Origin of the sequence: Acidisarcina polymorpha, assembly GCF_003330725.1 — a bacterium.
In the GTDB taxonomy this organism is placed as follows: Bacteria; Acidobacteriota; Terriglobia; order Terriglobales; family Acidobacteriaceae; genus Acidisarcina; species Acidisarcina polymorpha.
In genome coordinates, this window is the sequence record NZ_CP030840.1 from 5,294,934 (window position 1) to 5,410,276 (window position 115,343).

97 protein-coding genes, 1 tRNA gene, 1 other RNA gene and 1 pseudogene (2 of these 100 cut by a window edge) are annotated in these 115,343 nt (G+C 58.8%); 54 read left to right on the forward strand and 46 right to left on the reverse strand.

The annotated features are described in order from the left end of the window. From ACPOL_RS22515 to ACPOL_RS22540, 6 genes are all read left to right on the forward strand, one after another. Nucleotides 1-2,085, forward strand: partial view of an ABC transporter permease gene (locus ACPOL_RS22515; protein ID WP_114209042.1) — the 3' portion only. It extends 327 nt beyond the left edge of the window; only the last 2,085 of its 2,412 coding nucleotides appear in the window; the start codon falls outside the window, past its left edge; its stop codon occupies nucleotides 2,083-2,085. 15 nt (nucleotides 2,086-2,100) lie between these two features. Next, nucleotides 2,101-4,626, forward strand: a complete 2,526-nt coding sequence (locus ACPOL_RS22520; RefSeq protein WP_114209043.1) for an ABC transporter permease — start codon at nucleotides 2,101-2,103, stop codon at nucleotides 4,624-4,626. Between the two features lie 28 nt (nucleotides 4,627-4,654). Beyond that, nucleotides 4,655-5,365, forward strand: a complete 711-nt coding sequence (locus tag ACPOL_RS22525; protein WP_114210984.1) for an ABC transporter ATP-binding protein — start codon at nucleotides 4,655-4,657, stop codon at nucleotides 5,363-5,365. After that, a complete protein-coding gene (locus ACPOL_RS22530) occupies nucleotides 5,362-7,389 on the forward strand; it encodes a TolC family protein (protein ID WP_236656958.1) in 2,028 nt (675 codons plus the stop codon). Before ACPOL_RS22525 ends, ACPOL_RS22530 begins: the two co-directional genes overlap by 4 nt. A 144-nt stretch (nucleotides 7,390-7,533) precedes the next feature. Next, nucleotides 7,534-8,898, forward strand: a complete 1,365-nt coding sequence (locus ACPOL_RS22535; protein WP_236656959.1) for a sigma-54-dependent transcriptional regulator — start codon at nucleotides 7,534-7,536, stop codon at nucleotides 8,896-8,898. Further along, a complete protein-coding gene (locus ACPOL_RS22540) occupies nucleotides 8,888-10,342 on the forward strand; it encodes a sensor histidine kinase (RefSeq protein WP_114209045.1) in 1,455 nt (484 codons plus the stop codon). Before ACPOL_RS22535 ends, ACPOL_RS22540 begins: the two co-directional genes overlap by 11 nt. A gap of 50 nt (nucleotides 10,343-10,392) precedes the next feature. Here the strand turns inward: ACPOL_RS22540 and ACPOL_RS22545 are convergent, their stop codons facing one another. From ACPOL_RS22545 to ACPOL_RS22560, 4 genes are all read right to left on the reverse strand, one after another. Continuing rightward, a complete protein-coding gene (locus ACPOL_RS22545; RefSeq protein WP_161557517.1) occupies nucleotides 10,393-12,675 on the reverse strand; it encodes a TonB-dependent receptor in 2,283 nt (760 codons plus the stop codon). A gap of 272 nt (nucleotides 12,676-12,947) precedes the next feature. Continuing rightward, entirely contained in the window at nucleotides 12,948-13,307 is a 360-nt protein-coding gene (locus ACPOL_RS22550) for a hypothetical protein (protein WP_114209047.1), read from the reverse strand. Nucleotides 13,308-13,444: 137 nt separating this feature from the next. Then, nucleotides 13,445-14,299, reverse strand: coding sequence for an inositol oxygenase family protein (locus ACPOL_RS22555; RefSeq protein WP_114209048.1), 855 nt, complete (start codon nucleotides 14,297-14,299; stop codon nucleotides 13,445-13,447). 97 nt (nucleotides 14,300-14,396) lie between these two features. After that, nucleotides 14,397-15,293, reverse strand: a complete 897-nt coding sequence (locus ACPOL_RS22560; protein WP_114209049.1) for an alpha/beta hydrolase — start codon at nucleotides 15,291-15,293, stop codon at nucleotides 14,397-14,399. A gap of 487 nt (nucleotides 15,294-15,780) precedes the next feature. Here ACPOL_RS22560 and ACPOL_RS22565 point away from each other — a divergent pair, with 487 nt between their 5' ends. The 8 genes and pseudogenes from ACPOL_RS22565 (at nucleotide 15,781) to ACPOL_RS22595 (ending at nucleotide 23,553) form a co-directional block, all read left to right on the forward strand. Next, nucleotides 15,781-16,605 (forward strand): VOC family protein, encoded by an 825-nt coding sequence (locus ACPOL_RS22565; RefSeq protein WP_236656960.1) that lies wholly within the window; start codon nucleotides 15,781-15,783, stop codon nucleotides 16,603-16,605. Between the two features lie 18 nt (nucleotides 16,606-16,623). Beyond that, nucleotides 16,624-18,147 (forward strand): TolB family protein, encoded by a 1,524-nt coding sequence (locus ACPOL_RS22570; RefSeq protein ID WP_150133099.1) that lies wholly within the window; start codon nucleotides 16,624-16,626, stop codon nucleotides 18,145-18,147. Nucleotides 18,148-18,258: 111 nt separating this feature from the next. Continuing rightward, nucleotides 18,259-19,056 carry a CHAD domain-containing protein gene (locus ACPOL_RS22575; RefSeq protein ID WP_161557518.1) on the forward strand — a complete coding sequence of 266 codons (798 nt, stop codon included), beginning with the start codon at nucleotides 18,259-18,261 and terminating at the stop codon, nucleotides 19,054-19,056. A 57-nt stretch (nucleotides 19,057-19,113) separates the two neighbouring features. Then, nucleotides 19,114-19,230: pseudogene (locus tag ACPOL_RS36505) on the forward strand (glutaminase domain-containing protein); the annotation flags it as partial. A 467-nt stretch (nucleotides 19,231-19,697) separates the two neighbouring features. Further along, a complete protein-coding gene (locus ACPOL_RS22580; RefSeq protein ID WP_114209053.1) occupies nucleotides 19,698-20,468 on the forward strand; it encodes a thiazole synthase in 771 nt (256 codons plus the stop codon). A gap of 89 nt (nucleotides 20,469-20,557) precedes the next feature. Beyond that, nucleotides 20,558-21,082: a crossover junction endodeoxyribonuclease RuvC gene (gene ruvC, locus ACPOL_RS22585; RefSeq protein ID WP_114209054.1), complete on the forward strand. Its 525-nt coding sequence runs from the start codon at nucleotides 20,558-20,560 to the stop codon at nucleotides 21,080-21,082. Nucleotides 21,083-21,150: 68 nt separating this feature from the next. Continuing rightward, complete coding sequence (locus ACPOL_RS22590; RefSeq protein ID WP_150133100.1) at nucleotides 21,151-21,852, forward strand: hypothetical protein; 702 nt, start codon at nucleotides 21,151-21,153, stop codon at nucleotides 21,850-21,852. A gap of 135 nt (nucleotides 21,853-21,987) precedes the next feature. Beyond that, nucleotides 21,988-23,553 carry a FecR family protein gene (locus ACPOL_RS22595; RefSeq protein WP_114209056.1) on the forward strand — a complete coding sequence of 522 codons (1,566 nt, stop codon included), beginning with the start codon at nucleotides 21,988-21,990 and terminating at the stop codon, nucleotides 23,551-23,553. Between the two features lie 68 nt (nucleotides 23,554-23,621). On the opposite strand, the gene rsmA is transcribed toward ACPOL_RS22595, so the two are convergent. Then, the gene (rsmA, locus tag ACPOL_RS22600) at nucleotides 23,622-24,431 is read right to left on the reverse strand and encodes a 16S rRNA (adenine(1518)-N(6)/adenine(1519)-N(6))-dimethyltransferase RsmA (protein ID WP_114209057.1); all 810 of its coding nucleotides are present in this window, start codon (nucleotides 24,429-24,431) and stop codon (nucleotides 23,622-23,624) included. A gap of 145 nt (nucleotides 24,432-24,576) precedes the next feature. Between rsmA and glgA the strand changes: the two genes are divergently transcribed. The 3 genes from glgA (at nucleotide 24,577) to ACPOL_RS22615 (ending at nucleotide 26,733) form a co-directional block, all read left to right on the forward strand. Then, nucleotides 24,577-26,034 (forward strand): glycogen synthase GlgA, encoded by a 1,458-nt coding sequence (gene glgA / locus ACPOL_RS22605; RefSeq protein ID WP_114209058.1) that lies wholly within the window; start codon nucleotides 24,577-24,579, stop codon nucleotides 26,032-26,034. A gap of 68 nt (nucleotides 26,035-26,102) precedes the next feature. Next, nucleotides 26,103-26,363 carry a type II toxin-antitoxin system Phd/YefM family antitoxin gene (locus ACPOL_RS22610; RefSeq protein ID WP_114209059.1) on the forward strand — a complete coding sequence of 87 codons (261 nt, stop codon included), beginning with the start codon at nucleotides 26,103-26,105 and terminating at the stop codon, nucleotides 26,361-26,363. Beyond that, nucleotides 26,347-26,733: a type II toxin-antitoxin system VapC family toxin gene (locus ACPOL_RS22615; protein WP_114209060.1), complete on the forward strand. Its 387-nt coding sequence runs from the start codon at nucleotides 26,347-26,349 to the stop codon at nucleotides 26,731-26,733. Before ACPOL_RS22610 ends, ACPOL_RS22615 begins: the two co-directional genes overlap by 17 nt. A gap of 55 nt (nucleotides 26,734-26,788) precedes the next feature. Here ACPOL_RS22615 and ACPOL_RS22620 read toward each other — a convergent pair whose 3' ends face one another. The 3 genes from ACPOL_RS22620 to ACPOL_RS22630 form a co-directional block, all read right to left on the reverse strand. Continuing rightward, nucleotides 26,789-28,228, reverse strand: a complete 1,440-nt coding sequence (locus tag ACPOL_RS22620) for an APC family permease (protein ID WP_236656961.1) — start codon at nucleotides 28,226-28,228, stop codon at nucleotides 26,789-26,791. Nucleotides 28,229-28,327: 99 nt separating this feature from the next. Beyond that, entirely contained in the window at nucleotides 28,328-30,481 is a 2,154-nt protein-coding gene (locus tag ACPOL_RS22625; RefSeq protein ID WP_114209061.1) for a mechanosensitive ion channel family protein, read from the reverse strand. Between the two features lie 47 nt (nucleotides 30,482-30,528). After that, nucleotides 30,529-30,894, reverse strand: a complete 366-nt coding sequence (locus tag ACPOL_RS22630) for a hypothetical protein (protein WP_150133101.1) — start codon at nucleotides 30,892-30,894, stop codon at nucleotides 30,529-30,531. A gap of 328 nt (nucleotides 30,895-31,222) precedes the next feature. Here ACPOL_RS22630 and ACPOL_RS22635 point away from each other — a divergent pair, with 328 nt between their 5' ends. Beyond that, entirely contained in the window at nucleotides 31,223-32,587 is a 1,365-nt protein-coding gene (locus ACPOL_RS22635) for a Gfo/Idh/MocA family protein (protein ID WP_114209063.1), read from the forward strand. A 71-nt stretch (nucleotides 32,588-32,658) separates the two neighbouring features. Here the strand turns inward: ACPOL_RS22635 and ACPOL_RS22640 are convergent, their stop codons facing one another. Both ACPOL_RS22640 and ACPOL_RS22645 read right to left on the reverse strand, forming a co-directional pair. After that, nucleotides 32,659-33,966, reverse strand: coding sequence for a phospholipase D-like domain-containing protein (locus tag ACPOL_RS22640; protein ID WP_114209064.1), 1,308 nt, complete (start codon nucleotides 33,964-33,966; stop codon nucleotides 32,659-32,661). Between the two features lie 93 nt (nucleotides 33,967-34,059). Then, on the reverse strand, nucleotides 34,060-35,049 hold the full coding sequence (locus ACPOL_RS22645; protein ID WP_114209065.1) for an alpha/beta hydrolase: 990 nt from the start codon (nucleotides 35,047-35,049) through the stop codon (nucleotides 34,060-34,062). Nucleotides 35,050-35,365: 316 nt separating this feature from the next. Between ACPOL_RS22645 and ACPOL_RS22650 the strand changes: the two genes are divergently transcribed. Then, a complete protein-coding gene (locus ACPOL_RS22650) occupies nucleotides 35,366-35,707 on the forward strand; it encodes a PadR family transcriptional regulator (RefSeq protein ID WP_114209066.1) in 342 nt (113 codons plus the stop codon). Continuing rightward, nucleotides 35,707-38,442, forward strand: a complete 2,736-nt coding sequence (locus ACPOL_RS22655; protein ID WP_114209067.1) for an ABC transporter permease — start codon at nucleotides 35,707-35,709, stop codon at nucleotides 38,440-38,442. The genes ACPOL_RS22650 and ACPOL_RS22655 overlap by 1 nt, the downstream gene beginning before the upstream one ends. 17 nt (nucleotides 38,443-38,459) lie before the next feature. Here the strand turns inward: ACPOL_RS22655 and ACPOL_RS22660 are convergent, their stop codons facing one another. Genes ACPOL_RS22660 through cysD form a run of 4 tightly spaced genes read right to left on the reverse strand, consistent with a single transcriptional unit; the run spans nucleotide 38,460 to nucleotide 42,626 of the window. Continuing rightward, nucleotides 38,460-39,227 carry a sulfite exporter TauE/SafE family protein gene (locus tag ACPOL_RS22660; protein WP_114209068.1) on the reverse strand — a complete coding sequence of 256 codons (768 nt, stop codon included), beginning with the start codon at nucleotides 39,225-39,227 and terminating at the stop codon, nucleotides 38,460-38,462. A gap of 32 nt (nucleotides 39,228-39,259) precedes the next feature. After that, nucleotides 39,260-39,976: a phosphoadenylyl-sulfate reductase gene (locus tag ACPOL_RS22665; protein WP_114209069.1), complete on the reverse strand. Its 717-nt coding sequence runs from the start codon at nucleotides 39,974-39,976 to the stop codon at nucleotides 39,260-39,262. Next, nucleotides 39,973-41,682, reverse strand: coding sequence for a sulfate adenylyltransferase subunit CysN (cysN, locus tag ACPOL_RS22670; protein WP_114209070.1), 1,710 nt, complete (start codon nucleotides 41,680-41,682; stop codon nucleotides 39,973-39,975). Before cysN ends, ACPOL_RS22665 begins: the two co-directional genes overlap by 4 nt. Next, the gene (gene cysD, locus ACPOL_RS22675) at nucleotides 41,682-42,626 is read right to left on the reverse strand and encodes a sulfate adenylyltransferase subunit CysD (RefSeq protein ID WP_114209071.1); all 945 of its coding nucleotides are present in this window, start codon (nucleotides 42,624-42,626) and stop codon (nucleotides 41,682-41,684) included. Before cysD ends, cysN begins: the two co-directional genes overlap by 1 nt. A gap of 231 nt (nucleotides 42,627-42,857) precedes the next feature. On the opposite strand from cysD, the gene ACPOL_RS35040 reads away from it, so the two are divergent. Next, on the forward strand, nucleotides 42,858-43,097 hold the full coding sequence (locus ACPOL_RS35040; protein ID WP_114209072.1) for a hypothetical protein: 240 nt from the start codon (nucleotides 42,858-42,860) through the stop codon (nucleotides 43,095-43,097). Between the two features lie 260 nt (nucleotides 43,098-43,357). On the opposite strand, the gene ACPOL_RS22685 is transcribed toward ACPOL_RS35040, so the two are convergent. The 3 genes from ACPOL_RS22685 to ACPOL_RS22695 form a co-directional block, all read right to left on the reverse strand. Then, the gene (locus tag ACPOL_RS22685; protein WP_114209073.1) at nucleotides 43,358-44,020 is read right to left on the reverse strand and encodes an alpha/beta hydrolase; all 663 of its coding nucleotides are present in this window, start codon (nucleotides 44,018-44,020) and stop codon (nucleotides 43,358-43,360) included. Beyond that, a complete protein-coding gene (locus ACPOL_RS22690) occupies nucleotides 44,017-44,970 on the reverse strand; it encodes a ring-cleaving dioxygenase (RefSeq protein WP_114209074.1) in 954 nt (317 codons plus the stop codon). The genes ACPOL_RS22685 and ACPOL_RS22690 overlap by 4 nt, the downstream gene beginning before the upstream one ends. A gap of 186 nt (nucleotides 44,971-45,156) precedes the next feature. Continuing rightward, the gene (locus ACPOL_RS22695; protein WP_114209075.1) at nucleotides 45,157-46,656 is read right to left on the reverse strand and encodes an aldehyde dehydrogenase family protein; all 1,500 of its coding nucleotides are present in this window, start codon (nucleotides 46,654-46,656) and stop codon (nucleotides 45,157-45,159) included. Between the two features lie 240 nt (nucleotides 46,657-46,896). Between ACPOL_RS22695 and ACPOL_RS22700 the strand changes: the two genes are divergently transcribed. Next, on the forward strand, nucleotides 46,897-47,919 hold the full coding sequence (locus tag ACPOL_RS22700; RefSeq protein WP_114209076.1) for a radical SAM protein: 1,023 nt from the start codon (nucleotides 46,897-46,899) through the stop codon (nucleotides 47,917-47,919). 197 nt (nucleotides 47,920-48,116) lie between these two features. Here ACPOL_RS22700 and rbsK read toward each other — a convergent pair whose 3' ends face one another. The 5 genes from rbsK to ACPOL_RS22725 all read right to left on the reverse strand — a co-directional run bounded on the left by rbsK (nucleotide 48,117) and on the right by ACPOL_RS22725 (nucleotide 54,370). Further along, nucleotides 48,117-49,040 carry a ribokinase gene (rbsK, locus tag ACPOL_RS22705; RefSeq protein WP_114209077.1) on the reverse strand — a complete coding sequence of 308 codons (924 nt, stop codon included), beginning with the start codon at nucleotides 49,038-49,040 and terminating at the stop codon, nucleotides 48,117-48,119. Further along, the gene (locus tag ACPOL_RS22710; protein ID WP_114209078.1) at nucleotides 49,037-50,038 is read right to left on the reverse strand and encodes a GRP family sugar transporter; all 1,002 of its coding nucleotides are present in this window, start codon (nucleotides 50,036-50,038) and stop codon (nucleotides 49,037-49,039) included. The genes rbsK and ACPOL_RS22710 overlap by 4 nt, the downstream gene beginning before the upstream one ends. A gap of 119 nt (nucleotides 50,039-50,157) precedes the next feature. Beyond that, nucleotides 50,158-50,973, reverse strand: coding sequence for an ethanolamine ammonia-lyase subunit EutC (gene eutC / locus ACPOL_RS22715; protein ID WP_114209079.1), 816 nt, complete (start codon nucleotides 50,971-50,973; stop codon nucleotides 50,158-50,160). Further along, nucleotides 50,970-52,364, reverse strand: coding sequence for an ethanolamine ammonia-lyase subunit EutB (locus tag ACPOL_RS22720; RefSeq protein ID WP_114209080.1), 1,395 nt, complete (start codon nucleotides 52,362-52,364; stop codon nucleotides 50,970-50,972). Before ACPOL_RS22720 ends, eutC begins: the two co-directional genes overlap by 4 nt. A 62-nt stretch (nucleotides 52,365-52,426) precedes the next feature. Beyond that, a complete protein-coding gene (locus tag ACPOL_RS22725) occupies nucleotides 52,427-54,370 on the reverse strand; it encodes a PAS domain-containing protein (protein ID WP_114209081.1) in 1,944 nt (647 codons plus the stop codon). Nucleotides 54,371-54,632: 262 nt separating this feature from the next. Here ACPOL_RS22725 and ACPOL_RS22730 point away from each other — a divergent pair, with 262 nt between their 5' ends. Both ACPOL_RS22730 and ACPOL_RS22735 read left to right on the forward strand, forming a co-directional pair. Continuing rightward, nucleotides 54,633-55,595 carry an ABC transporter ATP-binding protein gene (locus tag ACPOL_RS22730; protein ID WP_114209082.1) on the forward strand — a complete coding sequence of 321 codons (963 nt, stop codon included), beginning with the start codon at nucleotides 54,633-54,635 and terminating at the stop codon, nucleotides 55,593-55,595. Then, a complete protein-coding gene (locus ACPOL_RS22735; RefSeq protein ID WP_161557519.1) occupies nucleotides 55,588-56,679 on the forward strand; it encodes an ABC transporter permease in 1,092 nt (363 codons plus the stop codon). Before ACPOL_RS22730 ends, ACPOL_RS22735 begins: the two co-directional genes overlap by 8 nt. A 135-nt stretch (nucleotides 56,680-56,814) precedes the next feature. Here the strand turns inward: ACPOL_RS22735 and ACPOL_RS22740 are convergent, their stop codons facing one another. After that, nucleotides 56,815-57,231, reverse strand: a complete 417-nt coding sequence (locus ACPOL_RS22740) for a DUF3052 family protein (protein ID WP_114209083.1) — start codon at nucleotides 57,229-57,231, stop codon at nucleotides 56,815-56,817. Between the two features lie 498 nt (nucleotides 57,232-57,729). Here ACPOL_RS22740 and ACPOL_RS35045 point away from each other — a divergent pair, with 498 nt between their 5' ends. The 5 genes from ACPOL_RS35045 (at nucleotide 57,730) to gyrA (ending at nucleotide 63,073) form a co-directional block, all read left to right on the forward strand. Continuing rightward, nucleotides 57,730-58,050: a HipA family kinase gene (locus ACPOL_RS35045; protein ID WP_236656962.1), complete on the forward strand. Its 321-nt coding sequence runs from the start codon at nucleotides 57,730-57,732 to the stop codon at nucleotides 58,048-58,050. Next, nucleotides 58,043-58,504, forward strand: a complete 462-nt coding sequence (locus ACPOL_RS35050; RefSeq protein WP_236656963.1) for a hypothetical protein — start codon at nucleotides 58,043-58,045, stop codon at nucleotides 58,502-58,504. The genes ACPOL_RS35045 and ACPOL_RS35050 overlap by 8 nt, the downstream gene beginning before the upstream one ends. Beyond that, nucleotides 58,491-58,928: a DUF3037 domain-containing protein gene (locus tag ACPOL_RS22750; RefSeq protein ID WP_114209084.1), complete on the forward strand. Its 438-nt coding sequence runs from the start codon at nucleotides 58,491-58,493 to the stop codon at nucleotides 58,926-58,928. Before ACPOL_RS35050 ends, ACPOL_RS22750 begins: the two co-directional genes overlap by 14 nt. Before the next feature lie 156 nt (nucleotides 58,929-59,084). Further along, nucleotides 59,085-60,251: a glycosyltransferase family 39 protein gene (locus tag ACPOL_RS22755; protein ID WP_114209085.1), complete on the forward strand. Its 1,167-nt coding sequence runs from the start codon at nucleotides 59,085-59,087 to the stop codon at nucleotides 60,249-60,251. Nucleotides 60,252-60,442: 191 nt separating this feature from the next. Further along, on the forward strand, nucleotides 60,443-63,073 hold the full coding sequence (gene gyrA, locus ACPOL_RS22760) for a DNA gyrase subunit A (RefSeq protein ID WP_114209086.1): 2,631 nt from the start codon (nucleotides 60,443-60,445) through the stop codon (nucleotides 63,071-63,073). Between the two features lie 103 nt (nucleotides 63,074-63,176). Here gyrA and ACPOL_RS22765 read toward each other — a convergent pair whose 3' ends face one another. Further along, the gene (locus ACPOL_RS22765; protein ID WP_161557520.1) at nucleotides 63,177-63,833 is read right to left on the reverse strand and encodes a class I SAM-dependent methyltransferase; all 657 of its coding nucleotides are present in this window, start codon (nucleotides 63,831-63,833) and stop codon (nucleotides 63,177-63,179) included. A 381-nt stretch (nucleotides 63,834-64,214) separates the two neighbouring features. Beyond that, nucleotides 64,215-64,658, reverse strand: a complete 444-nt coding sequence (locus ACPOL_RS22770) for a response regulator (protein WP_236656964.1) — start codon at nucleotides 64,656-64,658, stop codon at nucleotides 64,215-64,217. A 32-nt stretch (nucleotides 64,659-64,690) separates the two neighbouring features. Here ACPOL_RS22770 and mtaB point away from each other — a divergent pair, with 32 nt between their 5' ends. Together mtaB and infC are read left to right on the forward strand one after the other, a co-directional pair. Further along, nucleotides 64,691-66,178 (forward strand): tRNA (N(6)-L-threonylcarbamoyladenosine(37)-C(2))-methylthiotransferase MtaB, encoded by a 1,488-nt coding sequence (gene mtaB, locus ACPOL_RS22775; protein ID WP_114209088.1) that lies wholly within the window; start codon nucleotides 64,691-64,693, stop codon nucleotides 66,176-66,178. A gap of 129 nt (nucleotides 66,179-66,307) precedes the next feature. After that, a complete protein-coding gene (infC, locus tag ACPOL_RS22780) occupies nucleotides 66,308-66,913 on the forward strand; it encodes a translation initiation factor IF-3 (protein ID WP_479686131.1) in 606 nt (201 codons plus the stop codon). A gap of 72 nt (nucleotides 66,914-66,985) precedes the next feature. Here the strand turns inward: infC and ACPOL_RS22785 are convergent, their stop codons facing one another. Continuing rightward, on the reverse strand, nucleotides 66,986-68,434 hold the full coding sequence (locus ACPOL_RS22785; RefSeq protein WP_114209090.1) for an ArnT family glycosyltransferase: 1,449 nt from the start codon (nucleotides 68,432-68,434) through the stop codon (nucleotides 66,986-66,988). Between the two features lie 67 nt (nucleotides 68,435-68,501). On the opposite strand from ACPOL_RS22785, the gene ACPOL_RS22790 reads away from it, so the two are divergent. From ACPOL_RS22790 to ACPOL_RS22800, 3 genes are all read left to right on the forward strand, one after another. Further along, on the forward strand, nucleotides 68,502-69,614 hold the full coding sequence (locus ACPOL_RS22790; protein ID WP_114209091.1) for a Rieske 2Fe-2S domain-containing protein: 1,113 nt from the start codon (nucleotides 68,502-68,504) through the stop codon (nucleotides 69,612-69,614). 133 nt (nucleotides 69,615-69,747) lie between these two features. After that, nucleotides 69,748-71,973 carry a S9 family peptidase gene (locus ACPOL_RS22795; protein ID WP_236656965.1) on the forward strand — a complete coding sequence of 742 codons (2,226 nt, stop codon included), beginning with the start codon at nucleotides 69,748-69,750 and terminating at the stop codon, nucleotides 71,971-71,973. Next, nucleotides 71,970-72,887, forward strand: coding sequence for an MBL fold metallo-hydrolase (locus ACPOL_RS22800; RefSeq protein WP_414633313.1), 918 nt, complete (start codon nucleotides 71,970-71,972; stop codon nucleotides 72,885-72,887). The genes ACPOL_RS22795 and ACPOL_RS22800 overlap by 4 nt, the downstream gene beginning before the upstream one ends. 88 nt (nucleotides 72,888-72,975) lie before the next feature. Here the strand turns inward: ACPOL_RS22800 and ACPOL_RS22805 are convergent, their stop codons facing one another. The 4 genes from ACPOL_RS22805 to ACPOL_RS22820 all read right to left on the reverse strand — a co-directional run bounded on the left by ACPOL_RS22805 (nucleotide 72,976) and on the right by ACPOL_RS22820 (nucleotide 79,173). After that, nucleotides 72,976-74,988 carry an ABC transporter permease gene (locus ACPOL_RS22805; protein ID WP_114209093.1) on the reverse strand — a complete coding sequence of 671 codons (2,013 nt, stop codon included), beginning with the start codon at nucleotides 74,986-74,988 and terminating at the stop codon, nucleotides 72,976-72,978. Then, complete coding sequence (locus ACPOL_RS22810; protein WP_114209094.1) at nucleotides 74,985-75,404, reverse strand: ABC transporter permease; 420 nt, start codon at nucleotides 75,402-75,404, stop codon at nucleotides 74,985-74,987. The genes ACPOL_RS22805 and ACPOL_RS22810 overlap by 4 nt, the downstream gene beginning before the upstream one ends. A 278-nt stretch (nucleotides 75,405-75,682) precedes the next feature. Continuing rightward, nucleotides 75,683-77,362, reverse strand: a complete 1,680-nt coding sequence (locus ACPOL_RS22815) for a S53 family peptidase (protein ID WP_114209095.1) — start codon at nucleotides 77,360-77,362, stop codon at nucleotides 75,683-75,685. A gap of 188 nt (nucleotides 77,363-77,550) precedes the next feature. Further along, on the reverse strand, nucleotides 77,551-79,173 hold the full coding sequence (locus tag ACPOL_RS22820; protein ID WP_114209096.1) for an acyl-CoA carboxylase subunit beta: 1,623 nt from the start codon (nucleotides 79,171-79,173) through the stop codon (nucleotides 77,551-77,553). Between the two features lie 440 nt (nucleotides 79,174-79,613). Between ACPOL_RS22820 and ACPOL_RS22825 the strand changes: the two genes are divergently transcribed. The 3 genes from ACPOL_RS22825 (at nucleotide 79,614) to ACPOL_RS22835 (ending at nucleotide 82,866) form a co-directional block, all read left to right on the forward strand. Further along, nucleotides 79,614-80,915: a Y-family DNA polymerase gene (locus tag ACPOL_RS22825; RefSeq protein WP_114209097.1), complete on the forward strand. Its 1,302-nt coding sequence runs from the start codon at nucleotides 79,614-79,616 to the stop codon at nucleotides 80,913-80,915. A gap of 158 nt (nucleotides 80,916-81,073) precedes the next feature. Beyond that, entirely contained in the window at nucleotides 81,074-82,012 is a 939-nt protein-coding gene (murQ, locus tag ACPOL_RS22830) for an N-acetylmuramic acid 6-phosphate etherase (RefSeq protein WP_114209098.1), read from the forward strand. A 104-nt stretch (nucleotides 82,013-82,116) separates the two neighbouring features. Next, on the forward strand, nucleotides 82,117-82,866 hold the full coding sequence (locus ACPOL_RS22835) for a methyltransferase family protein (protein WP_161557522.1): 750 nt from the start codon (nucleotides 82,117-82,119) through the stop codon (nucleotides 82,864-82,866). Between the two features lie 35 nt (nucleotides 82,867-82,901). On the opposite strand, the gene dnaB is transcribed toward ACPOL_RS22835, so the two are convergent. Beyond that, complete coding sequence (gene dnaB, locus ACPOL_RS22840; protein ID WP_114209100.1) at nucleotides 82,902-84,299, reverse strand: replicative DNA helicase; 1,398 nt, start codon at nucleotides 84,297-84,299, stop codon at nucleotides 82,902-82,904. Nucleotides 84,300-84,458: 159 nt separating this feature from the next. Here dnaB and ACPOL_RS22845 point away from each other — a divergent pair, with 159 nt between their 5' ends. The 3 genes from ACPOL_RS22845 to ACPOL_RS22855 all read left to right on the forward strand — a co-directional run bounded on the left by ACPOL_RS22845 (nucleotide 84,459) and on the right by ACPOL_RS22855 (nucleotide 85,907). Beyond that, nucleotides 84,459-84,704: a type II toxin-antitoxin system Phd/YefM family antitoxin gene (locus tag ACPOL_RS22845; RefSeq protein ID WP_114209101.1), complete on the forward strand. Its 246-nt coding sequence runs from the start codon at nucleotides 84,459-84,461 to the stop codon at nucleotides 84,702-84,704. Further along, the gene (locus ACPOL_RS22850) at nucleotides 84,701-85,144 is read left to right on the forward strand and encodes a type II toxin-antitoxin system VapC family toxin (protein ID WP_114209102.1); all 444 of its coding nucleotides are present in this window, start codon (nucleotides 84,701-84,703) and stop codon (nucleotides 85,142-85,144) included. The genes ACPOL_RS22845 and ACPOL_RS22850 overlap by 4 nt, the downstream gene beginning before the upstream one ends. A 136-nt stretch (nucleotides 85,145-85,280) precedes the next feature. Further along, nucleotides 85,281-85,907, forward strand: coding sequence for a nuclear transport factor 2 family protein (locus tag ACPOL_RS22855; protein ID WP_161557523.1), 627 nt, complete (start codon nucleotides 85,281-85,283; stop codon nucleotides 85,905-85,907). Between the two features lie 13 nt (nucleotides 85,908-85,920). Here ACPOL_RS22855 and mnmG read toward each other — a convergent pair whose 3' ends face one another. The 10 genes from mnmG to ACPOL_RS22900 all read right to left on the reverse strand — a co-directional run bounded on the left by mnmG (nucleotide 85,921) and on the right by ACPOL_RS22900 (nucleotide 95,197). Further along, nucleotides 85,921-87,900, reverse strand: a complete 1,980-nt coding sequence (gene mnmG / locus ACPOL_RS22860) for a tRNA uridine-5-carboxymethylaminomethyl(34) synthesis enzyme MnmG (RefSeq protein ID WP_114209104.1) — start codon at nucleotides 87,898-87,900, stop codon at nucleotides 85,921-85,923. 69 nt (nucleotides 87,901-87,969) lie between these two features. After that, a complete protein-coding gene (locus ACPOL_RS22865; protein ID WP_161557524.1) occupies nucleotides 87,970-88,731 on the reverse strand; it encodes a prolipoprotein diacylglyceryl transferase in 762 nt (253 codons plus the stop codon). A 112-nt stretch (nucleotides 88,732-88,843) separates the two neighbouring features. Beyond that, nucleotides 88,844-89,030, reverse strand: a non-coding RNA gene (gene ssrS / locus ACPOL_RS36805) — 6S RNA. A gap of 118 nt (nucleotides 89,031-89,148) precedes the next feature. Continuing rightward, nucleotides 89,149-90,186 (reverse strand): TlpA family protein disulfide reductase, encoded by a 1,038-nt coding sequence (locus ACPOL_RS22870; RefSeq protein WP_114209106.1) that lies wholly within the window; start codon nucleotides 90,184-90,186, stop codon nucleotides 89,149-89,151. Between the two features lie 120 nt (nucleotides 90,187-90,306). Continuing rightward, entirely contained in the window at nucleotides 90,307-90,651 is a 345-nt protein-coding gene (locus ACPOL_RS22875) for a cell division protein ZapA (protein WP_114209107.1), read from the reverse strand. Between the two features lie 7 nt (nucleotides 90,652-90,658). After that, nucleotides 90,659-90,940: a hypothetical protein gene (locus ACPOL_RS22880; RefSeq protein ID WP_150133104.1), complete on the reverse strand. Its 282-nt coding sequence runs from the start codon at nucleotides 90,938-90,940 to the stop codon at nucleotides 90,659-90,661. Nucleotides 90,941-91,128: 188 nt separating this feature from the next. Then, nucleotides 91,129-93,225 (reverse strand): phenylalanine--tRNA ligase subunit beta, encoded by a 2,097-nt coding sequence (gene pheT, locus ACPOL_RS22885; protein ID WP_114209109.1) that lies wholly within the window; start codon nucleotides 93,223-93,225, stop codon nucleotides 91,129-91,131. A gap of 49 nt (nucleotides 93,226-93,274) precedes the next feature. Beyond that, a complete protein-coding gene (locus tag ACPOL_RS22890) occupies nucleotides 93,275-93,634 on the reverse strand; it encodes a four helix bundle protein (protein ID WP_236656966.1) in 360 nt (119 codons plus the stop codon). Nucleotides 93,635-93,799: 165 nt separating this feature from the next. Beyond that, a complete protein-coding gene (pheS, locus tag ACPOL_RS22895; RefSeq protein WP_114209111.1) occupies nucleotides 93,800-94,906 on the reverse strand; it encodes a phenylalanine--tRNA ligase subunit alpha in 1,107 nt (368 codons plus the stop codon). 66 nt (nucleotides 94,907-94,972) lie between these two features. Further along, on the reverse strand, nucleotides 94,973-95,197 hold the full coding sequence (locus tag ACPOL_RS22900) for a hypothetical protein (RefSeq protein WP_114209112.1): 225 nt from the start codon (nucleotides 95,195-95,197) through the stop codon (nucleotides 94,973-94,975). 330 nt (nucleotides 95,198-95,527) lie between these two features. Here ACPOL_RS22900 and ACPOL_RS22905 point away from each other — a divergent pair, with 330 nt between their 5' ends. After that, on the forward strand, nucleotides 95,528-96,370 hold the full coding sequence (locus ACPOL_RS22905; RefSeq protein ID WP_114209113.1) for a DUF5715 family protein: 843 nt from the start codon (nucleotides 95,528-95,530) through the stop codon (nucleotides 96,368-96,370). Nucleotides 96,371-96,444: 74 nt separating this feature from the next. Here ACPOL_RS22905 and ACPOL_RS22910 read toward each other — a convergent pair whose 3' ends face one another. Next, a complete protein-coding gene (locus ACPOL_RS22910) occupies nucleotides 96,445-96,870 on the reverse strand; it encodes a hypothetical protein (protein ID WP_150133105.1) in 426 nt (141 codons plus the stop codon). 16 nt (nucleotides 96,871-96,886) lie between these two features. Next, nucleotides 96,887-97,435, reverse strand: a complete 549-nt coding sequence (locus tag ACPOL_RS22915; protein WP_114209115.1) for an RBBP9/YdeN family alpha/beta hydrolase — start codon at nucleotides 97,433-97,435, stop codon at nucleotides 96,887-96,889. A gap of 255 nt (nucleotides 97,436-97,690) precedes the next feature. Here ACPOL_RS22915 and ACPOL_RS22920 point away from each other — a divergent pair. The 12 genes from ACPOL_RS22920 (at nucleotide 97,691) to ACPOL_RS22975 (ending at nucleotide 110,909) form a co-directional block, all read left to right on the forward strand. Next, nucleotides 97,691-97,767 (forward strand) — tRNA-Arg (locus ACPOL_RS22920). A 281-nt stretch (nucleotides 97,768-98,048) separates the two neighbouring features. After that, nucleotides 98,049-99,332 (forward strand): precorrin-3B synthase, encoded by a 1,284-nt coding sequence (cobG, locus tag ACPOL_RS22925; protein WP_114209116.1) that lies wholly within the window; start codon nucleotides 98,049-98,051, stop codon nucleotides 99,330-99,332. Next, nucleotides 99,329-99,952: a precorrin-8X methylmutase gene (locus ACPOL_RS22930; protein ID WP_114209117.1), complete on the forward strand. Its 624-nt coding sequence runs from the start codon at nucleotides 99,329-99,331 to the stop codon at nucleotides 99,950-99,952. Before cobG ends, ACPOL_RS22930 begins: the two co-directional genes overlap by 4 nt. Beyond that, nucleotides 99,949-101,484, forward strand: a complete 1,536-nt coding sequence (locus ACPOL_RS22935) for a precorrin-2 C(20)-methyltransferase (protein WP_114209118.1) — start codon at nucleotides 99,949-99,951, stop codon at nucleotides 101,482-101,484. The genes ACPOL_RS22930 and ACPOL_RS22935 overlap by 4 nt, the downstream gene beginning before the upstream one ends. Beyond that, nucleotides 101,481-102,707 carry a precorrin-6y C5,15-methyltransferase (decarboxylating) subunit CbiE gene (cbiE, locus tag ACPOL_RS22940; RefSeq protein WP_114209119.1) on the forward strand — a complete coding sequence of 409 codons (1,227 nt, stop codon included), beginning with the start codon at nucleotides 101,481-101,483 and terminating at the stop codon, nucleotides 102,705-102,707. Before ACPOL_RS22935 ends, cbiE begins: the two co-directional genes overlap by 4 nt. Next, nucleotides 102,704-103,090: a cobalamin biosynthesis protein gene (locus tag ACPOL_RS22945; protein ID WP_161557525.1), complete on the forward strand. Its 387-nt coding sequence runs from the start codon at nucleotides 102,704-102,706 to the stop codon at nucleotides 103,088-103,090. Before cbiE ends, ACPOL_RS22945 begins: the two co-directional genes overlap by 4 nt. Then, complete coding sequence (cobM, locus tag ACPOL_RS22950; RefSeq protein ID WP_114209121.1) at nucleotides 103,087-103,833, forward strand: precorrin-4 C(11)-methyltransferase; 747 nt, start codon at nucleotides 103,087-103,089, stop codon at nucleotides 103,831-103,833. The genes ACPOL_RS22945 and cobM overlap by 4 nt, the downstream gene beginning before the upstream one ends. Nucleotides 103,834-103,835: 2 nt before the next feature. After that, complete coding sequence (locus ACPOL_RS22955; protein WP_236656968.1) at nucleotides 103,836-104,642, forward strand: cobalt-precorrin-6A reductase; 807 nt, start codon at nucleotides 103,836-103,838, stop codon at nucleotides 104,640-104,642. Further along, nucleotides 104,639-105,406: a precorrin-6A synthase (deacetylating) gene (gene cobF, locus ACPOL_RS22960; protein ID WP_114209122.1), complete on the forward strand. Its 768-nt coding sequence runs from the start codon at nucleotides 104,639-104,641 to the stop codon at nucleotides 105,404-105,406. The genes ACPOL_RS22955 and cobF overlap by 4 nt, the downstream gene beginning before the upstream one ends. 617 nt (nucleotides 105,407-106,023) lie before the next feature. Beyond that, on the forward strand, nucleotides 106,024-107,430 hold the full coding sequence (locus ACPOL_RS22965) for an O-antigen ligase family protein (RefSeq protein ID WP_236656969.1): 1,407 nt from the start codon (nucleotides 106,024-106,026) through the stop codon (nucleotides 107,428-107,430). A gap of 40 nt (nucleotides 107,431-107,470) precedes the next feature. Further along, entirely contained in the window at nucleotides 107,471-108,451 is a 981-nt protein-coding gene (locus ACPOL_RS22970; RefSeq protein WP_114209124.1) for a PQQ-binding-like beta-propeller repeat protein, read from the forward strand. Then, nucleotides 108,438-110,909, forward strand: a complete 2,472-nt coding sequence (locus tag ACPOL_RS22975; RefSeq protein ID WP_161557526.1) for a chitobiase/beta-hexosaminidase C-terminal domain-containing protein — start codon at nucleotides 108,438-108,440, stop codon at nucleotides 110,907-110,909. The genes ACPOL_RS22970 and ACPOL_RS22975 overlap by 14 nt, the downstream gene beginning before the upstream one ends. Nucleotides 110,910-111,006: 97 nt before the next feature. Here ACPOL_RS22975 and ACPOL_RS22980 read toward each other — a convergent pair whose 3' ends face one another. From ACPOL_RS22980 to ACPOL_RS22990, 3 genes are all read right to left on the reverse strand, one after another. Continuing rightward, the gene (locus ACPOL_RS22980; protein WP_114209126.1) at nucleotides 111,007-112,599 is read right to left on the reverse strand and encodes an acido-empty-quinoprotein group A; all 1,593 of its coding nucleotides are present in this window, start codon (nucleotides 112,597-112,599) and stop codon (nucleotides 111,007-111,009) included. A gap of 35 nt (nucleotides 112,600-112,634) precedes the next feature. Next, nucleotides 112,635-113,741, reverse strand: coding sequence for a c-type cytochrome (locus ACPOL_RS22985; RefSeq protein WP_236656970.1), 1,107 nt, complete (start codon nucleotides 113,739-113,741; stop codon nucleotides 112,635-112,637). 150 nt (nucleotides 113,742-113,891) lie between these two features. Beyond that, nucleotides 113,892-114,188: a c-type cytochrome gene (locus ACPOL_RS22990; protein WP_161557527.1), complete on the reverse strand. Its 297-nt coding sequence runs from the start codon at nucleotides 114,186-114,188 to the stop codon at nucleotides 113,892-113,894. 609 nt (nucleotides 114,189-114,797) lie between these two features. On the opposite strand from ACPOL_RS22990, the gene ACPOL_RS22995 reads away from it, so the two are divergent. After that, nucleotides 114,798-115,343, forward strand: the 5' portion of a protein-coding gene (locus ACPOL_RS22995) for a 2OG-Fe(II) oxygenase (protein ID WP_114209128.1). Its footprint extends 219 nt past the window's final position; 546 of the gene's 765 nt are visible here — the first part of the coding sequence; the start codon lies at nucleotides 114,798-114,800; its stop codon lies beyond the right edge, outside the window.

The following is a 115,343-nucleotide window of genomic DNA, read 5'->3' on the forward strand; positions in this document are numbered from 1 at the left end:
AGCCTGACTCAAGGCTCGGATAACCTCTTCGACGTCTTCGGAGTGGCCCCGATCCTTGGCCGCACCTTCCTCTCCGGAGAAGATCAGCCCGGAAAGAACGACATCGTCGTGCTGAGTTACGAGGTGTGGCAGCAGAATTTCGGTGGCGCCTCGGACGTTGTCGGCCGGGTCGTACGACTCGATGGATTGCCTTACACCGTAGTTGGAGTGATGCCCGCCGGATTTCGTTACCCGATCTCGCAGCGGGATGCCGTCTATACGCCGCTGCACATGATCGACCTATTGCGGACAAGCCGGGGCGACCACTGGCTCGCAACCGTAGGGCGGCTGAAGCCGGGCGTCTCCGTGGCTAAGGCCAAGGCAGACATGGACAGCGTGCTTGCCAATGTTGAACGGGCGTTCCCGGATCAAGGCAAAGGCCGGCGCATGGAGATGCGCTCGATCGCCGAAGCCACGATTGGCAGCACGCGCGGGCCTTTGCAGATCCTGCTCTTCGCCGTGCTGGCAGTGCTTGCGATCGCTTCCGTGAATCTCGCCGGGCTGCTGCTGGCGCGGGGCGTGAAGCGCGAGCGCGAAGTCGCGTTGCGTGCGGCGATTGGCGCCTCGCGCTCCCGGCTCGTCCGTCAGATGTTGACCGAGTCGCTGCTATTGGCGTTGATAGGCGTTTCGGTTGGCGCAGCCCTCGCCGTCGGACTCTTGCGGGCAGTACGAGTGCTCTTGATCGCGGCGCTCTCGCGCGGCGCAGACATTCACCTGAACCTGCCGGTGATGTTGGCGACGGTTGGAATCGCCGTGCTTACGAGCTTCCTTGCAGGTTCGATTCCCGCGCTGCGTCTCGCAGCGATTGCGCCGGGCCTGTCATTGAAGACCGGCGGAAGCGTCGGCGCTGGCCGCGGACAGCACCGGCTGCGAGCGTCATTCATCGTCATCCAGGTCGCTTTGGCGATGATCCTGATGGTGACCGCCGGCCTGCTGTTAAGGCTCCTTTCAGGATTAAGCAATGGCGACCTTGGTTTCGAAACTCGCGGCATTCTAGCGATTGACATCAATCTCCCCCAAGGTACCTACAAGGACCGCGATCCACGTACCGCCTTCTACGATCCGCTCCTGGAGAAGGTCCGCGCGATTCCCGGAGTGCAATCAGCGGGAATGATCCAGCTGCTGCCGATCGAGAGCTATGGATGGAACAGCGATATCACCATCAAAGGGCAGCCGCCGCCGCCCGCCAGCGAAGAACGGCTTGCCGAAGATCGCTATGTTGATCCGGGCTACTTTCAGACGATGGGGATCAAGCTGCTGCGAGGTCGGATGATCGATCCTAAGATTGATACGCCCAAATCGCAGCAGGTCGCTGTAGTCAACGAAGCGTTCGTCAAGAAGTTCTTTTCCCCGGCAGAGGATCCGATCGGCAAGCAGTTCAATGACGAGGGCACCACCATCATCGGTGTAGTGAGTTCGGTTCGCCAGGATATTTATCAGCCGGCCATGGCAGAGATTGAGTATCCAGCTTCGGAAATACCGGAAGCGGATGCTCGCAACCTCCTCGCCAGCATGCACCTTGTCGTGCGCAGCAGCCTTCCTGCGGAGACGTTGGCATCCAGCCTGCGAGGCGCATTTCACGACGTCGATCCATCCGTGCCCTTTCTTCAGCCGGAGACGATGCATGAGGTGATCGCCGACGTGCTTACCATGGAGCGGCTGGAGAACTGGCTTTTCGGCAGCTTCGCTGCATTTGCGTTGCTGCTCGCTGCAGTAGGTATTTACGGTTTGATTGCGCATGAGGTCGAACTCTCCACGCGGGACATCGGTGTGAGAATGGCGCTCGGCGCCTCGCGCATGAGAGTTCTGACGATGATCTATAAGCAAGTCGGATGGATGCTTGCCGGCGGGATTGTTGCGGGACTCGCTGGCACCTTGGCAGCGCGCAAGCTCATCGCCGCCGTCGTCGCGATGCACGCCGGCAGCGATGCGCCGATCATCGCATGGCTCGTCGCCGGAGTCTTCGCCGCTGGCATCCTCGCCGCATGGTTTCCCGCTCGCCGCGCGGCCGGCGTCGAGCCAATGACAGCGCTGCGCAGCGAGTAACACTGGAGATCGACAATGAACAAGCTCTTCGAAGATATTCGCTACGCATTGCGCCAGTTTCGTAACCACCCCGGATTCACGCTGACGGCGGTCTTGACGCTCGCATTGGGAATTGGGGCAAACACCGCCATCTTTACCCTGCTCGATCAGGCGCTGTTGCGGAGTTTGCCGGTAAAGGATCCGGCAAGCCTGGTGCTGCTGAGGTTTACCGGCAGCTTCAAAGGACATTCGCATGACTATGGCGGCGACCATGGAGACTACTTTTCCTATCCGATGTACCGCGATTTGCGAGACAAGAATTCGGTCTTCGACGGCTTGATCGCCACCACTCGAGCAGATGTGGGGGTGCAGTGGCATAATTCCCCCGGGCTCGCCGAAGCCGAGTTAGTCAGTGGAAACTACTTTGACCTACTAGGGGTGCATCCTCTTGCGGGACGCCTGCTAACACAAGCTGACGATATGCAGCCGGACGCCGACCCCATCGCGGTTCTCAGCTACGGTTATTGGACGCGGCGCTTCGGCAGCGACACCCACATCATCGGGCAGTCGATCCTGGTGAATGGCCACCCCTTCGTCATTATCGGCGTTGGGCCGAGATCGTTTCAGAGCGTCCAGATGGGATACGTTCCGGACCTGTATGTCCCCATCACCATGAAGAAGGTGATGACTCCAGGCGAAGACGATTTACTCGACCGCAAATCTATCTGGATGAACATCGTGGGACGGCTCAAACCTGGGCTGTCCGCCACTCAGGCCCAGGCCGGCCTGGGTCCTCTATGGCATGCCCTTCGCGCCGAAGAACTAATCGAGCGCGGCAACAGCTCCCAACGCTTTCGCGACAGCTTTCTAACGAACAGCCATCTGCTCGTTCTGGATGGGGCGAAAGGATTCTCGCCTCTCCGGAACAACCTTCGCACTCCGCTGCTGGTCTTGGCCGGAATGGTGGGCATGGTGCTGCTCATGGCCTGCGCAAACGTGGCCAGCCTCTTGCTGGTTCGGGCAGCCGGCAGAGTTCGTGAGATGTCGGTCCGCTACGCGCTTGGCGCGGAGCGCGTCCGCATCGTGCGGCAGCTCTTGACCGAAGGCCTCATTCTTGGACTGCTCGGCGGCGTGCTTGGGGTTGTCCTCGCCCCGCTGATTGCGGTGGTGTTGCAGCGCGGAATCGTCGGCGCCGGAGATGACAACGTACCGTTTTCCAATCGTCCCGACTTCAGAATTCTGGCCTTCAGCTTCGGCCTCTCGTTCCTCGTCAGCTTGCTGTTCAGTCTGGCACCTGTCGCGCAGTTCTGGCGCCCTAACCTGACCCCGGCCTTGAAACAGCAGACCACCACCGCACCAGGGGGATTGATGCGGCTGCGAAGCGTCTTTGCCTGTCTGCAGGTTGGCTTGAGCCTGGTGTTGCTCTTCGGCGCGGCGCTCTTTTCCCGAACTCTCCACAATCTGCGGAACACGAATGTGGGTTTCGCCACCGACCACCTCATCGAGTTCACCGTCGACCCATCGCTCGCAGGCTACCAGCTTCCGCAGCTGCCTCAGCTCTATAACCGCATCCTGACCTTGGTCGAGCGGATTCCCGGAGTCACGAGCGCGGCCGCAACCAGTGATCCCGAGCTTCATGACTGGAACACCTCGGGCAATATCACCGTCGCCGGCTACGACTCCAAGGAAGAGGAGGACATGGATGTGGAGCAGGAGGCAGTGAGTCCCGGCTATCTGGCGACCCTGCAAATGCCCTTGATCGCAGGCCGCGGAATCACCGAACAGGATGGCCCGGGCGCCACCCTCGCGGCAGTGGTCAACGAGAGCTTCGCAAAACGCTGGTTGGGAAGCGCAGCGAACGCGGTCGGCCACCAGTTTCACAAGGGTGGGGGAAATCCTCCGAAGGGCGAGCAGGTGCGATGGATGACCATCGTCGGGGTGGTGAAAGACGCCAAACATAGCGGCGTTCGCGAGGATGTCAGACCCACCGCTTTCTTCTCTTACCTCCAGGACGAGCCCTTCCCAAACATGGTGTTCTATGCGAGGACCAAACAAGATCCGGCCGCGGCCATTCAGAGCGTCAGGCAGACCATCCAGCAGCTGGATTCCAGACTGATCGCCGACTCGCTGAAGACCATGGACGCGCAGATAGAAGATGACCTGAACACCGAGCGGGTTCTATCGGAGTTAGCCGTGAGCTTCGGAGTCCTTGCCGCCCTGCTCGCAGCCATTGGTCTCTATGGAATGCTCGCCTTCGCGACCGCGCAGCGCACTCGCGAGATTGGCATTCGCATGGCGCTCGGATCGACTCGAGGCGAAGTAGTGCGCCTGATTCTAAGTGGAGTCGCCAGACTGCTCATCGTCAGTTTTGCGGTGGCCCTCCCGACCGCATTGCTGCTCTCGCGCTACATGAAAAGCCAGCTCTATGGAGTGAGCGCCCACGATCCGCTGGCTCTGATTGGCGCCACGTCCGTTGTGATTGTGGCCGCGCTGCTGGCGGCCGCCCTGCCGTCGCGGCGTGCGGCCTCGGTGAACCCGAGCGAGACCCTCCGCTATGAATGAAGAACCGAATTTTGAGACAAGGAAACCGATGATCCAGCTTAAGAACTTAGAGCGGAGTTACAAAACCGGGGCGGGGCAAACCTGGGTGCTGCGTCGCATCATGCTCGACATCCAACAGGGAGAGTTCCTAACCATCATGGGTCCCTCCGGAGCGGGCAAATCCTCCCTCCTCAATGCGCTTGCGCTCCTCGACGACCAATGGCTGGGAGAATATTGGTTTCGCGACGAAGCCGTGCACACCATGAATCGGAAGCAGCGGGCTGCTTTGGCGAAGCAGAATATCGGCATGGTATTCCAGAGTTACCATCTCCTCGACGACCTGACCGTTCAGGAGAACATTGACCTTCCCTTGTCCTATAAAAACATCTCTCGTAATGAGCGCCAGGCGCTGGTTGCGGACACCCTCGACAAGTTCAACATCGTGGGCAAAAAAGACCTCTATCCTTCTCAGCTTTCCGGCGGTCAACAACAGCTGGTCGGCATCGCCCGGGCTGTCATTCACAAACCGGCGCTGCTGCTCGCCGATGAGCCTACCGGCAATCTTCACTCCTCTCAGGCCAAGGAAATCATGGAGCTATTTCGCGAACTCAACAATGAAGGAACGACGATCGTGCAAGTCACCCACTCCGATGCAAACGCCGCCTATGGCAACCGGATGATCGAAGTTCGAGATGGCTGGATGGTCAAAGATACTTCAAATCCGAATCTGGGAATGACGCCCGAGGTGAGCGCATCGTGAGGGCGAGCAAACTTGCATCTGTCTCAGAAAAGATCATTGCCGCGACGATGTGCGTCGCCCTGAATTCGGCAAGCTGGGCACAAGCGGCCGCTCCGACGCCCCAGGCTGCCGCCCAGCAAACCGCCCCAGACGCTCCCGCGCCAGCTGCGGCGCAATCGGAGACTCCCAGCATCGCGCAGCAAGCGAAATCCGTGAGCGGGCCCTCGGCAATGACCGGGTCAATCCCCCCTTTTCATGTAGAGTTGCCGCACTCGCGCAATCCTTTCGACGCCTACCGTCCAAGCATCGTGCCGCCGGCTAACTTGGACAATTCGCCGCGCCTGCAGACATTGATTCGCGATGGCAAGCTCTATCTGTCTCTCAACGACGCGTTGGCCCTAGCATTAGAAAACAATCTCGATCTGGCGTACTTCCGCTACAACCTGCCCATCGCCGACACCGATCTGGCCCGCACCAAGGCCGGTGGCGCATCGAACGGCGTGAACTCCGGCATTCAGGGGTCCCAGGGAGGATTTTCGTCCAGCGGCCAAGGCAGTGGGAACGGCACCGGCGGTGGCGCCGGCACCGGTGCAACTGCCGGCGGAGCAGGCGGCCTGGTGACTTCGACCCTGGGCAATGGCACCGCCATCATCCCGTTCGACCCTCAGTTTTACCTGCAGGGCTTCGTGGACCATACCACCACGCCGGTTGCTAACCCGGTGCTCTACGGGGTGCCGCTGCTGCGTACCAACACGATTGAAGGAATCTCGCAGTATACGCAGGCCTTTCCCCTGGGAACCAACCTTTCGGCATCATTTGTGGGCGAGCGTCAAGCGGCCAACAGCCCATTCAACGTGATCAATCCCAGTCTGTTTTCCCAATTCAACTTTACGATCAATCAGCCTCTGCTAGCGGGTTTTGGACTTGCGACCAATGAGCGCTTTATCCACATCGCTCAAAAGAACCGCCAGGTTATCGATCTCGCCTTCCGGCAGCAGGTCATTACCACCGTCAGCCTGGTGGAGGACATCTATTGGGACCTGGTGAGCGCCTACAATGACGAGCAGGTGAAGGATAGGTCGCTGCAGTTCGCCCAGAAGACGCTCGACGACGATCGCAAGCAGTTGGAGCTGCAGGCCATTCCAGCATTGCAGGTGATGAAGGATGAATCTGACGTGGCCACCCGCGAAGGCGACTTGACGGTCGCAAAAGCGACGCTCCGGTTAAATGAGCTGCTGATCAAAAACGCGCTCACCAAGACGATCGACGACCCTGCGCTCGAGGAAATGCCGGTGGTGCCGCTTGATCAGCACGGACCCCCCGACGCCAATGCCACCAAGCCTATCGATCAACTGCTTGCTGAGGCGGAGAAGAACCGTCCCGATGTCTCGGAAGATGAGATTTCGATGCAGATCGCGCAGAACAACTTGAAAGCCATCAAGAACGAACTGCTGCCGTCGCTGAGCGTCTATGGCCAATACGTCGGTTACGGCTTGGCCGGCTTGCTGAACCCCTTCTGCGATCTGGGAACGGAGTGCACGAGCACCGTTCCCAATAATTTCGGCGGTGCGCTCCAGAACACATTCAACTACTCGGCGCCTGAATATCAGGTAGGCTTCAAGCTGCTGCTCACCCTCCGCAATCGCATCGCCAAGGCCGACCAGTTTCGCGCCGAACTGGAGTATCGCCAAAGGGAGCTAAGCTACGCGGGGCAAAAAAAGAATATTCGCTTCGAAGTGCGCAATTCTCAGTTCGCCGTGGAACAGGCGCAGGCGCGGGTGGAAGCGGCGCAAAAGGCGAGCGACCTGGCGCAGAAGACCTTCGACATTACCAAGCAGGAGCAGCAATTGGGCGCAAAATCCAGCTACGATACTCTTTCGGCAGACCATGACCTGGCCGTCGCCCAGTCGGCGCTGCTTGCCGCCCAGGCTCTATTTGAGAAGGCGAAAGTCGACATCGATCGCGCCACCGGAGAGACGCTCGATCGTATGGGTATTGCGATTGACGATGCCAAGACCGGTGTCGTCTCTCAACTGAGACCATGAGCCGATCGCTGTACGTGACGCTGCAAGGAAGCAGATGTCGAAGTACCTCCGAGCGGAGCATCTCGCACACGGTTTTGACGATTACTGTACAGGGACAGGTCCATGGTTCATAGCGAACAAACCGCTTTTGCGAGACCGGGCTCATTGAGCGTATCGGACGGTCCCTCTCTGTTGATCGCCGACGATCAGCCCCACATCCTGGACGCGATCGAATTGCTCGTCGGCCCCGAGGGCTATCGAGTGGACCGTGCGCGCTCGCCGCAGATGGTGCTCGATGCCCTCGGAAGCCGCTCTTACGATGCTCTGCTCATCGATCTGAATTACACCCGCGACACCACCTCCGGCAAGGAGGGTCTCGACCTGCTCGCCCAGGTGACCGCGCTCGATGCGCAGCTTCCAGTCATCGTCATGACCGCGTGGGCCAACGTCGAGGTCGCGGTCGAGGCAATGCGTCGCGGCGCGCGCGACTTCATTCAGAAGCCTTGGGACAATGCTCGCCTGCTGACTATCCTGGCCAACCAGATTGAGCTCCATCATGCGGTCCGGCGCGCGGAACGGCTTGAAGCAGAGAATCGCCTGCTGCGCGCCCAGGGATTGCCCGAAATGATTGCCACCGCCCCAGCGATGCAGCCGCTGCTTCAGACCATCACGCGCATCGGTCCCTCCGACGCGAACGTGCTGATCACTGGCGAACATGGCACCGGTAAGGAAGTCGTCGCGCAAATGCTGCATGGGCTTTCTGCAAGGTCGTCGCGCTCTCTGGTCGCTGTCAATACCGGCGCTCTCCCCGAGGGCACCTTCGAGAGCGAGCTCTTCGGGCACATTAAAGGCGCCTTTACCGATGCCCGCACCGACCGCATTGGCCGCTTCGAGCTCGCTGACGGAGGCACCCTCTTTCTCGACGAGATCGCCAATGTGCCTCTACGCCAGCAGGCCAAGTTGCTGCGCGTCCTCGAGACCGGCGAGCTGGAACGAGTCGGTTCCTCAAAAACGCGGAAGGTGGATGTTCGCCTGCTCTCGGCGACCAACGCCGATGTTCACGCCGAGGCCGAGGCTGGCCGCTTTCGTCCAGATCTTCTGTTTCGGTTGAATACTGTCGAGATCCATCTGCCGCCTTTGCGCGAACGGCGCGAAGACATCCCCGCTCTTGCTGCCCACTTCCTGAGCCGCTATGCCCTCAGGTACCGTAAGCAGATTCAAGGGCTGGAGGCTGCCGCGCTGCAGGCGATGTTGGGCTATCCATGGCCGGGTAACGTTCGCGAGCTTGACCATACCATCGAGCGCGCCGTGCTGATGGCGGCCGGTTCGCGCATCGCCCAGGCCGACCTCGGCTTGAGCGCTCCTCGCATCTCCCATAGCAGTCTTGAAGAGATGAGTCTTGAAGCCGTAGAGAGTATTCTGATCCGCAAAGCGCTCGCCCGCTGCAATGGTAATGTGAGCCAGGCAGCCGAGGCACTGGGACTCAGCCGGGGCGCACTTTACAGGCGGATGGAGAAATATGGCCTTTGATGGGCCGAGGCAAACCACTGGCAGGCAGCGCAAAAGAGCTTCAGGGCGGCATTTCTCCTTCGAGACGCGGATTCGCCTCTATTGCCTGCTCCTCTGCCTTCCGACCATTGTTCTGCTTGTAATCCTTCTCTGGCGCGCTTCATTCGGCGCGCAAGCGCTCTCTCTCGGCGTGGCTATCCTCCTCCTCTTGCTGCTTTCATCGTTGCTCATCGAAGAAGTTGTCCGGCCGCTGCAAACCCTGGCCAATGTCGTCGCCGCATTGCGGGAGGAAGACTATTCCTTCCGGGCGCGTGGGGCCAGTCGAGAGGACGCGTTGGGCGAGCTTTCTACTGAGATCAATGCCCTCGCCGATTTGTTGCAGACCCAGCGCCTGAGTGAGCTCGAGGCCACTGCTTTGCTGCGTAGAGTCATCGCCTCAATGGATGCGCCCGTGCTCGCCTTCGACCAGGAGCGCAGACTGAGGCTCTTGAATCCGGCTGCTGAACGAGTGCTGGTCTTGGACCCGGCGCGAGACATGGGCCGGGCAGCCGGTCAGTTGCACCTTGATCATCTAATCGACGAGCCGGACGAAGGCGTTGTCAGCCTCGATCTCCCTTCCGAGGATGGGTCGTCCGCCCCTCGCAAGTCGGGCCGATGGATGGTCCGCCGCAGCGGTTTTCGCCAGCGGGGCGTCCCTCACACATTGCTGCTCCTGTCCGATGTAAGCAGTGCTCTGCGCGAAGAAGAGCGCACCGCATGGCAGCGCCTGATTCGCGTGCTTGGCCACGAGATCAGCAATTCTCTTGCGCCCATCAAGTCGATTGCAGGCAGCCTACTCGCCCGCCTGCCTCCCGAAGTCAATGGCGCCCGGGGTGCGGGCGATTTCGCGCGCGGCCTCACCATTATCGAGGGCCGCGCTGATTCGCTGAACCGATTCGTCCAGGCATACCGGCAATTAGCGCAACTGCCCCGTCCCGCCATGCGGATGGTGGCGCTTCGTCCGCTGCTTGAACGAGTGGTCGCGCTCGAGACCCGCATGGAAGTAGCGCTGGGAGAAGTCGCCGACCTCGATCTTTCCGTCGATCCCGACCAGATCGAACAGATGCTGATCAATCTGGTGAAGAATGCCGTCGAAGCAGTCATCGATGCTCAGCAGGAAGCTGGCTCGAGTGACCTGCGGCTCCCGGCTCCTCCGCCCGTCATGCTCAGCGGCAGGAAGTTGGAGGACGCCGTCGCCATCGTCGTCGAGGATCGCGGTCTCGGCCTCACCAACACTGCGAACCTCTTTGTGCCTTTCTATACGACCAAGACCAATGGCTCCGGAGTCGGCTTGGCATTGGTACGCCAGATCGCCGAAGCCCATGGCGGTACCGTGGTGCTACGCAACCGCGAAGATGCTCCTGGTTGCGTAGCGGAAGTGCTCATTCCATTTACCCGGGCGGTCTCGTCTTCGCATGCAATGTGAGCCGAGAGAGCCTGGCCAGCCGGCTCCTCCTCTAGTACTCGAAGCCATAGCTAGTACTTGAAGCGATAGCGAAACTCCCCATAGATCTGTCGCGGGTCGTTCCAGTGGAATCCGCCAAACGTCAGACTGTTATCCAGCTGCACGCGCCGATTTGCCACATTCAGCGAGTTCACTGAAATGGTGTATTTATCAGCAAAGGTCTTGCCCACAGCGAGGTCGAATGTAGTGTGGCCCGGTAGGTACGCACCGGGATACTGCGCCTGCGGCGTCCCTTCGAGCCCGTTGGTGAATCCCGAGCCGTAGTAGACGTTGGTCGAGGCGAAGACCTTCCAGGGAAGTGTGCCGTTGAAGCCCAGGTTCAGAGTATTCCTCTGATCATGATCGGCCGGCGCCAGCCCCGGCGGAATATCGAGCGGGCACGCAGAAGTCACCGGAACCGGGCAGATCAGCCCTCCCGTAATCGGCGACGTTGCCTGTGCGATCTGGTTCGCATAGGCAAGATGAAACTGGCCATGGTTCAAGACATTCGGCGAGCGCAAGGTGAGCGACCACCCTTGAACGAGCGCCGAGGACCAGGTGATTGGCCAGAAGATATTCGATTCGCCGATGTTGTTGTGGTCGAGCCAGTTTTCCGCCCTGGTCTCATAGTTGTTGGCGCTCAGAGTCCAGTTGCGGTAGGGAATCGTGACGCCATACTGCCACTGAATGTCCCGCTCGCCGCGCAGAGGAGAAAAGGTGGAGTTCTGGCTGTTAGCCAGGTCAAGCAGAGCGCCGGTAGCCGTAGAGACGGGCGGAGCCTGGTAGTAATAGCCGTAAAAGCCGCTCAACACCCAGTTCAGACGCGGGATGCGCAAGGCCGCACCAAAGCGCGGATCGGTGGCAGTCTCCGAGATAGTGGATGTGAACTGGGTCGCGCGGAAGCCGGCGATCAAGGTGAACCACGGAGTTACCTTGAATTTATCGTTGATGAATTCAGAGACCACACCACCGTTCACGCCGATCGAAGAAGAGGGAACATTGGGCGTGCCGTCGGTGAAGACGTTATTGAAGTAGTTGTACTGGTGTTGGCCGAAGCCATAGACGCCAACCTGAAGATCGTTCTTCCAGAAGTTCTGGTTCAGGGCGATCTGGGCCCCGGCGTAATTGGCATGCTGATGAACGGTTGAGATGACCGGGGCATCGTTCGGTCCGCCGTTGTAGTCGGCGCCGTTGTAGTGATAGAACGGCGAAACCGTAAACAGTGTATTCGGGCTGAAGGTTCGCACCCAGGAGAATGTGACATAGCCATCCGGCTCGACTTCGGCGTCGTGCAGGCCGCTCGATGGATACACCTGGTTTTCGAGCGAATTCGGGTCCGGGTCAATCGGGATCTGGTAATAATCCCGCCGCAGCGAAGTCACTACCCGGTATTGGTCCTTTGCATCGGGGTTGAAGATGAACGACGCGAATCCACCGAAGCCATTGACCCCGTCGTTGACCACCCGGGGAATCGGCGTCTGCAGGCCGTAGTTACTGCGATTTCCGTTCAAGCTCCCATAGTAGGCGAATCGCGGCGTGTGGCCCCCGCAACTGATCTGGTCGTCGGTCTGGTAGAAGTTTCCGGCGGTGAAGACGAGGTCGCATTCCTTGTCGCGCTCAAAGCCGGTGCGCGGCACGACGTTGAAGACCCCATAGGCGCGATCTCCGTAGTCAGCGTCGTAGCTGCCGCTATAGACCTCGAGAGTATCGATGTCCCCTGGCAGGATTTGCGGACCGAGATTGGTGGCGATGTTGGTGTTGGGAATGGGAACGCCGTCGATCAGCCAGTTGACCTGATGGCCGCCCATCATGTGCAGCATGTCGTGGGTGATATAAGAGGCTGGAACATAATCGGTGATCATCTCCATGCCGTTGGTGCGCTCGGCTCCGGGAGTCCGCTGAATGTCTGTGCGGCTCAGCATGGTTGTCGGAGTGGCGCTGTCCGTCGTCGGCCCTGCCGCCGTCTCTGGCACGACCACATTTTCGGTCGCGCCCTCGATGGTCAATTGGAAGTGCAGCACCGGGCTGGTGTCGGACTGTACACCAACGTCCTGGCTGGCTTGTTGAAAGCCCTTCGACAAGACCGTCACCGTGTAATTCCCGATCGGTACGGCAGTGAAGACAAATTCCCCATTCACGTCGGAATCCATCGTTTGCGTCAGGTCGGAGTTCTGAGCTTTCAGCGTAAGTTGAGCGCCCTGCACGGGGCGGTGTTGAGGATCGTGGACGATCCCTCTCACCGAACCGAAGATCGTGGCGAACGCGGCAGTATTCAGAAGGGAAACGACCGCTAATAAACTGACAATTTGCCTCATACAAATGTTTCCTCGCTGCGAATTTGTCGCTCGCGCTATGGTCCCGCGTGTGAACATACGAACGGGCCGAGCCCATGAAGGGCCTTGAATCAAATTGAATCGGGTGATGAAGAGCGAACTAGTGGTCGGCCCAAGGAGTTGGCTGGAAGAAGCGACTGGCCTTCCTGAGCCGAGATCTGAGCGTAGATAGGCGGCATTTTGCCAATCGTCGACAAGGATCTGCTTTCAGCCTCTGCTTATTCCATGAACTTCAGGGACACCACACTAGCTGGCTACGCAGCGGCGGGAGGACCACGTTTTTGGCGGGAACGAGCGAACGCTAAGCGATATCGCGCCTCGGTCTGGGGCGTCGCGGAGGGATGCGCAAAGAGCAGGGTCTCCGCGCTCCGCAGGATCTGCGAGGTAAAGCCATGCGCCGCCGGGGCGGCGATCGCTTTCGGAAATGCCGGGCATTTCGATTGAATGCTGGAAAAGGACCTGTCGCCGCCAGTGGCCATTGTGCTTGCACAGCGATGAAGCCCGTTGCGCCGACAGCACTCCGGAAGACTACTGGATGCATCAACCGCAAGCAGCGGCGCAGCTAGAGTCAAGCCGAGCAACAGTGTGATTGTGATGGCTATCAGTCGCCGCATCGCCCCATCCGCGTCATCCAGCTTCGAGGATACGCGAAGACTGCGCGGAAGACCATCGTGTCCGGTCGAACCGGACTATGCGCGCTAAAGCCCCCAGTCTTAACTCAGGCACGGCGGTTCAGGCACGGCGGTCGTACCTACCAGGCCAGCTTCTCCGGCAGGAACTCGGCAAAGAGGTCGTCGTAATAAGGCTTCAATTCGGCCAGGTTTGGTTTAGCGCTCCCCTTGGAGTAGAGGTCGTAGGGATTGAAGTCGTTCACCGCCGCAAACATCTCCTCGTCGTGTTTAGACATGAGATGACGATAGGCGCCATGTTTGTGGGCAGGATAAAACGAGTGATACCGGAGCATGTACAGTGCCGGCTCGGGTAGATAATCCTTCACCACATGGTAAATGTACTCGTCATGGCCCCAGGACAGGTGGACATTGTCGAGCCCCACATTCGGCGAGTAAATGCCGTACTTCGTCTGGTACTCCGGAACGGCCGAGTCGGGGTTGGCAGCGAAGTACTCCGGAAACACAATCTGATCAGACCAGGCGCAACCAACCGGGAAGGTGTCCCCCACGACCGCCCATTGCGGCTCGCCATAGAGGCAAAGCACCTTGCCAAGGTCGTGGATGAAGCCGGTAAGCACAAACCAGCGGGGATGTCCGTCCCGGCGAATCGCCTCTGAGGTCTGTAGCAGGTGCTCGACCTGCGAGAGATCGGTGTCAGGATCGCTATCGTCCACCAGCGTGTTTAAGAATTCCGCTGCTTCCCACACCGTTTTTTTGCCGATATTCAGCCCAAGGTATTCTTTCTTCTTGGCCAGGACGAAATCGAGCGTCTGGTTCGCATGGTTCTGACGATAGAATTCAGCGACCCCGGGAGTGGCCTTCTCGTCGTACTGACGGAATTCCGACTGCGCCTTCCCTTCCTGGTAGCGGCTGGCAACATAGTCATCCCAATCCTCAAGGTTGGCTAGCGGGTTTTCAGCAGTGGCAACGCGCATGACGGAATTCCTCCCCAGGGTAGGAGTCTATAGCACGGAGAAACGTCTTTCCAGTCAAAACCCGGCACATCTGGCCGTAAACGTAAACGTCTGTCACTCATCCGGGCGCTCCAGCAGCTTTGCTCGAGTGGAGGAACCCCTGAGCATCCAACCACTGAAGGAGGAGTGTTGTCCAGCCAGAGACGGGTGCCGTGTTCGTCTGCCGGACGCCAAAGCCATGTCCGATGCCGGCGTAGATGTGGAGCTCGGCAGGGACATGAAGCCTGGTGAGAGCCAGATACAGCTCCGGAAGGCCTTGTGAGATATCAGGCCGGTCGTTCCCTCCGCAAGCAAGGAAGGCGGGTGGTGTCTCCCCCGTAAGGCGAGCGTCGCGCACCAGCGCAGGATAGAGCAGCGCCTGGAAATTAGGCTTGGAACTAACACGATCAATCGGGTCTGCAGCAGATGGCATCCCCTCGTCATAGCGGGTGCTGGCTAGCTCCGCCAGTTCGCCGCCAGCCGAGAAGCCCATCACGCCGATATGCTCCGCATTGATCCCCCACTCCTTGGAACGGCCTCTGACGATCCGGATAGCGCGTTCAATGTCGGCTAGCTCGGTGCCTTCAATCGTGTAAGTCGAGTTCTTGTCTTTGGCGAGACGGTATTTCAAAACGAATGCCGCAACGCCATGGTCACTCAGCCATTTGGAGACTGCATAGCCTTCATGGTCCACCCACAGCTCGCTGTGGCCGCCTCCAGGAGCCACAATGATCGCCGCTCCCGTAGCAGTGTTGGCGGGAGGGAAGTACGGCGTAATCGACGGCTCATGCACATTCGAGACGACATGGTCGCCTTGTGGAGTGGTCCTCACGATCCCCGGCGTTGGCGTTTGCGGAGAGCCGGGAGCGCCTTGTGGCCAAAGCTTGATCGGAGCCTGCTGTGCGCTTCCCAAGCTGACGAAAAAGGCGAGGCTCAGAAACGCAACCGGCTGACGGACGCTGTAAATCGTCTTCATTCCTGTCCTTCCGAATAGCTTCGGGATCATCTGACCCCTACCACAGTCGCTGAGAGGCAGCGGCAAAGATGGCCCGGTCGGCATCGCCCGCTACCCGCGCAATCGAACGACGAACGGGGAACCATATGCTAGCATCCTAAGCCGTAAGAAGCCGGGCCTGAGGAAGCTAGGTCCTTAAGAAGCCGGTCCTTTAAGAAGCAAGGTCCTTAAGAAGCTAGGTCTTTTAAGAAGCTAGGTCCTTAAGAAGCCGGGTCCTAAAGAAGCTGGGCCTTTGAAAAGCTGGGTCCTTACCTCCCAGTGATATCGTTTCCAAACGCATGTCGACTCCGTATAATACGCGTGACTTTAAAAGCATGAACTACAACGAGTGAAAATGACCGTCAGGATATCGTGGAAGCACGTCTCTCGCTTCACATTTTGCTTGCTCATCGCAGTCTCAACTGCATTCGCACAACAGAGCAGGCCGGCAATCACCGGAATTTCACACATGTGCGTGTATGCTAGCGATCTTGCCGCTTCTGATCACTTCTATGCGCACTCGCTGGGAGCCATGAAAGGGCCGGATCCTCAGGACCCTAGCGGTGTGCGCTATTACTTCAGCCCCACGCAATTTGTAGAAGTGTTGCCGCTGCCCGCTCAGCACACTCTCAGCCGAATGGCTTGCGTCGCCTATAACACCGTCGATGCCAATGGGCTTCGAGATTACCTCCGCGCGCACGGCGTCGATAGTGCGTCCGAGGTTCGCTCCGGCAGCGACGGCAGCCGGTGGTTTAACACCAAAGACCCGGAAGGGAACCAGGTCCAGTTCATTCAACCAGGACGGCCGGTGACGATGACAGCGGATGCGAAGCCCATCGGCACTCGCGTCATTCATGTCGGATATCTAGTGCACAGCCGCGCTGATGAGGACCGGTTCTACAAGGAGATTCTCGGCTTCCGGGCCTACTGGTATGGCGCCATGCAATCCGACCATTTGGACTGGGTCTCGCAGCAGGTTCCGGATGGTTATGACTGGCTCGAATACATGCTCGTCGGTGACGGCTCTGATGTCCCTGTCGCCAAATTCGATCTGCATGAATTGGGAGTGCTGAACCACTTTTCCATCGGCGTCGCCAACATGGAGCAGGCGGTCACCACCCTGATCGGCGAAGATCGCCTCAGTCCGCGACATGATGGTCCGCAAATGGGCAGAGACGGAAAGTGGCAGGCCAACCTCTACGATCCCGATGATACCCGTGTCGAACTCATGGAGTTTCAGCCGACCACCAAGCCTTGCTGCTCCGGATTCACTGCCACCAGTCCAACGAACTAAGCCTCCCGAGGGGAATAAGTGCTCACACCGTTTAGTCGGAATGTCCTCGGCTGCTGCTTGGCGATCCTGGTCGTGCTCTCTGCACCATCTGCCAGATCGGCTAATGCTTCACTCGGCATCTTCGCGGAGCACGGTGATGTCGGGAAGGTCTTGCATCCCGGATCGGTAGAATACAACGCTGCCGAGAAAAGCTATACGGTCAGCGGCAGCGGCGAAAACATGTGGTTTGGCCATGACGATTTTCACTTTGTCTGGACCAAAGTTTCTGGTGATGTCTCGTTAACCGCAGACATCGCCTTCGTCGGAGCGACCGGCAACAACCACCGCAAAGCAGTGTTGATGATCCGTCAGAGCCTTGACGGAGATGCCACCGCTGTCGATGTTGCGCGCCACGGAGACGGTCTCACCGCTCTCCAGTTCCGGGATGCAATCGGAGCCAATACCCATGAAGTCGAGTCGAACATCTCCGCTCCACAGACGGTGCGTATTGTGAAGCGTGGCGATTCTATTTACGCTTTCGTCTCGAAAGACGGAAAGCTTGTTTTTACCGGGGCCTCCACGAAGCTGGCATTAACTGGACCATTCTATGTAGGGATCGGGGTTTGTTCGCACGACAAGGATGTTGTCGAGAAGGCCGTTTTCACGAACGTCAAGCTCGTGTCGCTTCCCCCCGCAGCAACGAAGCCTATTCTCTATAGCACGCTCGAAACCATCGCTGTCGCCTCAACCGATCGACACGTTGTATATGGAGCGCCGCAACACTTCGAAGCGCCGAACTGGTCCCGCGATGGGTCCTTCTTTCTCTTCAATCAGGATGGAAAGATCTATCGTCTGGCATTGGACGGAGCAGATCCTTCGGTTATCCCCACCAGTCCTCAAGACAATTGCAACAACGACCATGGAATCTCCCCTGACGGGCAATCCATTGCCGTCAGCGACTCCTCCGGAAACAGTAAAAAATCTTCGGTCTATATCGTGCCGATAGGTGGCGGCACACCCCGGCAGATCACCGAGAACTCGCCGTCCTACTGGCACGGCTGGTCGCCCGATGGCAGAACCCTGGCCTTCACCGGGGAGCGGAATGGTGACTTTGACATTTACACAATCCCCGTAAGTGGTGGAACCGAGACTCGCCTCACTACAGCCAAAGGTCTTGACGACGGCCCCGAATATTCCCCGGATGGACTTTATATTTACTTCAACTCGGTGCGCACCGGGTCGATGCAGATATGGCGCATGAAGGCCGACGGGAGCGCCCAGGAGCAAGTACTGTCCGACGACACCAACGACTGGTTTCCTCATATCTCGCCAGACGGAAAGTGGATGGTCTTCCTTTCCTACGAAAAAGGCGTTACGGGCCATCCAGCGCAAAAAGACGTGATGCCGCAGCTCATGTCGATGGAAGACAAGAAGGTGCATGTGCTCGCCACGCTCTTTGGCGGCCAGGGCACGATCAACGTTCCTTCATGGTCGCCGGATAGTAAGAAATTGGCTTTTGTCAGTTATTCGATCTTGCAGGATGATCCAGCGGAGATGAAATAGTCCCCTCGAAGCACGATTCTTGGTGTCGTCGTCCAGGCTTATGCCATACCGGCTTCGATCCGCAATCATGCATCTTTTCCTATATGCGTACGCAGAATGGAGCGGCAGCTCTTGTATAGACTCTCTTCTGAATTCGATCGCTTGCGGCGGGAATTCAACGAAGCGCTGATCGCCTGCCGGGCGGCCACCGAAAAGAAGCAAGTGCATTCGCTGCGGACCGGCACCCGGCGGCTCGAGGCCTTACTTAAGAAGGCTGCTGAAGATCATCCAGGCTCGAAGCCACTCCAGGTCCAGGCAAACAAAGTGCTCCGCAGGTTAAAGCGGGTCCGCAAAGCAGCGGGAGTCGCCCGCGATCTCGATGTTCTTCGAAATCTCGCAGGCCCGGTGAGAGATCGGGCATTGACCTCAACCAAGCCATCCGAGCACGAAAACCTCATCGCCAGCTACAAGCAGCTGGAGGACGATCTCCGCAGTAGGCGAAAACACGCGGCAAGCGAGCTCGCCACCGCACTCGAGGAGCATGAGCCCGGATTGGAACGCGCCCTCGAAGCCATGTCCAAAGCGATGTCCAACTTTACTGCGAAAGAGCCATCGCCCATGCGCACCGCGAATATCTGGATGAAGCGTATTCGCATGCCCGGCAGTGACCCCGGCAAAGAGGCTCTGCATAGTTTCCGGAAACAAACCAAAACCATGCGTTACCTCGCCGAGCTGGAGCCGCGATCGATCACCGCTCAGCGCTTTGCGGCGCACCTTAAAGCGATCCAGGGCTCGATCGGGCAGTGGCACGACCTCCTTCTGTTTGTGGAGGAAGCCAAAGAAATTCTTGGTAAGGATTCGCTGCTGACGCAAGTCGTCAAGACCGAGCGTAATCAAGCGCGGCGTGCGGCAATGCGCTCGATCCGATAAGAGCAGGGGATCAAAGCCAAAGCCGCAGGTGGAGTAGTCACGAGGGAAACGCCGAACTGGGCCGACTATCTGCAAGCCAAGGGTCTCGGAAAACAACTGAGCACCGACGATTTCGCCGGACATCCCGCTCACCATGCCAACTCGTCGATCAAGGCGATCGAAGGTATCGCGGCCTGCCCAGATGGCGAAGCGCCTCAGGGAAAACTGGCGGGCGCGATCCGGATCGGTGGAAAACACCGGCTTGACCGAAAACCCGCTTGCTTTTAGTCTGTGGTTACACGGGAAAGGAGGATGATCCAGCCTATGACAAGTTCTGACGGTAGTAGTTGTGGCAGTTCAATACGTGAGGTGACTGAGGCTTAGAGCGTCCTCGCTCTAGACCTGGCGATACCGCAACCGAACTCGCCGAGGCCCACTTCGAAGTTTTTTGAAGCGAGGATGCCTCAGGTCAATCTCAACAGCTCACCGAAGATGAGGCCCGCTGCGTAATCTTGTAGCGGGCCTCATCTTTTGCTCGACCATTTCGCCTTATGAAATTGTGCTGCCATGAGGATCGAGGCCAATGGAGCTGGCCGGTCCCTAGAACCGAACGTTGCAACCAGACCAAAACGCTTCAGCCGGATCGGACTTACAATAACCGCATGGAACCACTAGTCATCGCGGGCAAGGCATTTCAGTCACGGCTTATCGTCGGCACCGGCAAATATAAAGACGGGCGCGAAACCCAGGCAGCTATCGAGGCCTCGGGCGCGGAGATGGTCACCGTCGCAGTGCGCCGAGTCAACCTCGATCGCTCCAAGGAATCGCTGCTCGACTTCATCGATCCACAGCGCTATTTCCTGCTCCCGAATACCGCCGGCTGCTATACCGCCGAGGAGGCGATCCGTGCGGCCCGGCTGGGGCGCGAAGTTGGGATCTCCGACTGGGTCAAAATCGAAGTGATTGGCGATCAGGCAACCCTCTATCCTGACGTTCAGGCGACCCTCGAAGCCACCCGGGTGCTGGTCAAGGAAGGCTTCACGGTGCTTCCCTATACCTCCGACGACATCGTCTTTGCGCGGCGGTTGATCGATGCAGGCGCGGCTGCCGTCATGCCTCTAGGCGCGCCCATTGGCAGCGGACTCGGCATTCAAAACATCGCAAATCTGCAGATCCTGCGTGAGCGGATCACCGAAGTTCCGCTGATCGTCGACGCCGGGGTCGGCACCGCCTCCGATGCCGCGATCGCCATGGAGCTCGGCGCCGACGCGGTCTTGATGAATACCGGCATCGCGGCCGCTCGCGAACCCGTGCTCATGGCCGAAGCCATGATGCACGCCGTGCTGGCCGGAAGGCAGGCGTATCTGAGCGGGCGAATGCCGAGAAAGCTCTACGCAACCGCAAGTTCGCCGCTCGAAGGCATCTCCAGATAGCCCTGCGGGAGCTTTCGTACCCAGCCGTGCCCCGCATTTGTAAATTGATCCTTGGAGACGCTCGGCGATTGCTTTAGACTCGTATTCGCATGCGAGTCTTCGGCATCGATTGCGGTACCGACTGCACCGGCTACGGTGTCGTCGAGTGGTCGCCAACCGGCCCGATGGGCAGCCGGGAACCTTGTCTGGTCGCCGTCGCCTCCGGTGGCATCCGTCTGCCGAAAAGCGACACCATGCCGCAAAAACTCAGCTTCGTCTATCGCGAGTTGATGCTGCTGTTGGCGGCCTACGAGCCCGAAGTCGTGGCCGTCGAAGAAGTCTTCTACTCGGCAAATGTGAAGTCGGCCTTGAAATTGGGCCAGGTTCGCGGGGTCGCCTTGCTAGCGGCGGCGAATTGCGGACTGGCCGTAGCAGAATATGCTCCGTTGAAGATTAAGTCGTCCGTCGTCGGCTATGGGTTGGCGCAGAAAGAGCAGGTTCAATATATGGTGACTCGTTTGCTCAAACTCAGTTGCGTTCCGGAACCGGCCGACGCGGCCGACGCGCTGGCCGTCGCCATCTGCCATATGCATACCGCGCAAACTCTACTGGCGCAGTCGGGTGTCAAGCATTGAAAGTCACAAGCACATTGAGATTGACGAAGGGCCGTAGATGTCTGCAGATCGGAACGCTGATTCTATCCTTGTCTGGTTTCACCGGGGCTGCTTTCGCTTGGGGGGCGCTCGACAGCGCGCAGTCTTCGTCCACAATCGCTCCGAACCCCGCCGACAAGCCTCACGTCAGCTTTCACTATGAACACCCGCAGCTCCAACCCGCCAAATACACCTTCGTGATCTTTGAGGATGGCCGCGGCGAATTTCACTCCGAGCCGAGCGCCACGCCGCCACACGATACGCTCTCCTATCAAACCATGGCCCATCCACTCGACCGTCCGGTGCAGTTGTCCAAAACCGCTGTCGAGGAGATCTTCTCCACCGCGCGAGCGCAGAGGTTCTTCGCCGTGTCGTGTGAGGACGTAAAAGATAAAGTCGCCTTTCAGGGGACCAAACAACTCAGCTATGCCGGACCCGACGGAAACGGAAGCTGTACCTATAACTGGTCGAAGATCGCGCCCATCCAGAAAGTCACGACCACCTTTGAGTCGATCGCCTTTACCTTGGAAGTAGGCCGCCGCCTCGAAGTGGAGCACAAACACGATCGGCTCGCCCTTGATGCAGAGTTGGCTACCTTGCTCTCTGCCGCGAAAGATGGCAGGGCGCTCGAGATTCAGACGATCCAGCCGATCCTCGAGGAGATCAGCAACGACGAGGCGGTCCTCGAGCGGGCCCGTTCCCGCGCTCGCAAACTCCTGGGCGATGACAGCACCACCGCTTCATTGCGCTAACATTTTGTCGCGCCGGCTGGTCGAAAGCTCTGTACAAACGCGCGAAATTGGCAGAAACTTTTCCTTAAAGAACGCGTCTTTACGTATTGCGGCGAGTCAGCAAAAGCCTGAGCGCCTCGAAATGGAGGTGCTGTGATGCGGCACCAGGTATCATCAAGTCTCTCGACCCGCCCATTGAGTTCAAGGTTCATCGCGAATTCCTACGATCATTTTCCACACCGCATTCCATTGCAGGGCCTCCCATTGCTGGGACTGCTGATGCTGACGATATTTGCTGTCGGGTGGTCATCGGCCCACGCCGACGACCAGATCCGGGCGGTGCGTCTCAGCAACGTCATCGGTACCGTCCAGATGCTCTCCGGCACGGAAACTCAGTTTTCGCAGGCCTATCCGAACATGCCGGTCATGCAAGGCTCGACGCTCAAGACCGGCGAAGACGGCCGTGCGGAGGTCCAGTTGGAAGATGGCAGCGTCGTACGCCTGACGCCAAATAGCTCCGCCGCCTTCAGTGTTCTCAGCCGCAGTGCGGATGGCACCAATACTGAAGTCGAACTGCTGACCGGCTTGTCGTACGTGGAGATGAAAAGTGTCGCCAATCAGCGCTTTGTAGTCCACTTCGGCGGCAATGAAGTGATCTCTCCGGCCCCCGTCAAGTTTCGCGTGAGCCTCGATGCTAGACCCATTGAATTCGCTGTTCTCGACGGCAGCGCCCACTTGAGTAACGGCGCCGCTTACGCCGTGGACGTCAAGGCCAACGAGACCGTGCGCTTCGACAGCCCGGATAGCACCCGTTACATGCTCGCCCAGGGCATCGACAGCGACTCTTGGGACCAATGGAACACCGACCGTGACCAGGCCATGAATCAGATGGCCGCGCAGGAGACCCGCGAGGCGCGCGGAAGCGCAAGCGATCCTGCCTGGAGCGATCTCGATTACTACGGGAATTGGTACTCCGCCAGCGGTAATTCCTTCTGGGTGCCATCCGGTGCCGGCGCAGGTTGGGACCCTTACGGCTCCGGATATTGGGGCTATTATGGCGGCGCTGGCGGCTATGCCTGGATCTCCGGTTATCCATGGGGCTGGTTGCCCTACCACTGCGGCGCCTGGAACTACTACAACTCGTTCGGTTGGGGCTGGGCCCCAGGGGCAGGGAACTGCGGGAACTCCTGGTATCCGGTCGGAGGAATTGGCTATGCTCCTCCCGGCTATAAGCGACTGCCACGGCCCGTCCAGAGCCCATTCCATCCATTGCACCCGGGTGCGCCTCGCTCCGCAGTCAGCCATCCCCTGCTCGCCATTGATCGTGGACGAGAGGCCACCACTCTCGAGCCCCGCCCGGGCGCTCCCAAGGCGGTTACAGTGGATGGGCACGTTGCCCAATTGATGCCGAAAAGCGGCGTTCCGGCAAGCTCCTTTGTGAACCGCTCCGGCGCTATGCCGATTACTGCACGAAATGGATTCGGCGGCTCAGGCGGCCAGTTTGGCAGCGTACCCGTCTATCGCCCTCCTTCGGGTAGCTCCGGCTATCGTGCAGGATCTCCTGCAACGTTCGCCTCCCATCCCGTTTCCAGCGGCCCCGGCGCAGCTTCAGGAGGCCACTTCAGTGCGCCGTCCTCTTCCGGTGCCATGTCATCGGCACCGCACGCTAGCGCCGGCCCATCGATGGGTGGTGGCGGTGGCGGCGGTGGCCACGTCAAGTAATAGGAAAGGTATCCTCAAGGGCCAGTCCACTCGTGTGGACTGACCCTTTTCCTTCTCCGCCGGTTTCTTCACTGCGCCGACTGCTCTGAATCTTGCAAATCCCGATAAAGTCGCGCCGCCTCCTCCAAAGGCAGCGCCTCAGCGCGGATCGTCGAGGAGATGCCCGTTCGCCGGAAAGCAGCGGCCACGTTCTCGGGCCCATGTCCCGCAAACCGGAGATTGTTGGCCAGAGTCTTTCGCTTCTGCGCAAACGATTCCTTCAGAAACTTGATGAATCCCAGCCGGTCTATACCCAGATCAGCCAGCCGTGAAGCGAAGGTAAGCCGCAAGACCGTCGAATACACCTCCGGCGGAGGCGAGAAGGCACTCGGCGGCAGCGTAAAGAGATTCTCTACCCGCGCAAAGAGCTGAGTAGTTGCGGTGAGCAATCCGTAGTCTCGAGTACCCGGCGCGGCGGCGATCCGGTCCGCCACCTCGCGCTGCACCATGATCACCGCACGGTCGATCACGTTGGCGTGTTCGAAGAGGTGCAGCAGAATCGGTGAGGTAATGTAGTACGGAAGATTCCCGACAACTGCAAGTTTCCCTCCCGTATTCGGCAGCAAGCCAGCCATGTCGAGCGTCAATATGTCGTGGTGAAGCACCTCAACCCGGTCGTCCATCGCGTATTCGCTCGTGAGTCGCGCTGCCAGCGAGGCGTCCAGATCCACCGCGACCAAGTGGCCGGCCCGCGCTGCCAGCAGGCTGGTGATTGCTCCTTTGCCCGGGCCAATCTCAAGCACCGTACCGGCGGAGATGTCCCCAAGGGCCTGCACGATGGCGTACGCCGCCGCGGGGTCTGCAAGAAAATTCTGCCCGAGTTTGGGCTTGCTGGTCACGCCCGCCTTCTCTCTTCAAACCACCACGAATCGCCCGGAACCGGCCGCAGCGAATTGCTGTGCCTCGAAGAGAGATTTAGACTACGCAAGGCATCGGACTCCTCTGCATGTCTGGTACAAGTCTCACAGGAACGGGAGTGAATTCATGCGTATTACTTTCGCCGCTTCGGAATGTGTTCCCTATATCAACACCGGCGGCCTAGCGGATGTACTGGGAGCGCTCCCAAGAGAGGTCGCTCGTCAGGGGCATCAGGTCACAATGTACCTGCCTTTTTATAAGCAGGTTAGCGCCAAAGTCAAAGAACGCGTCGTCGCCATCAAGAGCCTGACCATTCCGTTTCAATACTACAACCGCTTCGTGACCGTACTGAATGGCGGCATTCAGGATGGAGTGCAGTTCTATTTCATCGATTGTCCGGAACTCTTCGATCGTGAATATGTGTATGCGACGCCTACCGGCGACTATCAGGACAATTGGGAGAGGTTCGGGCTATTCTGCCGCGCGGTGCTCGAGGCATCGAAGCAGCTCGGTGTGCCCGATGTCTTTCATGTGCACGATTGGGAGACAGCCATGCTGCCCGTCTACCTGCGCACCGTCTACTACTTCGATCCGCAGCTGCGCAGCGCTGGCGTGATGCTGACCGTCCATAATGCCGGATATCAGGGCTGGTTCCCCCCCAATACCGTCGAACGTCTGCTGCTGCCGTGGGAGATCTACAAGCCAGAGCGTGCCGAACACTACAGTACTTTGAATTTCCTCAAAGGGGGACTGGTTTACTCCGACGTCATCACCACCGTTAGCCGCAAATATGCCGAAGAAATTCAGACCGCCGAGTTCGGCAACGGTCTCGAAGACACCTTCCGCCGCCGCGCCACCGATTTGCACGGCATCCTGAACGGCATCGATACCGTGAAGTGGGATCCTGCCACCGATGGAAACATCGCCGCCCATTACACCGCCGGCAATCTTGAGGGGAAGGTGAGCTGCCGCCGTGATCTGCTTCATGCCTTCGGCCTCGAGCCGGCCCGCGAAGACGCGCCGCTCTTGGGCATCGTCTCCCGTTTCGCAACTCAGAAGGGCTTCGATCTGATCGCCCAGATCTCGGATGCGTTGGCCGCCGAAGATCTTTATCTCGCCGTCCTCGGCGACGGTGAGCCCTACTACGAAAACCTCTTTCGCTCGCTGCAGGAAAGACATCGTGGAAAGATCTCCGTGCGCATTCCCTACGACCGGGCCATGGCGCACAAGGTCGAGGCAGGCGCGGACATCTTCCTCATGCCCTCCCGTTACGAGCCGTGCGGTCTTGGCCAGCTGTACAGCCTCCGCTACGGGACCATCCCCGTTGTCCGTGCCACCGGCGGTCTGGATGAAGCCGTGGAGGAATGGAGTCCCGAGACCGGCCAGGGAACGGGCTTCAAGTTCCACGGCTATAATCCGGGGGACTTCCTGGCCGCCATCCAGCGCGCCACTCATGTCTTTCGGACCGACAAAAAAGCCTGGAGCAAGCTAATCCACAATGCAATGACCCAGGACCATTCCTGGATTGGCCCGGCGGCGGAATACATTGAACTCTATGAGGAAGTCGCGAGACGGCGCAGCTAAAACTCTACTGACATATTTGACGATCTAGTTCAACTTGGTTAAGCTAAGTTAGCAGGAGAGCCGAATCCATGACCACAGCGACCATCTTCGAGGCCAAGACAAACTTTTCCGAACTCGTAAAAAAAGCCCAGAAAGGCGAGACGGTCATCATCACCTCCGGACGCGAGAAGACGCCGGTGGCCAAGCTCGTGGCCATTGAGCCGGTGAAGAAGAAACGGCTTGGGGCGCTCTATGACCCGAACTTCGTCATGGGTGATCGTTTCTGGGAGCCTTTGCCGGAAGAGGAATCGGGCCTCTGGAGGGGTGAAGGCGATGAGGATTTTGGTTGATACTCATACCCTCGTCTGGGCAACAATCTCTCCGAAGCTCCTAAGCACCGAAGCAGCGGCAATCATCGAAGACCCGGCCACTGAGGTCTATGTCTCGGCAGCCTCCGCATGGGAAATTGCGACCAAGGTGCGCCTCGGAAGATTTCCGGAAGCAGCGAATCTGGAGAGACAGTTTCTTCAGACGATGGAAGTCGCTGGATATGTAATGCTCTCCATCGACTGCGCCTTGGCCTTGCGCGCCGCTCGTATGCCAGGAGATCACAGTGATCCATTCGATCGCATCATCGCCGCGCATGCCATTGCCGAAGACATACCGGTGATCAGCGCCGACCGCAAGCTGGATGTGTTCAAGGTGCGACGAATTTGGTGATGGTCGTTGCCTCCGGGAGTGAGAGCGCTTGGGCAGCGGCGGCCGGAACGGCCCGTTACGCGGTGCGATTCCTCCTGATCCATCCAAACAGCGGAATCCCCAACAAGATGATCCCGGTCCCGATCAGCGAGTTCTTCAGGTTCTCCACATAGGAGAAATACAGCAACAGAGCTGAAGCGAGAACAAAGAGCGCCGGGAGCACCGGATATCCCCACACCCGATAAGGGCGCACCGCGTTCGGCAATCGCCTCCTGTAAACGAAGACTGTCGTTGCCGTGATCAGGTAAAAGAGCCATTCGGCGAAGATCGCCAACTCGAACAGCTGCTGAAAACGTCCCACCGCCAGCAGCAGAACCGTAGCGAGGATCCCTTGGACAATCAACGACGTCGACGGGCTCTGGAAGCGTGGATGAATCGTCGCCATTCGCGCGAAAAAAAGCTTGTCGCGCGCAGCCGCAAAGGGAATCCGCGCCCCCGACATGATGGTCCCATTGAGCGTGACAACGATGCTGATTGCCATCGCGGCTGAAACCAGCGCAGCCCCCCAGCTGCCTCCTTTTCCTCCAACTACCAACGCCATCGCGGTAACTGCAGGACGCGGGGAAGCCGCGATCTGTGCGGCTGGCAGAATGTATTGAATGGCCGCATTCGTCGCCATGTATAGACCGCCCACAATAAACAGCCCGGCGATCAGCGCGATCGGCAAACTGCGCTCCGGACGACGAACCTCTCCGGCGACCATGGTCAAGTCGTTCCAGCCATCGTAGGCCCAGAGCGCCGCAATCAACGCGATCATGAAGCCGCCAAACCCGCCGTGCGCACCGGGAAAGAAGGTGTGGAAATTCAGCAGGCTGCCCCTCGATGAGGCGAAGCAGAAACCGGCGATCACCAGTATGAGCCCACCTTTCAACCAGGTGAAGAAGAGCTGAAACTCTCCCGCCTTGCGAATGCCAAGATAGTTCAGCCCGGTCACCAGCCACGTGGCGGCGATCGCGAAGATCTGCGACCAGGTAATCTCCCAGCCGCCGTGCAGCGTCGCGCCATCGAGCCACGCAAGCGCAGGAAAGATCGCTAGGGTGCGCGCCAGCCCGGTGGTCACGCTCGCAATCGAAGCCGGCTTGGCTACCGAAAACCATGTCCACATGTAGAGAAAGGCCGGCAAATCGCCGTAAGCGCCGCGAAGATAGACGTATTCGCCGCCGGTCGCCGGCATCATCGCGCCCAGTTCGGCATAGGTCATCGCGCCGAACAGCGACAGCAGTCCACCGACGATCCACGCCAGGTACACCATGGTCGAGGAGCCGACCGCGCGCATCATCTCTTGCGGGACTAGAAAGATGCCGCTGCCGATAATGGTCCCGACCACGATCGCGGTGGCGTGAGAGACACCCAGGACGCGAGGAAGGTCGCCGGTCCGGACCGGCGCAGTGGTCTCAATCAGCTTCGAGGATGAGTTCAGTTCCGCCAACGGTGGAGCAAGAGTACCATGCTGCAAGCTGGTTCCCCATGAGACGCCGGGAACCAGGCCAAGCCAACAACCAGCACCGCAACTAGCCCGCAACCAGCCTTTGACTAACCCTTAAATAGCCCTCAACTAACCTTTGACCGCGGCTTTGATAATCGGCGGCGCACTCACCGCCGCCTTGACCTGCGGATCTCCGCCAATCAGTCGAAGCAGCGCCTCGGTCATGTGCCCATCGATCGATGCAGCCTGCCGGATGATGACCGGGAAACGCAGCCAAAGTTGTAAGCCGCCGTCGACGAGCTGCAGGTTCGATTGAATGCCTGGCGCGTCCATGCTCGAATCCATCCACGATTCCAGGTTCCGGTGTTGCTTCTCGATCTCCTGGCGATAGCTGTCATAGACATCCTGGACGGACTTCTGGATCTTCTCCACCGCTGGCCGGTAGTCGCCGTCAGCGGCCAGCTTCACCGTCAACTCATGCCAGATGTATTCGGTCCCCGGAAGCTGTTTGAAAAGCGGAGTCCCGGCCTGAAACAAGACCGCATTCGAGAAAACCGCGACCCTCCCCGTCGGATAGAGATCGGTGCCACTGCCCGCCAGCTCGAGCACGTAGAACCGCACCAGTCCGACCTCTGCGACATCACCGGTGACCGTGGCAATCGTGATGCGGTCGCCGACTCGCACCCCATACCGGCCGATGATGAAGAAATAGGCGGCCACCGAGAGCAATATCGTTTGCAACCCCACTGCCAGGCCCGCAGTGATAAATCCGGCAAAGGTAGCCAGGGAGCTGAACTGTGTCACCACCCCGAAGATCATCACCAGGCCGCTTAGGAAACCGATGATCAGTCGCCGCACCAGGAGCAGCTGCCGCCGTCGGCGCACGTCCTGGACATACCTCGTTGTGGCCCGCCGCCATACTTCGCCCAACGCGAAGATGATTGCCAGCGCTACCGCGATCCCGGCCACTCGGAAGAGCAATGAACTTAATATTGACTTGTATTCCTCATCGACTGCCCGGCGCCATGCCTGCAGACTCGCCCCGCTTTGCTCCAGAGTGACGATCTCCTGGCTTAACGGCACCGCCGCCGCTGAAATGCCCTTAAAGGTCAACGTCAACTGGTCGAAGGTCTTCCGCGTCTCGGCCAGTGTCGGAGCCGGGTTAGCGGCCGGTGCAGCTGCCCCAGCCGCGGACCCTCCAGGATGAGTAGCCGCAGGATGAGTTGCCGGAGCAGCGGGAAGTGGTGTCGCGGCGATCTGCTGCGACAAAGCCTCTCCCTGGGAAATCGTCCGTCTCAAAACATTGCTCAACGGCGTCCGCAGCTCGAGTGCCTGCTGATGAACGCTGTTGGCTTCCCGGGCCAGGTTGTCAATGCTTTGTCTGGCTGCTAAGAGGTGAAAAAGAACGATAGCCTGGCTCGACACCCCCGCGCTTCGTGCCGCACTCAGGTTCTCCAGCGTCGGCGCGACGCTCGTCGATTTGCCGGCAGTCAGCCCGGGTGCGGAACGCTCCAGTTGACCGACTTGCGCTGCAAAACCGGTATCGTTCGATGTCACCGAAATCCCGGTGATCTTGGCCAGCGCGTCTTCCATCGCCGATTGCAGCTCTAGCTCGCCTGCCACCTCTTCTCGTTGTTGCCGCAGTCCAGCAATGTCGCGAGCCCGCGCCGTCTGCAATTGCTTGTCCAGGTCGGCTGACTGCGCCTTCAACGCGGCGATCCGCTGGGCGACGCTGTCTCGCATCGTCTGCAGCCTCTGCGCCTGGCTCTCCGGGGCCGGGGTGTCCGATTGGCCGCCGCTCGTCCTGGCCATAATGGCGGCCTCGGCCTTCGCGGATTGAAACGCGAATCCCGCGACCTGCGCGGCCAGCGTCACCGCCTGGTCGCGATAGATCAGATCGCTCGGCTCGCCCACTTTCTGGATAGGAGCTTCGGAATCATGGTAGAACCGCAGCACCGCGTTCAGATGGAGCAAGATGGCTTTGCTGCGCCCGGCTACATCATTCTCCCCCGGCTGATTGGTCGGCTGCGTTGGCAGGGACGGAGACTGCGCCGGAACCGGCGACGCTGTCTTCCCGGGAGCAGAGGGCGCTGGGGTTTGCGTCTGGGCCGCGGTTGGATCCGCCGCCTTCTGCTCTGCACGCACGGTGTGGCGGCTCTGGAAAAACATCGAGCCGAAAAAGAGCGAGAGAGCAAGCACCGCCGCATTCAAGACATATCGAATTGCGAATTTTTGATGAAGACTGTACTTCGAATATTTCTGCCGGAATCGCCAATCAACCATGTTCCATAGGATCACAGAAGACGTCGAAAGGTTAGTTGCTGCCCCTCTCACCCAAGCACCGAGCGCAGACTCTCCGGAAGCTGCGACTCGGACGCCTCGATCGCATCGAAAAGTTCTTGACTCGAAACCGGCCCGAGCGAGACCAGCCGCATCCACGGCCAGCGAACGCGCATGACGCTGGCGAGCGCGATCTTCTCTTCCGCAGGCAGCGAATCGTCGTACACCGCTGCATCGAAATATTGCGTCTCTGCGTAAATTTCCGCATAGCAGATGTTTTCTGCCAGAGTAACGTCAAACCGAGAGCCTTCTAACCCGGACTTTTTTCGATCCAGAGAGGGCGACGGTGCGCCAACCAGCAGTATCGAAGACGTGGTCGGAATTTCCTTGGATTTGCTGGCGCGCTTTTTCGACATGCCTCTATTCTGAGTGGCGCCATCAATGAAAACAATCGCCGCCGCCACATGCTTTGGTGCCGTCAAACATTCGCAGGCCGTTTATCTTCTCTGAACGACATCCTCGTAATCACCACGCGCACAAGACCGTAGCAGCACCCCAGTCCCATATCGTGGGTCTTCTTCGGAGCTCTCCCCAAAGACCTCTGCCTCGATACCCGACCATGAGGCTGCGCTGGCTTGCCGAGCCGGGCGCTTTTCGTTATCGTTGACCTTCCGTCATCGAGAGCGCTGCGCCGGGTCCATGCCGCGAGTGCCATCGCATTGACGCACTATTCACGAGGTGACAGTGTACAACCCGAATCGCCGGAGCTTTATCAAGACAGCAGGAGTGGCGACCGCGACCGCATTCGCCGGAACCAAATTGCACATCCTGGCCGCGGCCCAGAATGAGCCCGCTGCCCCGGTCTCTGCGAACGACCACATCCAGATAGCCCTCATTGGCGCGGGTGGCCAGGGCATGGGTGATACCAAGGTTGCCTTGGAGGTTCCCGGCGTCAAGCTGGTTGCCGTTGCCGACTGCTACAACGGCCGCCTGGATCATTCCAAAGAACTCTGGGGCAGTGACATCTTCACCACTCGCGACTACGGCGAGATCCTGGCCCGCAAAGACATCGACGCCGTCATCATCGGGACGCCCGACCACTGGCACAAACAGGCCTCGATCGACGCCATGAAGGCCGGCAAGGATGTCTACTGCGAGAAGCCGATGATTCATCTCTACTCCGATGGGCCGGAAATGATCGAGACATCGCGGTCGACCAAGCGCATCTTGCAAGTAGGCAGCCAGCGAGTCAGCTCGATGGTCTATGCCAAAACCAAGGAGCTGCTCGCTTCAGGCGCCATCGGCCAGTTGAATATGGTGACTGCGCATTGGGACCGGAACTCTTCGCAGGGCGCGTGGAGCTATACCGTCCCGCTCGATGCCTCAACCGAGACCTGCGATTGGCCGCGTTTTCTGGGAACCGCCCCTAAGATTCCCTTCAATGCGGAACACTTTTTTCAATGGCGTAAGTGGAAAGCCTATGGAACCGGTGTGGCCGGCGACCTCTTCGTTCATCTCTTCAGTGGAACCCATTTCATCACCGGCTCTCACGGCCCCACCCGCGGCATGGCGACCGGCGGCCTGCGTTTCTGGAAGGACGGCCGCGATGTTCCCGACGTGATGCTGGCGCTCTTCGATTATCCCGACTTCAATCTGAACCTGCGCGTCAACTTCGTCGACGGTGGCTCAGAGAGCGAAGGCCTGCTCTTTACCGGCTCGGAAGGAATGCTCGAAATCGGCGGCAACGGCGTCACCGTCAGCCGCACACCGCTCGCAAAAGGACCGGGACTCACCATCGGCACCTTTACCGAAGCGATGCAAAAGCAGATAACCGCCCAGTATATGGAGAAGTATCCGCCTGTCCACGCGACCGGCGAGCCTCCGCTAGCGACCGAACGATATCAAGCGCCTCATGGATACAGCGACAGTTACGATCACTTTCATAACTTCTTCGACTCCGTGCGAACCAGGAAGCCGGTTGTCGAAGATGCGGTCTTCGGCTTCCGCGCGGCTGGCGCGGCTTTGCTTAGTAACTTGAGTTACGAGAAAGATGCCATCGTCCATTGGAATCCCGAAGAGATGAAGTTGGTTGGGCACGAACGTAGTTAGGCGCACCGGGCCGTTTGCCTCTCCGGAAGTCAGGATTGTTGGGAAGTCAGGAATACTGGACCAACCGCTTCTCAGCTTTCCTGCTCCAGCGGATCCTCAATCAATCCTTCCGCCCTGCCCAGCAGTGTCCGTTCCTGCAGCATCGACATCGTCAGTCTCTGGCTTTGTTGCAAGTCTTCCAGGAAGTCGTTCTCAATGGTTCGAGCTAATTCTCGATCAAGCGCCGCCAGATTCACCTCATCGTTGAGCGCGAACGAGCGATGATCGAAGTTCGTGGATCCAACAACACTCCAGAGCCCGTCAACCGTCATCAACTTGGCGTGGATCATCGAAGGCTGATACTCGAAGATCTCCGCGCCGCCCTCGAGCAGATGGCGGACGCTGTGGTGACTCATCCTCCGGATCATCGGATGATCGATGCGCGGACCCGCGGTGAGGATCTGCACTTGCACCCCGCGCCGCCTTACCGCCTCCACCAGTGCGCGGCGTGCGCTTCTATCGGGCAGGAAATAGGGTGTCGTGATCCGAATGCTCTTTCGCGCGCTCTTGATCAAGGCTTGAAAGAGGATCCGCGCTTGTGTGCCACCACCATGCGGGGTGCTCGAGACCACAAAGCTGGTCGATCCCTCGGGCAGCGCTCGAAACGCGAATTGTGCCGATCCTGAAAGGATCTCGCCCGAAGATTCAAGCCAGTTCTCGCAGAAGGTGGATATCAGTCCCGCAACCGCTTCGCCTTCGACGCAAAAAACCGTGTCTCGCCAGACCGGTGCCTTTGCTGTCGCATGAAGCCAGAAATCCGCGATGCCCGCGCCGCCGATAAACCCGGTCTCGCCATCGACGATCATCAGCTTGCGATGCGTGCGGTTGTTGACCTTCTGCCAGGTGTCCCAGCGGATGGGATGATACCACCGCATCTTACCGCCGGCGGCGCGAAGTTCATCGAAGTAGCTGAGGTGGGTGCTGAAGCTGCCCAGCGCATCTACGATGATCCTGACTTCAACGCCGGCCCGCGCTCGTTCCGCCAGCGCGTCGAGAAACTCGCGCCCGACCTCACCCTCCATAAACTCGTAAGTTTCCAGGTTGATCGCATGCTTCGCGCGCCGGATCGCCTCGAGCTGCGCCCTATAAAACTCGCTGCCGTTTTTGAGCCGGGTCATCCGCGACCTACGGACCGTGCCGTCCGTGATCAGACTGAGAAACTGCACGAATTCCTCCGAGTCGAGCGCCATACCCGGGTCGTCCGGCATGGAATAGGGAATCGACGGGCCGAAGAAATCAAGCAACACACGCGAGCCATAAAGCACCATCCCCCCAACGCCAATAGCGGCCAGGGCTCGCGTCGCCGTGCGCGATCGGTTTTGAGCGGGAGTGTCAGCCATGCAAGGCAAGAATACTAGGGCCAGGTTACAACGGGGTAGCTTGTGCAACGAAGGGGCTCGGCCTCAGCCGCTGAGGGAACACTCGGCCGACAATCAGTGAGTAGCGGAACGCACGTCTCTCAGGAACTCCGCCAGCGTTGGCCGATAACGCGGATCACTTGTAGGCGACGGGCCCAGCAGAACCAGCAATCTCGGGCCATTCGCGGCGGCCTGGTTCAGAATGATGGGCGACGCTGGTTGTTTTCCACTCGCGACCAACCCCGCCGCTGGCTCTCCCAACACCAGACCCAGCTGCTGCAACTTTGGCATGATCTCGAAGCGGTCCCGGAAGAGCCACTGAATGGGCAGCAGATGAGTGCGGGAGTCCGCCTCAATAAGGCTTAAGGCCGGAGGCGCTGGATTCTCAAGCACCAGCGCTGGCGACTCCCGATGCCGCACGGCCGCCTCCACAGCGATGGTTGCTCCGAGTCCCGATCCGTAAAGAACGATTGACTTCGGATCGAGATGCCGGATGTCCGTGAGATAGTTCCACGCGGCATCGGCGTCTTCGTATACCCGGCTTTCGGAAGGGTGATCGTTGACGCTATTCCCGAAGCCGCGATAGTCGAAAGCAAAGATGTTGGCCCCGAGCGAATGCAGCGTCTTGAGCTGCTCTCCTACATTCGCAAGCGAACCGCTGCCGTCGTGAAAAAAAAGGATGGTTCGGTCCGCGAGAAGGGCGTTCGCCTCCGCCGGGATCCACCAGCCGTTGAGCTGAGCTATGCCGGTGCCGGTGTAGTCGAAACGAACGTCGTCATACCTGAGGCCGAGCGATGCTGGTGTCGTCGCGACCGCTCGCGAGGGATGAAACACCACCTGCCATTGACCTTGATAGAAGAGCAGGCAGAGGGTCAGATAGGCGGAGATCGCCGCAAACCCAACCACCGCGAGCAATGCATAGAGCAACCAGCGCCCGCTGACCAGTGGCTGTTGTTGCGCCAACGGGTCTTGCCAGCCTGGCGGCGGCGTGCGGGCCGACCTTCGTTCTGCCGTACGGGTGGCCTTCGAACCGGAATTGCGAGGGGTGGACGGCTTCGCGCTCATCGTCTAACCGAAGCCTAGTTCGTCCGAGGATTCAAGCGGCGTGCCGCAGACGCGGCAGATCACCGCCGAGCAGTCCCCACAAACCAGCGGATCCAGAACAACCCGCGCACAGGTCGCGCACCACAGTTGTGCGGACTCAACTTGATCCGGCGGCGAGGGCTGATTCTGCAAAGGCATCCCGAGAAAAGCGTAGCATGTCGGGATCTCCGGGCAGGCGCCAGCCAAGTATGCCATCTGCGAATTCCGCCATACGCCCATACTCCTATTGCCTTCCCATAAGACCATGTGCTATATATTGCTTGCCAATAGGAGGAGTATGGGAGACAAGCCCGATGTCTGGCAGGGCACACTCGCCCTGATGGTCCTCAAAACTTTGGAGACGATGGGGCCGCAGCATGGCTACGGCATCGCCCGCCGCATCGAACAGACCAGCGGCAATCTCCTCTCGCTCAATTACGGCACCCTCTATCCGGCGCTCCTGAAGCTCGAGCAGGAGGGCGCGATCTCCTCAGAATGGGGAATGTCGGAGAACAATCGCAAGGCTAAGTTCTACAAACTTACCCGCTCCGGGCGCAAGCAGCTGGAGCGCGCTGCCCGCGACTGGGAGCAAGCCACTGCCATCGTCGGGCGCTTTCTCTCTCCAGCCGAGGAGGCGTGATGCAATCCCACTTGATCTCATTCCCCGCCAGCCTCAGGGCGCTTTGGCTCCGCCTCCGGGCGGCAATCGACCCCGGCCGCGCCAATCGCGACTTCTCCGCCGAGCTTCAGAGTCATCTCGACATGCATATCGAAGATAACGTCCGCTCCGGCATGACTCTGAAAGAAGCACGCCGGCAGGCGCTGATCCAACTCGGCGGCTTTGAGCAGACCCAGCAGGCATGGCGGGAGCGCAATACGCTCCCCATGCTCGAGACCCTCTGTAAGGACATCCAATTCGGCCTGCGCACCATGGCCCGCAACCCCGCATTCACCGCGGTCGCCATCCTCACCCTCGCCATCGGCATCGGCGTCACCGCAACTGTCTTCTCCTGGATCGATACGGTGCTGCTCCGGCCGCTTGGCGGCGTGACCGATCCGCAGCATCTGCTCACCCTGGAGGCGGTGACCGCCAATGGCGCGTATATTCCGAACTCCTATCCCGACTATCGCGACTTTCGCGACAACCTCAAGCTGCTGGACGGAATCGCCGTCACTCACCCGGCAATCTTCAGCATCGGCAAAGACGATCATGCCGAGCGCGCCTGGGGTGAACTCGTCTCCGGAAACTACTTCGCCGTGCTCGGAGTCAGCCCACAGCTTGGGCGCGTCTTCTCCCCGCAAGAATACAGCGACAAACCCGGCGCATTTCCCATCGCCGTGATCAGCGATCGCTATTGGAGGTCGCACTATAACGCCAATCCAGAGATCGTCGGCAAGACGATCCGGGTGAACCAGCACGAGTTGACGGTTGTCGGTATCGCGCCTCCCGCATTCCATGGCTCCATCCCCGCCGAGGCATTCGACCTATGGGTGCCATACATGGAGCAGCCCACGCTCAATGGTGTCGACGAGTGGATGCTGCGCGATCGCGGTGACCGCAATATGCTCGGCATCGCCCGTCTGAGAGCGGGAGTGACCATGCAGCAGGCGCAAGCCGAACTCGCGGCGCTGGCCGCGAGAATGGCGATCGCCGACGCCGACATGGACCAGGGCATGAGCGCCATTCTCCTGCCTCTCTGGAAATCGCCTCACGGTCCCCAGGGCCTGCTCGCCGGTCCGCTGCGCATCCTGATGGGCGTCTGCATTCTCGTCCTTCTGGTGGTTTGCGCGAACGTCGCGAATCTGTTGCTCGCCCGCGCCACCGTGCGCGAGAAAGAATTCAGCACCCGCCTCGCCCTCGGCGCTGGTCGCGGACGCCTCACTCGCCAGGTGCTCACCGAGACCCTGTTGCTGACCGCCTCCGGAGCAGCGCTCGGCATCGCCATCACCCCGTGGATGAGCCGCGCGCTCCAGGCGCTGATGCCACCCGGACAGTTATCGCTCTCCCTCGACACGCCCATCAATCTGCATGTTCTCGCCTTCGCCGCCGGTATCGGCTTGCTGACCACCATCGCCGCTGGAGTCTTCCCCGCCATGCAAGCCGGGCGCACCGATCTCAACACCCGGCTCAACGAGGGCGGTCGCAGCGGCCTCGCCGGTCGTGGCCGCCATCGCCTGCGCTCCGCTCTCGTGGCCTCCGAAGTCGCGCTCGCTCTGGTCGCGCTGGTCTGCGCCGGCCTCTTTGCCCAGGGATTCGCCGAGACCAGCCGCATCGATCCCGGCTTCGATCCCAATCACGTTCTCCTCAGTCAGTTCTCGCTCGCCACCAACGGCTATAGCCTCGAACAGCGCAAACTCTTCTCACGTAGATTGAAAGCGAAGCTGGAGTCAGTCTCGGGAGTGACCAATGTGGCCTATGCAGACGGCGTCCCGCTCGGCTTTGAACCTAGCTGGTGGGAAGACCTCCAGATCGACGGCTACGTCCCGGCGTCTGGCGAGAACATGAAGACCTTCCGCAACGTCGTATCTCCCGGCTATCTCGGACTCATGCACATCCCGCTGCTCGACGGCCGCGACTTCAACGAACAGGACGATGAAAACTCCCAGCCGGTCATGATCGTGAACCAGACCTTCGTCCAACGCTTCCTCGGCGGCGGCAGCGTCATCGGCCGGCGCGTTCATGGCTGGGGCCAATGGTTTCGCATCGTCGGCGTCGCGAAGGACAGCAAATACCACTACCCCAACGAATCCCCGGTCCCATACTTCTACGTGCCTTTCCGGCAAATCTACCGCGCCGACATGAACCTCGCGTTCTATGTACGAACCAAGCTCGAACCGATGACTGTCCTGGCCGCCTTGCGGTCCGCGGTCCACGAAATAGACCCCAGTGTCACCGTCTTCAACCCGATTCCATTGAAGGACTATATCGGCGCATCCCTCTACCCGCAGAAGCTGGCTGCCACGCTGCTCACCATACTCGGAGGATTAGCCGTGCTGCTCGCCGCTGTTGGCCTCTACAGCGTTATGGCCTACGCCGTCGCCCAGCGCACCCAGGAAATCGGCGTCCGAATGGCGCTCGGCGCCAGGCCGCGAGATGTGTTGAACCTCGTCGTCGGTCAGGGACTTACATTAACCGGTTGGGGACTCGCGGCAGGTGCTGTGTTGGCCTTCGGGGTGGCCCGCAGCGTCGCCGCCATCGAGTTCACCGACTCGGCGATGGGTAGCGGCGCCAAGCTGATGGGGTCTCCCGCGAGCAACCCCGCGATCTATGCCGGAGCCGCGCTCTTGCTCTGCGCGGTCGGCGCTCTGGCAGCCTATCTCCCCGCGCGCCGCGCCGCGTCCATCGACCCTATGCGCGCGCTAAGAACCGAATAGGAGATAGATCCCAAGACTCAACGGGCGGCCGCCAGAACGTGATAGCTGTGCACCAGAAATTGGCCCCCCAGCACCAGCAGCCAGATCCAAAGCGCCAGGCGCAACGGACGCCGTGGAATCGTCCCGCTCACTAACGTCCCGGAGACCGCTCCGAACACGCCGCCTACGATGAGATGGATCAACAACTGAGGGTCAGTGGCGTGCGAGAACCAGTGCGCGCCGCTCCCGATCAGCGACATCAGGAAGCCAAAGACGATGTCCGTCCCGACCACCTGCGCGGGGAGCAACGGCGTCAGCGCCAGCAGCGCCGCGCTACCCAATGCTCCCGCGCCAGCAGAGGAAAACCCGACCTCCGCCCCCACCGGAAACATCAGCCACGGCAGGATAGGGCTGCGGTCCGCCGCATCTGGCTTCCACCCTGCTGGCCGCAGAGATGCGTAGATCTGCCAGCTCGCCGTGCCCACCAGGATCGCGCCAAGCAGCGCATTGATCAGGTTTTGTGAGCCACCGGTCACCAGATGCTTCAATGCGAAGGAGCCGACGAGAACCCCCGGAACTCCGCCCAGAAGCATGTAGCCAAGCGTCCGCCATGCCACCTGCTGACGAAAGATCTGCGCCGGTACCAGCACCAGCTTGACTGCCGCTGAAAAGGTGAGTCCGATGGCGACCGCAACCGGCGCAGGGACGCCCAGGAACAGGATCAGCACCGGCACCGTGACCGTGCCAGCACCCACGCCGGTGAGTGCAATGAACAGCGCGATCATGAATCCAATGGCGTACTGCATTCACACCTCAGAGGTTGTTGCGTTCCTGATTCCTACTTCGCCGGAGCTGCTTCGATGTGAATCCCGCATTCCACTTTGCGCCCCGCCCATCGCCCGGAACGAGGATCGTTCGGATCGAGCGGCAGCGTCGTACATGGCTCGCAGCCGATCGACGAATAGCCCCGCTCGTAGAGCGGCAGCAGCGGAATCTCTAATCGTTCGCAGGCCTGCCAGACATCGCGTGTTGACCAGGCCGCCAGCGGCGCAAGCTTCTGCACCTGGCGTCCTCCAGGCAGCGTGAAGAGCGCCGACTCTTCAAGCGCCGCGCGGCTCTTCGCCTGCTCGCGTCTCAATCCGGTAAGCCAGATCCGGTATTCCCCCACCGCCTTGAAAAGCGGCTCGACTTTGCGCAGCTTGCAGCACTGGTCGGGCGCCGTTTGATAGAGCAGCCCGTGCTCGGCTTCCTGCTCGGCAACCGTCTTCTCTGGAAGCAGGTTGATTAGATTCAATCCCCACTCCCGGCTCATCCGGTCGCGATATTCATAAGTCTCGGCAAAGTGATACCCAGTGTCGAGAAAGAGGATCGGAATCCTCTTATCGAACTCGATCGCCAGCTTGGTCAGCAGCACATCCTCCGCCTGAAAACTGCAAGTCAGGCAGGCATCGTGGTGCCCCGTCAGTACCTGCGCGAGTACGCTGCGTACCTGATCGATCTTGACCGATGCTTGATCGACAGCATCCGTCTGGTTCGGAAGAATCAAAGTACTCATCGTCTCTCACTCTCCTCGGAGCTGCCGACTGCGTGTGCACCGGCCATCACTCCGCTCGTCGCCAGCAGCTGGTGCAAGGCGGCCAGCCCTGCCTCTGGATCGACACTGCTCGCGACGATCTGCTGTCCATTCACCTCGGCACGCAACCATTCCCCATCGGCGATCGTCACCAGAAGCGCCAGCAAGCCCGACTGCGCCGCCCACTCAGCCTGCCTTACCTCCAAGCAGCGAATCGTCACTGCATGAGTTACAAATAGCGAACGCTCGACCCGGTCGATCCATTCCGATGGCCCGTTTAGTGCAAGAATGCCGCCGTGATGCCCCCAACGCGCAGCCCGTTCGCCGGCGCTGACCGCGCCCACCGGCAGTTCCGAGATGACTCCATCCATCTCGCGGCCTAGGACTTCGGTGACCATGCCCGCTGCCACCGTGCTGTTCGTCTCCGCATCGATCAGGATGAAGGCCCCGGTAATCCGGTTGTCGACGTAGCGGTCTAGCGGGATCGGTCGCACCAGTTGCACCGTCGCCACGCCAAGCCCGTTCATCTCCAGCGTCTCTGCCGGCTCATGCGCAAGCGAGCGAATATCGGTCCGGTAGTCGACTGCAGCGATGACTGCCGGTACAGTTTGACTGGTGTGTTTCAGTAGGTAGCGCCGGTTGCGCTCCAGCGTATGTCCGTCCATCCACACCAGCGCCGCCTTGCACCCCCGGGCCACAATCGCCGGGGTCTCCGCCGCCACCAGCAGATCGCCGCGGCTGATGTCCAGTTCGTGGCTCAGTGTCAGCGTTATTGAAAGTGGCGCATAAGCTTCTGCCAGATCGCCATCATAAGTAACAATGCGAGTTACTTGTGCAGAGCGCCCCGACGGCAGCACCGTCACTGTGTCTCCGGGGCGGACCGTTCCTGAAGCAATCTGACCCGCAAAACCGCGAAAATCCTGGTCCGGACGAAGCACCCGCTGTACGGGAAAGCGGAGCGGCGCATTCCGTGTATCGATGGAAGCGGGAAGCGTCTCCAGCAGTTCCAGCAGAGACGGGCCGCGGTACCACGGCATCGCTCCCGAACCATGCACGACATTGTCTCCGGCCAGCGCGCTGACTGGCACGAAAATTGGCTGGACGGGACTGCCCGTATCCGCGGCGATCTGTTTTAACACTTCGCCGAAATCCAGCTCAATGGTGCGAAATGTGTCCTCGTCATAGTCAACCAGGTCCATCTTGTTGACCGCGACTAGAATGTGGCGCACCCCAAGCAGAGATGCAATATAAGCATGTCGCCGTGACTGTGACAGAACTCCCTTGCGCGCATCGAGCAGCACCACCGCCGCATCCGCCGTCGAGGCGCCGGTCGCCATGTTGCGCGTGTATTGCTCATGGCCTGGCGTGTCCGCGATGATGAACTTGCGCCGTGCCGTCGAAAAGTACCGGTAGGCCACATCGATGGTGATGCCTTGTTCCCGCTCTGCTCGCAGCCCATCGGTCAACAGCGCGAAATCGATCTGCCCCGGAGCCGTCGTCCCCTTGCCCTCAATCGATCGCACCTGGTCTTCATAGACGCTCTGGGTGTCATAGAGAAGCCGTCCAATCAACGTGGACTTCCCATCATCCACGCTACCGGCCGTCGAGAACCGGAGCATGTCCTTGCTCCGCTCCTGTGCCAGGAAGTCCTCGATCAAAAATGCAGGCGCCAGAGTCTCAGTCGCCATCAGAAATAGCCCTCGCGCTTCTTCAACTCCATTGAGCCTTCCTGATCATGGTCGATCGCACGATTGGCTCGCTCTGAGGAACGGAACGAGAGCAACTCGGCAATGATGGCCGGGATGCTCTCTGCCTCTGAGCGAATCGCTCCGGTGCACGGGCTGCAGCCGAGCGATCGCAGCCGCGACTTGACCATCTGCGGCCGTTCTCCCGGCCGGGCGACAAACGTCTGTTCAACCGGTAGCAGTTCCTTGCCGCGCACGTACATCGGACGTTCTTTCGCAAAATACAGATCCACGACCGGGATGTTTTCTTCGTGGATGTACTGCCACACATCCATCTCCGTCCAATTCGAAAGCGGAAAAACCCGGATGCTTTCACCCGGGTGCACCCGCGCATTGTAGAGGTTCCACAGCTCGGGTCGCTGGTTCTTCGGGTCCCATTGACCAGCGCTGTCGCGGAAGGAATAGATGCGCTCCTTGGCGCGCGATTTCTCCTCATCGCGCCGGGCTCCCCCAAACGCCGCATCGAAGCCATAGTAGGTGAGAGCATCCAGCAATGCTTGGGTCTTGAGCAGCCCACAGCAGCGCTTCGTGTCCAGTACGATCGGGTTTGTCCCCGCTGCGATCGCGGGCTCGTTCCGCCAGACCAGCAGCTCAGCGCCAATGGAGCGCGCCATCTCGTCGCGAAATTCCAGCATCTCCGCGAACTTGAAGCCGGTATCGATATGAAGCAGCGGGAAGGGAATTGGCGCCGGGTAAAACGCCTTCTGCGCCAGCCGCAGCATGACCGAAGAGTCTTTGCCAATCGAGTAGAGCATCACCGGCTTCGCGAACTCCGAAGCCACTTCGCGAAGGATATGAATGCTCTCGGCTTCCAGCAGTTGAAGATGGCTCAGGTGCGGCACACTGCTCGGCATCGCTCGCTGTTGGTCGCTCTCGATCACGGTCATGCAAATCTCTCTGTGAGGGAAGTTGCTGAATCCGGGTCGATACGAGTCACACCCGGCGAGTCAGCTTCGGGTGTTCTTCTGATAAGTTGCTAAAGGGAAATCAGAGATTAGAGCAGACACCCGTCGAAGATGTTCGATGGGCAACAACAGAAACGGCTATCGCGATGAATCACCACTTGACGATCCTAGCAGACGGCAGAGGCAGGTACAAGTTGAGTTCAGCGGGAGGACTTGTGCTCATCCCGCTGCTTCTCCGCTCCGCATCGCAAGCTCCGTGGCGAAGACACGCTCCTCGTCGTCGCAAACAAACAAGTGACACTCCATCGGTTCCAGACACTGCTGCCAATCGCCCGCCAACGGGTCGCCGCCATCAAGAAAGAAGTGGCACGCATTCGCGCCACAAGCACAAGGCTCATCGCAAGCCTTAAAAGCGTGATCGCTAAGGACCTCACCGCCTTTGGGCGAAGATAGCTCCGATTTGCTCGTACTCTGCGGGGAAGAGGAGTACTTCCGCCAGGCCAAAGAGGAGACCGTCTCGAAGTAGCCAGGTATGTGGTTCGCCATACCTACAGTGTGATGCTAAAACCCTGCTATGCCGTGAACAAAAGCGGAGGAGGTATCCTGGCTAGCAACAACCCGGACCACCCTCGTGACGAGTGCATGTTCTCATTCGAGTGACTACTCTCCCCGGTCAACTCGTATTCCGGGAATGCAGCCATGACTCACTACCTCTATGGAGTCCCAAAAGACTCCGCCAGGATCTGCTTGGCAAGCCGCACCTCATCCGCGCTCACCGTGTGGGCCCGGCCCGGGTAGCGGCGCGTCGTCACCTTCCCCTGCATTCGCGCAATGACATCAGCGGACTCCTGCACACGCTCCCACGGCACATGCGGATCGGGATCGCCCGAGCCGAACAAGGCCGGCGTTCCCTCAAGATCGCCGGCATAGTCCATCACCATACCCAGAGGACCAATCAAGCCGCCCGTAAAGGCAATTAGCCCCGCATATCTTGCGGGATGCCTGGCAATGTATTCGGTTGAAAGACAAGCTCCCTGAGAAAAACCGCAGACCACGATCCGCTCCTCGGAAATCCCGTTTTCCTTAGCCAGCTCGATCGTGGTTGCAATCTTCTTCAGCGCCGACGACAACCACGGTTCGTTCTGTTCCCGTGGCGCCAGAAAAGAGTGAGGGTACCAGCTATGTCCCGCCGCACTCGGAGCAAGATAAGCAAGCGATGGATGATACATAGCCGGCGCAAGATTAAGGATGTCCGTAGCTGAAGCACCCCGTCCGTGCAGCATGATGACCGCGCCCGCTGCTTGCTTCAATCCCACGCCGATCCGCTGTACCGGCTCCAGAGCGTGAGGATCGGCGTTCGATTGCCCGTTCGTCATACGGCGCTGCTTGCCTTGTGAAGTTCCAGCTTCGCCAGTCGCTGTTCCACCCACGCGCGTCGCGGCTCCAGCCACTCGGGAATGCGAAGCTCCTCGCCAAGCGACTCCAGCGGTTCGTCCAGTGCGAACCCCGGCGGGTCTGTCGCCAGCTCGAATAACACCCCGCCCGGCTCGCGGAAGTAGATGGATTGGAAGTAAGTGCGGTCCATCACCGGAGTCACGTCGAGATACTTTCCTATCTCTTCCCGCCACTCCAGTTGCGCCGCATTATCGGGAGCACGGAACGCAATGTGATGGACGCTTCCCGCCCCAGTCCGTCCATAGGCGGCATTCGGATCGAGAATCAAGTCAATCTGATTTCCCGGGGCGTCGCCGTCTGCCGCGAACCGCAACCGGTTTCCCTCTTCCGCAATCTTGTGAAATCCCAGCACATTCAGGAGATTACCGGTATTCTCGCCATCGTGTTCGAGCAGCGTCACGCCGGAGAACCCTCGAATCGCATGTTCCTGCGGCACCGAGGCAAACCGCGAGGGATTGGCCGCCGTCGCCTCGCCATAGGCCACGATCTCGAGCTTCATCCCCTCCGGATCCGCGAAGCTGAGCACCTCTTCCTCGAAGCGTCTGCCGCTCTCTTTTACCGGCAATCCCCGTTCGAGCAGGCGTCGTCTCCAGTAGCCGAGCGAATTCGATGGCACGCGAAAAGCAGTCTGCGCCACCTCGCCTGCCCCCGACACTCCACGAGCCGACTGCGGCCAGGGGAAAAAGGTAAGGATGGTGCCCGGCGTTCCCGCATCGTCGCCAAAGTAAAAATGATAAGTTCCCGGATCATCGAAGTTCACCGTGCGCTTCACAAAGCGCAGGCCTAAAACTTCGGTGTAAAAGTCCAGATTGCGCTGCGGGTCGGAGGCAATCGCGGTGACGTGATGAAGCCCAACAATAGGTTTCGGCATAAGCCCTGCTTTCAAGCTTTCGATGCTAAAACCTTCAAAAGGGCGCAAACCAGAGCCTGAAGGCGGCACGGCTTCCCAGCCGTGCCATACGCTCAGGAAAATGAGGCGGCTTCAGAGCAGACGAAGCTGGACAACTCAATCAGACTTCCTCTGGAAACAGGCGATGCTCTCCAACCAGTAGCCTACCTACAACGCCACGGCCACCGCCTTGGTCTCCAGATAGTTCTGCACTGCTTCCTCACCCTTCTCTCTGCCCCAGCCCGACTCCTTATACCCGCCAAACGGGAGCGTGGCATCGAAAATATTATGGCAATTGATCCAGACCGTCCCCGCGCGAATCCGCCGGGCCAACTTGTGCGCCGTGCTGAGGTCGTCTGTCCAGATGCTGGCAGCGAGCCCGAAAACAGTGTCGTTCGCCTCGGCGGCGATCCGGTCTAAATCGTCGTCAGAGAAGCGCTGCGCACAAACCACCGGGCCGAAGATCTCTTCCTTCACCACCTTCATCTCCGGCATCGTCTTCGCCAGCACCGTGGGTTGAACAAAATATCCGCGGTCGCCGGTACTGTGGCCTCCCGTAAGGACTTCAGCACCCTCATCGACACCCGCCCGGATATACCCGGTCACCCGTTGAAACTGCTCGTCACTGACCAGCGGGCCAAGTTCCGTGCTCGGGTCCATGCCCGGCCCGATTTTGATCTTGGCGGCGATGCGGCTCACTCCTTCAACCACCTGGTCGAAAACCTTTTCGTGCACCATCAGCCTCGAACCCGCGCAGCAGCACTGCCCCTGGTTGAAGAAGATCGCGCTGGCTGTGCCGGCAATCGCCCGATCCATGTCGGCATCGGGGAAGACGATCGCCGGGCTCTTGCCGCCAAGCTCCAGCGTGACCTTCTTCAGGTTTCCCGCCGCCGCCCTGACGATCAGCCGGCCTACCTCCGTCGAACCCGTGAACGCTACCTTGTCCACCATCTCGTGCGCCGCCAGCGGAGCCCCCGCGCCTTCACCGAAGCCGGTGAGCACATTGACGACGCCCTCCGGAAATCCCGCTTCATGGATCAATTCCGCCAGCCGCAGCCCCGATAGCGGCGTCTGCTCCGCCAGCTTCAACACCACCGTGCAGCCGGCAGCCAGCGCTGGACCAAGCTTCCAGGCCGCCATCAGCAGCGGAAAATTCCACGGAATAATCTGGGCCGCCACTCCAACCGGCTCCCGCAGCGTATAAGAATGAAATTCGCCAGGTGAGGAGAGTGATAGCGTCGAACCACTAATCTTCGTCGCCCAGCCCCCCATGTAGCGGAACATATCGACCGCCAGCGGAACGTCGGCTGCCCTGGCGACCACCACCGGCTTGCCGTTGTCGATCGACTCCAGCTCGGCGAATTCCTCAAGATGCTTTTCCAGCAGGTCGCCCAGCTTCCACAATAAGCGTCCTCGCTCCGACGGCTTCATCCGCGCCCACGGACCATTGTCGAAGGCCGCGCGCGCCGCCCGCACCGCGCGATCGACGTCCTCGGCTTCGGCCTCCGGTACATGGGCGATCACTTCGCCTGTCGCCGGGTTATAAACTGGAAATGTCTTGCCGGATGCTGCCACGACGAACCGCCCGTCGATGAACATCCGGTGTTTCTGGCCAATGAAATCAGCGGTGCGCGTACTCACCCGCGAATCGATTGGAAGAGTTGCCATAAATACCTCCGGCGGGTCTTGAAAATTGCTCAAACAAACAAAAGCTCGAGACGAATTTCCGGGTGTCATTGGACCCGACCCGCGTGCTGCCGAAAACAATAGCACCGGAGGAAAACGGTTGGCGAATGACTTCCAAAAAACTAAATGCGACTATACGGGTCCAGCGCGAATCAAGTTTCTTCAGCCCTCGTCGAACCAAGCTGACTGCGACTGCGTCCTAACTAAAAGCGGAGGAATTTATTGAATAGCAGTGACGTGTTGCAAGCCTGGTCGGTGATTCTTGCCGGCAATCGCCCCTCCTTATCCATTGAGATAACCAAGGAATGCCCACTTCGCTGCCCCGGCTGCTACGCCTTCGATGCCGCCCATCTGGGAGGCGAAACCGAGTTGCGCCAGCTCTCCGATTTCAAGGGAACCGACCTCGTCAGTAGAATCCTCGAGATCGTCGACCGCGAAAAACCACTGCATGTCTCGCTCGTCGGTGGAGATCCCCTGGTTCGCTACCGCGAGCTGGAGTTGCTCCTCCCCCAGCTCGATAGCCGCAAGATCCACACCCAGATTGTCACCAGCGCCTTTCGCGTGATTCCGCAAGAGTGGATGCGATTCAAGCGCCTGACCGTCTCCGTCTCCGTCGACGGACTTCAGCCCGAGCATGACGAGCGTCGCAAACCCGCAACCTATGATCGTATCCTCAAGAACATTGCCGGCGCCAAAGTCACAATCCACTCCACCATCACTGGCAACATCGCCGGTCGCCCCGGCTATCATGAAGAATTCCTCCGCTTCTGGAGCGATCGTCCCGAAGTCGAAAAGGTCTGGTTCAGCTTGTTCACTCCACAACGCGGAGCCACCGGTCCGGAAATCCTCACGCCCGAGCAGCGCGTCCTTGTGGTCGACGAACTGCTCCGCCTCCGTCCGCTGTATCCCAAGCTCGAAATGCCCCCGTATCTGATTCGCGAGATTCTCTCTCCGCCAAAGAGTCCCGACGACTGCATCTTTGCCCGCACCACCCACACGATCTCGGCCGATCTTCGGACTAAAATCACTCCATGCCAGTTCGGAGGCGACCCCGACTGCTCGCAATGTGGATGCATGGCGTCGATGGCGCTCGCCGCCGTTGGACACTACCGGGTCATTGGCGGCTTGACCGCCGGGCACCTCTTCCGAGCCTCCGACCGCGTCGGCTCCGCCTGGAAGAAACTGAAAAGCGGCTTCGGAGAACCACCCCCAGAGCCAACTCCTACCCCGTTCACCATCTTGTAAGCGCCTTCAAAGAAGGCTCCTTCCACCCAGTGGGATCAGCCCGATCCCACTCAGCCCCGGGTGCGCCTTAAATTCACAACACGCTACTTGTCTCCCGAGAACGCACTACACGCGACTTGTCATCCTGAGCGCAGCGAAGGATCTGCGTTTCCAGCAAATATGCATCACGGTCATCACGTCTTCAATAAACTGAAGACTCACCACCGTAGAAGAAAAGCATCAACCTCGGCGCGCGTCGGCATCGAGGGTTGAGCACCCTGCCGGGTGACCGAAATCGCCGCCACCGCGGAAGCAAATCTCGCCGCCGCGACCGGCTCCAATCCTTCGCTGAGTGCAACCCCAAAGCCGCCATTGAAAGCGTCACCAGCAGCCGTTGTGTCGCAAGCCTTGACCGCGAACGCCGGCACATGCGCGCGAATACCGCCCGCCGTTGCCAGATAAACTCCATCCTCGCCCATCTTCAGGACCACCCCGCGAATGCCCCTCTCCAGCAGCGCCTCCGCCCGTGAGCGTGCTCGTTCTAACGAAAAGCCATCGATGCTCGCGCCCAAAAGAATCTCCGCCTCAGTTGTATTCGGAGTGATCCAGGCAAGCTGCTTCAATAGTTCCCGAGGTAAGCTCTGCGCCGGAGCCGGATCGAGCATCAGCGGCACTCCCCCGCGAAAAGCGATCTCGCCGAGCGCACCCACCGCATCGAGCGGCGTCTCCAGTTGAACCAGCACCAGCGCTGCTGAAAGTATCAGTTCGCGATGCGCGTCAATGTCGCTTGGCGACACCAGCGCATTCGCCCCCGAGACCACCACGATGCTGTTTTCCCCAGAGGCCTCGCGAGTAATCAGAGCCACGCCGGAGGGTCCCTCCGCCTCGCCGACCGCCGCCGCATCGACTCCGGCTTCAACCAGCCGAGACCGCAGGTCGGCGCCAAAGCTGTCCCGTCCCAGCTTCCCGATCATGCTGCATGGGTAGCCCAGCTTGGCCACAGCGACCGCCTGGTTCGCACCCTTGCCGCCCGGAAAAACCGCGAAGCTATCGCCCAGAATCGTCTCACCTGGTCTCGGAATTCGCTCCGCGCCAACCACCAGATCTGAATTGATACTGCCAACCACCACAATCGGTTTCATCTTCGCCCACCATACAGCGGTGCGACGGCTACCAGCACCAGCCCCGCCAGAAACAGCGCAAACATCAAAGGAAGCAAACGCCGCGCGTTCGCAGGAGCAGTCTTGAACTCCCGCCACACAAAGACGCCCCACAATGCCGAGATCATGGTTGCTCCCTGGCCGATCGCGTACGATACCGCCGGACCCACAATCCGCGCGTCTGAAGCCACAAAGTTAAATACTGCTCCGGTACACCAGATCGCTCCGCCGAGCGCGCCCCAAAGATGCCAGCTCGGGCGTCCTTCGAAATAATCCCGGAAGCTCACCGCCGCCGCTCCAGTGATCGAGCGCTTCATCATGAAGAAGTTGACCGGTATCGTGCATAACAAAACTCCAGCCGAAAAAACGAACGCCACCGCATACGGACCCAGAGAATGCTCCCCACTCCCGGCCTTCGAAACCAGCGGGTAGAAGAGTCCCATCAGCACCCCGCAAACCACGCTGATCTGGATCCCTTTCGCGCTGACCCCGCGCCGCACCGTCTCCCGTCGGCGATAGGCGAGCGCATCGACCAGGATCGCCATGACTACCAGAAAGACCCCGCTAAACAGCAGCAGAGGACTTCCCGCCGGGGCAATGAGAAAGTTCAACAGCACCCCAACCACCAGCGCCAGCCCGATGCCGACCGGAAACGCCACCGCCATCCCCGCGATTTCAATCGCCGCCACCAGCAGTACATTTGCGACATTGAAGACCGCTCCGCCAGCCAGGGCGAGCAGCAGATGGCTTCTATCCGCCTGCTGCAAATTCCCCAGGAAAGCGTTCGCACCTCCATGCACGCTTCCCAGGCTCACTCCCCAGGCAGCGCTCGCCACCAGGATCCCGATCGCATAGTCCCAGTAGAAAAGCTGGAACGACCATCCCGGCGTCAGCTTCAGCGTGTTCGCCCACGAGCCCCAGCACAACATGCTCAGCAGCATCAGCAGCAGCGCAATTCCATAAGTCTCAGGCTGGTACATTCCCGGTTTCCGCTTTCCTCAAGGGTGTCGAAGTAGGTTGATAGTAGAGGCTGACCCTGAATAGGCCGAGCAGCCGTGCCATCGTGAAAGTAAATGGAATGCTTCCGCCAAATGCAAGCTCAATCGATGCCAGCCACTCTCGGCAGCGCCTGTTTTCTCGCCCCCTCGCCGGAAGCAAGCTCCTCGCGGTCATCCTTCAGCCCAACCCCGCTGAGTCGCAGTCTTCGCGCTTGAATCATCAAGTAATGCAGCGTCCGTGCGGCGTCATCCGGACTTAGCCCTTCCCCGCGTACATTCGAAATACAATTTCGTTGGGCATCGCTGCGCCCCACTCGAGGCGCGTATGTGAGATAAATGCCCAGGCTGTCAGCAGCACTCAATCCCGGCCGCTCGCCGATCAGTATCACGGCTATCTCCGCTTCCAGCAATTCTCCAACTTCATCCCCAAGCGCCACCCTTGCCTGCTCAGCAATGAAGATAGGACCCACGAACCAATCCGGTTCTAACTCGCGAACCGCCAGAATGACCGGGACGGCATAGCGTTCAGGTGCAACCGCGGAAAGCCCATCCGCGATAATGAACACCACTGTGGGAGGATGGGCAGCGAGCTGGCTCCGGATTTGTTCCCGGCTCCGATCGTCCAGCCGCCGACCCAGATCTGGCCGGCGCAGATAGCAAGCTCGGTCCGTCGCCGCGCTCCGGAGGCTAACGCTCACCAAACCCGCCGCCTTCAACTGGCCGGCGATCCGGTGAGTGTCGAGATCCGCATGAACAGCGTCCCTAGCCATCGCATGGGCAAGCCCGAGATCCAGCAGTCCCGCTGTTGGCAGACTATCGCCCGACCGCCCAAGCGCAATCCGCGCGCGGGTGAAACGGCGCAGCGGCGCGAGCGGATGCTCTGGTCGTCCCGGGCTGCTGGTGATCTTATCGCTCATGCATCGCCTAATAGTTCAGCTGCGTGAGGCAGCAGCAGTTGCTCATCCTCATCGCCGCGCAGCTCACCCCGCGCATCGGCAATCCCCATCTGCTCCAGCCACGCCTCGAACTCTGGCGAGCGTTTTAGCCCCAGCACTCGCCGTATGTACAACGAGTCGTGAAACGAGGTGCTCTGGTAATTCAGCATGATGTCGTCCGCGCCCGGTATACCCATAATGAAGTTCACCCCCGCTACTCCCAGCAGCGTCAGCAGCGAATCCATGTCATCCTGGTCCGCCTCGGCATGGTTGGTGTAGCAGATGTCGCAGCCCATCGGCAGGCCGAGCAGCTTGCCGCAGAAGTGGTCCTCAAGGCCCGCCCGAATGATCTGCTTGCCGTCATAAAGATACTCGGGCCCGATGAACCCGACGACCGTGTTGACCAGCAAGGGCTTGAATTCCCTCGCCACTCCATAGGCCCGCGCCTCGCACGTTTGCTGGTCCATGCCATGATGCGCACCGGCGGAGAGCGCGCTTCCTTGTCCGGTCTCGAAGTACATCAGGTTGTCACCAACCGTGCCTCGCCCCAACGACAGCCCCGCCTCATACGCCTCCTGCAAAACCGCAAGATCAATCCCGAAGCTGGTATTCGCCTTCTCCGTCCCGGCAATCGACTGGAAGACCAGGTCGACCGGCGCGCCTCCTTCGACGGCTTGGATCGTGCTCGTGACATGCGTCAGCACGCACGACTGGAACGGCGCCTCGTACTTGATGCGGAACTCGTCCAGCATCCGGAGCAGCGTCATCACATTCGCCAGCGAGTCGCTCGCCGGATTGATCCCGATCACCGCATCGCCGCAGCCATAGAGCAATCCGTCAAGCATCGAGGCGGCAATCCCTCGCACATCGTCGGTTGGATGATTCGGCTGCAGACGCACCGACAAGCGGCCCCGCAATCCAATCGTATTTCGAAACCTGGTCACCACCCGGCACTTGCGCGCCGCCAGAATAAGGTCCTGGATGCGCATCAGCTTCGAAACCGCCGCCGCCATCTCCGGCGTAATCCCCGGAGCGACCCGAGCCAGCGTCTCCTCTGTGGCCGCAGCACCCAGCAGCCAATTGCGGAACTCCCCAACCGTCAGCCCGGAGATTTCGCCGAACGCCTCTTCTTCATGCCGGTCAAGAATCAGCCGAGTCACTTCATCATGTTCATACGGAACCAGCGCCTCGTTCAGAAAATTCCGTAGCGGGACCTCCGCCAGCGTCATCTTCGCTATCATTCGCTCCTGTTCGTTCGCGGCCGCGACTCCAGCCAGCAGGTCTCCCGACCTTAACGGCGTCGCTTTCGCCATCAGCGTCTTCAGGTCTTCGAAGAGGTAGGTGCTGCCACGAAATGAATGACGGTAAGGCATTCTCTTCAGTCCACTGTAGGAGCTCTAGTCAGACTTCAAACGCTAGGGTCTCGGCAGATTCCCTAGCCCGCATCTGGACGGGTTTCTTGGAATGAGGCCGCTTCGAATGGAAGAAAGATGCTCGCTACCGTCCCTCGGTGCGGCTCCTCCTCGCGGCTGCGAATCCGGATACGGCCCTGATGACGGGCGACGATCTCCGCGCTGATCCACAGGCCGAGACCTGTGCCGCCAATGCCCTTGGTGGTAAAGAACGCATCGAAGATCCTGCCTCGCGTCTTTGCGCTCATCCCCATTCCGGTGTCGGCGACGGTCAGAAACAATCCGCGGCGTCCGGACAGCCAATCGACGCCTTCACGGCTCCGGACCAGCAAGCGCCCGCCATTCGGCATCGCATCCACGGCGTTTCCCACCAGGTTGTTCAGCACCTGCCGGATCTCCCCTTCCAGGCAGGTCACCGGTTGCTTCTCCCGGTGGCGATGTTCTACTCCGATTCGCAGGTTTCTCAGCCTGCCCTCATAGATACTGAGCACACTCAAAAACAGATCGCTGCCCGTCCTCTTCTGCGGCCGGGTAGTCTGTTTGTGAAAACGCAGCGTCTGATTCGCGATGATAGAGACTCGTCGCAGCTCTTGGTCGGCGGTATCGAGGAATTCCTGCACAATCGGCAGCGCCGCATGCTGCCGCGCCAGATAGATAAGGTTCATCACCGATTCGAGCGGGTTGTTGATCTCGTGAGCGATCGAGCTGGCCAGGCGTCCCACCGCGGCCAGCTTTTCGCTCTGCATCAACGCCGCTTCAGCCCGCTTCTGCTGGGTGATCTCGACCGTCGCTCCCGCAATCGCCAGCACCGTGCCATCATCGGCGAAGATGGGGGAATAGTTCGCGTTCCAGTACCGATAATCATCGGGGCGCGTCGGCATCACTCCCTCGACCTCCTGGTTGAGCATCGGCTCGCCTTGCGCGGCCCGGCGGATACATTGATGCAGCATATTCATGTCGCCCATCAGCTCGTCGAAGCGCTTGCCCAAAGCTTCCTCTGGACTCATTCCCAGAATCTCCGCTTTTCGGCCGTTCAGGCGAATCAGCCGCAGCTCCTTCGGCTCGTACAGCGACATGCCGATCGGTGTGCCCCGGTAGATCGCCTCCAGCTCCCGCCGTTGCCGGTCGATCTCTGCATATTGCCGGGCAAGCTGTTCGGCCGCCAGCCGGCTTTCGTGCACGTCCGTCGCCACGCCCAGCCAGCGCTCGATCTCTCCACGCTCATCGCGCTGCGGCCGCGCTCGCAGGTGCCACCACCGCGCGACCCCGTCTTCTCCGCGGATCAGTCGCGCATCGATGGCATACTCCTCGCCGGTCGCGACGCAGTGCGACCAGCTCCGCAAGACCCGTTCCCGGTCCTCCTCACAAAACGCCTGGATGTAACCCGTCCCGTCGTGGAGCGTAAAGTCCCTTCCCAGGTATTCAAGAAAAGTCTGGTTCGCATAAAGCACCCGGCCGCTCCGGTCTGCCGTCCACAGACACTGGGGATTCAGCTCGGTCATGAGCCGGTAGCGCTCTTCGCTGGCCCGCAGTGATTCCTCCCGTTCCATCTGCTCCAAGGCCGAATCTCGCGCAGCCCCGCTCTTCTCCGCCGGCTTCACAGACCGGTAGTGCATCGCAATGCCAACATCGGTCGGGATCATGCGAAGATCAAACCAGGCGTCGAATGGCTCGTAATAGAAGCCGTCCACATGGCGTTCTTCCGACAGCTGAAGAGCCTCGCGGCAAGCCTGCTCCAGCTTCGTTCCCGCAATCTGTGGATGAAGGTCCCACAGGGAACTGCTCTCCAGGTGTTCGGGAAGGACCCGGCTGATGCGCCGGGCCGTCTGATTGGCATAGACGATCCGCCATTCTCTATCGAGCAGCAGCACTGCTTCCGGCAGACACTCTACGACCCGCCCCAGACTCGCCTCTATCGAAGCGTGGCCGTGATGAATCGCCTCCGCACCTAAGTCCTTTTCATCCATGGGCGAATATCAGACTACTCCAGTTTGTATCTATGTTCCCTTCAGTGGCACTCACCACCCACTCTACCCGCACACATCCCACACCGCTATTCCGCACGATCAGCTTCCTGGCAATTCCCTTCATAATCGATACCGGCTGTCGCTATTGTGGAAGCGCACTCGAACCGGCCACCAACCTCTTGGGCACGCAAAGCCCGAAATGATTCGGCTAGGATCCACTCTTTTCATCGCCAGTTTGCTGGCTCCGTAATAAGGTGAAAACATGCAATCGCCCGACAGCCGCCCTGACAGCCACCTTGACGGACCCGCGCTGCTGCTCCGCGGCCTCCGCAAGTCGTTCGGCGATGTCGCCGCGGTGCAGGGAATCGATCTCGAAGTCGCGCGTGGCGAGTGCTTCGGCCTGCTCGGCCCCAACGGCGCTGGCAAGACCACCACCATCGAAATCTGCGAAGGCCTCACCACTCCCGATGAGGGCGCCGTCGAGCTCCTCGGCCTCGATTGGCGGCGACACGCCAACCAGCTCCGCCAGCGCATCGGCATCCAATTGCAGGAAACTCAGTTTCCCGAGAAACTCACCGTAGAGGAAACCATCCGCCTCTTTCGCAGCTTCTTCGATCAAGGACTCACCGTCGAGCGCTCGATCGAGATGGCCCAGCTTGAGGAGAAGCGCAAGTCTCGCGTCGGGGGCCTCTCCGGTGGGCAGAAGCAGCGTCTCGCCATGGCCTGCGCTCTGGTCGGCGCTCCCGAGCTGCTCTTTCTCGACGAACCCACCACCGGCCTCGATCCCCAGGCCCGCCGCAACCTGTGGGAGCTAGTCGAACACCTCAAAGGCGCCGGGCGCACCATCATTCTCACCACCCATTACATGGACGAAGCCGAGCGTCTCTGCAACCGCGTCGCGGTCATGGATCACGGCAAAATCATTGCCCTCGGCACGCCCAAGGAACTCATCGCCTCGATTGGCGGCGAGCAGATCGTCGAGTTTGCCGTAGACAATGGCCTCACTCTCGATCCCGCGATCCTCACCCGCATTCCCGGCGTCGAGTCCCACCGCCTCCACGCCGGAGTCCACCAGCTCTTTGTCTCCGAACTCCACACCACCGTCCCGCCCATCTTTGCCTCGCTCGCCGCCCAGGGTTCCCGTCTGACCGAATTCCGTACCCATTCGGCGACCCTCGAAGATGTCTTCGTCTCGCTCACCGGAAGGAACTTGCGCGATGAGTAAGCTCAGCGAAAGCTCGCTCTTCGAACTCACCACCGCCCGCCTCCGCCTCTTCTTCCGCGAACCGGAAGCCGTCTTCTGGATCTTTGTCTTCCCGATTCTGCTATCGGTCGGCCTCAGCATCGCCTTCCGCAACCGCCCTGCTGACGTTCTCCAGGTCGCCGCCACCACCGGCCGCCTCGCTCAGGCGCTCAACGCCGATCGAGGACTGACGGCTGTCACGATGGACGAGGCCAGCGGCGCCCACGCCCTCGCCACCGGCAGAATCCTGCTCCTCGCCGTAGACCACTCCGGAAGCGCCAACCCCGCCTCTGGGAATGCTGGTGCCGTGGTACCTGGCTCTGTCATCCCCGGCTCTGTGATTTACGACTACGACGACACCAACCCCGATGCCCGCACCGCCAGGCTCCTCGCCGATCGCGCCATCCAGAAAGCAGCCGGCCAGCAGGATTCCGTACCCACCGCCAACCAGCAGGTCCACGAAGCCGGTGCCCGCTACATCGATTTCGTCATCCCCGGCCTGCTCGGCATGAACCTCATGAGCTCCGCCATCTGGGGACTCGGTTTCGCCATCGTCGAAGCCCGCCAGAAGAAGCTGCTCAAGCGCCTCGTCGCCTCGCCCATGCCGCGCTGGCAATATCTCGCCTCGTTCCTGCTCTCCCGGCTTCTCTTGCTGGTCATTGAGGTCGGAGTCTTCCTCGGCTTCGCCCGCCTGGTCTTCGGCGTTCCGTTTCGCGGACCCATCTGGCAGCTCGTGCTCCTCTGTATCCTCGCCTCGCTCAGTTTCTCCGCGCTCGGGCTCCTCATTGCCTCCCGCGCCAAGACCATGGAGGCCGCCTCCGGCCTGATGAACCTGGTCATGCTCCCCATGTGGATCGTCTCCGGCGTCTTCTTCTCCGCCAGCCGCTTCCCCAACATCGTCCAACCCGTCATCCGCGCCCTGCCACTCACCGCCGCCATCGACGCCCTCCGCGGAAACATGCTCCAGGGAACATCCCTCGCCCAACTGGCCGGCCCCGTAGCCGTGTTAACGATATGGCTGCTCCTTGCCTTTACCCTGTCGCTAAGAATCTTCCGCTGGAGATAGAAGCAAATTCCCGTCATCCGTCGGCTCGAGTAGGACACGGCATCACACAACCGGACCCAATCTTCAACCATGTTGAGGACGGAAATGATGCCGCTCGATCGAAGCGGCTTCAACCGAGGGAACCCACAATCTCTCTCACTTCTGAGAACGTTCACTGCGGCGCACCACAAGTTTCAAGCCAGACCAGGTCTCATCCACCGCGCAAACCTTGATGTCGACTAATCCCAAGGGAAGCGCCTCCGCCCGGACGATATCTTCTGAGACCTCGGTCGGAATCTTTGCCGCCTTCTTCGGCCAGGAAACCCAAATCATTCCATCGGAGGCAAGCAGCACCCGCAACTCCGCAAGCATCTTTGCGAGCTCCTGACGGCGAGTCACAAAGAGATGCGCCATCTCCAGCCCGGGGGCAGGCGCTTCGAACAGCGTTGGACTTACCCCGCACTGCGCGATCTCCTCAGCCACCATAACCGGCATAGCATACCGCCAGGTGCGCTGAGCATCTTTGACCCCAAGCTTCTTCGCCAACGAAGTACCCGAGTATCCCGCAACCACAGGCGACTCCCTCCCACGAAGCTCCTCGACCAGAGCAGCGTCCTACACCGTTGGAACAGCATCCCACACCACCGCTACGGGCCGCGTCGAAGAAGTAATATACGGACTCGCGCTCGAAGACAAATTTGCCAAACGCCCAGTGAGCGCACCTAAGCCGAATCTGAACCACACGGAAGCGGAAGAGTCGAAACCGGTAGGCATGGCGCTGATCAGCACACCAGCTAAACTAGCTTCCTAGGTCTAAACTTCATGAAGCAAGCCCATGAAACAGGCCCATGAAACAAGCCTATGAAACAAGCCCATGAAACAAGCCTATGAAACAAGCCTATGAAGCAAGCCTATGAAGCAAACCTGTCATCCTGAGCGAAGCGAAGGATCTGCGTTTTCAGGATCTGTGTTTTCAGATCTGCGTTTCACGGATCTGCGTTTCCAGGACGCGCGGTCTTGGTCAGAATGTTGAGTCTCGAACAAAGTCTTAAGAAGGACCGTAGCCACTCCATGCTCCGCACCATCCACGCCACCAAATACGTCACGCCTCTCCGCGAAGGCGGCTCGCTCCCCGCGATCGTCGAGGCCGAGGATGATGGCCTCTACGTGGTCAAGTTTCGCGGCGCCGGGCAGGGTCCACTAGCGCTCGTCGCCGAACTGGTTGCCGGGGAAATCGGCCGCGCCCTCGGCTTGAATGTTCCCGAGTTGGTCTTCATCGAGGTCGATCCATTGCTCGGAAGAAATGAGCCCGACACCGAAATCCGTGATTTGCTTCGCCAGCGCCGGACTCAATCTCGCGCTCGACTACCTTCCCGGATCAACCATGTTTGATCCCGCTGCGGGAGACACCGCTGGCGCCGCAACCGCCTCGACTGCCGTATGGTTCGACGCCTTCGTCATGAACGTCGATCGCACCGCCCGCAATGCCAACCTCTTGCGTTGGCATCAGCGCCTCTACTTCATCGACCAAGGGGCGTCGCTCTATTGGCATCACAACTGGAAGACAGCGCCCTCGCTCGTCGAGTCCCGCTTTCCCGCGATCCGGCAGCATCTGCTCTTGCCTTGGGCGACCCAGCTCGATATTGCGGATGCCGCTGCCCACGCGCGATTGTCCGCCGAGAGCTTCGCCCCGATCCTCGATCAAGTTCCCGATGCATGGCTCCTGCCTGGGGGTAGCCCTTCGACCGATGCCCACGAACAGCGCGAGCGATACATCCACTTCCTCACCGCCCGCCTCAGCGCGTCCGCCAAATTCATCGAGGAGGCTATTTATGCCCGCACGTAATTCCTTCGACTACGCCGTCCTGCGGGTCGTGCCCCGAGTCGAGCGTGGCGAATTCATCAACGCCGGAGTTGTCGCCTTCTGTTTGGAGCAACGCTTTCTCGAGGCCAGGATCGTCATCGACGAAGCCCGTCTGCTCGCCCTCTGGCCCGACATTGACCTCGATGCGGTGCGCCGTCACCTTGAAGCGATTCCAAAAATTTGCGCTGCCGACTCCACCGCCGGCCCCATCGCCCAGCTCAGCCAACGGGAACGCTTCCATTGGATCGTCTCCCCACGCAGCACCATCATCCAGGTCTCTCCCGTGCACACCGGGATCTGCGACCATCCGGCCGAATCGCTCGAACATCTTTCCCGGCTCTTCCTCGGGACCGAGTCAATCGAAGCCGCACCCGCCCGCGTCGAAATGATCGACGCTCAGCCTTGAAGATCCGCTTCTTTGCACCATAAATAGGGCGATCCGCCTTTGGTCCCTAAAAAGCCTCTCCAGGGTGCAAAAAAACGCTCAAAATTGCACCCTTTCAAGCACGTTTTCCCCTTCATAAATCACGTCGATTCACTCTAGTACACTCAGAGTTGAACGATGTCTTTCGCTCAGCGACTCCGCAAATTCCGCTTCGATCGACCGCAACGGATAGCGGCAGTCCTGCTTTTGCTACTCTTCTCGCAATGCTACTGGGTCACCCGTCATCAGACCCTGACTGAGCGTGACTACCAGTACGCCCGCTGCGGACGCGAGATGTGGGAGAAGCCCTCGCCACTCGCCGGATACTTCACCAGCTGCGGCAATATCCATGACGGCACCCTCGCCTATCGCGCCGCCGGATTGCTGCTGACCATGGAACGAATCTTCTCCGGAGCATCCTCAAACAATTCCCCATGGGAGCTGCGCCATCAACTCAGCGACGTGCTGCTCTTGATGCGTTTGCCCTTCATCTTCTGCGGACTGTGCCTGGGCGCCGCGCTCTGGTGGGTCACGCGGCGGCTCTTCGGCAATGAAGGCGGCTTCGTGGCGCTCTCGCTCTATTGCTTCTCTCCCGAGATCGTTCACGCCTGCACTTATCCGAATCCCGAAATCCTGGCAGCCTTCGGCTTCTTCGCCGCTGTTTATACGGCCATCGGCGTCGCCCACGCCATGCAGGGGCCGCGCAGAAAATGGCGTCCGCGCATCGTGCTGCTCACCGCCGCGCTGGGGTTCACGGCGGCCTCGCACGTGGCCGCGGCCTTGCTGGCGTTTTTCGTTGCCTTGGGTTTCATGATCTATCTGGCCGAACGCCGCCGCTCATCTCTGATTCCCATCGCTCTCTATTCCGCCGTCGGTACTCTACTGATCCTGTTCGCCTCGTACGCCTTTCGCCCGGATGCCTTCAGCTATGTTTTTCGCAGCGCCGCTGCCCGCATGTGGTTTTCTCTTGAACCGGCAAAGGCCCTCTTCACCTCACTGCCCAATGCTGGAATGACCCTCGCCGCGGCAATCTCCTTGCTCCTCTTTATCAGCGTGAAACGATCGCGCTATTTTGGGAATCTGGCAGCATTGCTGGTCACTGCATTACTACTCCCCATCGTCACTACTGGGGTGCCAGGAGAGCCCTGGCTGTGGATGGTTCCCTTCCTGTTGACCTTCATCGGCGGCGTCTTCGCCGACGCCCTCGAAACTCCACAGAGGCGAATTTTTCTCATCGCCACCTGCGGCATCTTGGTGATGCAGGCGGCGCTCTGTGTGGCTTCTTTGCCGCGGCTCGTGAACTAGCGCGGCCAAGTCCCTCTGGTCATTGAGGTTAGCCGGGGAAATGCCCCTTGCCTAGGGGTAAGTATTTGAGTATCATAGACATAGATCAATTCCTCAGGATTCTTTCGAGCACGCCTGAAGCTCTCTGCTGATCCTCTCTCTAGCGACGAGCGTTGCCTTGCAAGGAACCATTCGATTGACGGATCCCAACTATGGCAAATGATGAAAATCCGCTGCTCCCCCTCGGAGGCGGTGATGGTAACGATGGCGCCAACGGAACCGGCGGCCCCACCGGCGCTTCCAGCATTATCCCGATCAATATTGAAGACGAGATGCGGCGCTCGTATCTCGATTATTCAATGTCGGTCATTATTGGGCGCGCGCTGCCTGATGTCCGCGACGGGCTGAAGCCAGTCCACCGCCGCATTCTGTATACGCTCCACGAAATGGGGCTGCAGTACAACAAGAAATACACCAAGTGCGCCAAGGTTGTGGGTCAGGCCATGGGTGTCTTCCATCCCCATGGCGACTCGGCGATCTACGACACGATGGTGCGTCTCGCTCAGCCATTCAGCTTGCGGTATCCGATGATCGATGGCCAGGGAAACTTCGGTTCGGTCGACGGCGATCCGCCGGCAGCTATGCGATATACCGAATGCCGCATGATGCGCATCGCCAGCGAAATGCTGGCGGATATCGACATGGAAACCGTCGACTTCATGCCGAACTATGACGAGTCGACCTTCGAACCCACGGTGTTGCCGGCCCGAATTCCGAACCTGATCGTGAATGGTTCGAACGGCATCGCGGTCGGCATGGCGACCAACATCCCTCCGCACAATCTAACGGAAGTCGTGAACGCCACGATCGAGATGATCAACAACCCTCAGGCGGGATTGATCGAGGTGCTCAAGCATGTGCAGGGGCCGGACTTTCCCACCGGCGGCTTTCTCTACGGGCGCGGTGGCGTTGCGCAGGCCTATGCAACCGGTCGCGGAAAGTTCCTGATTCGCGCCAAAGTCTCGACTGAAAACCTGACCAAGGAAAAGCAGGCGATCATCGTCAGCGAGATTCCTTACCAGGTTAATAAGATGAAGCTCATCGAGCGCATCGCCGAGCTTTACCACGAGAAGGTGATCGACGACATCACCGACGTGCGCGACGAGAGCGATCGCGATGGCATGCGGATCGTCATCGAACTGCGTCGCGGCGCCGAAGCGCAGATTGTACTGAACCAGCTTTATAAGCACACGCAGATGCAGGAAAGTTTCTCGATGATCTTCCTGGCGGTTGTCAATGGCCAGCCCAAAGAGCTTCCGTTGCATGTGGCGATCCAGCACTTCATCGATCACCGCGTCGATGTGGTTCGCCGCCGCACCGCGTTCTTGCTGCGCAAGGCGCGCGAGCGGGAACACATCCTCGAAGGCTACAAGATCGCCCTCGACAATCTGGATCGCGTCATCAGGATTATTCGCGGATCGGGTAGCCGCGCTGAGGCTCGCGAAAACCTTCGCACCTGGTCGCTCGGCACCGAAATCGTTATCAATCTCGATAAAGATACGACCAACTTGAATATCGCGCCCGGTATGAGCTACCGGCAGATCGACGCGGTCCTCGAACTGCAGCTTTATCGTCTCACCCAACTCTCGATCGACGAGTTGTTGAAGGAACTCGCACAGGTCCGCGAGAACATCGCAGAGTACGAATCGATCCTCGCCTCCGAGAAAAAACTTCGCGGCGTGATCGTGAAGGAATTAGAAGAGGTAAAGAAGCAATACGGCGACGAGCGCCGCACCCTGATCGTCGACGAGAGCGCCGAGCTCCAGCTCGAAGATCTGATCGCCGACGAACAAGTCGCCGTCACTGTCTCACATTCCGGCTACTTGAAACGCACGCCTATATCCACCTACCGCCAGCAGCGGCGTGGTGGCACCGGTCGAATCGGCATGAAGACTCGCGAGGAAGACTTTGTCTCGCAACTCATCATCGATTCCACCCATGCCTACCTGCTGTGCTTTACCAACACGGGTCGGGTTTTCTGGCTTAAGGTCTACGAGATTCCGGATGTCGGCGCCGCCGGCAAGGGCAAGGCCATTGCCAGTCTGCTGAACCTGCAGCCGGGGGAAACAGTGCGAAACATTCTGCCTGTGCGCAATCTGGAGGAAGAAGGGAAGTTCGTCTTCTTTGCTACCCAGAAGGGCACGGTGAAGAAGACGCCGCTCAAGGACTTCTGCAACGTCATGGCGCGCGGCATCATCGCCATCGGGATCGACGCTGATGATGAACTGATCGGAGTCCGCATCACGGACGGAAGTCAGGTCGTCTTCCTCGCGACCCACGAAGGCATGGCGATTCGCTTCGACGAAAATGATGTGCGCTCGATGGGCCGGCCGGCTTACGGCGTGCGCGGCATCGATCTCGGCAAGAATGATTATCTCGTCGGTCTCGCAGTCACTCCGAAAGAGCGCATCGCGAACGGAAACGGCGGCAACACTCCCAGCCTGATCCTCTCCGTCACCAGCAACGGCTTCGGTAAGCGTACCGATGTCGACGAGTACCGTCTGCAGACCCGCGGCGGCAAGGGCGTGATCAACGTCAAGACCACAGCCCGCAACGGTAAGGTGCAGTCCATTAACCTGGTCGACGATACCTCGGAGCTGATGGTGATCAGCCAATACGGCAAGATCATTCGCATCGACACGAAGACAGTGCGCGCAGCCGGACGATCGACTCAAGGGGTGAAGCTGCTCAATCTGGAAGAAGATGACAAAGTCGCCGCCGCAGTCGTCATTCCGCCCGAAGAGGCCAAAGCCGATCTCGAAGACGGAACGCTGCTGCAATAAGAGCGTTCCAACTTCATGGCTTCAACGAACGAAGACCATTAAAGAAAAAGGGCATCGGAGTCGAGGTCGACTCCGATGCCCTTTTTGAAAACGCCGGAAACAATCAGCTCAGACTCGAAGAGCTCAGGGCCCCATGTCCATTCGAATTGGCCGACTTCCTTACGCTCGTCCGCTGTAGAGCAATGTCGCACTGCATCTTGTTCTGAAATGCGAAATAGACGACTTCCCACTCCTCAGTGGCGACCAGTGCGTTGACCACAGGGACGGTGCCGAATGGCCGCAGGCCGGTAACCGAAAAGAAAATGTAGTCGTTGAAGAAAATAATGCCGTCTGGCTTCAGCTTGGGGATGGCAGCGACTGCATCCCGAGCTACGTCAATCAGGTCATGACCGGCATCGATATAGATGTAGTCGTACTTTCCATCGGGCTGCGATGAAAGCAGCTTCGCGGAATCACCCTTATTGAAAGTGACCCGGTCCGATTCCTTGACATGGCCTTTTGCCTTCACAAGCTCATAGGTCAAATCCATCAGGTCAATATGGCTGGGCTCGCACCAATCGAGAATCTTGCGCGCGAATTCACCTTCATAGGTGCCGACCTCTGCCCAGATTTTTCCCTTTGGAAGCGCCTTAAGCATCTCATCCCGATCGGCAAAAACCTTGCAGTTCTCGACCAGGTTTTGCTTAAAGTGAGCGGGAACCGGAAGTAAAGGATCGTTCTGATCGTGGGCGTTTTGAATGCGATCTCCATAAAGACGCATCCACAACCTACAGAGGATCTTGTATAGGGTCCATTGAAATCCTGAAACCGCCATCCCGTGTCGAGCTGGGCCACTCTGTACAGCGAATTGCTTAGTGTCATCTCTGTACTTTGCTAGGTCAAATCCCATAATTATCCCCCCGGCGTTGAAGCCGCTGCTGACCACAAAATGTTTAATTAGGATTTTCCAATTATGACTGGATCAACTTTATAACAGTCATTGCTGGAATCGCAATCGTAAAGGGGAATTAAGATACCGAATCGTTCTTGTCTCAACTCGTGGTCGAGGTTCTTTATTAACAGAGAGTTACGTTCAACTTTGCGGAACAAGTGTACGGCGCAAGACCCGTTATCGTTCGAGCGGCGCCAGGGTTGAGCCGTCTCAGCTGCTGTGGGCAACTGCTTTTGAAACCGATTGTTCATTCACGGGGACAACCGGTTTTTGCCGCTGCTTCTTATCTTCGTGCGAAATCAGCAGCGCTTCGAGCTGTCGAACCAGTTCAGAAGTGTTCATTGGCTTGACCAGCATTTCATCCGCACCGTCTTCGCTCCAATCGGAGCCGGGCAAAGGAAAAGCAGTCAACATGGCCACCGCAGGCTGGTACGTCGCGTTCTTGGCGGCGCGAACCACCTCAGTTCCAGCAGTCTCGCTTTCCATTCGCATGTCGGTGATGATCATGTGATAGGCGTTGGCACGAATCTTTAATTTCGCTTCCTTGGCCGAAGCCGCCGTCTCCACGTCAAAGCCATTCAGCTCGAGGACTGCTTTCAGCGTTAGCAGAACCGCAAGCTCATCATCTACCAGCAAAATACGCCGCTTGATCAAGGGAATGCTCCAGCAAATCAAAGTGCAGGAAGGTGGCCTACGTCACTCACTTCGTAACGAGGGCAGGGAGCCCAAAACCCGGGCCGGGTGCCTATCCGGTTGATAGACTGGTTAAGGTGGCAGAATATCACGTTGAGAACTTCGGATGCCGCGCGAGTCGCGCCGATGGCGAGGCAATCGCTTCCAGGCTGCGCGATTCCGGCGTCCGCGAGGCTGGTCAGCCAGGCTTGGCTGATGTGGTGATTGTCAATACATGCAGTGTTACGGAGGAAGCGGATAGGAGCGCTCGGGCTTATCTGCGCCGTATCCGTCGCGAAAATCCCAAGGCAAGAGTCGTCGTAACCGGCTGCTATGCGCAACGCGCGCCGGAAGAGTTGGCTGCCCTCCCCGGAGTCCATGCGGTTATCGGTAACAGTCATAAGTCCCGGGTTGTGGAAGCGGCGATCGCTCAAATCTCCAGTTCCGACAAAGGATCTGGGGCTTTCGTTCCCCTGAATTCGCTCCGGCCCTCGAGCATAGAATCGGGTGCAGCTTCAGTATCGATATGGCATGACCCTCTGTTCGCGCACTCAGAACTTGCCGCCTTGCCGTTCGCCTCCGACGCACATCAAACCCGGCCCAACTTGAAGATTCAGGATGGCTGCGGCAACCGGTGTTCTTTTTGCATTATTCCTACGACCCGGGGATCTAGCCGATCAGTCAACCTCAAGGAATGCTTGCGGGCGGTAGAAGGCTTCGCTGCTCAAGGCGGCCAAGAGTTGGTACTCTCCGGAATCAATCTTGGCCGCTGGGGCCGGGATCTTTCCCCCGCAACTCGACTGGAGGAATTGGTTGGCGCAATCCTTGAAAAGACGAGTTTGCCTCGGCTCCGAATCAGTTCCGTTGAGCCGATGGACTGGTCGGCCGATCTGATCGCTCTTTTCCGGATGCATGGTCAGGATCGAGGTGGCGGTGGTCCGCGCCTGGCGCGCCACGCTCATCTTCCCTTGCAGTCCGGGTCGGATGCGATCCTGCGGGCGATGCATCGCCGCTATCGGCCCTGGCACTATGCGGCGAAGCTTGAGGAGATCCGATCCGCCTCTCCGGGAGCGGCGATCGGGGCGGATGTGATGATCGGCTTTCCCGGTGAGACCGATAGCCTCTTTGCGCAGACTTACGACTTCATCGATCGATTGCCATTCACCTACTTGCATGTCTTCCCATTTTCGGCGCGCCCTGGCACTCAGGCCTTTGCCTGGCATCAGTCCACGCCTTCATCTGGCAACGCGGTGAAGGAGCGGAAGATCGCGTTGCGGAGACTGATCTCCAGAAAAAACGCGGAGTTCCGGGCGTCGTTGATCGGCTCCACTCTGTCGGTCGTGACACTCGCGGGCTCAAGCGCCTTTACGACCGAGGCGCTTTCGGATAACTTCGTGAAGTTGATGGTCGAGGGGGCCTTCGCTCCGAACCGCTTGCTACGCGTTCGGATAGCAGCCATGACCCCTGACGGGTTGACTGGTGTGCCGGTTTCCGCATCGTAAGAGGAGGTTAAGAAGGACGCCGCCGTTGGCTAGGAACTTGCCTCTAGCTGTTATACTGATGAGGCGAGGCAAACGCCCTCGTGCCATGGAGGACTCATCGACAAGCGTTCAGCAAAATCATTCATCCGTATTAACGAAAAGATCCGCGCCCGCGAAGTGCGCGTGATTGACGATGCCGGCAATCAGCTGGGCATCCTTCCTCCCTTCGAGGCTTTGAAAATCGCCCGGGAGCGCGGTCTAGACCTGGTGGAGGTCTCACCGAGCGCCGTGCCGCCAGTTTGTCGCATTCAGGATTACGGGAAGTTTCTTTACGAGAAAGACAAGAGCGACCGGGCCGCCCGCAAGAAGCAGAAGGTCATCGTCGTGAAAGAAGTCAAGTTCTCAGTCACCGTTGACGAACATGATTACCAGACGAAAAAGAACCAGGCAGTCCGCTTCCTGACGGAAGGCGACAAAGTGAAAGCGTCGCTTCGTTTCAAAGGCCGTCAAATGGCGCACCGCGAGCTGGGCTATGCGATCGTCAACCGGCTCATCCAGGACATCGGCGACAATGGGGTGGTTGAGTTCATGCCTCGCATGGAAGGGACGACACTTCATGCCATTCTTGCCCCCGGCAAGAAAATCGAAGCGGCCAAGGCCAAAGCTGCTGCTCCGAAGCCGCCTGCGGCACAACCTCCTCTCAACGCGCAGCCGCCCGCGATAGCCGTCCAAGGCAGCACAGCACCGCAATCTTAGCGAGCGGCAAATCAGCCGCTCGTTTCCCTGAATACGCCCAAGCTTTAGAGCAGTAGCAAGGCAGCGTCCGCCTTAGAACGCGGCGCCCGCCGAGTTCGGCTGGTTGCTGACTATTTGCTTGCCGCCGCTATTGGCGACGACAAATCCCGGCCCGGGAGTGGCGAGCGGGTGATCGATGCTGGTCCAGAGAAAGACTCTGGCCGATCCAGTCCAAACCTGACTGAGTGCAACCGCTCCGGTTGAAACCGCTGGCGCTATCAGGTTGAAGCCGACTCTGTCCGGCAGCGCAATGAGGACCGGCCGCTCCAGGTAAAAAGCCAGCGACGATGCATCGGGATATTTCCCGTCGATCACAACCAGGTCATTGGGGTTGAGCTCGGGACGGATGGCGTCGGCCAGGATCTGCGAGGAATAGCGGGGGGAGGCGAGGACCATTCCCACCTGGATCGCAACTATGATGCCGGCCAGTGTCCCGGCAAGGAAGCAGTTGGCGATTCGGATGCGGCCTCGAAGACGATAGATCAAATGACCGGTAACTCCGGCCAGAAAGGCAATTGCGGTGATCAACAAGGGGACTCGGCTGGACGGAGCATTGATGACCACGGATCGATGATGGACGCTGAAGAGCAGCGGTCCGTGTATGGCAAAGAAGGCCGCGCTCAGCGAGACCAGAAGACCGATCGCGAAGACGAACCATGCGATCCGACGGCCAATCGCCTGATCGGAAAAGGCTTCATTCCTGGTCAGCCAGCCGCCCAGCAGCAGAGCGAGCGGAGGTATGGGAGCAAGCCAGATGATCGCATCTGGGCGGCGCTCGAAAATGCCTGCGAAGAGGTAGGCACAGATTGCCCAGCCAGCCAGAAACCATTCCGCCTGGCGAGCCAGATCCGTCGTGCCGCGAACGATCCAACAGAGCAGAACAATTGCCAATGGCAAGAGGACGCCCGGCCAGCCTCCGGTAAGCAGGATCAGTGCGCATGCGGTTGCCGAGATGGCGATCGCGTTCCAGCCCTGAATCCGCTTGACGACCAGCAGTTCCCACAGCACGACAGCAACCAGTGTTGTGCCGAGGCACAAAAACGGGGCCGACGTCAGATCGCGAGTTGTTAAGAACGTGGTCGGAATGGTGAGAAAGAAAAGCGCGGCATAAAAGCCTGCGGCATTCCAACCCAACAGTTTTCGTCCGAAATAAAAGAGGATGATCGCCAGGGCGAGGATGCACAGAGCGATCGGAAGCCGGGCTGACCAATCCGCCACACCAAAGATCCTGTAGCTTGCCGCGATACTCCAGTCGAGCGCCCGGGAGGAAGACCTGACTGGCACGCCGTTCACGAAGGGCGTCGTCCAGTCGCTTCGGTTGACCATCTCTCGCGCCATTTCAGCATGGATGGTGGCCACTCCGTCAGGCAGCGGAGGACGGCTCAGCGAAAAGCTGCCATAAAGGAGGAACCATATCCCGAAAAGGGGTATCAGGAACTTCCACGCCAGGTTGATTCGTTTGCTTGGAATCTGGTCCTCCACGAGAGCTGGGCCTTCGGCGATTATAGTAGGGGCGTGCCCTGGAGTCCCGGATTGATAAAGTTGGAATATGGCGTCTGAAATTGCATCGTTGCCGATCTATCCGTCCGCGCCCACGGAGACGCCTGCCACCCAGTTGATTTATGACGACTGGTATCCGGCTCTGCGGAGTGAAGTGTTGGCCGGCAAGAAACTGGCAACTGCCACTCTGCTGGGAATTCCGATGGTGCTTGGGAGACGGAGCGATGGGCGAATTTTTGCGATGCGCGACAGCTGCCCGCATCGCGGGATTCCGTTGTCCTGTGGCTGGTTCGATGGCCGGCAGGTCACCTGCAAATATCACGGATGGGCCTTTGAGCCAGTGACCGGCCAGTGTGAAGAAATTCCTTCACTGACGCCGAGCGATCCGCTCGATCCCCACAAGATTTATGCCGGGGCGTTTCCGTGCGAGGAGCGGGACGGGCATGCCTGGGTCTTCGTTCCCGGGCCCGGTCGCGGGCGAGTGACTTTGAGCGACGAGTTGCCCGTTATTCCCGAGACGCCGAAATTTGGAGCCAAGTATCGAAGCGCTCACCTGACCGCTGATCTGCCTTGCAACGTGGATCATGGCATCATCGGCCTCATGGATCCGGCGCACGGGCCCTTTGTCCATCAGGCCTGGTGGTGGCGGGGGCGGCATAGTATCCATGAAAAGCAAAAGCACTTCGAGCCGATCCCGGAGGGGTTTCGAATGGCGACCCACGCGCCGTCTGGTAATAGCGCCCCTTACAAGTTATTGGGTGTCTACGGCGAACCGATCACCACCACCATCGATTTTGTTCTGCCCAACCGCAGGTATGAAACCATTCGTTGTGGTCAGAAGTGGTTTTCCAGTCTCACCACGGTGACGCCCACGGCAGCGAACCGCTGCCGGATCGATGTGGTGGCCGCCTGGAATGTCTTCTACTACGTGCCGTTGGTGACCAGCATTGCCAAGTTCTTCGGCAACCGTTTTGTCCGGCAGGACCAGGAAACCATGATCCAGCAGGCGCAAGGATTAAAGCATAACCCTTCGCTCATGTTGATCGATGATGCCGATCGTCCGGCAAAATGGTACTTTGCCCTAAAACAAGCTCGGCTGGAGGGCCGCTCCGCTTCGACCCACCCCATGCCGGGTCCGGTGACCCTGAAGTGGCGGAGCTAAAAACTCTGGATGAGGGATGAGTCTTCCATCACTTCATCTATATTGGTCATCTTCCACGCTCAATGCTTACCTGCGTTGCACCGCACAATCTCTATGGAAGAGTCTTTCCAATCGATCTAACCGGAGTTTCTCTTTGAAGGTCCTCATTGGCTTGTTGCTCTCGCTTCTTGCACCACTCCAAAATCCCTTTGCCGCCGAAGTTCAACGTCCGATCACGGTAGAAGACATATACGCTCACGGCAATCCCACGGGATGGATGCCGGAGGAGTTGCAATGGTCTCCGGATGGCGCTCGAGTCACATTTCTTTCCTCAGACTCTGACCTAATGGAGTTGAATCCGAATAACGGTTCCATCGGAACTCTGGTGAGCCATACCAAGCTCGGCTCGCTTGCGTCCAAAGCGGCAAACGAGAAAGACCGGGACCATCGCTCGCGCTATGGAATGTCCAGCTATATCTGGGCGCCGGACTCCAAGCACATCCTCTTCGATAGTGATGGGCAGTTGTTCCTCTACTCTCTGGATAATGGCACGGCCATCGATGTGGCTTCTACTGGAGTAGGCAGCGGCGACGACCCGAAGTTTTCTCCGAACGGACAGTATCTCTCCTACGTGCGCGATCACAATCTTTTCGTCCACCGGTTCAAAGATCAGTCGGCCGAGGTTGCGCTGACAAATACGCATGATGAGGCGCTGCTGAACGGAGAGGTGGATTGGGTCTATCTGGAAGAACTTGACGTCCGAACCAACTATGTCTGGGCGCCCGATTCAGCCAGAGTCGCCTACCTTCAGATGAACGAAGAGAGCGTGCCCGAATATCCGATTACGGATTGGGTCCCCATACATGCCACTGTCGATCGCCAACGCTACCCGCAACCAGGCGACCCGAATCCGCAGGTTCGTCTCGGAGTGGTGAAGGCGCAGGGCGGCAAGACATTATGGATGAAACTACCGATCAGTGAAGGGAATGACTATATTCCGCGCTTCGGCTGGGTGAATCCAGAGACCTTGTGGATTGAAATCCTCACCCGCGACCAAAAGCATCGCAGCATCTATTTCGCCGATGCCCAGCATGGCGACGTGAGGCTGGCCTACTCAGAGCAGGATGAGAAGTTCCTCGATAACTACGATGTCGAGTTCAGCAGGGGGAATTTCTATCTATTGAGTTGGCGGGATGGGCACACTCACATCTATGACTACGCCTTCGACCAGGCGAATCCGCTGAGCGGCGCTGTCGCAGAACCATCGGCCCATCTGGTCAGACAGATTACGAGCGGCGATTTCGAAGTGACACATCTGGAGCCGGTCGTTGAAAACTCCCAAACAATCTTCTTTATCTCGAATGAAAGCGATCCTCGCGAAATGCAGGTCTGGGCGATCCAGACCGATGGTACCGGCAAACGCAGGCTCTCGACGTCCGCCGGCGTTCATTCACCAGTCTTCGCGCCATCCAGTTCCACGTTTATCGACACCGCTTCGGATCGGACAACGCCACCGAGAGTCGATCTTTGTCATGGTTCGGATTGTCGCCCGTTTTGGAAGTCGCAACCCCTGGAAGGAGTGACGATCACTGCGCCGGTATCTTTGCAGTTGACAGCAGCCGACAGCAAGACCACGCTCTATGCCGAACTGTTGCTGCCTTCAGGTGAGAAGCCTGCTTCCCTTCCACTCATCATGAATCCCTACGGTGGACCACACGCGCAGACCGTGCAAAACAGCTGGCGCAGCACGCAGGACCGCATGTGGGATCAGCTTTTATTGCAGCATGGCTTTGCGGTGCTGCGCGTCGATAATCGCGGCATGGGCGCGCGGGGACGCGACTTTGAGCAGGCTGCTTATCACAACTTCGGCCCAGTGCAGCTCGCCGATCAACTGGCTGCCCTCGATCAGGTGCTGGCGAAATATCCGCAGCTTGACAAGGACCGCCTCGGCTGGTGGGGATGGAGTTGGGGCGGGACCTTCACCCTGAATGCTATGACCCATTCGGACCGCTTTCGCGCTGGAGTTCCGGTAGCGCCGGTGACCGACTGGCGCAACTACGACTCGATCTATACCGAGCGATATATGGGACTGCCAGCGGAAAATGCGGACGGCTACCGAGACCAGTCGGTGGTGAACTCGGCGAGCCATCTGAAGGGTCATCTCTTGATTGCACACGGTACGGGCGATGACAACGTGCACCTCGCCAATACCATGCAGTTCATTCAGGCATTGATCGATGCCGACCTTCCCTATGACTACCAGGTATATCCACGAAAGACCCATTCGATCGCCGGAGCCGAAGCGCGGACACAGCTCTTCAACCGGATTCTCGCTCACTTTGAAACTTATCTAAAACCTGTCGCCGGGAGTGCGCCATGAATGGCATGGAAAAGCATCCGGCAGAGCGTGCAGACACCGGGGAATTAATTCGCGGTCGAGCAACGCTCGGAAGCTTCGAGCTGATCGTTCTTACCGACGGCACTTATCTGCTGGACGGCGGGGCCATGTTTGGCGTTGTGCCCAAGCCAATGTGGGAGAAGCGGGCGCCGGCCGATGTGCAAAACCGAATCCTGCTGGGCACGAACACCGTCGTCATCCGAACCGGTACGCACACGGTGGTGATTGAGACGGGGATCGGGAACAAGCTGCCCGACAAGCTCCGCGCAATCTTTGGCGCTAAACAGCTATTGCCTTCTTCATTCGCGGCGGCGGGCATTTCTTTCGATGAGATCGACATCGTCATCAATACCCATCTGCACTTCGATCACTGCGGATGGAACACGACGCTCGCTGGCAATGGCGAGCTGGTCCCAACCTTTCCGAATGCCCGTTATTTTGCGCATCGTGGAGAAGTGGAGCACGGACGCCTTCAGCTTGAGCGCGACGCGGTCAGTTATCGAGGCGCAAATTACGATCCACTCCTCGAGAGCGGACAGATGACGCAACTAGACGGCGCTCCCGGGTCTGTCACCGAGATTGTTCCGGGTATCTCGGTGGAAGTGTATCCCGGACATACCGCCCAGTTGATGGCGGTCAACATCGACTCCAATGGTCACCGTGCTTGTTACATATCGGACTTGATCCCGACCACCGCTCATTTGGACACAACCTGGGTGATGGGCTATGACCTCGATCCGGTCGCTTGCATCGAGCAGCGGAAACGGTTTTATTCTCGGGCGATCCCGGAGCAGTGGCTGGTGCTGTTTACCCATGACCACCATACGCCGATGGGCTACATCGGATGGAATGAGAAGGGAAGACCTATGCTGCGGATTGAACCCAAAGCCGAGTAGAGCATTGTTCCGTCACTGTGACTCGAATCAACGAAGCCTGAAGGTCTTACCCGAGGACAAGGACTGCGGAACGATTTTCGCTTTGGCGCTATTCATCCCGCAGCAGCCGCGCCGGTTCGACCTGAAGGGCACGACGAGCGGGAACGGCCGCGGAGATGAGTCCGATGAACGCCATCGTGACTGCGACGCCCACGATGACGAACGGATCGGAGGCATTCGCCTGGTAGACAACGCTGGCGAGCAGCCTGCTCGCGGCAACGCCAAGTCCGAGGCCCGAAATCGAGCCGATGGATAGCAGGATCGCAGTGCGTTGCAAAGCCGCGCGGAGTACTTGCCGCTGCTGTGCGCCGAGCGCGACGCGGATGCCCAGTTCTCGCATGCGTTTGGAGACGGTGTAGCTCGCAAGTCCAAAGATGCCGGTAACGGCAAGCATGGTGGCGAGGATCCCGAGCACACCCAGAGCAATCGTGGCCGCGCGGGCGGGAAAGGTCGCAAAGGCCAGCGCGTCCGGCCAAGGACCAAGCGCAAATGTGGGCAATCCCCGATCGACGCTGCTGATCGCTTGGCGAACGGCAGCCACAATATCCGCCGTCGGGCGCTCGGAACGGACGATGAGTACAGTGTCGTTGTCTGGGCTTTGATCGATGGGCAGGTACACTACCGGGGCAGGATCTTCGGTAAGGGTTGAGTATTTGCCGTCCTCGACGACGCCGACAACCTCGGTCTCCTTTCCAGGATCGGTCGGGTATCGCCTACCCACGGCATTTTCGACACCAAACAGCTGCCTCGCGAAGGTCTGATTCACGATGGCCACCTTCGGGGCGTGTTGGTCGTCGTGTACGGTAAAAGCGCGCCCGTAGAGCAGGTGCGTACCCGCGGCAGCGAAGTAGGTCGGCGAGATGCGGTAGTAGTTGGCGGCGAATCGTATGTTCACGCTGCTGAAATCGGTCGTTCCTGGCGGGAAAATCGCAGTGTCCGACTGGTTCACGCTCAAGGGTGTGGTGTTGGAGTAAGCTGCTGCCCTGACTCCGGGGATCGATGCAACCGCGTCAAGCAGGCGTTTCTGAACTCGGCTGCTCTCTACGCCCTTATATCCGCCCAGGCTGGTGTCCAGCGAGGCGAGCACCGCGCCGCCGGGGTTAATTCCCAGCGACATGGCAAAGGTCCTGCGCAGGCCTCGGATAGAAACAAATGACGCAGTTACTAACAAGCAGCAGAGTGCAATCTGGACGACAAGCAATATCTCGCGGAGTGCGAAGCGGCGAGGGTTGACAATCGAGCTACCAGCGGCCTTCATGGTTTGATTGGGATCGGTGATCCACACCTGATGGGCGGGAATGACGCCAAAAATAATTCCGGTGAGCACTGCGATCGCGGCGGCGAAGACGTAAACCAGCAGGCTGGGTTCGACCAGGAACTGGACCGGGATCTCCATCTGTGGATGGAACTGTGAGAGTGCGTGGAGCAGGAGTCTGGCTGCCACCGCCGCCGCCCCTCCACCCAGCGCAGAGATCAGCATGGACTCGGTTAGCAGTTGGCGAAGGATGCGCCCACGGCTGGAGCCGATCGCGATGCGGATTCCAAGTTCTTTGGAGCGATCAGCCGTCCGTGCGGAAAAGAGACCGCCGAGGTTGGCGCAAGCGGCGAGCAGGACCAGAGCGGCAAGAGACATGATGCCGGCAAGAAAAGCGCGGAGCGGTTTGCCAAGTCCGTCGCCAAGGAAACCGGGTTTGGTCAGCTTGAGGGCTATGCCTTTGTCTTGTTGAGGAAATTCTTTGGCGAGTTGAGCAGCGATGGTATCCAGATCGGCCGATGCTTGTTTGGGGGTGAGACCGGGCTTGAGCCTGCCGACCGCCCATCCATTGCTGTCGCCGCGACGTTCGAGCCAGTCGTCGTTCTCGATCTGCAGCTCATTGTGGATAGGAATCCACAGCTCTGGCCAGAGAAAGCGTTCCGTCCCATTGAAGTACTGTGGCGCTGCCCCAATCACGGTATAAGGAAATTTGTTCAACCGGACCGTCTTGCCGACGATGCCGGGATCGCCGCCGAAGCGAGTCTTCCAGCTGGCGTAGCTGAGAACCATGACCTCGCTGCCGTTCACCTTGACATCGTCGGAGGGTCCAGAAATCGCCCGAGCAAAGGCTTGATCCTCATCATGGCGAAGTAGTTGCCGCTGGTCTCATAGCCCCAGACCGGCTGAGCGCTATTGCCAACCTCCAAACCGAATCGCATGAGGCGGGTATCTGCGATCTCAGAGAAGGTATGGTTGCGGTCGCGAACATCTCGATAGTCGGGATAAGAAAGGTTGATCCATTCAGACTTGGTGTGTTGGGCCTGGTATAACCGTTGCGCTTCTGGTATCGGCAAAGGATGAAGCACCAGCGCGTTCAGGACACCGAAGACCACGATGTTGGCGCCGATCGCCATGGTCAACGTGAGCACGGCGATGATCGAGAATCCAGGGGACCTGCGGAGTTGCCGGAAAGCGAAGCGGATATCCTGACGAAAATTCTGCATGACTGAATCCTGGCCGGAGGCGCGGCGTTGACAGCAGCAGGTGCACGTGAGTCTCCCTTTGGAGAGTGCGGCTAAATCACTTGGACTGAGCGCTCACTTCTTCGTTTGGCGTCGTGAATCTGTACGGATTGTTCGTCTCTGGCAGACGTATGTCCAAATATGGACAAAGAGCAGGGAGGGTACTGCAGCGAAGAGGCCAAATAGAACGGCACGTGATGGATCGAGACAGCAGACGACCGAGGTCTCAGTATCAAGACCTCGGGCATCTATGACCGTCTTTAGTCTCCGGTATGGGTGTGCTCTCTGGCATGGGAGCGAGCTACCGCGGATGTTCCTTGTGCGGTGGATGTTGAGGTTGAGGTCCCAAGAATGGCCGTTAACTGAGCGCCATTTGGAGAACCGAGGCCGGTGCAGGCATCCCATCCCGGACCGGCGCTATAAGCGCCATTACTTCCTTGAGTGATGTCGTTGAAGCCGTTCTCCGCGCTTGCATAGATGGTCGAGTTGATGAAGCCCAGATTGCTGCCCCGCTGCTGATTGAGCAGGGCGATCAGGGCCGCCCAGAGCGGTGCGACCGCACTCGTTCCGCCTACAACTTCAGACTGACCATCGAAGGTGACGTTGTATCCGGTTTCGGGAGAAGCGTCTCCCGCAACATCGGGCACGCCACGGCCGCCAGCGCTGGTTGGAGCAGCCGGAACGTTGGCATTTGCCTGCCAGGAAGGCCGTGCAAAGACACTGCTGACCCCACCCCCACTGGCGCCTCCCTGACTCGCCTGATCGTCCCAGACAACCTCCTGCTCGATGGTTGTCCCTGAAGCCATCAACTCGGTGCCGCCGCAACCGAGCACATGCGGGCTGGAAGCAGGGAAGTCTACGTTATTGCCGGTGCCTCCGTCGCTCGAGCCGTTATCTCCCGAGGCGACGGTGATGGTGATCCCAAGCGCAGCAGCAGACTGGCAGGCGTCATCGAAGGCGGTCAAAGACTGCGCAGTGTAATTCGACTCTGGGCTGCCCCAGCTGATCGAGATGACGGACGGCGGACCATTTGCCGTATCGTGCAAGGCAGTGGTGAGTGCGTCCAGAAAGCCCTGGGACGTATTTGTAGTGAAGTAGACGGCGATATTGGCGCCCGGAGCAATGGAACCTGCCACTTCGATGTCCAACGCAACTTCACCGTCCGCGCCGTTCGGATCGCCAGGAGCATTGGTTGCGCCATCGACAGAGACCGCCGTTACTTGCGGCTCAGCGATCCCCAGCCCGTTAAAATAGGTCGATAAATCATTGGGATTGTAACCGCCTCCTAGTTCCAGAATGCCGATAGTCTGTCCAGCGCCGTTGACGCCGGTCGGGAAATTGTAGAGCCGGGCCACCTGTGGCGGGTTGAAGGAGCTGGCCTGAGCGGGCGTTTGCGTGGGAGCGGGCGAAGGACCGGTCGGCTTCTTGTGTTTCCGGTGATGATCGAGGACCCGGAAGTGCGGTTTCGCGATCGGGTGATTGTCTAGTCCCAGGATGGCTTCCACTGGTTCGGCGTGTTCTTGCGTCATCGAGATCGTACCGGTATAGCTGTGAAATTTCCGGCCTTCCAGCTCGTAATCATTGAGTGTCACGCCGAACGCTTCTTCGATTTTGTTCACCGGCCCGCGCATCGTGATAGTGCGGCGGTCCAGACTGGAAGCGCCTTCATCGACGGTGAGCCCGTTCTTATGGGCAAACTCGCGCAAGTGGGCAAAACTGGCGGGATCAGCAGCATACTTCTCAGAGAACTCTTGCGGGCTCACGTGCCGTCCGCCCAGTTCTTCGAGATTGAGCGGATTCTTGCGTTTCACGATCACCGACACACTGATAATGCTCTTTGGGTCGGTCTTGCCTGCCACAGCTGCGCCCGGATGGATGTGACGTTCGCTCAACGGGAAAGATACCCGGGATTGGCTGTGCTGCGGATGCTGAGTTGACATGGTTCACCTCGACTGCCAGAGTTGATGGTTTGGACCGCACTGCTGCGACATGGTGACGCAGCGAGTCACGGCGTTTCACGCGGACACGGACGAATTGTCCATTCAGGGTGAGCAGAGTTGTTTTGGAAATTGGGTCTGACTATAGACCTCTTCCCGTTCAAGTCGCAAGGGGAATTAGTTCGCTCAAGTCATAAGGGTATATTCCCATGCTTTTTCGGCGGATTCTTGTCGCGCTTGCCATCCAGCATTTCTAGTGCGGCGATCATGCGCCGCCGGGTTTCCCTTGGTTGGATGACGGCATCGACATAGCCGCGTTCTGCTGCAATATACGGATTCGCAAATTGCTGGCGGAACTCTTCAACTTTGCGGCTTCGCGCCGCGGCCAGGATCTCGGCCCGGCGCTCGGCGGTGAGCGGGCCTTCCACCAACTCGGTTTTTTCAACGACCGCCGCCAGTTCCCGGCCGTAGACGATGTTCACTGCGCCTTCCGCGCCCATCACGGCGATCTCCGCAGTGGGCCAGGTGAGATTGAGGTCGGTGCGAATGTGCTTGGAACTCATGACACAGTAGGCGCCCCCATACGCTTTTCGTGTGATGAGAGTCAGTTTAGGAACGGTGGCTTCGGCGAAGGCGTAAAGCAGCTTCGCGCCATTACGGATGATGCCGCCATGCTCTTGCTGGACGCCGGGAAGGAAGCCGGGGACATCCTCAAAGGTGATCAGCGGGATATTAAAACAGTCACAGAAACGAACAAAGCGGGCCGCCTTAATGCTGGCATCGTTGTCGAGCACACCGGCGAGATAAGCCGGCTGATTGGCTACCACGCCGACAGGCCGGCCGTTCATCCGGGCAAAGCCGACGACAATGTTGCGGGCAAAGTGTTCGTGGACTTCGAAAAAGTAGCCGTCATCGACGACGCGTTCAATCACATCCTTGATGTCGTAAGGCTGCGAAGAATCGGCCGGGATGATCGTGTCGAGCTCCGGGTCGGCGCGATCGATAGGATCGGTACATGGCCGCCGGGGCGGGTCATCCACATTGTTCAAGGGAAGAAAGCTGAGCAGCTCGCGAACCATGGCCAGGCACTCGGCGTCATCCTGGGCCATGAAGTGAGCCACTCCAGAGATTTCATTGTGGGTGGCGGCGCCGCCTAAATCTTCCTTGCTTACTTCCTCGTGGGTGACCGTCTTGATCACGTCCGGGCCGGTGACGAACATGTAGGACGTCTTGTCGACCATGAGGGTGAAATCGGTAATCGCCGGCGAGTAGACGGCGCCGCCTGCGCACGGGCCGAGGATTGCAGAGATTTGCGGGACGACTCCGCTGGCTAGAGTGTTGCGAAGAAAGATGTCAGCGTACCCGGCGAGCGAGACAACCCCTTCCTGGATGCGTGCGCCGCCGGAATCATTGAGCCCAATGATCGGCGCCCCAACCCGCATCGCCGTGTCCATGATCTTGACGATTTTCGCGGCGTTCGTCTCCGACAAGGAGCCGCCGAACACGGTAAAATCCTGCGCGAAGACGAAGGCGATCCGCCCGTCGATGCGTCCATACCCGGTGATGAAGCCGTCGCCCAGGATGCGCTTGTCTTCGGAACCCATTCCGAAGTCCGTACAGCGATGGGTTACGAACTTGTCAGTCTCCTCAAAGCTGCCCTCATCGAGCAGCAGGAGAACGCGTTCTCGAGCGGAAAGCTTGCCTTCACGATGCTGTCGCTCTCGTCGTTCCGGGCCGCCGGACTCTTCGGCGAGAGCATTGCGTCGCCCCAATTCGGCGAGCGGCGAGGAGGGGGTGGGCGATCGGGTGTCCATGAAGAGGGATTATAGACACGGAACCAGACTCACAGGTGAAGCGGCCGAACTTCCTGGGCTTGCAGGCAACAGTTCGTCCATGGACACAAAATCTTGAAGTTTGCGGCCGAACCGGACCGCCAGGACTGTTCAACCGCCGCTAGTAAACTTCTCGACGAAAGAGCTGGTCTTTTTCCTTGCAAGGGGTGCTGCCGCATCCAAACGCGCAGCAAGCGAAGAGTGCAATACCAACCACCGCTAAACTAACCGGAACCCAGGCCCCCATTGCATGGAGCCAAATCATGAGCGCGTGTAGCTTGAGGGAAACCATAACGCCACCTACATTCTCGTAAGATGATTGAGTCGTTCAGCAGGTTTGCTGCATCCTCAGCCATCTGCGAACATCATCCCATTGTTTTTCGCCAATGGGAAGGCGAAACTTGAGGAGAACGGGGGCCGCGATGAATCAGCTTCCCCAAAGTGCGATCGACGGTCCTCGACTGGCATGGCTCTTTCTCGATTTGAACTCCTACTTCGCCTCGGTGGAGCAGGAACTGCAACCGCGCTTGCGGGCGCGTCCGGTAGCAGTCGTGCCCCTGTTCGCCGACACAACTTGCTGTATCGCCGCCAGTTACGAGGCAAAAGCCTTCGGCGTCCGCACCGGCACGACGGTTGCCGACGCCAAGCGGATGTGTCCTGGAATCGAACTCATCGAGGCGCGGCACGAGATCTATGTCGACTACCATCACCGCATCATTGAAGCGGTCGAGACCTGTGTGCCGATTACCGCAGTCATGTCGATTGATGAAATGGCGTGTCGGCTGATCGGACGAGAGCAGCCTTTGCTGGCTGCGCTCGATCTCGCGCGGCGCGTCAAACTGGCGGTACGGGAGCGGGCCGGGTCTACCTTGAAGTGCTCCGTTGGTCTGGCCCAAAATCGATATCTCGCCAAGATCGCCTCCGACATGGAGAAGCCAGATGGGCTGGTCGCCTTAACGCCGGACATCCTGGAAGCGGCCTTGCTCGGGTTAAAGCCCCGAGATCTGCCTGGAATTGGCGCCCGGATGGAAAAACGGCTTCATGAATGTGGTATTCGCACCATGCAGCAGCTCTTGAAGCTGGGGCGCGAGGAGATGAATTCCGTCTGGGGCGGGATCGGCGGCGAGAAGCTCTGGCATTGGCTGCGCGGGCAAGACTTCAATGATCCAGCTTTGGAGCACCAGAAGTCGATCAGCCAATCGCATATGCTCTCTCCTGAGTTGCGAACGCTTGAGGGCACCTATGCGGTGCTCCACAAATTGCTCCATAAAGCGGCCATGCGGTTACGTTCTGCCCGGCTTTGGACAACTCATCTGACTTTGGAAATCAAGTACGCCGTTCCCAAAGCAGTCGCGACCAAGCAACATCTTTCCGGTATTCCGCAAAGTGCCTGGGCAAAGGGCACATCCTTGATCGAATGTCAGGACAACCTTACTTTGATCGAGGCGCTGCAGAAGCTCTGGGCGCAGCGTCCGCAGGGCGCAGGCTTTGAGAAGCCGTTCTATGCAGGAATCGCGCTGGGGAATTTGGTCCCAAACCATCTGCACACCTTGAACTTGTTTTCGGGACTCGAAGAGGAATCCCGGCGGACTCGAATCACGACGACCATGGACTCACTGAATCACAAATATGGGACGAACACAGTAATGGCCGCGAGCATGCTGCTGGCGGGGGCCGCAGCGCCGACTCGGATTGCGTTCACCAGCATTCCGGAGTTGTTTTGAGCAGTCACCGGGTCGGCGATCCCCGTCGACCCGAGGACGATTACGGGATGGTATCTTCCACTCATGGCATTTGATCGAGGTATCTTCCTTCTTGTTGGCTGGTTCGGTGTTGCTGTCGATCTTCGCTCCGAGTCGACCGCACTGCCGGGAGCAGCGTGATGGCGATCGGCACCACCCAGGAGCGTCTTGCATCTGGAAAGGGAACAACAGCGCTGGGCGAACTCGCGACTGAGGCGCGAAATCCCGCAAGCGCGAAACTGGATGAACTTCCTACACTCGATATGCTCCGGGTGATCAATGCTGCCGACCGTGAGGTTGCGGAGGCGGTTGCCGCAGAACTCCCCAACATCGCTACCGCCGTCGACGCTATTGTCGCCAGAATCAGAAGACGCGGCCGTCTTTTCTACCTCGGGGCAGGCACCTCGGGACGGCTCGGCGTTCTGGATGCATCGGAATGCCCTCCAACATTTGGTGTCCCCGGCGAACTCGTTCAAGGCATCATCGCTGGGGGCGATGTGGCGTTGCGCACGTCCGTCGAGGGTGCGGAGGACGATCGATTGCTGGGGACTGCAGACCTCAAAGCCGCTGGATTCTCGGCCCGGGACGCACTCGTGGGAATAGCCGCGAGCGGACGAACCCCTTACATGTTGGGGGCCATCGATTATGCGCGGGCGCTCGGCGCACTGACCATCGGCCTGAGCTGCGTTCCCAAATCTGCGGTGGCTTCTGCCGCTGAGATAGCCATCACGCCGGCGACCGGCGCAGAAATCCTGACCGGGTCGACCCGCATGAAAGCAGGTACGGCAACCAAGCTGGTTCTGAATATGCTGAGCACCGCAGTCATGGTCCGCACCGGTCATGTCTACGGCAACTGGATGGTCAACGTTCAGATGACCAATGCCAAGCTGGTGGATCGGGCCGAACGCATTCTTTCAGCAATGACCGGACTGCAGAAAGACGATGCAGAAAGGCTGCTGCAGAAGGCAGGTTCGGTCAAGTGCGCGGTACTGATGCACAAGCTGAAAATAGAGCGAAGTCAGGCGGAAGGACGTCTGGCGGCGGCGGACGGCGATCTACGCAAGGCGCTCGGCGAATGAAGAGTGCGGCTCCGGTAAGATTCGGAGAGGGAAACCCGGCATTTGCCGTTCCCGAACAAAAATCCCATAGCAGTCATCCATCGACTGTCAGAGACGGTATCCGCTTGAAAGCAACCAGATTCGAGTTCCGCTTCCGTGTTGCAATCATCTGTGTGCTTTACTTCCTCGGCTTCTTCGCGCCGTGGGAGCGATTCGGCGCGGCTGCGAGTCCCTATCCGCGTCGATTGTGGTCCTGGCTGGCGATCCTGCTGGCGAGAAATAATCTGCTCTCCCTCGGCAATGCCTACTTAGTGGTGACCATCGCCACGGTAACGATCGCCATTCTCGGCGCGCTTCTCCGGGTATGGGGAACTGCTTATTTGGGGAACTTCGTGATGCGACATCCGGCCATGCAGGCCGGCGCAGTCATGGCCGCTGGACCTTATCGCTACCTGCGGAATCCCTTGTATCTAGGAATGATGCTCACCGCCTCCGCAGTCGCCGTCTTGATGCCGGTCTCAGGAGCTGTGGTTTTCCTGGCCGGCATGCTTCTATTGACGATTCGCCTGATCGCTGCTGAAGAGTTTTTTCTGTCCGCACAACTGGGTCCGGACTACGCACTTTACCGAAAGTCCGTCCCCTCGATCTTGCCGATGGCCCGCACCAGACCAGCGGCCTCCCCGGCTAGACCGCGGTGGCTACAAGGCATCGTGGCGGAGTCATTTCCAGTCGGGACGGCTGCTTGTTTCGCGATTCTCGCCTGGAGCTACGACGCCGATCTGCTCACCCGCTGCATTCTTGTATGCTTCGGCGGTTCACTCATCGTGCACGCGCTGATCAGTACACGGAAAATGCCCGCGGCCATGATTCGATAATGTCACGTACGAGGAGCGCGTACCTCGGCAAATGCCTACTGATACTCCTCGCCGCCGTGAGCGAGGTTCTCAAACCTTGTGCACTTCGACATATAGGCCAGATGCACCGAGCCGGTCGGGCCGTTGCGCTGCTTGGCGATGATGATTTCGGCCTTACCTTCGGTGTCCGGGTCAGGTTGGCCGTTTTCATCGCGGTTGTAGTAACTCTCTCGGTGAATGAACGCGACGACGTCGGCATCCTGTTCGATCGATCCGGATTCGCGAAGGTCCGAGAGCATTGGCTTTTTATCTCCTCCGCGTTGCTCGGAGGCGCGGCTTAGCTGGGATAGCGCCACGACCGGAACCTTCAACTCCTTGGCCAGCGCCTTCAATCCGCGGGAGATGGCGGAGACCTCCTGGGTGCGGTTCTCGTAGCCCTTCGCGGATTTTCCACCTTGAGAAGCGGTCATCAGCTGGAGGTAGTCGATGACAATGAGGTCGAGGCCGCCTTGGATCTGCCGCAGGCGGCGGGCCTTCGCGCGCATTTCGGTCAGCGAGATACCGGGGCTGTCGTCGATGAAGATTTTGGCTTCGGTCAGGGCTTCAAGGGCGAGTGTGAGTTTTTCCTGATCTTCGCGGAGGAGAAAACCCTTCTGGATCTTCTGCGAGTCGACCAGCGCCTGCGAGGCCAGCATGCGGCGGAGCAGGGACTCCTTCGACATTTCGAGCGAGAAGACAGCGACGATTTTTCCGCCATAAACTGCCGCATTCTGGGCGATGTTGATGGCCCAGGCGGTCTTGCCCATCGAAGGACGAGCCGCGATGATGGTTAATTCAGAATGCTGGAGACCGCTGGTCATGCGGTCGAATTCGGTAAAATGCGTGGCCAGGCCGGTGATCTCCTTGCCCTGCTTGTACAGATTGTCGATCGTTCCAAAAGAGTCCCTGACGATTTCGGGGATGCCGGTGAAACCATTCGTAATGCCGTTTTCGGTGACCGTGAGCAGGGCGGATTCGGCCGCGTTGAGCACATCGAGCGCATCATCGGACTGGTCGGCGGCGCGGGTGATGGCGTTCGAGCAGATGCCGATCAACTGCCGCAAAAGCGACTTGTCCTTGACGATGCGAACATATTCCTCAATCGAGAGGCGTCTCGGCAATCCCTCGGTGAGCGAGGCGAGATAAGCCACACCCCCCACAGACTCAACTTCCTTACGCCGAGCCAGTTCTTCCGTGAGGGTGACCAGGTCAACCGCCCGGCCGGAGTCGATCAGCTCCCCCATCCGGGCGAAGATACGTTGATGAGAATCAAGCGCAAAGTCTTCGGAGCGGATGCGCTCGGCGGCTTCGTTGTATGCGTTGTTTTCAAGCAGAACCGCGCCGAGGATCGAGCGTTCGGCGTCGATGCTGGCTGGCAGGCCGCGTTCAAAGGCAATGTCGGGAGTGGTAGCCATGGATGAGTTCTTATTGTCTCCCGGCAAGTTTTGAACAGCCCAGTAACACTGTGGGAACCCGGCATTTTGGTGGAAAACGAGAAGCTGTCGAACAATTTCGTATAGATCAACTAGAATTATGGTCAGAAAATAGGAGAGCAAGACTAGGAGGTTATGGTTATGGCCAGTTGGCAGATGCAAGAAGCGAAGACCCGGCTGAGTGAAGTGATTGAGGAAGCTTCAAAGAAGGGGCCGCAGATCATTACCAGGCACGGGGCGGAACGAGCGGTGATTCTCTCCATGGCGGACTATCGCGCGCTCACCGCCCACAAACCCGACTTAAGAGATTATCTGCTGGGAGGGCCGAAGCTGGATGACTTCGAGATCGAACGTGACCTTGATCCGGGCAGAGAGATTGGCCTTTGAGTGGGCGGCGACTTCAATACCTGCTCGACACGAATGTCCTATCGGAGACGCGCAAGAAACAGGCCGACGCTCAAGTTATTAGGTTCCTGAGTTCGGCTGACCCGTCGACGCTCTATATAAGCGTTTTGACGCTGGGGGAGTTGAGGAAGGGAGTGGCGCTCAAGCAACACTCCGATCCGGACGCTGCGAAGCAGATCGGCCACTGGGTGGATGGACTGGAATACAGCTTCGCGGACCGCATCCTGGGCATCGACGCCGCGACGGCGCGGCTGTGGGGGGAGTTGTCGGCGCAGCGTCCCAGGCCGGTGATCGACACGCTATTGGCGGCAACCGCGTTGTCGCATGAGTTGACCTTCGTGACTCGCAACATGAGCGATGTGTCGGACATTCAGATGCAGCGACTTGATCCCTGGAAAAGTAACGCGGCCGGTGCAAAATAGACTCGCTCTGATGCAACTCAACTTTCGCCGAATCCTACCATCTACGCTTGTTCCTGGTAATGCTGCTGCGGCCACTTGCCATGCTCTCTGCGGCTTTGCAATACAATGAAGAGGTCATGCTGTATTCGCAATGAAGATGCAATCAAGAGTTCGAATTCTATTGTTCCTGCTCGCGGGGTTGGCTCCCGCAGCTTCTACCATCCGCGCACAACAGGCAGCTGACCAAGAGACTGCCAAAACCCCTACCCAGATCGAAGTCATGCAGCATCTCGAGGATTCCTGGAGCGCGGCCCTGGCAAAGCGCGACCAATATGGTCTCGAGATGGTGCTATCGCCGCAGTTCGTGGACATTTCCGCTAATGGCGATGTGCGCTCGCGCAACCAGGAGATTGCCTACGTCCTCAATCACTTTCCCGACCTGATTTCCTTGGAGCAGACAGTGGTGAGCGTTCGCATGCTCGGCGACGTTGCCCTGGTGAATGGCACTTACGTGCTGCGGCGTCGCGCGAATGGCCATCCTGTCGACGAAAAGGGCGTCTTTAGCCATGTCTTCCAAAGAAACCGGTCGAATTGGCAATGCATCAACGCCCAGCGGACCATCGTCGTCGAACAGGCGCTGGATAAAAAGGCGGCCGCGACTACTACTAAGCAGAGCAAGGCGGAATTGCCGTTCCATATCCCGCTGTTTCACAAAGGAGACGAGCCGGCTTCGCCGCCCCCGGCTTCTTCCGATCAGTCCACAGCTAAACCGAACCCACAGTAGTTTGGCGGCGGTGCTAAGCGATCGTGCCGGCGAGCCGCTTGCCCTGGATCTCGATATAGACATTCACCAACGAGATTGCCGCTGGAGTGACCCCAGGGATGCGGCTTGCCTGACCTAACGTCTGTGGCCGAACTCGGCTGAGCTTCTCCTGCATCTCGCGGGAGAGGCCGCTGACGGCGGTGTAGTCGAACCATCCGGGAATGGCACGGCCTTCGGCCTTCTTGAGCTTGTCGATCGACTTGCGCTGCTGATCGAGATAGCCGGCGTATTTGATCTCGGTCTCTATCGCTTTGAGTTCATTGCGAACCTGCGCCTTTAGAAGCTTCGAGTCGCTCGCGCGCAGCAAAGGCGCGAAGAGCGGCTCTTCTGCTCGCGCGAACTCTTCGCGCAAAAGCGGAAGCAGCAACTCAATTGTGATCTCGGGGCGCTTGAGCAGCTGGGCATAGGTTTGCCCATTCGCGCCGCTCAACTCTGCGGCGATTTCGGGGATCAGGGCGGTCATTCGCGGGAAGTCGGCCTTGCGGGTGCCGAGCAGCTTTTCGACGGCGACGGCGCGGGCCTGCTTGGCTTCATACTCCGCCCATGCCTGGTCGTTAATGAGGCCGAGGCGGCGGCCGTAGGGGGTGAGCCTGCGATCCGCGTTGTCGATCCTCAGGTGCAGGCGGAACTCGGCGCGCGAAGTGAACATCCGGTATGGCTCATTAGTGCCCTTGCTGATGAGGTCGTCGATGAGAATGCCGGTATAGCCTTCGGTGCGATCGAGGGTGAACGGCGCCTCGCCCTTGACCTTGAGCGCGGCGTTGATGCCGGCCATGAGGCCCTGGCAGGCGGCTTCTTCGTATCCCGATGTCCCGTTGATCTGGCCTGCAAGATAGAGGTTCTCGAAGCTCTTGACGTTGAGCGAGCGGTCGAGTTCAGTCGGATCGATGGCGTCGTACTCGATGGCATAGCCGGGGCGCAGCATCTCGGCATTTTCCAGGCCCGGGATCGAGTGGACGATGTCGGACTGGACGTCCATGGGCAGGGAAGTGGACATGCCGTTGACGTAGACCTCGTGGGTATCGAGGCCCTCGGGCTCGAGAAAGAACTGGTGCTGCTCCTTGTCGGGGAAGCGGACGACTTTGTCTTCGATCGACGGGCAGTACCGCGGTCCGGTGGCCTGGATTTGACCGGTATACATCGGCGATCGCATGACATTTTCGCGAATCAGGCGCAGCGTCTCGGGGGTGGTGTGGGCGATGTGGCAGGAGATCTGCCGCTGCGGGATTTCGCGGGTACGGAAGCTGAATGGTGTGGGCTCAGCGTCGCCGGGCTGCTCTTCGAAGCGGCTCCAGTCGATGGTACGGCCGTCAAGGCGCGGCGGCGTTCCGGTCTTCAACCGGCAGCCGCGCAGGCCGAGCCGCTTCAATGCCTCTCCCAGGAGAATGGACGGCGGCTCCCCGCTGCGGCCTGCGGAATATTGCTGCTCGCCGCAATGGATGAGTCCGTTCAGGAAGGTGCCGGTGGTGATGACGACGGCTCCGGCGAAGACGCTGCGCCCATCGCGCAGCTTCAGTCCGGTGATTTTTTCCCGGCTGCCTTTGGGCCGGCTGCCGGTGTCGTCGCGAAGGACATCGACGACTTCGGCTTGCTTGATGAAGAGGCCGGTCTGAGCTTCGAGCACCTGGCGCATCTTGATCCGGTATTGCTGTTTGTCGCACTGGGCGCGAGGAGACCAGACGGCCGGACCGCGTGAGGTATTCAGAAGCCGAAACTGGATGCCCACGGCGTCGGCAACTTCGCCCATGATGCCGCCGAGGGCGTCGACTTCGCGAACCAGATGACCCTTTGCGATGCCGCCGACGGCCGGGTTGCAGGACATCTGGGCGATCAGGTCGAGGTTCAAGGTGAAGAGCGCGGTGCGCAAGCCCATGCGGGCCGCGGCAATGGCCGCTTCGCAACCTGCGTGGCCCGCTCCCACGACCACGACATCGTATTGTTCGGTGTATGCCATGCTGCTGTTTCTATTCTAGTGCACCAGCGAGGAGCCCAGTCGCTGACAAGACTTGCCGGCCGCGGAGATTTAGAACAGCCACAGCAATCCGCCAACGAGCGCCATTCCGGCAGCTAGACTCTGCGAGGCGAAGAAGCTGTTTGCCGGCAGATCGCTGCGCAGGAGATTCATGCAGGAGCTGCTTGTTGCATAAAGGAACAACCACGCGCCCATGACCTCGCCGCTGCGAATCTTCCATGTATCGCGCTTCGCAATCAGGGTGAGCAGCAGCACGAGGATGCAACACTCCACGAACGCCGAGTAGATTTGAACTGGATGCAGCGGCGTACCCAGCGGGGTTCCGTACCAAAGCGAGGCGAGTCGGCTTTTGTAGGTGATGGCCCAGGGGAGCCGGGTGGGTTTCCCGAAGGCGGAGCCGGCAAGGAATTCTCCGATGCTGGCGATGGCCAAGCCGAGCGCGAAGCCGGGGGCGAGCGCATCGAGGGTCGACCGCAAGGGCAGGCGGGTAGCGAGCGCGAAGACCAGCATGGCGGTGAGTGCGAGGGCCAATCCGCCGACGACGGCGGAATCGGAACGAACGCTGAACACGCCGATCAGCCACAGCGGATGGGCGGTGAAGTCCTTCCAGTTGCTGAAAATCAGGATGAGGCGGGGAGCCAAGAGGGCGGTCAGGATGCCGGTGATGCCGAGGTCCCAGATTTTTTCGGGATCAAGCTCGAGGCGCCGCGCGGTAATTCTCGCGGCGGAGAGCGCCGCGAGGATGCCGATGGCGGCAAAGGCTCCGGCGGTGGGAATGGAGATCGGACCAAACTGGAAGAGGCGGGGATACACTCTCGCGATTGTAAATCGGCGAACCGAGCAGATCCTTCAACCGCGCCTGGCTACGCCAGCTTCAATCAGGATGACAATTCCTGTTGAGCTACAGCGCTGTCGAGAACAACAAAACCGACCCACTGGGCCGTAGGTAAGTACTCTGGTGAACCCGTCCTAAGACGGTGGGGCTCTCCGCGGTTCATTAGGCATTCCGGACTGGCGGACGCGGCACACAGAACCGATTTATCGAGTCGAGCCCCTGTTCAATGATTAAAGGTTCAACCAGAGTTGACCACCTACCTGCTTTGCAGGCCGGTTTCTGAGTTGGATGCTATCGGGAGTGGAGCGGTATTGCAAGTCGATAGCAGCCGCGATTTATTCCTATTGCCGGAACCGCTCCACCTTGCCCAATTCGGAACGTTTGAGAAGAACGACTTATGATCCCCCAGCCGGATGGACTTGCGCCTGGACCTGGTTCTGTAGAGCCTGGGCGCGAGCCGTCAATTTCTTGAGTTTGTCTTGGATTGCCGAATCGCCAACGTGCTGGTCCTGGAGTACTCCGTCGGCATCGATGGTAAAGGTGGCAGGGATGGCATGGACGCCGAACAGAGGGGCCACCTGACCCTGGAAGCCGTCGTCCCGGCTCTGAATCCAGGTCATTTCGTTCTTGGCCACAAAATTCCGCCACTTGGCGTCGTCCCTATCCAGGCTTATGCTCATCACGACCAAGGGTCGACCGGCAAACTTGCGGGCGATCTCTTTGAGGTGAGGCAGGGCTTCGCGACAAGGGCCGCACCAGGTCGCCCAGAAGTCGATGAGAACGACCTTGCCCGCGAGATCGTCGAGCGAGACCACCCGATTGTCGATCGTCTTGACGGTAAATGCAGGCGCCATCTGAGCACGGACCAACTCGGGACGTTCGCTGTAGCGTTGCGCACGCTTGAAGTCAATCGCATTCTGGTCGGCGACCTTGAGGTAGTCGGCAAATCGAGTCTTCGCGGCGGCATCTTGATTGAGCGATGCCATAGTCATGGCATCGCCAAAGATAGCTTGATGCAAGGTCGGATCGGCGAGAACCGCGGCTTGGAACTCCTGTCCGCTGCGCGAAAGCAGGTCATCCTTATGCTTCGCTGTCCCCGCCCGGAGGAGTGCAGTGGCAAAGAGAAAGTGCGCGGTCGCAATATCTTTTTGGTTGTGGACCAGCGTAACGATGTGCTCTCCAGCAGCCAACGCCGCCTTATAGTCGTCGAGTTTCAAACCAAGGGTAATGATCTGCTGGTCGCAGGCAGCGCAGTTTGCATCCTGCTTCGCGGCTCTCTTAAAAGCATCGAGCGCCCACATATCCTTATGCCGTTTCAGCAAATCATTCGCCTCAGCGTAGGACTTCTGGGCTTTGGGGTCGGTGGGTCCGGATCGACCTTCGGAAGTTGCAAGACAAAAAGAGAGCAGGCAAAAGAACAGGCAGCGATTCAAGCGATTCCTCAAAGAGGAAATGAAACCTTCCGGAGGGTAGCATGGTTCGCCCGCGAGGAGCGTTTATTTCAGTTCGAGAGGTGCACCATTGTCCGACTCTGTTCCGGGTCGGTTCGCAGGTCAGCCGATGCGGCGCTCTTCGGTTAGCAATGAATCCAGGAGGCCGTTCAGCGAATGAGCGCGGTTGCGGATATCGCTTTCCGTGGCAGTCAAGCTGCCGTTCAGTTCGCGAAGCTTTTCTTCTGTGCGCGCAAGTTCGTCGGCGATGTTGAGGGCCGCAAGCACCGCCACCCGCAGCGAATCCACTGTCTTTCCCTGCGAGGCGACCAGCCTCATCTTCGCGTCGACGACCTCTGCAAGATGATGAATGTAGTCGGAGTCCTGACCGCGAAGCCGATAAGCCTGATCGTAGATGTCGACGGTGACGCTATCGTCGCCGGGGTGAGTGGAGGAGTGATCGGCCATTCGCGTTTCAGGATCCTATTTCTTCGAGCTGTCCAAGCAGACGTTCAATGCGGCCACGAACCAGGTCGCGCTCGTTCTTGAATGCCTCCACCTCGGACTCGACCCGAAGCAGTTCGGCGGTCTGGGTTTCTAGGCTTTGGTGTAGTTCTGTGGCTCGCGCCTCGGCTGCGGCGCGAGCCGCGCGTTCCGACTTGAGGAGCTCGACAGTCTTCAGAACACGCTGCTCGAGCGCGGTGAAATCGTCAATGGCGGCACTTGTATCGGGGGCCTGAAAGGCGAGGGTGGACATCAAGACCTCTTTAATCGCTGAAACTGTCTGATCGAAGTATAGCTTGCGGGCGGATGAGGAAATCTCCTCCCCTATTGACAGAAGTGGTGCGCGAAGCCGGAATGCGAAGGCGCCCTCCGCCACTCTTCGACTGCGATCGCCTCTGGAGAGAAAGCGGTGTCCTTTTTGAAGGTTTCGATCGCGAGAACCTAAGTTCGAAGGTGGCCTCCTTTTGACTTCAAAACCTGGACAATTGCGGAAGAAAATGCCTGCAGGTCGTCATCGCGGAGAGTGCGGGCCTCGGATTGGAAGACGGTTCCGATCAGGAGGGAATAGTGACCTGTGGGAATGCGCAGGCCCTTGGGGTCGCGGAGGACCTCTTTGGGTTCGATGGCCGTGAGTTCGGGGATGGCAAGGGACTCGAGCGCTGCGTCGATCTCTCCCCACTTCACCATGTCGGGGAAGACGAAGGAGAAGTCCCGGCGAACGGCGGGGTAGCGCGAGAGTTCGCCGGCGGCCGGTTGGCGGAGCGACTGGCGGTAGAGGCGGTCGAGATAGAGTTCGCCGATGTAGACAGGTTGTTTGAGCTTTCGCTGCTGGGCTTCGTTAGGGTGAAGCTGGCCGAAATAGCCGACAGTGATGCCGTCGATGACGGCGCGGGCGGCGCGACCAGGGTGGAGCCACTCAGGCAGCAAGCCAGACTCAATGGGGAAGGCGTCGATGTATTTGGATCGAGCGGAGAACTTGGAGAGCAGTTCTTCGACAGCTCCTTTGAGGGTGTAGAAGTCAACAGCCTCGGGCTGATGGAAGGGACTGCTTGCGCCGAGGTGCCCGGTGGCGCCGAAGGCTAATGCTGGGCGTTCCTCGACCTTATCGGTAGTGCCGGAGAATGCGGTGCCCAGCTCGAAGAGGGCCACATTTTCAATGTCGCGATTCAGATTGCCGCCGAGCATGGTCAACATGCCGGGCACCAGCGACGGGCGAAGCATGCCGGCTTCTTCGTTGAGCGGGTTGCCGATCTTGACGGCGGAGTCGGGCTGCGGTGCAAAGGTAACCGCGTCGGTTACAGAACAGAAGGTGCTCGAGACGGCCTCGTTCCAGCCGAGGGCGAGCAGCGTGCGGCGCAGGGTCTGTTCTTTCCCGGCAAAGGGCAACTCGACAACCGAGCCGGCAAAGTCAGGCAGAGTATTGGCGAAACGGTTATAGCCGTAGACGCGGGCCACTTCTTCGATGAGATCGATCTCGCGGTCGAGGTCGAGACGCCAGCTGGGGAGGGTGACTGCATATTCGTCTCCACCGGATTTCTCGAGCTTGCAGCCGAGGGCGCTGAGAACGGATTCGGTAGTCTCAGCGGTGATACCTGCCGGGTCTTCAGTAGCGCCGAGGATTCTTTGGACTTCGCTAACCTGGAGCCTGATCGCTGGACGATTGGCGGCGCGGGCCTGGGCGTCGAGGATCACGATGTCGACGAGGCCGCCTTCTATTTCGCCACCCGCTTCGAGCACGATCTGGCTGACGAGCGCGTTAGCGACGGGCGGCGCATTGAAGTGGGCGCCGCGCTCAAAGCGGTGCGAGGCGTCGGTGTGCAGGCCATGGCGGCGGGCGCTGCGGCGGACGGCGGCGGGATCGAACCACGCGGCCTCGACGAGGATGTTCCTGGTCTCGGCAGTGATCATTGAATCCCAGCCGCCCATGACTCCGGCGATGCCGAGCGGCTTCGAGTGGTCGGCGACGACGAGGTCGTCGGGATCGAGCTCGCGCTCCACTCCATCAAGGGTGCGGAGCCGCTCACCTTTGCGGGCAAGCCGGACGACGATGCCGCCTTCGAGTTTGTCGAGATCAAAGGTGTGGGTGGGCTGACCGATGGCTAGGGTGACGTAGTTGGTCGCGTCGACCGCGTTCGAGATGAGTTTTTGTTCGAGCAGGCGAAAGCGTTCAGCGATGAGGCCATGCGATGGAGTGATTTTGATATCGCGCAGGACGCGAGCGGTGAAGCGGCCGCAGAGTTCAGGCGCTTCGATGGTGATGGGGTATGGATCATTCACCGGCCGAGCGGCTGGCAGCTCAATCTGCAATGGTTGCAGTTGCAAATTGTAAATGGCTGCGATCTCGCGGGCGATGCCGTAGTGATTCATGGCATCGACACGGTTGGTGGTGATGTCCATATCGAAGAGGGAGCCATGCGCGCCTAAGTCGAAGATACCTTCAACAGCGATGCCGCGGAGGGTGAGGTCTTCGGCGAGCTTCTTGTCGGCGAGCTCGAGTTCGGGTAGATAAGAGCGGAGCCAATTGGAGAGGATTTTCATAAGGGCAGCTAAGAAGCGGTCAGCTCAAGAGCGGCTAGCTAAAAGGCGGTTAGCTTAGGCGGCTAGCGGCGCCAAGGCTTGTGGTTGATTTCTCCTTCGTTTTCAAGGTTCTCATAAATGCATGCAGCATCTGCGCGATCTCCTGACATTCGAGCATGAGCTTGTTGGCATTGGCTGGGTCTGAATAGCCAATGTCAGCGGCAAGTTGCAATTGAGTCTCAAGCTCAAACAGCGAGCCTTGAGCTTGGGTCAAGAAGAGACGAAATGATTTGTCGGATGCTCTTCCGCGCCCTTCGGCGATATTGCTCGGAACTGACACGGCAGCGCGTCTCATCTGACCGGTAAGGCCAAAGACCTCGTGTTTAGGAAAGTCGTTCGTATAAGTGTAGACGTCTCTCGCAAGCCTCATCGACCTTTGCCAAACCTGCAGATCTCGAAACTGACGAGTCTTCAAAACAACACGCATTTCCGCTAAATAACAATCTCTTAGCTGTTCTGTTCTCAAGCTGTCCGGTTCTTAGCTACGTGCTTCTTAGCTAATCCGGTCTTTAGCTAGCCGGCCCTTAGCTTCCGCTCACGCAAACTGCTCCAGAAATCGCATATCTCCCGAATACAGCTGCCCGATCTCGCTGATGCCGTATTTCATCATGGCGATACGTTCGACGCCCATACCAAAGGCGAAGCCGCTAACCTTCTTCGGATCGTAGCCCGGTTGTTTGGCTTGGACTAAGGCGAAGACGGCGGGGTCGACCATGCCGCATCCGAGCAACTCGATCCAGCCGGAGTGTTTGCATTTACGGCATCCCGTGCCTCCGCAGAAGATACAACTGATCTGGACATCGGCGCTGGGTTCGGTGAAGGGGAAAAACGAAGGAAAGAAGCGCGTCTTGACGCTCGAGCCGAAGAAGGCTTTCATCGCGTGGTCGAGCGTGCCCTTCAAGTCGGAGAAGGTGATCTTAGGGCCAACGCAGAGACCTTCGACTTGATGAAAGATCGGTGAATGTGTGGCGTCGGCGGCGTCGTTGCGATGTACCTTGCCGGGAATGACAATCTGCACCGGCGGCGGCTGCCGCTCCATGGTGCGGATTTGCACGGGCGAGGTGTGGGTACGCATCAGCAAACGGTCACGCAGCGGCTTGCGCTCCTGATTGGCGATGACCAGCGTGTCCTGGGTGTCGCGGGCGGGGTGGTTGGGGGGGAAGTTGAGCGACTCGAAGTTGTAGTAATCGGTTTCGACTTCCGGACCAACCCCGACCGAGTAGCCCATCGCCTGGAAGACGGAGACGATCTCGTTCATCGTCTTGATGAGCGGATGCTCGGCGCCGAGCGGACGTCGAAGTCCGGGAAGGGTGACGTCGATGGCCTCTGCAGCTAGTTGAGCGCGACTTATGCCGACATTGCCGGCGGACTCAAGGCGGCGATCAATTTCTTCCTTCAGTTTATTGAAGCGCTGGCCGATATGCTTTTTAGCGTCGGCTGGAGCGGACTTCAGCCAAGCGTCGCTAATGGCCTTCAGGCGGCCTTGCTTGCGGCCGAGCCAATGGAGGCGAAACTGCTCAACTGCCTCGTCGTCGGTGAGATTCGTCGATGAATCCTGGACTTCATCGACGATTTTGGCGAACGCGGCATCGAGGTCATCGCCTCCGAAGCCACTGAGTTCCGGAATCTGGTTTTGCGACATGATATCTCTCTGAGAATAACCCAGAGCGACCGATCTCTAGCCTCCAACAGTGCCAGATCTTACCCTCTAGGCTTGAAACTGAATGGTGGAATTAAGTCGCAGCTCGACCGCCTCGATGCTCGAACCGGTCACCACCGGACCTGGAGGGGCTGCGACGTAGGCCTCATAGCCTGAAGACGTCTGCTCGACAATCGCGTTTTGCGCGGTGCTGCCAGCGGAGGCACTCCCCCGAGCAGCGGTACTGATCGCGGCGGTGCCGGTGATAGATGACGCAATACTTTCAATCTGCATGGCGGCGCTCCTGATTCCTCAATCTTTCGAGGGCCCGAAAGCCCTACTATGAACTTCGGCGAAGCGCGCCAAGACTTGAATGCTTTTCTGCCTAAAAACGTGCCGGTCCCAGGCGGTGTTTCAACTTGGGAGCAGGAAGAGACCAAATCCTATCCGAGGCCCTCGTCCCCAGGCTCTCAGCCCGCTGTGGATCTTCGCGCCTCCTGACCACCTGCGCTTGTGCTCGCGTCTGCAGCGACATCCAGACCGTCCTGGGAACCTTTCTCAATACTTCCAGCACCGGCACCGGCGTTTTACCCTGAAAGAACTCTGGCACTCCGCCCTCCCTACATGCGCCGATACTTACGCTACTTCGCCCTCATGCAAGCCCTGCTCATCCCCTCAGCCGCAAGGATGTTCGCCGCGCCGCCGGTAGAGATCAGGCCCTTTCATTTACAGCGAACGCCTCGCTCTCAGGAGGTTGCAAAGCTTGCCAGACGCCGGTTGACCCGGCTTGAGGCTCGTCGAAAGAGCGTACGTCTTAACCCGACCCTTCCGGTCACGACTGCGCTCATCGACCCGGTGCCGCGAGGAAAATTCCCGTTCCCTCCGCCACTGAAAGGGTCGCGCGACTCGCTGTTGCGGCAAAATGTTCGTTCTCAAAAGGAGGGCTTGGAGCCGGTTCAGGATGATGCCGACCTGCTTGCTCTGCGGCGTGACAGGCAGCTGGTGCCGATCCCAGTCACCGCTGCGCTGCTGGTAGACGGGCGACTTCCAGTCAACCGCCGCTACTGTCGCGTCTGGACGGCACAATTCCTCGCCGACCTGTCGCGGGTTCACTACGGACGTTTTCACCGGCCCATCCAACTGAATTCCGCTGTGCGGACGGTCGAGTACCAGCGGCACCTGGAGTTGATCAATGCGAACGCGGCGCCGGCAGAAGGGGAAGATGCCTCGCCACACCTTACCGGAGCCACGATCGATATCGCGAAAAGGGGTTTGTCGATGGCCGAAATTGGCTGGATCCGGGCCTACCTCATGCCCCTCCAATCCGCGGGCAAGGTTGACGTCGAGGAAGAGTTCTACCAGTCGTGTTTTCACATTACCGTCTACCGCTCGTACCATCCCGCGACGGTCGGCGCTCCTACGAATGCGCACGGTAAAGCGTCTCTGCTCGCAGCGAAAATGAATTAAGTGCAAAGAAGATGAACTAAGCGAAGAGGATCGTTCGAATGGCCGAAGCGAGTGACTCGCAACTCGGCAATTGATCAATCGGTCATGTGGTCTTCACAGGAAAACTCAAGTTCGAGGGCTTGAAGTGCCGCCTTCACTCGATTCAGTTCGGCTGTCAGCTGTTGTCGCTTGGCAGGGTTTGCCACCTCCGGAAGGAAGTGCAATATAGTGCCCGAGGCCTTCTGGACGGATAAAATTTCCCGTTCCGTAATCTCTCGCCGACCATCGCGCATCTCCGACCCGCCAATGTCGAGCGCGGTCCAGCAAAGCTTCAACTCGGCTTCCAGAAACTGACAGCGTCGAGTCTGCGCGACTGCCAGAGCGTCCGCGGCTTGTTTGGCTAGCAGATACACAAAACGTTCGATGCATTGTTGCCGCGTTTGGCTGTAGACCTCGGGGTGAACGAAGAACTGACTCTGGTGTTCGTTTTGGGAGAGAAACAGGTCCGCGCAGGCACGCAAAACGGCCCTGAACGACCTATATCTGAACACGGAGACCAGCAGCAAAAGCTTCCAGCAGATGCCACCCCTCTTCCCAGCTGCCGTTGCCGGGTTCGGTGGCGATATGACCTCGCTCTCCAACTGAAATAAAGCCGGCCTCCCAAGCGCCTGCCAGTCGCTTGGCAACGTCGATCGTGCAATACGGATCGTTGGTGCTGGCGACGACAAGAGTGGGATAGGGCATCGGAACCTCCGGGATGTCGGTAAACGAGCGGGCGGAAAAACCCTCTCGATTGAAGTTCGGCGGCGCCACTAGAAACATACCGCTGATCGGAAGGTCCGTACGATGCTGGCTCGCCCAGCAGACGCTCAACAAACACCCCATGCTATGAGCTACAAGCACGGGGGGTGCAAAGCAGGCTTTCAGGGTGCGCTCGAGCGCCGTCATCCAGTCGTTCAGTTCTGGCTCATTCCAGTTGGCTGGCGAGGGCCTCAATGCGTCGGACCGCCGCTCCTGCCAAAGTGTCTGCCAGTGTTGAGGCCCGGAATTGTTGCGTCCGGGAAGAATGAGAAGTGGTACACGCATGTGCGATCTCCGATCCAGGTTCAGGCGTGATTTTGCTCGTTTTTTCTGATAAGCAAAATGCCTGCTTCCGTTATAAAGCAGAACTGCACCACTCAGGCCGGCGTTGACTCGGGGTGGACGGCATCGCGTCAGAAAGATCTTTGCCCCGCGAACCGCTTATTTAAGACTCCTAGGATGAAGTGATATACGGAGAACCCCAAGAATTGCGGCTTACAGATTTCTTCCGGTGCCTGTAAACTTCTGATAGTGGGCATTGGCCCTGTAGCTCAGGTGGATAGAGCGACGGTTTCCTAAACCGCAGGTCGGAAGTTCGAATCTTCCCAGGGTCACCATCGAATCAACAAGTTATAGAGACTCGCGCGATTCCCTCGTCCGAGATCAGGTTTCGGGTACATTCGTCCATGGCTCAACCGGCATGCTCGCTCCCGAACGAGACTGACTAGCTCGAAAAGAACCCAGAGCCTCTGCTACGGGGTGTTCAGAAACAACCATCTTTGCCGATGGGCTGCCGGACCTCCGTTAAGATATCTTTAATGGACTTGAGAACCAAGTTGCGATTGGAATTGCACCTTCCGGGTGGAGACATCTCGATAGTGCTCAGGAATCACCGTTTATGAGAGTTGGAGCCAGATTCTGCCCGGGGATTCTAAACCCAGTCCCTGCGAAGGACGGTTTGCTGGTCCGAATACGGATCCCCGGCGGAGTGATTCAGGCCAGTCAACTCAAGACGGTCGCCGAGGCCTCACGGATGTTCGCCGATCAAGAGATCGAGATTACCTCTCGTGCCAACCTCCAACTGCGAGCTATCCAGCAGCAGGATGTTGAAGGCCTGATCCATGCCTTAGCCGACGCAGATCTCCTGCCGTCACGCCAACACGATCGCGTTCGTAACATCGTGGCCAGTCCCTTGGCAGGGATCGACGCGGAAGAGCTCATCGACGTTTCTGCGCTTGTTCGGCAACTGGACGAGCATCTCCAGATGGAGCCGCGCTATGCGGAGCTCCATCCGAAGTTTAGCTTCGGGCTTCATGGCGGGGGAAAAAAGTTCAGTCAGGATCAAGAAGACCTCTCGCTCGAAGCAGTGGAAACTCCCGTAGGTCCCCGCTTTCAGCTTTTCATCGCTGGTCAGGATTTGGGATTTACCGTCTCGACGGAAGAGTCCGTCTCCTGCCTTTTGCAATTGGCGGAAGCTTGCATCAACCTCTCGATGGACAATGCAGTGCCTGCCCGTGCGAAGAACATCTTGGCCTTGCCCCATGGTGGGAATCAATTGCTCTCTGGCGTTGAACACATGTTGCGTCCCAGCACGGAGCAGCTTGCCCAACCGGTCTTCGCCGAAGCGCCCCTCGGAATTCAACCTACAGCACACACCGGCTATGTGACGATTGCTCCAACCGTACCGCTCGGAAGACTTTCAGCGGACCAGGCCGAGCTACTTGCCGCAATCACCACAGAGCATCACGGAGGGCTTCGACTTGCTCCTTGGCGTGGGGTCGTTCTCTGCGGCATTCCGGAGAACGAGGCGATCGGGATCGTCGACCGGCTTGAAGCAGCTGGCTTGTCGTGCAGCGGCCGAGATGGCTTTCGTGGCATAGCGGCTTGCGCTGGCAGTGCAGGTTGCGACGCTTCATTTGCAGATGTACGAGCTCACGCAACTCTACTCGCCGAAGGTCTTGCCGGCAGCGACGCGGCGAAAGGATGGACCGTCAACCTGTCTGGATGCGAGAAGCAGTGCGCCCGACGTCACGGGGCTACTGCGGAGATGATTGCGAGTGAGTCCGGCTACACTCTTAAAATCGAGGGTGCACTTGCCGCATCCAGTTGTTCGCCGGAGTTTGCACTTGCTGCGATCGTTGCCCTGCACCAGAAATTCCGGACTGAGGTTGCTCAGGGATGAACTACGTTAAGGATGGCGCGGCCATCTATCGGGAATCTTTTTCGATCATCAGAAGAGAAGCCGACTTGAAGGAATTTCAACCAGACCTCGCGCGAGTGGTTGTGCGCATGATTCATGCATGCGGAATGACTGATCTTGCGCAGGACGTACAGGCTTCTGCCGATGCCGCCGCCGCTGGAGTTGGCGCCCTGAGAACCGGCGCACCACTCTTCTGTGACGCGACGATGGTCGCCAGCGGAATCACGCGTTCCAGGCTCCCAGGCAACAACGAGGTGATTTGCACCTTGAACGACCCCCGCACCGCGGCCCTTGCAAAAGAGCTGCAAACCACGCGTACCGCGGCCGCCGTGGAACTCTGGCGTGACCGGCTGGCTGGATCGGTCGTGGTGATCGGCAACGCACCGACGGCGCTCTTCCATCTACTCGGATTGATCGAGACCGGCGCACCGCATCCAGCCTTGATCATCGGGATCCCGGTTGGCTTTGTCGGGGCGGCTGAATCGAAGCAGGCGCTCGCCGCAAACTCGCTGGGGCTTCCGTATCTCACGGTTCGAGGCCGCCGGGGCGGCAGCGCCATCGCTTCCGCCGCGGTGAATGCGCTGGCCTGCGAGGACGAATGAGCCAGGCGAACGAAGCTCCGCCAGCCGGGCGCCTTTGGGGAGTCGGCCTCGGACCCGGAGATCCGGAACTGGTCACCGTCAAAGCCCTGCGCATTCTTAGGCAGGCGCAAGTCGTCGCCTACCCTTGTGTAAGGCATGGTCAAAGCAATGCCCGCTCGATCGTCGGCTCTGAGCTCGTTCACGGACAGATCGAAATCCCGATGATATATCCAGTGACCACGGAGGAAACTACCCATCCTGGCGGGTACGAGGTGGCGATCTCCGAATTCTACGACGAGATGGCCGAGCAGATTGCAGGGCATCTCGCAGCCGGACGAAACGTCGCTATTCTATGCGAAGGCGACCCGTTCTTCTATGGCTCGTATATGTATCTGCATGACCGTCTCGCTCACCGCTTTGCAACTGAGGTGATACCAGGCATTCCCGCGATCATGGGAGCGGCCGCGCGATTCGGAGCACCTCTGGCTCGCAGGGACACTCCCTTCACCGTTCTGCTCGGAACGCTCTCTGAAGAGATCCTGGCTGCGAAACTTTCAGCGACTGGTGCATTCGCCATCATGAAGCTGGGGCGCAACTTCTCCAAGGTGAAACGAGCCATCGACAAAGCTGGTCTCGCCGAGAAGGCACTTTTCATCGAGCGCGCCACAATGGCCGCTGAGCGGATCGTGCCCATTGATGAGGTCGATCCCGACAGCGTTCCCTATTTCTCGCTAATTCTCGTGCCCGACGGCAGCCAGGCGCAACGAGAAGAAGCCATCAACAGTGCTGGATGGATCTCAGTAGTTGGCCTTGGACCAGGGAACGATGGCTGGATCACTCCCGAGGCGCAGCGCGCGCTGCTTGAGGCCTCTGATCTGGTCGGCTATCACACCTACCTCAATCGGGTGCCTGAGCGTTCCGGGCAGAGACGCTTCGGCTCGGATAACAAAGTCGAGGCCGACCGCGCGCGGCACGCGATTGCGCTGGCTGCCGCAGGCTGCAAGGTGTGCGTTGTCTCCTCGGGAGATCCCGGTATCTTTGCAATGGCATCGGCGGTTCTCGAATGCGTCGAGCAGGGACCACCGTCCTGGCGTGCGCTCGACATCAGAATCGTCCCTGGCCTCTCCGCAATGCAGGCTGCGGCTTCGCGAGTAGGCGCACCTTTAGGCCACGACTTCTGCGTCCTGTCGCTTTCCGACCGGCTCAAGCCATGGCCGGTCATCACGCAGCGCCTCCACGCCGCGGCCGAGGCTGATTTCGCGTTCGCTCTCTATAACCCAATCTCGTCAGAGCGCGTGTGGCAGCTGGCTGAGGCGAAATCGATCATTGCGGCATACCGGGCGCCCGACACTCCTGTCGTGCTCGCACGCAGCGTCGGTCGTGCCGATGAGCGGATCGTCGTGACGGACCTTGCCCACTTCGAACCGTCTCTCGCCGACATGCAGACGGTCATCCTCATCGGCTCGTCCACTACGCGTGGCATCGACCTGACCGACGGTCGCAAACTTATCTACACGCCCCGCAGCTATGCTGCGCAGGACACTCCCGCATGAGCACCCTCGAGCCCTGGCTCGCGGTGATTGGGGTGGGCGAAGACGGCTGGTCCGGACTTAGCGCCAAGGCAAGGGATCTCATCCAATCGGCCGATCTGCTTTATGGTGGCAAGCGCCATCTGGACCTTATTCCCGGAGGGGAAGGGTCGGCGGAAAGGGTCGCCTGGCCGTCTCCAATGGGCCCCGCTGTCGATCAAATTCTCAATCAGCATCGAGGACGTCGCAGCGTAGCCGTGCTTGCAAGCGGTGATCCGATGCTTTTCGGAGTTGGTGTCAGCCTTACCCGGAAACTATCCCCGCCAGAGTTTTGGGTGATCCCGCATATTTCTTCTTTCTCGCTTGCCTGCGCGCGTCTTGGCTGGCCCGTGGCTGATACGGTTCTCATCTCGCTTGTGAACCGGCCGCCCGAACAATTGCTACGCTACCTTTGCAAAGACCAGCGCCTGGTATTGTTCTCCGAAGATGGGGCGACGCCTTCGGTGGTCGCAAAGCTGCTGACGCAATCGGGTTACGGTGAGAGCGCCTTCCATGTCTTCGAGCATCTCGGTGGACCCTCCGAACGGCAGATAAGCAAACAGGCCGCAACCTGGACCGTGAAGCAATGCGCGCAACTCAACCTCATCGCTGTGCAATGCATCCCCGATGCCTCTACCAGACCGCTCTCCATCGCGCCGGGCCTGCCAGACAATGTCTTTCAATCGGATGGCCAGCTCACCAAGCGAGAGGTTCGCGCGATCACCCTGGCAAGCCTATCGCCGCTTCCCAGGCAAGTGCTTTGGGATGTCGGCGCGGGTACTGGGACAATCGCCATCGAATGGATGCGAGTTCATCCTTCATCCCGTGCAATTGCCTTCGAGACCCGATCGGATCGCGCGGCGCAAATCCGGGTCAATGCGAAGCTGCTTGGAACCCCCGGGCTTCAGGTGATCGAAGGCACGGCACCCTCTGCCTTTGCTGACATTGAGCCGCCCGATGCAATCTTCATCGGAGGCGGCGCGTCGACTCCGGGTCTCTTCGAGGCATGCTGGGGTGTTCTCAGGACCGGCGGTCGACTCGTCGTCAACGCGGTCACAATCCAGACCGAAGTCAAAATAGCGGACTGGCATACACTTTACGGAGGCAACCTTGTCCGCATCGCCATCTCCCGCTCGGTCCCGGTAGGGCGAGCCTTCGGGTGGCGGCCAATGATGCCGATTACCCAATGGTCGGTCACGAAGGAATGATTTCATCTCCACAAATCTCGATCGGCTTCGGTTGCTCGTCGCGCGCAAACTGTGACGACATCATTCAACTGATCCAAGCCTGTACCTCCGAGATGCGCGGGGATGGCATAGTCGCCACACTCGATCGCCGCGCGGCGATGGGGGCCTTGGTTGCTGAGACGCTCGGCCTCCGTCTGGTGGTTTTTCCTGCAAGCACTCTGGCGAAAGTTCCAGGGACTTCAACCCACTCACCTCTAGCCTTGACGATGACTGATACTGGAAACGTTGCTGAGGCATCTGCGCTTGCTTCGCTCGGGCCAGGTGCGCGCTTGGTCGTCCGGCGCCGCACCGGGCGCTTCTGTACCTGTGCAGTCGCGGCCTTGCCTCAAGCGGAAGACCAATGAAGGTTCACTTCATAGGCGCCGGCCCTGGAGCAGCCGACCTGCTGACACTGCGTGGACGCGACCACATCCACAATTCTCCTGTCTGCCTTTATGCGGGTTCGCTGGTGCCAACCGAAATCCTCGCCCATGCTCCCGCCAATGCTCGCATCGTGAACACCGCCGAGATGAACCTTGACCAGATCATCGCGGAGATGGCGCGGGCTCATCAGGAAAACCTGGATGTGGCCCGCATCCACTCGGGCGATCTTTCCATCTGGAGCACGATGGGCGAGCAGATTCGGCGGCTCGATCAGCTTGAAATCGCATATGACATTACTCCGGGGGTGCCCTCCTTTGCCGCTGCTGCAGCCGCCCTGGGCCGCGAGCTGACCATACCCTCGGTCGCCCAAAGCGTGATCCTCACCCGCACCTCGACCCGCTCCACACCGATGCCGCCGGGGGAGGACCTTGCATCGCTCGGCCGCACCGGCGCAACTCTTGCCATTCATCTCTCTATTACAAACGTCGATCTGGTGACTTCGCAGCTTATGCCGGTCTACGGCGCAGACTGCCCGGTCGCCGTCGTCTTCCGCGCAAGTTGGCCTGACGAGCGCATTTTGCGCGCGACGCTCTCCACCCTTGAGGAGGTCGTCAGCGAAGCTGGCATCGATCGCAACGCTCTGATCCTTGTCGGCAAGTGTCTCGACGAGAGCAGTTCGGGAGAGAGCTTCCTCTACTCGATAGCCAGAGATCGTTCGTCATAGTCATGCGCGCCGGCATCGATCCAATGACGTTTCCCTCTCCACGCATCCTGATCCTTGGCGGAACCCATGAGGCATCCCGACTTGCGACCATACTCGCGAACAACAGAGATCTTACGGTCATCACTTCGCTCGCTGGCCGGCTCTCTCAGCCGCATTTACCCGCCGGCATCGTCCGCATCGGAGGCTTTGGCGGCCCCGATGGGTTGACATCCTACTTACGCGAAGAAGCGATCAGCGCAGTCCTTGATGTGACCCATCCATTTGCTGCCCAGATCAGCAGAAACGCCGAACAAGCATGCAGAAATTTGGACGTGCCTCTCCTTGCCTTCGAGCGCCCCGCCTGGGAGCGGGTCGAGGGCGACCTGTGGATGCATGTCGCCGACGTACCCGCAGCCGCCGCTCTGGTTAACAAGTGGAACCATCGCATCTTCCTGTCGATCGGCCGCCAGCAAGTCGGCGCATTCGCGGAATGCAGAGATGCCTGGTTTCTGATCCGCGCGATCGACTATCCAACCGATCCGCTGCCGCCGCGCTCGAAGCTGATCCTTGAGCGGGGCGGGTTCGACCTGCAATCGGAATTGAAGATGCTGCGTGAGGAGTCAATCGAGATCCTCATCACCAAGAACAGTGGGGGCACCGTGACTTATCCGAAGATCGAAGCGGCCCGGAAACTTGGCATCCGCGTCATCATGATCGACCGGCCGGCGGCACCCAACCATTCAACCTTCTCGGATCTTGGAAAACTTGTCGGCGGCCTCGCGCAGGTACTCGAGTCGAGCGCGATCATGAGGAGCATAGACGCGATATGAGAAAAATCTATCTCATTGGAATTGGTGCCGGAAACCCCGAATACATCACGATTCAGGCGATCAAAGCGTTGAATCTTGTGGATGTCTTCTTCTTCGTGGACAAGGGCGATGCGAAGCAGGAACTCGTCGACCTGCGAAAAGAAATCTGTGACCGGTACATCGAAAACAAATCGTACCGAGTGGTAGAAACATCCGACCCGGTCCGCGACCCCGGCATACCTGACTACAAAACCCGCGTGGAACACTGGCATCGCGAGCGCGCTCTGCTCTATGAACAGATGATTTCGCTCGAACTGACAGAGGACCAGTGCGGGGCCTTCCTGGTCTGGGGAGATCCATCCCTCTATGACAGTACCCTCCGGATCATCGATCAGATTGTTGCTCGCTCTCAAGTAGCGTTCGAGTATGAAGTGGTCCCCGGCATCACCAGCGTTCAAGCGCTGGCTGCGCGCCACAAGATCACGTTGAATGGAATTGGAGAGTCCATTTGCATCACGACTGGAAGAAATCTCGCGGCGGGACTGGAGCAGATGGAAAGAGTCGTCGTGATGCTCGACGGCAACTGCGTCTTCAGAAGCCTCGCTGGCCAGGAGAAAGACACGGAGATCTTCTGGGGAGCGTATCTCGGAATGCAGGATGAAATTCTAGTGCGCGGTAATTTGAGTGACGTTTCCGGGGAGATTGAACAGAAGCGCACCAACGCCCGCGAGCGGAAGGGCTGGATTATGGATACCTATATGCTCAGCAAACCAGACCGGAAGTGAAGCTTTGGTTTCAGCTTTGGAATGTCGTTGAAGCAACTTGAATGCTCGCCGAGGCTTTACCGAGTGAGTGCTCGCTTTATTGACATTCCGCTATTAACAAAATGGTAATCTTCTCAAAAGAGATTCATGTGGTCCGGCAGGTTTGAGCGGAGGGAGAAGGCTTTCCGTTTAGGCTTGTGCCAAAACGGGAATGGATATAACATCCTGCACAGGTCCAAATGACTCTTTTAGCAACTAGAGAAGGTTTCTCACGATTCTAGGGCAGCGAGTCTCATGTTTACGATTTCGGGCGGCAACTTTGCTTCGTCCAATGTTCCCTTATGCTCTGGTTCACGATCAAGGAATAGTTCTTCCGGTTGGAAGAGATAACTGATCGGTGTCTCTCAAGGATTTTCACTGGAATATGAGTTCAAGGATCTGTGCGGGAGAACTCTATAGAAACTCTCTTCGCACTTAAGAAGTGGGCCTTCTGGTTTGGAGTAGGGCAACTCAACGAGGATTCTGGCCTATCGGTCCGAAATTCTCGACTGATGCCCCCCGGTGGAACGGCGAAGACAGCTTTTGTTCGTTACTGTTGAGTGATTTGGCGGAACCAACGTGCGAATGAAGCGGCCATTGTGCCTTTACTTGGCAACGCGTACTTTGCCATTCTGGTTAAGGGGACGATTATTATGAACGGATTTACCAAGACTCTCATGCCGGACGCTTCCACACTTCCGTGGGTAGGTCGGCGAGATGCGGTTAAGGCCAGACCCGACCACCGGACATCGCAAAGTTTTCTCGGCATTCTGCTAAGCACCGCTATCGTCCTCTACATCACTTTGTTCGTCGTCAATGGAGCACTGCCGCAGCTGGAGATTTTCCTGACTCGCGGGCATATTCCGATCACTGCCAACTCTTTCCAGGTCCTGGTCCTGCTTATGGCAGGTTTGGTTTTGTTCCGGAGGCGGCTGCGCAACAATCCGCTGATGCTCGCCACCATGCTGCTGGCGTTTTATGTAGTGGTGGACTTCTTCCTGCTGAGTGCCTTTACCAACTACAGTTTCTCCGACCTCAAGGTCTCGATGGGGTCGTACCTGATACCGCTGGTGATCATAGGTTTTGCTCTTTCCACCCCCATCATCGTCCGTTCTGAAGCGGTGGTCGCGCTCGTGATGGTGCTATTCGTGGCTTGTTTCTGCGTCTCGGTCCTGCAATTTGTAACCAACACGCCAGTGGTGGCGACGGAGAGCCTGGACAACTCCTTTACGATTCCCTCGTTTATCTTCGGAGGAAAGGTAAGGGCCTTCAGTCTTTTCCAGAGCGGCTTGCACGCTGGAATCTTTTACTGCCTGACTGCAGCTTTCGGCACGAGTCTGTGTTTCAAAAGCGGTAGACAAAAGGTTTTCGGGTACATCATCGTGGTGATGAGCGCCTTTGGCTGTTATGCGACTCTCACCCGTTTGACGATTCTGGGCTTCCTGGCCTGTGTGGCGACGGTGATCCTCATTCACTTGAAGAGTACAAGGAAACTGGTTCCTTTCGTCCCCTTGGTGTGGGCCTTGATGGGTGCTTTGCTCGTCGCTCAGGGGTATTACGCATCGGGGCAAGCGTCCGGCATGGGTATTGGAAACACCTCGTCTTTGGAATCGCGCTTGATGGAATGGCGGTACTATACGGTCCAGTATCTCGGGGAGACGCCTGGCCAACTGGCGTTTGGCACAGGCACATCGCCATGGCGGGAGGTTGGGAGTGCCAACATGCCCGCAACCGCTGCTCCGGTTTCGATCGACAACGGATACATCGAAATGCTGTTGAACAGCGGGATCGTCGGGCTCCTGCTGGTCGTATTTTTTTCTTGGAGGGTATGGTCAGTCCTTTCTCGTAAAGCTCTGAAATTCGGCAGTGACTTCGTGATAGCGACTGCCGCTATCTTCTCCGTACTTCCATTTTTCTCTTCAATCAACGATCTGCTGCCGCAGATCTTTATCATGGCTTTGCTTGGTCTGATTTGCGATGACGGCAAGCTCGCCAGTGCAAGCTAGACCTTTGTGACACTTTGAGTTTCCTTTTTGTGGAGCGAGTATGAAAACTGATGGCGGGAAGAGTATTGGTGTCGTTGTTCGCCGTTTTTTGCCCAAGCTAGGGGATTACGGACGGCGGAGCTTGCGGGCTTTACCTACGGTTTTTTTCCTCTGCGGGTTGAGCCTTGCCTTTGCGCAGGCTCAAATCAGCGTGGTAACCGCGCACAACGACATCGCCCGCACCGGCCAAAATCTGACGGAAAGGATTCTCACCCCGGCCACGGTGAATCCGAATAATTTTGGAAGGCTCTTTTCGCAGGCAGTGGACAACCCGATTCGAGCCCAGCCTCTGTTCGTTTCGGGAGTAACGATTCCGGGTAAAGGCGTCCACAATGTGGTCTACGTTGGAAGCTCCGCAGGGACGCTCTATGCCTTCGACGCTGACACCAACGGTGGTGGCAATGCTGTGCCGCTATGGGAGACGTCGCTGCTGTGGGGAAGCTCCCCGACCGTTTATACAATCCTTGGCACTCCCACGATCGACTTGACCACAAACACCATGTATGTGGCCATCATGACTCAAGAGAATGGCAATTGGGCGGCCCACCTTCATGCCGTGGACATCACCACGGGAGGAGAGAAGTTTGGCGGCCCGACCTTGATTCAGGGTACGGTTCCCGGCACGGGCAGTGGCAGCGTAAACGGAACTTTGACGTTCGATCCCGAACTGGAGGTTCAACGGGCGGGACTGCTCCTCTTGAACGGCGTCGTGTATGTTCCCTATGCATCCATCAACGATAATGGCGCGTGGCATGGCTGGATATTCGCCTACAACGCTGCGACATTGAAACTGATCAGCATCTACTGTACGACTCCGAATGGAAACGGAGGCGGTATCTGGCAAGGCGGTGCGGGACTTGCGGCGGAAGTAAATAACCCCGGCAAGCCCTATGGCCGGATGTTTTTCTCGACGGGGAATGGCACCATCGGAGTGGCGCCCCCCCTATACAAACGCCCAAAGCTATGGGATGAGCCTGGTTGATCTGGATCTTACTGGCGGCGTGATGACGGTCGAGGATGAATTCACCCCCTCTAACGCAGCAACGCTCGATGCCCAGGATGGCGATGTCGGTTCCGGTGGTCCAATACTGTTGCCGGCACAAACCCTGCCGTCGGGGCAGACGCTGAACAGCCTCCTTCACGTGGGAAAATTCGGTGCCATTACGCTGCTCAATCGCGACAATATGGGCGGATATAACACCGCCGGGGATCAGGTAGTTCAAGAAATCAAGACCTCGGCTGCCGGCACGAGTTCGTGGGGAGCGGGAATTTGGGGGGCGCCAGCTTACTGGAACCAATCCCTCTATTTCGGAGGCGTTCCTACGGGATTGACCTCCAGTGCTACCCAATATTCTTTTCTCAACGGCGCGATCTCGTCCGCACCGGTGAGTCAAACAGCCGAGCAGTTTTCCTATCCCGGGCCTACCCCTTCCATCTCAGCCAATGGCTCACAGAATGGAATCGTGTGGCTGCTGAAGAACGATGGCTACACGATAGCCGGCCCGGCGATCTTATTGGCCTACGATGCTACAGACCTCGGGAAATTGCTCTATGTGAGTAGCGCGAATGCGGAACGAGACGCGCCGGGTCCAGCCGTGAGGTTCACGGTTCCGACGGTTGCGAATGGCAAGGTCTATGTTGGAACGGCCAATCAGTTGAGTATTTACGGAATACTGGGAGGCACGCCGACTGTGACCTCGCCGGTCTTCAATCCTCCATCGCGGATCTTCTCCGGATCTCAGACGGTGAGCATGTCCGACACAACCCCGGGCGCGCTGATTTATTACACGACCGACGGCTCGACTCCTACAGTGCACTCGCACTACTACACCGGCCCGATTACCGTGACCTCGAGCCAAATCATTACTGCCATGGCGAACGCGGCCGGATATCTGCAAGGAACTCCATCGACCGCGACCTATACGTCCTCCACAACAACTCTGGATCCGGTTTTTTCGGTGGCGACTGGAGAATACTCCGGGGCGCGGACACTGACGATCACCGATGGTTCGCCGAACGCCGTAATTTACTACACCGTCGATGGGTCGACGCCCACAACTTCCTCCAGTATCTACAGCCAACCCCTGACCATTTCGGTTTCTGAGACCGTGAAGGCGTTTGCGGTATCTCCGAATCTCTTACCGAGTTTCGTCGTGAACGAGGTGTACGACATCGATCCGGTTTACACGCTTGCATTTCCGAACGGCTTCGTCGGATCTGAAAACCAGATTCAGTTCAACGGAAGCACCACGCTGGACGATTTCCGCCTGCAGTTGACGAACGGCGGCATGGGGGAAAAGGGAAGCGCCTTCTATAAGACGCCGGTGAATATTGGATCGTTTACCACCGACTTTGTCTTCCAGCTATCGAATCCGGCAGGAGACGGCATTACCTTCACGATTCAGAACAATAGTCCAACAGCCATTGGCGGGGATGGCGGCTCGCTCGGTTATGCGAGCATTCCCAATAGTGTAGCCATCAAGTTTGATCTCTATAACGACCAGGGAGAAGGGGCGAACTCGACTGGCATTTATTTCAATGGCGTGCAGCCAACGATCCCTTCTTACGATTTGACGAATTCCGGTATCAACCTGCATAGCGGGGACTACATGGCAGTCCATATGACTTACGACGGGATGGTGTTGAACATGACCATCACCGACCAAATTACCGGGGCGAGCTGGTCGCATGCGTTCGGTGTCGGCATCCCCGGGCACGTGGGAGGTAATACTGCGTATGTGGGCTTCACCGGCTCCACTGGCGGAATCACGTCGAGCCAGAAGATCACTTACTGGACCTTTGTCAGTGGATCTCCGTCCGTCCCGAACTATCCAGCAGGCTTCGATTTAGGGGATCTTCTTCTCAATGGAAACGCGGCGCTTTCCGGGTCCGCTCTTCAGTTGACGAATGGAACCACTTGGCAAACGTCGAGCGCCTATTTCGCCACTCCAGTGCCGATTGCAACGTTCACGACTGACTTCGACTTTCGGCTGACGAACGCGGTGGCAGACGGATTCTCGTTTGTCCTGCAAAACGCTGGACCTCATGCGATCGGCCTAGGAGGCGGTGGCCTGGGTTACGAAGGTATCGGGAAGAGCGCGGCGATCAAGTTCGACCTCTATAGCAATGCAGGGGAAGGCAACGACTCCACCGGATTTTACACGGAGGGTGCGATGCCCACAGTGCCGTCAATCGATCTCACGCCAAGCTTCCTGGAGCTGGATCTCGGGCACCAGGATCATGCGCATATCGTCTACAACGGAACGACGCTGACATGGACAATCAGCGATGCTGCGGGCCATCGATTCTCCACCAACAGCGTGGCCGTGAACTTACCCGCGATTGTTGGCGGCTATACCGCGTATCTCGGATTCACAGGGGCGAGCGGGGGATCGACAGCGGTTCAGAACATCTTGAATTGGACCTATAGCAGCCCATAGCCTTCGCTAATCGGGAGACAAGCAGCACTGGGGCGCCAGGTTTTTCTGCGCCCCAGTTTCGTGAGAGTCGATGGGATGGAAGTAAGTCTCCGAATGGCTAGCGGGTTCCGCTAGGTTGAGTGGCTACGCCGGGTAGGGACCAGGCGAATAAAACTCCGCCACTGCTGGTCACGACATACTGGCGCCCATCGAGTTCGTAGGTGATTGGAGAGCTGGCCATCGGTGCTCCGGCTCCAGCATGCCACAGTGTTTCGCCGTTGCTGGAATCTAAGGCAAGCACATTCCCCTTGGCGTCGCCCGTGAAAGTCACTCCGGAATCGGTACTGAGGACGCCTGCTCCTGAGCCGCCGTGGCCGACATCATGACTCCAGCGAATCTTTCCCGTCTGATAGTCGATGGCTTCGATGACTCCTTTGCCCCAGAGACCGTAGTCGGCGCCAGCCCAACCATAAGTGCCATCAGCTGGCTTCGCGAAGTAGATGCTATAGCTGGGATGGGCGTCGACAATAAAGAGACCAGTCTTAGGATCGAAGCTCGGGGAGCGATAATTCGTCATACCGCCTTCATCGGGAGCGATGAGGCGTCCATCGGGCGCGGGCTGCTTCTCCGGATTCGGTATGGGGCGACCCTGCTTGTCGATACCCAGAGTCCAGTTCACCGGACCATAGGAATTGGTCAGCAAGCTCTCACCAGTGGTGCGGTCGAGTACGAAGAAGTATCCATTGCGGGAAGTCTGCATCAGCATCTTCCGCGGCTTGCCGTGAAAGTCGCCATCGACGAGTACCGGCGTCTCGACTGCGTCCCAGTCGTGGGTGTCATGGGGAGACGGCTGGAATGCCCAGGCGAGCTTTCCGGTGTCCGCTTGGATTGCTACGATGCTGCAGGTGTAGAGGTTATCTCCCGGCCGGGTCGAGCCATTCAGGACGGGAGTCGGGTTCCCCGTACCCCAATACACCAGCTTGAGATCGGGGTCGTAGGTTCCGGTCATCCATGTCATGCCACCGGTGGACATGTTTGGCGTCCCGACTGGAGCCGTGCTGTCCCACTGCCAGAGGGTGCGCCCGGTCTCCGGATCGATCGACCTCAGGAAGCCGCTAAGATTATCGAAATCGCCGGAGACACCAACGATGACGTTTCCTTGTCCATTCGGTTCGACGATCAGAGGCGCCATGGTGGTCCAGTAACCTTTGCTTGCATCGGCTACCTGCACCTTCCAGCGGACGCTGCCGTCATTAGCGTTCAGTGACACCAGGTGGGCATCCGGTGTCAGGAAGAACAGCCAATTCTTGTAAATGGCCAGCCCGCGATGACCGATGTGCAAGCCGCCATTCGGCGGGTAGGTGTAGTGCCATATTTGGTGGCCTGACCGAGCATCGACTGCCCAGATATTATCCGGAACCGTGAAGTAGAGAATCCCATCCACCAACAGAGGCGTGGATTTGATGAGCGCGCCCTGGTTGGTTTGAAAGGCCCAGGCAAGGCTTAACTGCGAGACGTTCGCCGGCGTGATCTGGGTCAGGCTGCTATGTCGCTTGCCGGAGTAATCACCATGATATCCAGGCCAGCTATCGGCCGGGGGATGGGCGAGGTCGGCGGCGGTTACATCCTGTGCCGCCAGCGATGATGGCGCGGCACTATGAAAGAGCCCCGCGCAGAGAGCAATAGACAACGTGCGCCAACCCAGGCTCATACTTTCTCCGGGCACCTTTCTGCGATTGCTTCGGTTTATTTGAGGGTTTGTATGTACGCCATGAGATTGTGGATATCATCGTCGGTGTATTTCGGGAAGAGATCCACGTGGGCAGTGACGGGCGAGTCGATCGAGTACTTAATGGCGCTGACGGGCCAGGAGCGATAAGTGCCGTTAGCGTCGCGCAAGCCGATCACAAACTCGTCCTGATATTCCAAGATGCCTGAAATTGTCTCTCCACTCGGCAAAGTCACCTTGACCTTGTCTTTGGCGTCCTTTGGATAAAGCATGCGTTCTTCAAGCTGCAGGCCCTGATACCGCGAAGCCACTCCTGCAAGATCGCCAGTCGGGGAGTGGCAAGAGGCGCAATTGGCGCGGAAGTAGGCTCTTCCTGCATCTACATTTCCGGTTTGCAGATCGGCGACATCGACGCCGCGTCTCCCGCCCGGCCGAGTTGCAGCCGCCTTCGCGGTCGAATGAATCCAGCGCACGAGATCGGCCATCTCCGCATCGGAGAAGTTGAACTTGGGCATCTTGTTGTCCGCCCGTCCGTTGCGGACGACGACTGAAATCTTGTCTCCGTTTACATCGTCGGCGACTAACTTCGAACGGGTTAAATCGGGTCCAGACTCACCGCCCCCGGCATCCCGGCCGTGACAGAAGGCGCAATTCTGCTGGTAAAGCGAGCCGCCGTGGTCACTGGTGGCTGCCGCTGCCGAAGCAGAGGGGACCATCGCCGGAGCGGCCGCGACATGACCGTTGGCAGTAGGAGGGGTAAAGGTCGGGTCATGCGCGAGATATTGAAGCAGCGCAGATAGATCGGAGTCCGAAAGTTTGGTAAAAGCGGGCATCTGACCGCGGCCATGACGGACTAGCTCGGTAATTTGCTGCGCATTCAACTGTGCCCCTTTTCCTACCAACGACGGGAATACAGGTGGGTGGCCCTGCATTGTTTCCCCATGACACATCGCGCAATTGCCCTGAAAGACCTTGGCCCCGGCGGAGCTGGCGGAGTCGAGGCCGGTGACCTGCGGACTCGCTGTTGGGTATGCGGAGGCGGCTAGAACCGGCAGGTGCCTGGCTTGAAAAGCGATTGTGCCTGCTGCTGCACTCAGGAGTACGATAGCCCGAAGTCTCTTCACAATTGAACGTCCTGTCCCATAAAGCTGAATAATCAATCCATTTTCGACGAGGAGGATTCAATGACAGCCCAAAATCACTCCGCAGCTTTGTCACGCAATAGACTGCCCTCGTCGCTTGCTGTACAACAAACATCAAGCGCAGCAACTTGGCTATTGGGTCTTCAAATAGGCCACTATATCGTTGATATCGCTAGGGCTTAGTTTGCTACCGAACGGAGGCATCACTCCTTTGCCCTGCTTGATTGTTTCGACGGCCTGCTGAGGGGTGATTACGGGCGGGTCGCTCGTGAAGATGCCATGAAGATTGGGAGGACCAAACGGGGTCGTGTCGCCTGGCTGCTTGTTATGGCAACCGACGCACTGAGTGGTGAATATTGTCTTGCCATGATTGATTTTCGCGCTGCTGGCGGGTTTCTCGGCGGCTGCCGCTCCAGCTCTGCCAGCCAACACTGCTCCTGAAACGGGAATCAGGACAGTCAGAATCGATGCGGCGAGTCTAGAGGTTGAGTTCCGGCGAACTAGGCGGCTCCATGGGCGAAACGGATGGCTCAAGTGTTGGATTTCCCCTTTTGATGATCGTGCGCGGTCAGTCTATGAGGCTCGTAGAATCCCTCATTCATTTTGCGTTCCATACTAACAGAAGGCCGAAACCCGTTCATCGTGGTAGCCCCCAGCTCGAGATCGCGGACTAGAAGAAGGCTCTAATCGCCGATCTGCCATTTTGTCCGAATAGTCTCAAAAGGAGCCTGCTAGAGCATGCGTTACGCCGACGTCATCACCCGTTCTAGATCAAGATCATGGGCGCTTTCGCTAACGCGATCGTGAAGGATTTACACTCGATCGAGCAAAATTCATTGTTTTTGTGAGTCATTTCCGCTACCCTTTACGAGTAATACTTCACTTATTAGATAAGATATTCTTTCTCTACTTGGCGTCGCCGCTTGGCGATCTTTCGACCGCTTCCCTCGACCTTGAAGCAGCCGCTTACTCCGAATAAATACCGCAATCATCTGTTTTCATACGCATCAGGCGTATTACCAGCAAGGAGGATTATCGATGGGCGCTGTCACTACCGGTCTTGTAGGCAAGGCATTCTCGGCTAATTATCAGGGGGCATCCCCTTATCCGCACATTGTTCTCAAGGACTTCTTTGACGCAAAGACAGTTCAAGAGGTAGCCGAAGAAGTTAAGAGTTTCGACTTCTTTGATGGAGAGAAGGATTTCTACGGCGCGAAGAAGAAACGGTATTGCGGAAGTTACGATAAGTTTCCGCCAAAGACAAAGGCGTTCATCGATTACTGCAATAGTCAGCCATTCATGACCTTTCTCGAAGAGATGACTGGGGAGCATGGTTTGGTCGCCGATCCTTACTTTGAGGGAGGGGGCATCCACAGCTTAAAGTCGGGAGGGTTTCTGAAGGTACACGCCGACTTCAACTGGCACAAGAGACTCAATCTTTATCGCCGGTTGAATCTTCTGGTTTATCTCAACAGCGGCTGGCAGGATTCCTGGGGCGGGCACCTCGAGCTATGGAAGACCGACATGTCTGGCATGGCCGCGAAGGTGGCGCCGGCGCTGGGTACTGCTGTCGTCTTCACCACG

Excerpts from the sequence above, each read along its gene's own strand:
- ACPOL_RS22520 (WP_114209043.1), top strand. The coding sequence starts at position 2,101 with ATGAACAAGCTCTTCGAAGATATTCGCTACGCATTGCGCCAGTTTCGT.
- ACPOL_RS22525 (WP_114210984.1), top strand. The coding sequence starts at position 4,655 with ATGATCCAGCTTAAGAACTTAGAGCGGAGTTACAAAACCGGGGCGGGG.
- ACPOL_RS22540 (WP_114209045.1), top strand. The coding sequence starts at position 8,888 with ATGGCCTTTGATGGGCCGAGGCAAACCACTGGCAGGCAGCGCAAAAGA.
- ACPOL_RS22545 (WP_161557517.1), bottom strand. The coding sequence starts at position 12,675 with ATGAGGCAAATTGTCAGTTTATTAGCGGTCGTTTCCCTTCTGAATACT.
- ACPOL_RS22550 (WP_114209047.1), bottom strand. The coding sequence starts at position 13,307 with ATGCGGCGACTGATAGCCATCACAATCACACTGTTGCTCGGCTTGACT.
- ACPOL_RS22555 (WP_114209048.1), bottom strand. The coding sequence starts at position 14,299 with ATGCGCGTTGCCACTGCTGAAAACCCGCTAGCCAACCTTGAGGATTGG.
- ACPOL_RS22560 (WP_114209049.1), bottom strand. The coding sequence starts at position 15,293 with ATGAAGACGATTTACAGCGTCCGTCAGCCGGTTGCGTTTCTGAGCCTC.
- ACPOL_RS22565 (WP_236656960.1), top strand. The coding sequence starts at position 15,781 with ATGTGCGTGTATGCTAGCGATCTTGCCGCTTCTGATCACTTCTATGCG.
- ACPOL_RS22580 (WP_114209053.1), top strand. The coding sequence starts at position 19,698 with ATGGAACCACTAGTCATCGCGGGCAAGGCATTTCAGTCACGGCTTATC.
- ruvC (WP_114209054.1), top strand. The coding sequence starts at position 20,558 with ATGCGAGTCTTCGGCATCGATTGCGGTACCGACTGCACCGGCTACGGT.
- ACPOL_RS22595 (WP_114209056.1), top strand. The coding sequence starts at position 21,988 with ATGCGGCACCAGGTATCATCAAGTCTCTCGACCCGCCCATTGAGTTCA.
- glgA (WP_114209058.1), top strand. The coding sequence starts at position 24,577 with ATGCGTATTACTTTCGCCGCTTCGGAATGTGTTCCCTATATCAACACC.
- ACPOL_RS22610 (WP_114209059.1), top strand. The coding sequence starts at position 26,103 with ATGACCACAGCGACCATCTTCGAGGCCAAGACAAACTTTTCCGAACTC.
- ACPOL_RS22615 (WP_114209060.1), top strand. The coding sequence starts at position 26,347 with ATGAGGATTTTGGTTGATACTCATACCCTCGTCTGGGCAACAATCTCT.
- ACPOL_RS22625 (WP_114209061.1), bottom strand. The coding sequence starts at position 30,481 with ATGGTTGATTGGCGATTCCGGCAGAAATATTCGAAGTACAGTCTTCAT.
- ACPOL_RS22630 (WP_150133101.1), bottom strand. The coding sequence starts at position 30,894 with ATGTCGAAAAAGCGCGCCAGCAAATCCAAGGAAATTCCGACCACGTCT.
- ACPOL_RS22640 (WP_114209064.1), bottom strand. The coding sequence starts at position 33,966 with ATGGCTGACACTCCCGCTCAAAACCGATCGCGCACGGCGACGCGAGCC.
- ACPOL_RS22645 (WP_114209065.1), bottom strand. The coding sequence starts at position 35,049 with ATGAGCGCGAAGCCGTCCACCCCTCGCAATTCCGGTTCGAAGGCCACC.
- ACPOL_RS22650 (WP_114209066.1), top strand. The coding sequence starts at position 35,366 with ATGGGAGACAAGCCCGATGTCTGGCAGGGCACACTCGCCCTGATGGTC.
- ACPOL_RS22655 (WP_114209067.1), top strand. The coding sequence starts at position 35,707 with ATGCAATCCCACTTGATCTCATTCCCCGCCAGCCTCAGGGCGCTTTGG.
- ACPOL_RS22660 (WP_114209068.1), bottom strand. The coding sequence starts at position 39,227 with ATGCAGTACGCCATTGGATTCATGATCGCGCTGTTCATTGCACTCACC.
- ACPOL_RS22665 (WP_114209069.1), bottom strand. The coding sequence starts at position 39,976 with ATGAGTACTTTGATTCTTCCGAACCAGACGGATGCTGTCGATCAAGCA.
- cysN (WP_114209070.1), bottom strand. The coding sequence starts at position 41,682 with ATGGCGACTGAGACTCTGGCGCCTGCATTTTTGATCGAGGACTTCCTG.
- cysD (WP_114209071.1), bottom strand. The coding sequence starts at position 42,626 with ATGACCGTGATCGAGAGCGACCAACAGCGAGCGATGCCGAGCAGTGTG.
- ACPOL_RS22685 (WP_114209073.1), bottom strand. The coding sequence starts at position 44,020 with ATGACGAACGGGCAATCGAACGCCGATCCTCACGCTCTGGAGCCGGTA.
- ACPOL_RS22690 (WP_114209074.1), bottom strand. The coding sequence starts at position 44,970 with ATGCCGAAACCTATTGTTGGGCTTCATCACGTCACCGCGATTGCCTCC.
- ACPOL_RS22695 (WP_114209075.1), bottom strand. The coding sequence starts at position 46,656 with ATGGCAACTCTTCCAATCGATTCGCGGGTGAGTACGCGCACCGCTGAT.
- rbsK (WP_114209077.1), bottom strand. The coding sequence starts at position 49,040 with ATGAAACCGATTGTGGTGGTTGGCAGTATCAATTCAGATCTGGTGGTT.
- ACPOL_RS22710 (WP_114209078.1), bottom strand. The coding sequence starts at position 50,038 with ATGTACCAGCCTGAGACTTATGGAATTGCGCTGCTGCTGATGCTGCTG.
- eutC (WP_114209079.1), bottom strand. The coding sequence starts at position 50,973 with ATGAGCGATAAGATCACCAGCAGCCCGGGACGACCAGAGCATCCGCTC.
- ACPOL_RS22720 (WP_114209080.1), bottom strand. The coding sequence starts at position 52,364 with ATGCCTTACCGTCATTCATTTCGTGGCAGCACCTACCTCTTCGAAGAC.
- ACPOL_RS22725 (WP_114209081.1), bottom strand. The coding sequence starts at position 54,370 with ATGGATGAAAAGGACTTAGGTGCGGAGGCGATTCATCACGGCCACGCT.
- ACPOL_RS22730 (WP_114209082.1), top strand. The coding sequence starts at position 54,633 with ATGCAATCGCCCGACAGCCGCCCTGACAGCCACCTTGACGGACCCGCG.
- ACPOL_RS22735 (WP_161557519.1), top strand. The coding sequence starts at position 55,588 with ATGAGTAAGCTCAGCGAAAGCTCGCTCTTCGAACTCACCACCGCCCGC.
- ACPOL_RS35045 (WP_236656962.1), top strand. The coding sequence starts at position 57,730 with ATGCTCCGCACCATCCACGCCACCAAATACGTCACGCCTCTCCGCGAA.
- ACPOL_RS35050 (WP_236656963.1), top strand. The coding sequence starts at position 58,043 with ATGTTTGATCCCGCTGCGGGAGACACCGCTGGCGCCGCAACCGCCTCG.
- ACPOL_RS22750 (WP_114209084.1), top strand. The coding sequence starts at position 58,491 with ATGCCCGCACGTAATTCCTTCGACTACGCCGTCCTGCGGGTCGTGCCC.
- ACPOL_RS22755 (WP_114209085.1), top strand. The coding sequence starts at position 59,085 with ATGTCTTTCGCTCAGCGACTCCGCAAATTCCGCTTCGATCGACCGCAA.
- gyrA (WP_114209086.1), top strand. The coding sequence starts at position 60,443 with ATGGCAAATGATGAAAATCCGCTGCTCCCCCTCGGAGGCGGTGATGGT.
- ACPOL_RS22765 (WP_161557520.1), bottom strand. The coding sequence starts at position 63,833 with ATGCGTCTTTATGGAGATCGCATTCAAAACGCCCACGATCAGAACGAT.
- ACPOL_RS22790 (WP_114209091.1), top strand. The coding sequence starts at position 68,502 with ATGGCGTCTGAAATTGCATCGTTGCCGATCTATCCGTCCGCGCCCACG.
- ACPOL_RS22800 (WP_414633313.1), top strand. The coding sequence starts at position 71,970 with ATGAATGGCATGGAAAAGCATCCGGCAGAGCGTGCAGACACCGGGGAA.
- ACPOL_RS22810 (WP_114209094.1), bottom strand. The coding sequence starts at position 75,404 with ATGCAGAATTTTCGTCAGGATATCCGCTTCGCTTTCCGGCAACTCCGC.
- ACPOL_RS22815 (WP_114209095.1), bottom strand. The coding sequence starts at position 77,362 with ATGTCAACTCAGCATCCGCAGCACAGCCAATCCCGGGTATCTTTCCCG.
- ACPOL_RS22820 (WP_114209096.1), bottom strand. The coding sequence starts at position 79,173 with ATGGACACCCGATCGCCCACCCCCTCCTCGCCGCTCGCCGAATTGGGG.
- ACPOL_RS22825 (WP_114209097.1), top strand. The coding sequence starts at position 79,614 with ATGAATCAGCTTCCCCAAAGTGCGATCGACGGTCCTCGACTGGCATGG.
- murQ (WP_114209098.1), top strand. The coding sequence starts at position 81,074 with ATGGCGATCGGCACCACCCAGGAGCGTCTTGCATCTGGAAAGGGAACA.
- dnaB (WP_114209100.1), bottom strand. The coding sequence starts at position 84,299 with ATGGCTACCACTCCCGACATTGCCTTTGAACGCGGCCTGCCAGCCAGC.
- ACPOL_RS22845 (WP_114209101.1), top strand. The coding sequence starts at position 84,459 with ATGGCCAGTTGGCAGATGCAAGAAGCGAAGACCCGGCTGAGTGAAGTG.
- ACPOL_RS22855 (WP_161557523.1), top strand. The coding sequence starts at position 85,281 with ATGCAATCAAGAGTTCGAATTCTATTGTTCCTGCTCGCGGGGTTGGCT.
- mnmG (WP_114209104.1), bottom strand. The coding sequence starts at position 87,900 with ATGGCATACACCGAACAATACGATGTCGTGGTCGTGGGAGCGGGCCAC.
- ACPOL_RS22875 (WP_114209107.1), bottom strand. The coding sequence starts at position 90,651 with ATGGCCGATCACTCCTCCACTCACCCCGGCGACGATAGCGTCACCGTC.
- ACPOL_RS22880 (WP_150133104.1), bottom strand. The coding sequence starts at position 90,940 with ATGTCCACCCTCGCCTTTCAGGCCCCCGATACAAGTGCCGCCATTGAC.
- pheT (WP_114209109.1), bottom strand. The coding sequence starts at position 93,225 with ATGAAAATCCTCTCCAATTGGCTCCGCTCTTATCTACCCGAACTCGAG.
- ACPOL_RS22890 (WP_236656966.1), bottom strand. The coding sequence starts at position 93,634 with ATGAGGCTTGCGAGAGACGTCTACACTTATACGAACGACTTTCCTAAA.
- pheS (WP_114209111.1), bottom strand. The coding sequence starts at position 94,906 with ATGTCGCAAAACCAGATTCCGGAACTCAGTGGCTTCGGAGGCGATGAC.
- ACPOL_RS22900 (WP_114209112.1), bottom strand. The coding sequence starts at position 95,197 with ATGCAGATTGAAAGTATTGCGTCATCTATCACCGGCACCGCCGCGATC.
- ACPOL_RS22905 (WP_114209113.1), top strand. The coding sequence starts at position 95,528 with ATGCGCCGATACTTACGCTACTTCGCCCTCATGCAAGCCCTGCTCATC.
- ACPOL_RS22915 (WP_114209115.1), bottom strand. The coding sequence starts at position 97,435 with ATGCGTGTACCACTTCTCATTCTTCCCGGACGCAACAATTCCGGGCCT.
- cobG (WP_114209116.1), top strand. The coding sequence starts at position 98,049 with ATGAGAGTTGGAGCCAGATTCTGCCCGGGGATTCTAAACCCAGTCCCT.
- ACPOL_RS22930 (WP_114209117.1), top strand. The coding sequence starts at position 99,329 with ATGAACTACGTTAAGGATGGCGCGGCCATCTATCGGGAATCTTTTTCG.
- ACPOL_RS22935 (WP_114209118.1), top strand. The coding sequence starts at position 99,949 with ATGAGCCAGGCGAACGAAGCTCCGCCAGCCGGGCGCCTTTGGGGAGTC.
- cbiE (WP_114209119.1), top strand. The coding sequence starts at position 101,481 with ATGAGCACCCTCGAGCCCTGGCTCGCGGTGATTGGGGTGGGCGAAGAC.
- ACPOL_RS22945 (WP_161557525.1), top strand. The coding sequence starts at position 102,704 with ATGATTTCATCTCCACAAATCTCGATCGGCTTCGGTTGCTCGTCGCGC.
- cobM (WP_114209121.1), top strand. The coding sequence starts at position 103,087 with ATGAAGGTTCACTTCATAGGCGCCGGCCCTGGAGCAGCCGACCTGCTG.
- ACPOL_RS22955 (WP_236656968.1), top strand. The coding sequence starts at position 103,836 with ATGCGCGCCGGCATCGATCCAATGACGTTTCCCTCTCCACGCATCCTG.
- cobF (WP_114209122.1), top strand. The coding sequence starts at position 104,639 with ATGAGAAAAATCTATCTCATTGGAATTGGTGCCGGAAACCCCGAATAC.
- ACPOL_RS22970 (WP_114209124.1), top strand. The coding sequence starts at position 107,471 with ATGAAAACTGATGGCGGGAAGAGTATTGGTGTCGTTGTTCGCCGTTTT.
- ACPOL_RS22975 (WP_161557526.1), top strand. The coding sequence starts at position 108,438 with ATGAGCCTGGTTGATCTGGATCTTACTGGCGGCGTGATGACGGTCGAG.
- ACPOL_RS22980 (WP_114209126.1), bottom strand. The coding sequence starts at position 112,599 with ATGAGCCTGGGTTGGCGCACGTTGTCTATTGCTCTCTGCGCGGGGCTC.